Raw genomic sequence first — 115,343 nt, forward strand, 5'->3', positions numbered from 1 at the left:
CTTACCAGAGATAACACCAGTAACGATTTCGCCATCTTCAAAGATTTTCTCAAGCTTAGTCCAAGTTTCAGCACGTTTTGCTTTTTCACGTGATAAAACAGTTTGACCCATACCGTTGTCAAGTGCTTCAACCACTACGTCAACAGTATCACCAACTTGAACTTCAAGTTCACGTTGTTCATTTAAAAATTCAGCACGATCAACAACGCCTTCAGATTTAAGGCCAGTGTCAACAGTTACCCAGTCAGAATCGATACTAACAACAGTACCTTGGATGACTGCACCCTTTTCAACGTTGAGGTTTAATTCACTTTCTTCAAAGAGGGCTGCAAAAGATTCGGTCATGATATACCTGATAAAGTCCGCGGTCTTGGATCAGACAAGGCCGGTTTAGTTAAGTTGTTACATTGTCCAAAAAATCTGATCAAGCAATGCTTCAACTGATAAAAAATTGTGTATCTATTTTATACGGCTATTGATATAGTCAACCATCAACTGAAATACTTCATTGATACCTATTGTAGAACTATCAATGACATACGCATCGTCAGCGGGTCTAAGAGGAGCAACTGTACGCTCCATATCTCTTTTATCCCTAGCCTGTATGTTAGATAAAATGTCGCTTATTTTAGCATCAAGCCCCATGCCCTGCAACTGTTTTACACGGCGCTCTGCACGAGACTCAGCCGATGCCGTCAAATAAATTTTAGCTTGAGCTTCTGGAAAGATCGATGTCGCCATATCACGACCATCGGCAACCAAGCCAGGCGTTTGGATAAATGCACGCTGGCGCTCAAATAATGCTTTACGCAATTCAGGAACAACTGCAACTCTAGACGCATACTCGCCAACCTGCTCAGTCCTGATGGTATTGGTGACATCAATCCCATCCAATAAGGTGAGTGTAGCTGTATCCGTCGTTTTGAACTCAATATCTAAATTTATTGCACAATCAATACATTGTTCTAATTTTACATCTAATTGGTCGAGCAAGCCTTGTTGAAACAATGACAGCCCAAGTAGACGATAAAGTGCGCCAGAATCTAATAAATTATAATGATAATGAGCAGCAATTTTTGCAGCCAAAGTCCCTTTACCAGATCCACTTGGACCATCAATCGTAATAATATGAACTGTCATTCCCATCTCTTATGCGGCAACTGATTTCGCTAATTTTGAAAAACCTAGTGTAATCGCTGCTTTGAGTTGTGCAAGAACTAATTTGCTTACAAAAGGTGCTTTTGCTGTAAATTCAATCTTATAGGTTACCAAAGTGATATAGGGGGTGATTTCTTTGAAATCAATTTGCCCTAAATGGTGCTTAACCAACGGATTATTGATTAACTTGTATTCAATGCGCTGGTTTTCTTCCAACAACGTGATTTCTTCTTGCAGTGGTTTAATTGGACCAAAACCCATACGACGAATTGAACCAATACCATCTGGACGTTCAGGATCGGCAGAGTCTTTTACTCGCACCACTTGTAACGGTGCAAACGCTTTATTATAAGTCGCGTGTTTTGACAACAAGTCAAAAACCTCAGAAATAGGTGCATTGAATTCTTTTTGTATGGTGATTGCATTACGCATAGTTTCGCCTTTTTGATTAAACCAAAATCATCGGAGGCTTAGTTTGCCATAACAGCTAAGACATTTTTAATCATTTTAGGACGTTTTTTGATAAACGGTTTTGCTTCTTTTCACTTCTTCTTTGTTTAAAAAAATCACTAAGTTGGGTTGAACATTGCGCTTGCAAGCAACCTTGTTCAAAGACAAATTTATGGTTGTAGTAACCATTTTCAAGCAGTTGACGGGCACTGACCAGTGAACCTGCCTTAGGCTCTGTGGTTGCAAAAACAACACGTTGAACACGTGAATGAATTAAAGCTCCCACACACATGGTGCAAGGCTCGAGCGTGACATAAAGTGTGGCATCATCTGGCAGGCGGTAATTATTCAAAGATTGACAGGCCATACGTAGCGCTTGAATCTCAGCATGTGCCGTCGGGTCAGAAAGTTTAATTGGTGCATTATAGCCTGCCCCAATTATCTCACCTTGGCTGACAATAACAGCACCAACAGGAATCTCACCCTGAGCTGCCGCTAATGCAGCCTGCTCATAAGCAAACTGCATCCAAAATTCATCATTACTATTATTTTCGCTCATACGCCTTAAACAATAATACCGTATTGTCTTAATAACGCATTCCAACTATCAATATTGGTCACAGGAGGGCAATCAGACAAAATATCTTTTAAGGTGATGTTCTCGGTCGCTTTCCATTCTGGAGAAAGATCTTTATCTACTAAGCGCGCACGTACGCCTTCTACAAAGTCAGGATGACGGATTTTCCAATCAGAAATCTGAGCTTCTAGCGCAAAAACTTCATCCCAAGCATGTCCTTGTTTACCCCACTGCCAAAGCAACCAAGTAATAGCGGCCGTACTTGGCGAGCCTTTTTGCAGATTCTCACTTGCTTGGCGCAACCAATCACTGCTTGCCTCACTCAACCCAATAATTGCTTGATAATCAAATTCAAAGTTTTGACCACGACAAACACTGTGAATAACATCGATCGAATTTTGCAAAGGACCTGCGGCAACCGGACGGTGAAGACTATTTAATGTGTCATCAATGGCACGGAAAGCACCTGCTGGATAATGATTCCAGTCTACATTTAAGACTTTTTGCAAGACATTATCACGCTGCGCTTCACAAATATGAGTTGCCCAGCCGATGCTAAATGCACCTGCTGCAGTCATAATTGAACCAGTTAAACCCGTAAATAGCCCAATTTGCCCTCGATCTGCAAGGAATCGACTTCCACCGACATCTGGATATAAACCGATATTGATTTCTGGCATAGCCAAACGTGAATAAGGTGTAACCAAACGAAATGGTGCAGCCATAAATAGACCAAGCCCACCACCCATTACATAACCTTCACCCCATACCACAATCGGTTTAGCATAATTGTGAAGCAATAAGTCTAATGCATATTCTTGCTCGAAGAATTTATTTGCAGTATTAACCTCATTATTTACAACCAGTTGACGAAGTTTACGCACATCGCCACCCGCGCAAAAGGCTTTAGGTGTAGTTGAGTCTAACCAAATTGCTTTGACACTTTCATCATCATGAAAGTGTTCAAAGACGCGAAAAAGTGCACTTACAATAGACTCATCTAATGCATGTAAAGATTTTGGTCGATTAAGACGAATGACTCGCCAACCATTTTTTTCTTGCTCAATAACCAAATCAGGATGATAGCTATTTAAATCAGGAGAAGTCATTATGCGTCCAATTGCCAGTCTATAGGCTCAATGCCATGTTGTTTCAAATAATGATTGCTTTTAGAAAATACTTTACAGCCAAAAAAACCACCGCGGTTTGCCGCCAAAGGTGATGGATGAGCTGCGCTTAATACAAGATGTTTGTTGCGATCAATACGTTGTCCTTTACGCTGCGCATAAGCACCCCATAAAACAAACACCACATGCTCTCGTTGCTCATTTAGCACATCAATCACAGCATCAGTAAAATCTTCCCAGCCTTGTTTTTGATGTGAAGTGGGTTGTCCTGCCTCTACGGTCAGTACACTATTCAACAACAACACACCCTGCGCTGCCCACTTGCTCAAATCACCATGTCGAGAAATAGGCACAGCCAAATCACTGTGTAACTCATGAAAAATATTACGCAAAGAAGGTGGTAATGCAACACCTCTTTGTACAGAAAAACTTAAACCATTGGCTTGATTTGGACCATGATATGGATCTTGACCTAAAATCACGACCTTTACTGCACTCAAAGGCGTTGTATTTAATGCATTAAAAATATGTTTGCTTGGTGGGTAAATCGTCTTCTCAGCAAGTCTTTGTTGTTGCAAGAACGCGCGTAAATGATCCATTTTCTGACTGAGCAGAAACTCGGACAATGAGACTTTCCATGACTCATCCAGCTGAACTTTACTTAACTTGTCCTGTTGCTGTTCAGTAAATTGCATCAATATTCCTTGAAATAAATTCACTCCCTTGAGTGAGTGACGTACTTAAATATTAACTTGTAGTTCTACATTCGGGTTTTGAAATCTGATTCCCTTTTTCAAGCGCTCATACATTTGTGGATCACTCCACTCACTTTGAACCTGCTCTGAGAAAACGATTTGATCTAGGCTCAACATGCCCATTTGTTCATTATCAATATCTTCTTGAAAACTTTGTGCATAACCCGTATCAGTTTCGTGAACAATCACCGAATAAACCTCAACATCCCCTTCGCCATTCTGGGTAACTGTTGAATTTAATACCTGTTGCGCAAGAAAAAAGAAAATACGAGAAAATTGTTCTGCTGATGGTGAAACAGGCAAAGCCACCCAACGTGCGCTAAAGGTTTTGCATGCATCAATATACGCAGCATCGTCTTTTTGCCAATAACAAATCGCATGATCAAAACTATCAAATAGTTCTTTAATCACGCCTTTCAGTAGCCCAAAATCATAAACCATTTGCCCATGATCTAACTTTGACGCTTTTAGTAATAATTCAACTTTATAGCTATGCCCATGAATCGAACGCTTACAGCGATCCGATGTACAATTCCGTACGATATGCGCGTTTTCAAACTTAAATAATTTACGAATTAACATGCACCAAGCTGATCTTTTTTGCAAACAGGCTTTATTATAAAGCAAAAAAACAAGCATTGGGATTGAATTTAAATCTTGTGACTATTCAATAATCCAATCTAATCACTTAAAAGGGGCAAGACTTCTCGAATAGACAGTAACTTGTTTATCTTGACGGTGCATTGAGCTGCTAAATTGGCGCTTGCGCTCACTTAAAACAACTTCTATTTGTGCAGTAAAAAAAGAGGATTTACTGTCTAACCACGTCGCCGCATCTGCCTTATTTTGCTGCTCTATTCCTGAAAAAGCATTGAGCTTCCATAAATCTTCAACATTATTGAAATATGATAAATCAGCTTGTTTTGTTTTTAATTCTTGCTCAACAGCATTTACATCGACGCTTGGATCAATACTTGCGAGCAATAATGCAGGTGCCGTATTCATATTAATTTTAGTTGGTTCTGGCAATGCCGTAATATATTGCTTAATCAAATCGTAGTTTTTCCCTTCGAAGCCCCGAACCAACTTCAATTCTTCAACACTATGAAATTTGGTATTTGGAGCTAGATAAGAAGGATCTAATCCTTGATAATAATTATTCTCAGCACCCATCGCACCTGTTGTTTCATCATCAGTATCTTGCCAATCAATCACAGCTTGGCTTAGCTCTGCAGGCAAACCAACACGCTGTAAAAGTTTTTCAAACCAACGCCGTGCTAAATCATCAACTTCATTGCCATTTGCTTTTACCAAATTATTTAAGTTGAATTTTCCAGATTCATCCACTAAACGACCTTGAACAGTACCACCATCAACAGGAAATGATGGCATTGGTTTGGCCCAATTCTCCTGTAAATGATCAATATTGTTACCATTGTCACTATCTTGTATTAGCAACTCTGAGAAAAATGCCTCAGCACTTTTAGCATAAAGCAAAGATTGATTTTGACGCATCAAATAGCCTGTATTCTCAGCACTATTGCTTTGTCGTTTTGCGATGGTTGCTGCAAGAATCGTCGCGAGCGCAACCATAACCAAGATCGTAAGCAATGCAATACCACGTTGAGACGCGTATGTCTTCATAGCAATTACTGACCACCCTGATTGTTGCTGACCAAGCTATATATCCACTCATAGTCTGTACCTGCGACCGTGAGCTGTATTTTAAAACCTAATGGTAATTTTTTTAGTTCATTCACATTATTTGGATCACCCGTGTTTTCTGGCCACTCAGACAATTCTTGAGGGTTCAATACCAGTACTTTAAACTGATCAACATTTTCCAACAAAGTACTTGAGATCGGCTGCACACGATTTGGGATATTTAAATTTGCATATTTCAAGCGATATACTTTTTTTTGTGCTTCATCAAAACGATATTCTATACGTTCGTATGGTGATAAGCCTTGTTTCAATGGATCTGACACACCAGCTTTACTGAACATAAAGCTTTGATCATTTAACAGCACAGCGGCTTGCAGTTGTCGTCCATCATTGGCAGTCAAGGGTATAATTTGTAAGCTATCTCTTAAAACCTGTTGGTAAGCATCCTGTAACGCGAATAAATGCATTTCATGTTCTGCATTACGATCTTTGACTTTCAGCAAATAGTCAAACACCTTCCAACCCAACATCGAAAGCACAGCAAAAATCGCAATCGCAACCAGCAATTCCACCAAGGTAAAGGCTTGCTGTTTATGTTTCATCATGTCTTCGCTTGTTCAGGATAGTTAAAAAATACAATATTGCTAATACCTGCTTCAACTTTATCCTGATCAACATTAAACAAACTTATCTGTAACTCAATACGTTGTATTTTGGGACTAATTGTAGGTTCGGCTTTTTTATCAATTTGCCACGTTTCGCCCTGCGAAGAAACTTGCTTGGTTTGCGTTCCATCCAACCACTCTTTATTCATTTCCATCATTGCAACTTCATTCATTGCAACAAATTGAGCTTTGGTCCGCAAAATCGCATTTGACGTTGCTTGTGTGTATTGCATTGCAATTTTAGTCAATGCAATTGCTGCCACAGCAAAAATCGCAAGTGCGACCATGACTTCAAGTAAGGTAAAAGCCTTATTCTTCTTCATTCACTTTACCCAAATGATCCAGCGACAGCTCATGTCCAATCGGTCGTTGCTCATAATAAAATTGAATTCTAACAGGCTTCACCTCGCCATTTCCAAACCAAATCAGTTGTGGTGCCCTGCCACCTAACAGATCGTCATTCTGTGCTCTTTTATAATTTTCAGTATCTAAACTTTGAATGCTAAAAGACACATTTTTCGGTAACTGACGAGGTTTAAACTCCTTATAAACCTGCCAAATACGATCCGCATGTTGGATTTGTTCATGACTCTGATCGTAATATTCAAATAGGTTATAGCTAAATGGCGCAACATCAGTTGCATTCTGGGTATTTAATGCAAAAACTTTCGCCTGATCTGTTGCTTCTTTATTAATTTTCTTAAGATCAAGGATAAACATTTCTCTGGCTTGCATCGCTCGGCGTTGATCAACACCACCAATATTCAAGACCACCAACGATGTCATGACGGTCATAATCACAATCACCACCATGATCTCAATCAGGGTAAAAGCTCGTTGCGACCTCAGTGAAGACTTCATTGTATTGGTCACGAAGATGAAACTTGTTCAAGCTGCTTAGGCATCGCCAAAGCTTGTTCAATGTAAGCCACTCGTAATGTATCTCTAGAACCTAAATAACGCTGATAAAAACTTGAGTTCAGGATCACAGCCGCGCCATAGGTCAAAGACCAAATAGATGCTAAATAATCACGGGTCGTCATCGCACTATTAATATCAAGCAAATAACTTTCCGTCATGCGAATAATAATACGTAAACGTTGGCGACGAATCTTATACAACTCACTAAATAACTGCTGGATACCTTGTGCTGTCGTCGATAAACGCTCTTCTATCTGATGAAATAATGCTGTGCGCTCAGGATGATGCAGATGGTGCAACATAAAAAAAGCCAAATGTTCAGGAAAACTTTTTTCTATATCTTGAATCATTTCTAACAACATTCGTTCATTGCGAATAATCAATAACATATATAATTCATCTTTACTCTGAAAGTGCTTATATAACGTACCTTTCGCAAGATCCAACTCAGCCGCAAGAGCATCAAGTGTCATGCCCGCTTCGCCATTTTCTAATAGGAGTTGCTCAGCGATTTGAAAAATTAATACTTCTCGTGCTCGAAACTGAGCCTGACGATCCATTTTCACGTGATAACTCTCTTTCCTAATACAACAAAAACCGTTTATTTAAAATTTAAAAGATTTTCAAAATTCTGTGTTGTAATCACACCAATTTCTTCAACTGTTTTATCATATACATCAGCCAAGGCTTTTGCTACATACGGAACATATTTAGGTTCATTGGTTTTTCCACGATAAGGCATAGGCGCCAAATAAGGACTATCCGTTTCAATCAATACCCGATCTAATGGAACTTGTTTTGCAACATCACGCAAATCTTGTGCATTTTTAAATGAAATAATGCCAGAAAACGAAATATAGTAACCACAATCTAAAACTGCTTTTGCCGTTTCCCAGTCTTCAGTAAAACAATGCAATATGCCATGACTAGATTGTTCAGCTTGAATAATATCAACTGTATCGTGCTTAGCAGAGCGTGTATGTACTACCACTGGCTTCTTCACAATTTTTGATGCTTGAATATGTCGAGCAAAACACTGTTTTTGCTCAGCGACAAAATCTGTGCTGTGATAATAATCTAAGCCTGTCTCTCCCAAAGCCCAGACCTTTTCGGATTGGGCTAGTTCGACTAAATAGTCCGTTGTCGCACGTGCCATCACATGACCATCTTCACAGGGATGCACACCCACTGTATAGCCCACATCATCATGACGGGAAGCAATTTCTGCCAGTTTAATATGGTCATCAAGATCAACAGAGATTCCCATAAATTTTGAAACACCGGCAAGTCGAGCTTGTGCGAGTGCTTGATCTAGATCCCCATCATACGGACTCAAATCTAACAGGGTTAAATGGCAATGCGTATCAACAAACACTCTTTCTTCCTATTCATTTTGCTTACATCGTATAACTTGGACGATCCATTGCTTTAGAACCTGCCAATAATTTCTCAGCTTCGTTCTTATAATACACACCTTTTTCGCCAGCCAACTGGATCGCAAAACCTTGTGGCTTGAAATGTGTCTGTTTGTGCGAGATCCAAATGACTTTACCTGTGAGCGGGATCTTTTGTGATTGCTCTGGTAGCGTCGCCAAAATAAAAACTTCCTGTCCCATTTTTACTGCTTGTTTAGTTGGGACAAATAATCCACCGCCTTGTACAAAAGGCATATAGCTTGATTGTAGAGTAGCCTTATCAGGAATATTGACCTGTATAATCCCACCCATCATTTGATGTTGCATAACCTTCCCCTGTTAAATACATAAAATTATCAATATCATTCAACATTGATAAACTTATAAAAACTATCAATTCGCTTTGATCTGTTTTATAAACGTCCTTTGAATTACCGCTTACTTAGTTTCTATACATGATTTATCATTTGATTATAGAAAACAATCCTAGAAACAACAAATGCTGTTTCAGCAAAATGTTGTGAAAACACTCAAAACGGCTTGTATTTAGCTAGATTAGGGGTTTTACATAGACCTTGCGCCACACGACATCAGACCAAACTTTCAAATCATGCGTATGACAAAAACTAAAAAACCGCTCATCATCAGAATACATCATGAGCGGTTTAATTTATTTTAAAAGGGCTTATTTTTCAGTGCACTTATAATCAAAATTTAGTTTACTAATCGCTTGATCGGTATGTCGTGTCACAACAGCGATCTGCCGCGCCCCTGCTTCAATATACAGTTTACCGCTGAACTGATTCGATTTTGCATTTTGTTGGTTATGATTAAATGAGTAGCTATACACGCACTCATAGGCTTGCGAACCATGATTAGATGCGTTGATCAGAATAGATGAGCCATTGATATTTGACTCAAACTTGGGCTCAGCCATTGCAATGGCTGGTAAAATTACAAGTGATAATGCAACAGCTATAGATCTTATTTTCATCACCATATTCCTTATTTTTTGATATTATTGTGAAGTACCTCACATTTTATATATTTTTAGTTCGGAAGTTATAATAAAAAACAATTTAAATACAATCTTTACAAAACATCTTTAAATGCAGTCCCACCTTAAAAGTGACTATCCAATTAGCCACAAAAATATGGATTCTTGCGAATCAAAAGCATGATAGTCCATCACTTTGTTATTGCGAAAACCCAAGCTCAACATTCATCAACTGAATAAATAACTCATCTAAGACCAATTGCGACTGTACATTCTGCGCCACCATCAGCTTCTTTTGTTGTACGTCAGCATAAATCGCAAATAAACGTTCTAAATGATATTGTTCAGCTAAATCTCGAAAATCTAAATCATCATTTCTCAATGATTGATTCAACTTAAAACTGATTAAATCTGCTAATAAATATTCGAACATGGTCATCAATTCTGTAAAACTTAACTCTTTAGACCATTTGTTGGCATAGTGCAACGGCATACTTTTTTCAGCAACTAATTTTAGCCAATCACTTAAAAACGAAGTGCGTTTTTGCAACCAACCACTTTGTTCTATTTCAATCGCAGTCAATGGCATTCCGTTGGCTAGATTTAACAATAATGAAATATGCTGAGTGCCAATGTTTGGAACTTGTTGTTGCACAAATGACTGTGCATCTTCCAAACTTAAGCGATCTAAAGCGAAACGTTGCAAACGACTGCGAATCGTTGCAGGTAATTTTAAATAATGATCGGCAAGTAAAATCAAAATGACTTTCTCACCCGGTTCTTCAAGTGTTTTCAGTAAAGCATTTGCAGAAGCCATATTTAACGCTTCCGCAGGTTCAATCACGATAACTCGCCAACCTTCACCAGTTTGCTGAACAAAAGGAAGTAAATCTCGAATTTTTTCTATTTTAATTTTCGCATTTTGTTTTTTATTGTCTTCATCTGTGGTGATGTGCACATAATTCGGATGTGTATCAGATTTCAACCATTGACAGCTTGCACATTCGCCACAGGCTGATTGTGGCTGTTTATTCGCACATAATATCCAAGCAACAAAGCGCTCAGCAAACTCTTTTTTAGCACAGCCTTGCTTGCCATAGAATAATAGACCATGCCCTATTTCTGGAAACCGGGTTGTCAGCAATTCCCAAGTTTGTTCATGCCAAGCGTAAGCTTTTGTAGACTGGATATCGACGATCATATTATTCAAATGCACTCACTGGCATTGCATTCAGTCGATCTAAATCAGCTTGAGTATCGACACCTGGTGGTAAGTTGGCTTCGGCAACTGCAATCGCAATACGATGGCCATTTTCTAGCACTCGAAGTTGCTCTAAACTTTCTAATTGCTCTAATTGACCTTGATCCCATGTGACATATTCTTGCAGTAATTTCACTCGATAAGCATATAAACCTAAATGACGAAATGCCTGATCATGTACCTTGGTTTCAGCTTTTTTCGCGCCATCACGATCATATGGAATTGTGGCACGACTAAAATAGAGTGCTTCATTGCGATTAGACATTACGACTTTAACGATACTATCGCGTTGAAACTCATCTAAATGATAAATTCGCTCGCACAATGTTGACATTGAACATTGAGGATTATCAACAAGAAGCTGTGTTACTTGCTTAACGAGCTGTGCAGGAAGCAATGGTTCATCACCTTGAACATTGACAATAATATCGTCTGCTGCCCAACCTTTAATACGTGCAACCTCACTCAAACGATCCGTCCCAGATGGATGGTCGGCACTGGTTAAAACTACATCCACACCTTCGGCACGACAAACATCAGCAATTCGAGGATCATCAGTGGCTACACATAAATCATCAAAGCCATCAACCTTACTCGCCTGATCGACCACACGTAAAATCATCGGACGACCATGAATCAATAAAAGTGGTTTTGCTGGCAAACGAGAACTCGCAAAACGAGCAGGTATAACGATATGTTTCATGGTGTTTCTCTAAGAAAATTGAATACCGACTTGTTGCAACTGCTGTTTCAACAAATCATAACAATCAGATGATAAAACAGCTTCAACTGGCACAACCCAAATTGGGATATTAAAATCAGGATGCTGTTGCAATAAACTTTTAAACTTTACAGCATCTTTTTCGGTCGTAATAATTGCATCTTGCGAATCAAAGATTAAATCTTCGACTTCATAATCATAATGATCTGGAAACTCATGTGCTTGATATTGACTCACACCAAGCTTACTCAATGTTTGATAAAAGCGCTGTGGAAAGCCAATACCGACGACTGCATTAAAATATTGATTTGCATCAAACCAACTTAACGCCAAGTGAGTATTGAGTAAATAAGGCTGTCCAACATCTAAATACATATTGTTATGTGGCTGAGCAACTTTAGTATGCTCGATGACCGTGCTGCTTTTTAATCTTGATTTTGGTTCTCGCAAATACCCTTCAGGTAATAGCTTTTCATTACCTAAACCACGGTTTTGATCCAATACAATCCATTCAATCTGACGACCTAAAGCCCAGTGTTGAAGACCATCATCACTAATAATCAAATCAAGATCACCTGCGGTTCGCAACAGCAACTCTATAGATGCTTGACGATTTGGCCCAACAGCCATCGGCACATCGGTCGATTGAACAATCAAACAAGGCTCATCACCAACAACGGAGGGCTCAGATGACTGTTCCACACTTGCAGGAAAAGGACCTTGTCCGCCATAACCACGACTGATCACCCCAACACGTACGCCTTGTTGTTGTAAATATTTCACCAACTCAATCAGCAATGGGGTTTTACCACTTCCACCAACCGTAATATTACCAATCACCATGATGGGCACAGGCGCGTAATAAACACTTTTGATGCCTACTTTATACAAGCTTTGATTTAGACAAAAACCAAACCGATATAACCATGACAATGGGCGCAAAACAATTAACCATGAAGCTTGTTCATTCCAAGCATCTTGTATACGTTGCGCCATCGACATGCTTAATCTTCCTCAAAATTACGCTGATGTAACTGGTAGTACATACCATGTTTAGCAAGTAACTCTGTGTGTGTACCCTGCTCTATAATCGTACCTTTGTCCATCACGACAATAATATCTGCATTTTCAACTGTTGATAGACGGTGTGCAATCACGATCGTGGTACGACCTTGCATCGCCTCATCAAATGCTTGTTGAATAAAGTATTCGGACTCATTATCAAGCGCACTGGTTGCTTCATCTAAAATCAAGATCGGTGAATTTTTCAAAATTGCTCTGGCAATCGCAATACGCTGACGTTGACCACCAGATAGATTTAAACCTTGTGCACCTAGAACGGTGTCATACCCATGCGGCAACTCCATAATAAAGTCATGCGCATAGGCTGCTTTCGCCGCTGCAATGATTTGCTCATCACTTGAATCTTGCAGTTGTCCATAGGCGATATTGTCACGCACGCTACGGTTGAATAGCACCACTTGTTGGTTCACCATCGCAATTTGCGAACGCAAACTAAGCAACTCAATCTCTTGAACAGGAATATCATCAAAATAAATCTGACCGCGACTCAGTTCTTGGAAGCGCGGCAACATATTCACTAACGAGGTTTTACCCGCACCAGAGCGCCCAACCAATGCAATCGTTTGCCCAGCTTTTATATCCAAAGAGAAATCTTTAATCGCATGGGTGCCATCGCTATATTGCAAATTTGCATGATCAAATCGAATATTGCCTTTCAATGCAGGTTTTAATTGACCTTTATTCTCTTCTTCTGGCATATCCAATAATTCGAAGACTGAATGAGCAGCAGCTAAACCACGTTGCAGTTTTTCATTGATATCTGTTAAATTTTTAATTGGTTTAGAGATCAGCCCTGCCGCAGTGATGTATGCAACAAATTCACCTGCTGAGGTGTCGCCTAAGATTTGTGGACGCAAAGCCAACCAAAGAATCAGCGCCATCGCGAACGACAAGACCAATTGAATCACTGGGCTATTGATATTTTGAACAACAACCATTTTTAAACCACGACGAAGGTTCTCTTCAGATGACTTATAAAAACGTTGTTGTTCGAAAGCTTCCCCTGTAAAACTTTTTACAACATTATTACCATTAATGGTTTCTTGTACCACGTGATTCACATCACCCATGGTATCTTGCACTTGAATAGAAAGTTTACGCATCCGTTTCGCAGCAACGCGAACCAACAAGCCAATTACAGGCATAAATATAATAATACAGAGCGTTAAACGCCAATTGGTATACAATAAGTAGCTGAGTAGTCCAATAACGATTAAACCATCTTTGACTAAAGTTTGTAATGACTCTGACGAGGCAGCCGTTAACTGCTCTACGTTGTACATTAATTTAGCGCTGATATAACCTGAAGTATTGTCTAAATAATATTGTGCAGGCAGCCTTAAGAGTTTCGCATAAACTTCTTGGCGAATACTAAACACCAATTTCCGAGATATTACGGCCGTAAAATATCCGCCAAGGAACAAGCCAATGCCACGAAAGAACATGAGCAGGACAATTAAAACAGGAAACCAATCTAGGTCAGCCCTACTACCACTTTGAATTGCATCAATAATATATTTAAGTAACTTGGCTACAGATACTTCTGTGGCGGCGTTAATCCCAAAACCAAGCAATACGAATAAGGCAACGCCCCAATAAGATTTTAAATACGCTAATAATCGGACATAAACCTTAAAATCTTGACTCACTCAGTAAAACCTCTAGTTGGAACTTTAGTGCTAATGTTGACATTGACAAAGCCAAGCTGTCCCGCCACATCCATCACACGAATCACATCTTGATGTGCTGCATTTGAATCAGCGGCAATAATGAACATAAAATCTCGGCGATCTTGGGCAACTTGTTTAATTGCCGTGCTTAGGTCAGCAATTTCTTTGCTTGATAATGCTTGACCATTCACAGAATAATACCCTTTTGAGTCTACCATGATTTCAATTTTGTGATCGAATTGTTTCGGCGGAACGCCTTGCGCATCAGGCAGCGTAAGATTTATACGACTTTGCTGACTAAAAGTGGTTGAAAGCAATAAAAACACCAAAATAAATAACATGCAATCAATCATTGGTGTCAAATTGATATGAATATCTTCAACCTGAGAACGTTTAAATTTCATCATGACACCTATGCTTAGCTTGCACGACGGTGTTCTTGTACATGCGCTGCTTTTTTATAAAAAAGCGCAGCATGAAACAATGTTGATTGTTGCTCTAGCTCAGCAACATATTCATGAACTACTCGTTGAAAATAGCGGTACGCAATCATGGCAGGAATAGCAATTAACATCCCGACAGCAGTGGTAATTAACGCAGTCGAAATCCCCGGCATCATCATGCTTGCATTACCAGAAGAACCAATATCAACCACCAAAAAAGCCTCGATGATGCCAATAACCGTACCCAACAAGCCAAGTAATGGTGCGATTGCACCTAATGTACCTAAAAAATTGATATTCTTTTCTAGATAACTGATTTCTTGTGAAGCCGTGGCTTCCATTTGCGCACGAGCAAATTGCTCACCTTGGTTTTGATGTGCATAGCCCGCTTTTAGGATACGACCTAAAGGGCTATTTTGAGCGTCATCATGTTCTAAATGTGAAATAACTGATTCTACATCAGCCCCCTGAACAAGGAGTGCTTGAGGTAAAACCTGCGAACGCTTCAACCGGATGAAACGCTCAATGATAATCGCAACCGTAAAAATTGATGAGAAAATAAGGGGTAGCATCAACCAGCCACCCGCTTTCACAAGTTCCCACATATTATTCCCCAATAATATTTAAAATATAAAAGGATGGTTTCTCAATATTATCAGTTTAATTCGGTAAACAAATATTTAGGATTCCATCCAACTCATCCAATGAATGATATTGAATCACTAATTTCCCTTTGCCTTTGTGATTATGGTCTATTTTCACATTTGCCCCAAAACGTTCAGATAACTTTTGAGTCAGTTGTTCAATATCTGGAGAAATTAGCGCCTTTTCCTTTTCAGGTTTTGGCTCATTCCACTCACGAACCAATTGTTCAGTTTGACGTACCGATAAGCCTTTTTCAATAACGATATCTACAACTGCAATTTGATCTTTGGCCTTTAGGGTCAAAATGGCACGTGCGTGCCCCATATCGATTTGACCTTGCTGCATAAAGTCTTTAATTGGGTCAGCCAAACTGAGTAACCGCAATAAATTACTAACTGTCGTTCGTGCTTTACCAACGGTTTCAGCAATCTCCTGATGACTTAAACCAAATTCTTCATGGAAACGCTGTAAAGCTAAAGCCTGATCGATCGGATTTAAATCTTGACGTTGAATATTCTCGATTAATGCCAAAGCAATCGCCACTTGATCATTGAGTTCACGCACAATTGCAGGGATTTCTGTCAATCCCGCCATCTGCGCTGCGCGCCAACGACGCTCACCCGCAATAATTTCGTATGGATACTGTTCATCGTCGACAGGACGAATTACAATTGGTTGCATCACACCATGTTTTTCAATCGAAGAAGCAAGCTCTTTTAACTCTTGCTCCTGAATAAAACGACGCGGCTGATACTCCCCACGTTTCAATAAATTGACATCAATCTGCTTGAGTTGACCATGATCTAAAGCTTGTGCTTCAAGTTGCAATTTCTCTTTCTGAATTGAACCTAGTAGCGCATCTAAACCACGACCTTTAGCCAACCCGCGTTTTTTGATGCTCATACAGCACTTCCTTTTTTCACTTTACTTTTCTTCAATATTTCTGCGGCCAAATTCAAATATGCGACCGCACCTTTCGAGCTTTTTTCAAAATAGATCACAGGTAAACCGTGTGCAGGTGCTTCAGCCAAACGGATATTTCTTGGTACAACCGTATCATACAGTTTCTTACCAAAATATTGCTCCAACTCAGCCGAGACATCACGTGTCAATGCATTACGAGCATCGTACATGGTACGTAATACCCCAACAATTTCCAAGTTTGGATTAAGGGCTTTTTGTATACGATCAATTGTTTGGGTTAAATCAGCCAACCCTTCCAAAGCATAATACTCACATTGCATTGGTATAATCACACCAGTGACAGCAGCCAAGGCATTGACCGTAATAAGGCTTAAACTTGGCGCACAGTCGACAATAATATAATCATAAGATGCGGAAATTTCTTGCAATGCATTTTTAAGAATAAACTCGCGTCCATCTTGCTCTGCAATTGCAAGCTCGACACCTGCAAGCTCACGATTTGCGCCTAAAACCTTATAACCCACCTCGGCTTTTTGAATTGCAGTCTCGATCGGAACTTCACCCAGAAGGACGTCGGTTATTGAATAAAGAAGATCATTTTTTTGAACGCCAGACCCCATCGTGGCATTGCCTTGTGAGTCCATATCAATCAACAAGACACGTTTCTTTAAGATCGCCAAGGACGCAGCAAGATTTACGGCTGTCGTGGTTTTCCCGACACCACCTTTTTGGTTTGCAATCGCAATAATTTGAGCCATGATTACCCTTAATATTTTTTATTGAATACGTTGAAGTAAAAGTAAATGACGCTGTTCATCCAATCTTGGTACCCGAAGCTCAATCACTTTACACGAATATTTATCTTTCAACTGCTCAACCTCATCCGTTGGAATTAAGCCTTTCATCGCAGCAATGATGCTCTGCTCATGCATATAAGGTTGTGCCGCATCCACAAAGTCAGACAATGATGCAAAAGCTCGACTTGTAATGACATCGAAATGACCAAGTTCATTGATGCTTTCTTCATTTTCAACACGTGTTTGCACTGCAATTACATTTTTTAGCTTCAAATCTGCGATAAATTGTTTCAAGAAACGAATCTTTTTACCATTTGAATCCAACAACACACAATGACGTTCTGGTTGACACAATGCAATGATCATGCCCGGCATACCACCACCGGTACCCACATCCAACAAACGCCCCTGTGGTAAATCTTTTAAGATACTTAAACTATCCAATAAATGTTTAACCAACATTTCTTTAGGGTCACGAATAGCCGTCAGGTTATATGCCTTATTCCATAGCACTAAAGCATCTTGATATTTCAGTAAGAGTGTTAGGGTTTCTTCGCTTAGGCTTAATCCTAAGGCTTGACTTCCTTGCTTTAATTCTTGAAAAAAAGGATGCATAACGGTGCAACATCTCGATAAATTTGCTGTGCAGTATACCGATTTCTGATACAAGACACAGTAGGACTTGTTGAACGATTATGCAGTTAAACATCTTACAGCATGATAAACTGCACAATCCTCTGTATTTTGCCATTCTTCATACAAATCAAAGATAGACAAGGTATTTTATAAAAGCTCGCCTTGCTGAATTTGTTGATCAAGTTGTTCTAAACGCTCAGGCGTTCCAACATCCACCCAAACGGCTTGCATTTTCTCAGCCGAAACCTGCTGTTGTTGCATCGCTTGCTTTAACAATGGTGCTAACGGTCGCTTTCCACCCTCTAAACCAGCAAACATTTGTGGAGATAATACCGCCACACCACTATAAGTCAGCGCCTCACCCAATTGTGCCTGCTCAAAAGTATAAGCATGCTCATTTGCTAGAACAAAGTCACCTTTTAGATGTTGTGGTGGGTTTTCAACCAACACCAAATGTGCTTGTTTATCCCCCAGCTCAACATTCAACAACGAGGAAAAATCCATCGTCGTCCATACATCACCATTGACCAAGATAAATGGCTGATCACCCAACAACGGCAATGCATTGATGATTCCACCCGCAGTTTCAAGCCCTTCACCTTCATGCGACCATAGAATGTTTACACCAAATTGGCTGCCATCACCTAAATCAGCAACAAGTTTTTCAGCTAACCAAGCCGTATTAATGACGATTTCAGTTATACCAATTTGTTGTAGCTTTTCAATATGCCAAACAATCAATGGTTTCCCACCGACTTCTAACAGAGGTTTTGGCGTATGTAAGGTTAAAGGTCGCATGCGATTGCCCAGACCCGCAGCAAGAATCATCGCTTTCATTATGCCGCAACCTCGTAATTACCATATTTCACAACAAACTTCGGCATCACCACATCACGAATGAACTGCATAAAGTCATTTAATTCATCATAGCCTTGGCTTTCTTCAAGCAAATACCACATCACTCGTGGCAAATCACTTAAATAACCAGATTTTCCGTCGCGCTCAAACAAACGCACAAAAATACCTAGAATTTTGAGATGACGCTGAATCGCCATAAGATCTGCATCACGTTTGAACTGTTCAAAACTACGGCTTTCTCTAGCAGAGCTAGGCAACAAATTATAAAACAGCTCAAACCAGTGATACACACGTTCAGCACTCCATTGCACATAGGCATCACGTGTAATCGAAATGAGATCATAAGTGTCAGCACCAATCACGGCATCCTGAAAATCAATCACACCCAAATCTTGTTCATTCTCAATTTTCATGAGGTTTCGACTATGAAAATCACGGTGCACAATCACTTGTGGTTGATTGGTCGCCTCGACAGCCAGAAAGTCAAATGCTTGCTCAATCGTTTCAAGCTGCTGCTCTGTAGGCTGAATATTCAACGAAGGCAACAACCACTCCGTCAATAATCGCATTTCAGTCATTAACTTTTCATACGAATATGCTGGCAAATGGTCTCGACCATCAATTTGCTGCAATTCGATTAACTGCTTAAAACTCTGCGCATAGTATTGATCGACTGTTTCATCATTTAACAATGTAGATAGTACTACATCACCAAAATCTTCTAACAGCAGCAAACCTTGCGCTAAGTCTTTCGCAACGATATGGGGCACACGAACACCATGCTGATCAAAGAACTCATCAATACTCACAAATGGAATACAATCTTCTTTTTCAGGAGGAGCATCCATCAGCATATATGTTTTGTTTTGTAACTTGATTCGCGCATAGCGGCGGAAGCTAGCATCACCCGCTAAAAAGCTGATCTCGAACTGATCAGATTGCAGCGTGGTATGCAGCCAAGTTTGTATCAATTGTTCACGTTGTGTATTCATTTGCAATAAAATCTAAAACTAGCTGAGATTTTGAAAGCTTAAGTGTAGCCACTTATCAACTTTTTCTCTATGATGCGACAATAATTAATTGTGAATTAGCATATTGGTTAATGAGACAATGAAACATCAGTTTAAATATAATCCTTTAGCAACTGCTATTTTGACACTCTTGTGTGGCGGCTCGATTCAATCAAGTCTCGCAGCGGATCAATCTGTGCCGTTTACGTCTCATGCCTCTACGCTTGACAATACACAGCTCAAAGCCCTTGCTCAACAGGAGCAAGAGACTTATGCAGGAGAAAAATTTTTCCAGCAATATTATGTTGACAAGTCTGCGCCAGAAGCACAATTACGCAACAATCAATATTTAAGTTCAGCTTTCTGTCAAGGCACATGGGTCACACCGATCAACCCAGTCACCAAAACTGCTGTTCAGAATGCAACAACATCCGTCATTACAGCCGATTATGGACACTACGATCCAAATGGCGACTCTGTTTTGCAAGGTAATGTTGTGATTGATCAAGAAGGTCGTATGATTCGTGCAGATCACGTCATTCTTGATTCCACGCAAACTCATGCCAATGCACAAGGTCGTGTTCAACTTGCACAAGCTGGCTTACTCACCCAAAGTGATCAGATCAACTACAACTTAAAGACTCAAACCGGCGATTTAAACAATAGTTTTTATATCACCGAACAACAGCATGCGCACGGTCATGCCAACCAAATTCGACGTCAAAATGAAAATCTAGTTGTTTTTACAGATGCAAGCTATACTGCGTGTCCACCTGGCCAAAAACCAGCATGGAAAATCCAAGCTAAGCAAATCGAACTTAATCAAGAGACTGGGCGTGGTGTCACACGTGGCACAAAACTCTATGTAAAAGATGTACCTGTAATTGCTGTACCTTATTTTAACTTCCCCATAGATGACCGACGCACTACTGGTATGCTAAGCCCTAACTTTGGCTATAGTAACGATGGTGGCGCCCAACTCTCAGTCCCTGTCTATCTGAATTTAGCACCAAACTACGACTTAACACTTACACCAAGTTTTATGAGTAAACGTGGTGTTAAGTTAGATGCCGAATACCGCTACATGACTGAAAACTTCGGTTCAGGTCAAATTTGGGGTGGCTATATACCAAATGATAAAGAGTACGATAAAGAAAATCGCTCAGACCTACACTTTATTCATAATTGGAACATCAATGACCAATGGTCAACCTACTTAGAATATAATTACGCATCTGATAAAGATTATTTTTCTGATTTCAATAATAACCCCAACACGAGAACCGATTTAAACTTACGTCGTGCTTGGGAGCTTAATTATCGAAATGGTATTCCTGGACTCAAAGCACAATTAAAAGTTGAAGATTTTCAAACTTTAGATAAAACCATTAAGGATGCAGATAGGCCCTATGCTCGACTTCCACAATTTTTATTAAATTATACAATTGGGGACCCACAAGGTTTACAGTACGAGTTTAATAATGATACCGCTTATTTCAAAAAATCTATTAGTGATGGCTCTGCCTTAGAGTCTAGTGGTACACGTATTTACAACCAGTTTGCAGTACGCTATAACCACATTACTCCATCATGGTTTTATGTCATTCCAGAAGTATCTATACGTAGTATCAACACCTTCTTTGATCAAGACTCTAAAGAAGGGCGCGGACTTTCTACCTCAGATGACTTAGAGAAATCCGTTGTCGTCCCTCAATTTACGCTTGCGACAGGTTTGACCTTTGAAAAAGATGGTAAATACCTACAAAGTATTTCCCCTCGTGCTTTCTATGCCTATTCACCATATAAAAAGCAAGACGACTATCCGAACTTCGACTCGACTACAGCCTCGATCAGCTATGACCAACTTTTCAATCCTTACCGCTTTTATGGACATGACCGCCTAGAAGATAATAACTTTTTATCTTTAGGTCTAACTTACAGTCTATTGGATATGGAAGGTTTGGAGCGTATTCGTGCTAGTGTCGGTCAAAGTTACTACTTCAACGATCGTCGTGTCAGTTTAAATGAAGAACTTGATCGCTTTGATACACAAAGTCGCACAGGACCAATCGTGAGCTTATCTAGCCAACTGAATCAGAATGTCACTATTAGTGCAAACTCAGCTTGGATGTCAAATGGAGATAACGCACAACGCGATTTCCAAGCCTACTACACGGGTGATAAAGGCAATCTCTACAATGTCGGTTATTTCTACCGAAAAGACATTAAAGATCGCCAAGATGCATATGACCAAGTTGTTGCATCCTTTATACAACCTGTAAAAGATAATTGGCGTATTATGGGTCATGCTCAATATGACCTAGACAACAATTTGATACGAGAATATTTACTTGGCGTAAATTATGAATCATGTTGTTGGGCTGTCTCAGTTTATGGCCGTTCTTACTATAACGACTTGGATGATCCAAACCTTCCAGATGTAAGTAGAAAGCGTGCTGTAATGGCAGAATTTACACTCAAAGGTCTAGGCGCTTTAAACAATAAACTTGCTTCTCTTCTCGAGAATAGAGTTTTAGGCTTTAACAAAATCAATCAATCTTGGACACAACGTTAATGAAGATAAAACATTTTCAACATATCTTTAGAGCCACTGTTCTCGCTGCCCTAATTTCTTCATCAATGCATAGCGTTGCTCAACCTACGGATGAGGTTGTTGCAATTGTAGATAGTAGTGTCATTCTCAGAAGTGATTTAGTGCAAGGAATTGCTGAAACCGAACACCAGTTAAAAGCGCAAAATAAGCCAGTCCCTCCACAACAATACTTACAAATGCAGGTTTTGGATCAACTTATTGTTCGCCAAGCCCAACTGGAACAAGTAAAGCGGTATGGTATTAAAGCTGATGAAAATAGCTTAAATGCGGCGGTATTGAGAGTTGCAAACCAGTCTGGTTCAAGCACACTCTCCGCTTTCCAGCAAAAGCTAGATGCGATTGCACCGGGTACTTATGAAAACTTACGTAATCGTATTGCTGAAGATCTCGCAATTGGCCGTCTGCGCCAACAACAAGTCATGTCTCGCATCAAAATCAGCGATCATGATGTTGAAAACTTTTTAAACTCACCAGAAGGTCAAGCCGCACTTGGTACGCAAGTTCATGTCATCCATATGCGTATTGCTGGTGAAAATACCGCTGAAGTACAAAAAGTTGCTCAAGAAGTAAGAAAATCTCTAACCACGAGTGATGATCCTAAAGCCATCAGCACCAAGTTTTCGACTTCAGCAGTTACCGTTGATGGTGCAGATATGGGCTTCCGCTCTTTATCAGACATTCCAACAGAGCTATCTGCACGCATTACCCCATTAAAAGTCGGACAAACGACTGAACTGGTTAACGTTCGTGATGGCACACATGTCTTAAAATTGCTTGATCGCAAACAAAATGATCAAAAAGCCCTAGTACCCCAATATCAAACACGCCATATCCTCATTCAATCATCAGAGGTTGTTAGCCTTGATCGTGCCAAACAAATGATTGATAGTCTCTATAATCGAGTCAAGGCTGGTGATGATTTTGCGACCCTTGCTGCAACTTATTCAAATGATCCTGGTTCAGCTCGTGATGGCGGAAGTCTTGGTTGGGTGAGTCCAGGTGTGATGGTGCCAGAGTTTGACAAGATCATGAAAGACATACCTGTTGGACAAGTAAGTGAACCGTTCCAAAGCCAATTTGGTTGGCATATTTTAGAAGTTATGGACACTCGCCAACAAGATATGACCAAAGAAGCCCAAGAACGTATGGCTCGTCAGATCTTAGGTGAGCGCCAGTTTGAAATGGAAGTAGATAGTTGGTCACGTGAACTTCGTGCCAATGCCTACGTTGAAATCAAAGATGTTAGCTTAGATGCAAAAGCACAATAAGCATCAGTATCCACCTTCAAGAAAATGCCAGCTTATCGCTGGCATTTTTTTATAGCTGAAATAAAAAACAGCGACAATTGCCGCTGTTTTTAATTCATCACAAATCAGTTTTATTTGTAACGATCAACCATTTTCTCTAAAGAAATTGGGCGAATCTTATCTGCATTACCCGCTGTACCAAATGCTTCGTAACGAGCAACACAAATATCTTTCATTGCTTCAACAGTTTCACCAAAGAATTTACGCGGATCAAACTCACTTGGTTTCTCAGCCATCATACGACGCATTGCGCCTGTAGAAGCCAAACGCAAATCGGTATCAATATTAATCTTACGCACACCATGCTTGATCGCTTCAACAAGCTGATCTACTGGTACACCATAAGTTTCTTTAATATCGCCGCCATATTGGTTGATTACCGCCAACCACTCTTGTGGTACAGAGCTTGAACCATGCATCACAAGATGCGTGTTTGGTAGCGCAGTATGGATTTCTTTAATGCGATCAATTGCCAAGATATCGCCTGTAGGTGGACGAGTAAACTTGTACGCACCATGTGAAGTGCCTACAGCAATCGCCAAAGCATCTACATTCGTATCTGTAACGAATTGAGTTGCTTCTTCAACAGAGGTTAAAAGCTGAGAATGATCCAGTACACCTTCTGCACCTACACCATCTTCTTCACCAGCCATACCAGTTTCAAGGCTACCCAAGCAACCGATCTCACCTTCAACTGAAACACCACATGCATGCGCCAATGCAACCACACGACGTGTTACATCAACATTATACTCATACGAAGTTGGCGTTTTACCATCTACACCCAATGAACCATCCATCATCACCGAGCTAAAGCCCAACTGAATCGAACGTTGGCAAATATCAGGACTTGTACCATGATCTTGGTGCATTACCACAGGAATATGTGGCCACTCTTCAATCGCCGCCAAAATGAGATGACGCAAGAAAGGTGCACCTGCGTATTTGCGTGCACCAGCCGAAGCTTGCACGATTACAGGTGAGTTTGTCGCATCTGCAGCAAGCATAATTGCGCGCATTTGTTCTAAGTTGTTTACGTTAAACGCTGGTACGCCGTAGTTATGTTCTGCAGCGTGGTCCAAGAGCTGGCGCATCGAGATTAGAGCCATAATATCCTCCCAGGTAATGCGCCATATTCTACATGTTGATCTATTTCAATTCAGCAACTAATCGCAGGATTTCAAAAAAAAACTGAATCTTTTGTGTAATTTGCGTATCAAGACACACTTACAAATAAAAAAGACCAAATCAAAAAATGATTTAGTCTTCTATGATTCAAATGTTTGGTTTTAAAACAACCAAATCACTCTATTTACTTAAATCTAGCAATAGCCTTCCATTCGAGTCAGCGGTAATTTTTTACCAATCGCTTTTTCAATCTCAGGTAAATAAAATGCATCATCTTCTGACAAGAAACTAATACTCACACCCTGCGCACCTGCACGCCCAGTACGACCAATACGATGCACATAATCGTCAGATTGTTCAGGCAGAGTAAAATTAATGACATGTGAAACACCATCCACATGGATACCACGACCCGCAACATCCGTTGCAATCATAATATTATTCTTGCCATTCTTAAATTGATCTAGCATTTTCACGCGCTTATCTTGCGCAATTTCACCGGATAACATCCCAACTCGATAACCATCGCGTTTTAAATGATCATACAAACGACGTACTTGATCACGACGGTTTGCAAAGATCATGACCTTATCAATCGGTTCATCACGAAGTATTTCTTGTAAAAGCTTATACTTATCTTGCTTCGCAACCATATAAACTCGTTGCTCCACATCACTATTGGTCTTTTGCTCTGGTTCGATTTCAACCGTTACAGGCTCAAACAACCATTGACGTGCAAGATTTAAGACGTCATAACTAAATGTTGCAGAAAATAATAATGTTTGACGTTGCTCTTTAGGCGAGGAAAAACGAACAATTCTTTTTACAGAAGGAATAAAACCCATATCAAGTAAACGGTCAGCCTCATCAATCACTAAAAATTCGATGCGATCCAACCAAACTTCTTTTTGTTCAACAAAATCAATTAAACGCCCCGGTGTTGCGACAATAATATCAACAAAGTTGCGATCCAACATTTTCTTTTGCTTATCGAAATCCACACCACCCAACAAGGTCACAACATGCAAATCTGAAAATTTTGTAAGTGCCTGTGCATCACTTTCGATTTGCAAAGCCAACTCACGAGTAGGTGCCAAAATTAACGCACGCGGCTCACCACGAAAGCGCTGGTCTTGAATCGGATTATTTAATAGATCATTGATCACACTCACCAAAAAGGCAGCTGTTTTACCTGTACCTGTTTGTGCTCGACCAATGGCATCATGCCCTGCTAGCGTATATTTCAAAACCTTTTGTTGAATTGGGGTCATCTGAGTAAAACCCAAAGCATCAATCGCTTTTTTCAACTGCGGATGTAAATTTAAGGTTTCAAAACCTGGTGTCATATATGCTCTCGAACCATCAATGACCAAAACAAAGTCGTTATTATAAACAAAAACGCCCCAATATAACATTGGAGCGTTTCATATTGCATTAAAGCAATAAAACAAATTAGTCTAAAGGCTGAACGTTTTCAGCTTGGAAACCTTTTTGTCCTTGAACTACGCTGAATTCAACGCGTTGGCCGTCACGTAAAGAACGGTGACCGTCGCCCATAATTGCGCGGAAATGAACAAATACGTCATCACCACCATTACGCTGAATAAAACCAAAGCCTTTAGTGTCGTTAAACCACTTTACTACGCCTTGTTCACGAGCTGTCATAAGTCAATCCTCAGATATTGAAAGATAAGGACCTTCCGGTGTTGCAAACAGCAGAGCCAACAAGGTTTTAAAATTTTTTATAATTTTAAAGCTTGTAATCATTCTGTAAAACTAACAACAATTTCCGGTTACATCCATTTGTTATAGGTTTTAGTACAATCTAATTGTATTAAACACCCCCTAAAACGCACCGAGCTTAACATGGGTTTCTAACAATTAATAGATTTATTTTAAGTTATTTCCCCTGTTTCTATTGATTTCGTACGATTATTTGGTTGCATTTTTAATAAAACTTTTTCTCTAAAAGCCTTTCAAAATTTGTTAAGATCATTTTGAATGAAGTTATTTAAATGATTATGACCTTTACACTTTCTAGCTCAACTGAAGTTATTGATGCTTTAGGGCAACCCTGTCCGATGCCACTACTTTTGCTCAAACGCGCCCTAAAAAAAGCAAACGGTAAAATACAATACCTATTAAAGTCTTCTGATCCACATAGTGAAATTGATGTAACACGATATTGCCAAATTCAGCAACTACAATGCCAAGTCCAAAAAGTTTCAGAAAATGAATTCCACTATTTAATTGAATCTCTTTAGGGTTTTTCCAATTTACTTTTTTTGTTAAACTCTTGGTAAAGATAGATTTACATTTATATACTCAAATTTCCTTAATGATGAAGCACATTCGCATTAAGATGAAATTGCTGACTCAATACCATCCTATAAGGAGACTCCATGACTACTGACAGCAGCAATCAATTGATGCCCCTGTCATTGTCTGCGCCTGGCGTAAACCTTGGTGCATATATCAGTACTGTCAATCAAATTCCGATCTTAACGGCCGAGCAAGAAAAAGAACTTGCTGATCGTTATTATTACGACCAAGACCTTGATGCTGCCAAGCTATTGGTCATGTCACATTTACGCTTTGTGGTGCACATCGCGCGTAGCTACGCAGGCTACGGATTACCACAAGGTGATTTGATCCAAGAAGGCAATCTTGGATTAATGAAAGCAGTAAAACGTTTCGATCCAAATATGGGCGTTCGTTTAGTCTCTTTTGCTGTACATTGGATCAAAGCTGAAATTCATGAATATGTGATTCGTAACTGGCGTATCGTCAAAATTGCGACCACCAAGGCTCAACGTAAATTATTTTTTAATTTACGTAGTCTAAAAAAATCAAGCAAAAAGCTGACGCTTGAAGAAGCAAAAGCCATAGCACGTGATTTAAATGTCACAGCAGAACAAGTGATTGAAATGGAAGGTCGTTTAACCGCTTATGATGCTGCATTTGAAGCACAAGGCGATGACGATGATGACACACCTCATACCGCACCAGCGCTTTATTTAGAAGATAGCCGTTACGACCCTGCTCGACTTGTCGAAGAACAAGACTACGAAGAGCAAAGTACTGCTGCTTTACATGAGGCAATGGATCAGTTGGATGACCGATCGCGTAATATTTTACAACGCCGTTGGCTAGATGATGATAAGTCTACCTTGCATGAGCTTGCTGCTGAATATAATGTTTCTGCCGAACGTATTCGCCAGCTAGAAAAAAATGCAATGGAAAAAATCAAAACCGCGATGTCAGCGAGTTAAAATACAACAAAAGGGCTATAAGCCCTTTTGTTGTATTTGGCTATGCTTAACTTTCTGAATATGGTAACTTTACCACTCAAATTTCTAGTTACATTGTAATTATGTGGATAGCGATCTCTGCGCTGAATCTTGCGCTTGCGGTGATGCTCGGTGCCTTTGGCGCACATGGCTTAAAATCTTTTGCTACGCCAGAACAACTTACTTGGTGGGCTACCGCAACACAATACTTCTTCTATCATGCCATTGGTTTGCTTATCTTGGCTGTATTAAATAAAACCACACCAACCTTCCCAATAAAAATTCCTTTTATTTTGATTCAAATTGGTATCCTCTTTTTCTGCGGTTCGTTGTACATTATGGCGCTTGGCTTACCTAGAATATTAGGTGCAATCACCCCGATTGGTGGTGCATTTATGATTGTGGGTTGGGTGCTACTCGCATGGCAAGCAATCAAGCATGCGAAATAAGGATTTATCATGCAAATCTATCTAAATGGCGAGTTAACTGACACGTCTTGCGAAAACCTACAGCAACTGATTCAAGACTTAGCCCTAGAAGGCAAACGCTTCGCTGTAGAAAAGAATCAACAGATCATTCCGAAAAGTAAACTTGAGCAAACAACAATTGCTCCTGAAGATCGTATTGAAATTATTCAAGCTGTTGGTGGCGGCTAATTGGCTAAAAATGGAGTAATAAGCCCATGCAAGATTCCCCTTTAATTATTGGTTCACGTACTTTTCAATCACGTTTATTGGTTGGAACTGGTAAATATAAAGATTTAAATGAAACTGATTTAGCCATCCAAGCCAGTGGTGCTGAGATTGTCACGGTGGCGATTCGTCGTGTAAACATTGGACAGCACCCAGATCAACCCAACTTACTTTCAGTGATTCCACCTGAGAAATACACGATCCTGCCAAATACCGCAGGCTGTTTCGATGCAGATAGCGCAATTCGTACTTGTATGTTGGCTCGTGAATTACTTGATGGTCATAACTTGGTCAAGCTCGAAGTGCTTGGTGATGAAAAAACCTTATATCCAAATGTGACAGCGACGCTTAAAGCGGCTCAAACATTGATTGATGATGGTTTTGAAATCATGGTCTACACTTCAGATGATCCAATTGTCGCTCAAGAACTTGAAAGCATGGGCTGTGTTGCGATTATGCCTTTGGGCAGTTTGATTGGCTCTGGTTTAGGGATTCTCAATCCGCATACGATTTCAATCATCAAAGAAAATGCCAAAGTTCCTGTGTTAGTTGATGCAGGTGTAGGTACAGCAAGCGATGCTGCAATTGCGATGGAACTAGGCTGCGATGGTGTATTGATGAACACGGCGATTGCGGCTGCTCAAAACCCGATTTTGATGGCTTCAGCGATGAAGAAAGCTGTTGAAGCTGGTCGTGAGGCATTTTTAGCAGGTCGTATGCCACGTAAGCGTATGGCGAATGCAAGCTCACCTGAAACGGGTTATTTCTTTAAATAAGCTATGCGTTAAGGGGCAATATAAAGCCCCTTCTTCTATCAACTTATATTTATCGTGATTCCAAGTTAACAAGATGAATAATATTTTCTTGGTGGGATAACAAAGCAATTTTTTGCAAAACATCAGGTTTTAAATCTGCTATTTTTGTTTTTTCCATCCATGAAATAATCTGAGATTCCCCTCCCTCTAGATAGGATAGTTTTGGCTGAATCTGACCTTTATAAATGTATAAAAATTCATGAAATTGCTCTTGGGATACAACGTCACAAAAGAAGTTTTCAACAATTGCAAAAAGTACAGGTGAGTTAAAAGCTTCTCCCGTTTCCTCAAATACTTCTCGTTGAATTCCCTCAAGCGTTGTTTCAGAAAATTTTAATCGACCACCCACCAAAGAAATTGTTCCATCTGGGAATGCAGATACTAAAATTTGATCTTCGTGTTCTATCCATGCCGCCACACGAATATTGAGTTTTCCCTCGGCTACTTTTAATGTTAGATCTTTCACTGCATACTCAAAAAGTTGTTTAATCTCTGTATTTTATTATATTTTTTAATCCGAAATAAAAATCTTTATCTCTTTTATTTGGATAAAATAAACACTAAGCGTTAATTACATTCCCCAAATTATTTTTAGCGCTGTGCTCGAAACACTTCTGAAAATATTCCGTTTGATAAAGCGGTTCAGTCTGATAAAAATGCTGTAAAACCTCTTTTCGTTTTATTTTATATATTTCTGGATCAACCCAAGCATATTCCTGCTGAATCTGCTGTTCATATTCCACAAAACGTTCTGCTGAAGCCGCTAGAATCGCTAAATCAATATCTAATAAAAACTGTAAGTCCAGTTCTTCAGTCGGCTCATGCTTTTGCGTGGCAACAATCCAACGCTTTATTTTCTGAACAATCTCTCTTGTTAAATCTTGAGCCAAGTACTGTTCAAATAGTTCAGCACTTTTCAGCTCATTATTTTTTGCTTGCGGATCATAAACTGCATCATGAAACCAAAGTGCCAATGCAACAGCATGATCATCATTTAAATCAGATCGAATCGTTTCGAGTAAAACCAAGCACTCATACAAATGCTGAACCGTATGATATGCGCGTTGCTTTTGACTATAAGCAGCAATCAGTTTATTAAAAATTTTTTGAGGTTCAGAAAACTGATAGTGCTGATGCAACTCACACCATGATTTTTCTAATGTAGATAAATATTGCTGCATATTCATTCATCTCTACATTGCTTGATTCAGCCACTTTGCCAATGATTCGGCATCTTTACGATCAAGAAAAAGCTGATACAGGGTACAAGAACCAAATTCATGTCTCAGTTCCTGTTGACGTACTGGGTGATTGCCAAAACGAAAACGTCTTGTTCCATCCGTATCTAATGGCAAAGCATAAACCCCATAACTACGCGGTTCTGTCAAATGTCCTTTAATACAGACTTGATCAGATGAAATCGCATGTTTTAATAAATGTTCTTTGCTTAACATCTCAACCCACCCACGACAAACTCAGGATGACTACTGTTCATCCCGTTTAAATACAAGTTCTTTATTCGATGAACTTTCTGCATCAAAGTAATATCCTTCACTATTAAATGCTTTTAATTGTTCTGCTTGGCTCAATTGATTTTCAATTAAGTATCTTGCCATTAGACCACGTGCTTTTTTCGCATAGAAGCTAATCACTTTATATTTTCCATTTTTTTGATCTAAGAAAACAGGTTTGATAATTTCCGCCTGAATTTTCTTTTCATTCACAGATTTATAATATTCGTCAGAAGCTAAATTTACCAACACTTTTGCATCGATATTTGCTAAATCTTGATTAATTTGATCAGTGATAATATCGCCCCAAAACTCATATAAGTTATGTGCACGTGTATTCTTTAACTTTGTTCCCATTTCCAAACGGTATGGCATCATGAGATCTAAAGGACGTAACAAACCATAAAGCCCCGACAACATCCTTAAATGCTGCTGTGCAAAATCAATATCTTGGTCGTCTAAATGATAGGCATCTAAACCTGTATAAACATCACCTTTGAATGCAAATATCGCTTGACGAGCATTGGAAAAATCAAAATCTGAATTCCAATCACGAAAACGCTCTACATTGAGATTGGCAATTTTTTCACTCACAGTCATCAAAGATGCGATTTCAGTCGCTGAAAGTTTACGACAAACCTCGATCAACCGTTGTGATTGTTCCAATAAACGTGGCTGCGTGTGTGTATCTGTTGGTAAAGCTGTTGTGTAATCAAGTGTTTTAGCAGGAGAAATTAGAGCAAGCATATTCAATCAATATCAATTTATCTTGGCTAAACTATAACAGTTGAGAATTTTTAATGCCAATTCGTGTTTTCATTCTTCATTATCGGTAAAATAGTGGATTCTTCCATAATTCATTACGTACTTTATGTCTGAGCAACTATTCATCCAAGGTCCTGTTGGTCAAATCGAAATATTTGTTGATCAACCCAAAGGTGAAATCACAGGTTTTGCAGTCGTCTGTCACCCCCATCCATTACAAGGGGGCACACCCAATCACAAAGTGCCTGTTTTATTAGCGCAAATTTTTAATGAAATGGGCTGTATCGTGTATCGTCCAAGTTTTCGCGGTTTAGGTGGTAGCGAAGGCACACATGATCAAGGTCATGGTGAAACTGATGACATTATGGCAGTGATTGAATATGCACGCGATAAACATGCAGGCTTAACGTTCCATGCGGGTGGCTTTAGTTTTGGTTCACATGTCTTGGCCAAATGCCAAGCGCAACTCAGTGAAGATCTACGCCCGAAACAATTAGTTTTGTGTGGCTTACCAACAGGTTCAGTGGTTGATTTACGTCACTACAAAACTCCTGAAATTAATGGTGATATCCTGTTTGTACATGGCGAACAGGATGACATTACCCTGCTCTCAGATATGATCGCTTGGACAAAGCCTCAAAAACACCCGATTACCATCATGCCTGGTGCAAATCATTTCTTTACAGGTTATTTAAAACAATTACGTCAAGTGATCACTCGCTTTTTAAAAGTGTAGACTTAACAACAAATTATTAAGAAAAATATACTTCTTTTGAGTCCCATGTCTGTTATATCAGTACAGATGAATAGGCATTAGGGTTCTTTGATGAAATTAAATAAAAAACAGGGACTATTTTTAAAACACACAATTGAGTATTGGCAACAACAAGGAACGATTACACCTGACGTTGCCAATGATCTTAAAAGTAGCTTTTCCATTCGATCTTTTGATTGGGAACGACTAGCAAAATATTCATTTTGGATCTCGATGATTTGCACAGTGATTGCAGTTGCTGCAATCACCCTAGACGAATGGTTAATGACAATACTTGAACAATTATTTTTAAATTCAAAAGTCATCCCATGTCTTATCTTTGCTGCTGCGGCCGCTGCTTTTTATATATTTGCCTATCGTCGCCGTAAAACCAAGCCCTTACATCACTTTAGCAATGAAGCGATTATTTTTGCTGGTGTACTTTCTACAGCCGTTTCCGTGGCATATTTTGGACAAGCGATTGATACTGGTAGCGGACATTTCTCGTTGCTATTTTTACTTTCAACAATCATTTACGCTGCACTGGCTTTCTGGTTTCCTTCCAAATTGATTTGGATCTTTTCTCTGCTTTCGCTCGGCTCTTGGTTTGGGACTGAAACAGGCTATATGTCTGGCTGGGGTGCGTACTATTTAGGTATGAACTTTCCTTTGCGCTTTGTGTTATTTGGCGGTGTGCTGATTGGGCTCAGTCTATTGTTTAAACGTCACGCGCGTTTTTCTGACTTTGCGCATTCAACCTATGTCATGGGTCTGCTTTATCTATTTATTGCTTTATGGATTCTTTCAATTTTTGGCAACTATGGTGATTTAAATAGCTGGTACAACGTTAAACAATACGAGCTACTTCATTGGGGCATCTTATTTGCATTTGTTGCTATCATTGCCATTATATATGGCTTAAAACACGATGATGCCACTTCACGCGGTTTTGGTATTACCTTTTTATTTCTAAACTTATATACCAAATATTTTGAGTTCTTTTGGATTGGTATGCATAAAGCAATCTTCTTTATCATACTGGCGGCTTCGTTTTGGTGGATTGGTCGACATGCAGAAAAACTTTGGAATTTAGAGTTTTTATCTAGCCAATCGCAGCGTAAGAAACAACAACCTGATCAAGCTGAATAACTACTGAAAATCACTCCAACTCAAGCCAAACCGAGCCAAATACTTTTTGACTCGGTCACTATCATTGGTGGTATTTCTTTGCTGGCGTGAAGCAGCAAAAAGTTGTCGCCCAGCATCCGCCATTGATTTTGCATTTTCACAAACCTCAAGCACACCACGTAGCTGAATCTGGTCAAATTCATCAATTTCCATTAATTGCATTTGATCTAAATATTTCAGCAAAATATCTTGATCATTTTCATCATGTGAATGTTTCTGAATAGACCACAATTGTTTTAAACGATGAATCTCTTTTTCCACTGTTTCAGAGCGAATCAACTCTCCACTCGATAAAGTTGCTAACCGCGTCACACTTGCGGTTAAATCACGAAAATTTCCCTGCCATGATGCTTCTTTAGACTTGGCAAATTTCAAATACTCATCAAGGGCATCTCGTTGAAAACGAAGTTGACGTTGATGATTAGCAGCAAAACGTTGTAGCTCGAACTCAATATTCGGCGCGATATCTTCAACACGATCTTTCAGATTTGGCAAAAAGAAAGTCCATGTATTGAGTCGCGCCCATAAGTCCTCGCGAAAACGTCCTGCTTGCACCTCGGTTCTCAAATCTCGATTTGTCCCCGCAATCATTTGAAAATCTGCCTGAACTTCCTTATCACTACCTACTGGAAAAAAGGATTTATCTTCGAGTGCTTTGAGCAACATGGCTTGCTCATCTAATCCAAGCTCGCCAATTTCATCTAAAAATAAAATGCCCTGATCTGCACTTTTTAACAAACCTATCCGAGAAGCTGCTGCGCCTGTAAAGGCTCCTTTAATATGCCCAAACAAACTCGACATGGCACTGTCACCACGTAAAGTGGCACAATTCACATCAATAAACCGCCCACTCAAATGAAACTTGTCTTTCTTTAGTTGAAATATCTGTTTAGCCAAATGAGATTTTCCAACACCTGTTGCACCCATAATCAAAATCGGCGCACTAGACCGTGTTGCGACCAATTCAACTTCACTAATCAGCTGATTAAAATCAAGATTATAGGTTGAAATATTGGCTTTGAGCTGTTGCCAGTTTTCCTGTTGCTCATCTTCAAAACGCTGCTTTAAGACATCATATCTAGACAAGTCCAAATCTATAATGCGATATTCACCTTCTGGTGTTTTCTGTTGATTTGGCGCACTTTGGATCAGCTTGGCTGGTAAATAGTTCGCATCGACCAAAAGATACCAACAAATTTGGCCAACGTGCGTTCCAGTCGTAATGTGCAAAAGATAGTTATTTTTTTCGGTATCAAATGAATATGTTTTTACAAAATCATAAAGTGCACCATAAACCTCAGCAAAATCCCAAGGATCACGAATACTCACTCGATGACCTAATATTGTTGTAGATGGAGACACATCCTTTGCATCTTCAGCAATAAACTTCACCAAATTATGATGTTGGCGATCATGCAATAAGACCAGCTCATCTACAATTAGATCATCATGCATCAATAGGCTCAATGTTGGACGCCACCGTTGCCAGCGATCGATCTTGCGACCTTGATCTAGTGTTGAACCCACAAAGCCAATTACGACTGTCTTTTTTGCATTCGCCATGATTTCTATAAAATTTTATAAATGTCTATAATATACAATACGCATTTAAGTGAAAAATTCCAACAATATGCTTCATTTTACTTTTTTAGGTACATCTTCAGGTGTACCCACACTCACTCGTAATGTTTCAGGTTTAGCGATACGAAACAGTAAAAACAAAGATTGGATCTTGGTCGATGCTGGTGAGGGTACACAACACCGTATTCAACAAGCCAAGCTTTCTTTACAAAACCTGATTGCGGTTTGTATTACCCATGTACATGGCGATCATTGTTATGGGCTAGTCGGCTTATTGGCAAGTGCTGGCATGAATGCACGTACTGCACCCTTAATCATTATTGCCCCCAAAGAAATTCAACAATGGTTTGAAGCAACTACACAACTCACCGATCTCCACCTTCCGTATCCGCTCAACTTTATTGATGTCAATGAAGCGACTCAAATACAGCCATTAACGGATGAACTTTCAATTCAAGCCCACCCACTTAGCCATCGCGTACCAAGCTTTGCCTTTAGTATTATCACGCAACACACTCAAAATAAATTAGACACACAGGCTTTAATTCAACTTGGTGTACCTAAAGGTAAAGCTTGGGGTGATTTGCAACAAGGCAAAGATATCCAGTTCGATGATCAAACCTTGAAAGCCAGTGATTTTATTCAAACCCATATACAGCGCGTTCACGCGATAGTTGGTGGTGACAATGATCGTCCTGAGTTATTAGCTCAGCCATGTCAAGATGCTCAACTGTTGATTCATGAAAGCACCTACACTCAAGCAGTTCTGGATAAAGTTGGGCAAGGTCCGATGCATAGTTCAGCAAAAATGGTGGCTGAATTTGCTCAGCAGCAAGGATTAGGCAATATCATTCTCACTCACTTTAGTCCGCGACATCAAGACAGTGCTGGGCAGCAAGCCATCGCCGAGGAAGTCAGAGCGTTTTACAAAGGTAATTTTTATTTAGCTCATGATTTTGATCAATTTAGCTTAGATGAAACTGGTCAGCTTTTGAAAATCAGCAAATCATCTTAATGGCATATCGACTTAGCCAAAAACACACATATATCTATAAAGATATTTCAATATCTTTATAGATATATTTTTATTTATAAAAAACTTCATAAATTCCATCCAAAAATAGATTTAAAATATTTTGTTTATAATTATCAATGTATTAAAAATATATGATTTTATTTTTATAAAGTTGGCACAGTCGCTGCAATAGTATAAGCACACAACATCATTGGGATATTGTGAATAACACCTGCCTGCAAACGCTTGGCAGGCAGGCTTTGAAAGGAAAAATGAAAATGTCTGTCATTGAACAAGTCAATCAACAAGCTCAAATTGAACAAGAACAGCAACAACGTGCTTATCAAGTTCTACATAGTGAAAAAAGTATGCCTGTGAAAATGTGGACCAAAGGTGTTCTTGTTGATGACAACTCAAAACAACAATTATTACAAACTGCCCAAATGCCATTTATTTATAAATGGATGGCGGTAATGCCAGACGTGCACTTTGGTTTAGGGGCAACCATTGGAAGTGTGATTCCAACCAAAGGCGCGATTATTCCTGCGGCTGTTGGCGTCGATATCGGTTGTGGAATGATGGCAACTCGTACGAACTTAACCGCTTCTGATTTACCAGATAACTTACACGGATTACGTACTGAACTTGAACGTTTAATTCCACATGGAATGACTAAAGGTCGAGGACGAGATCGCGGGTCTTGGGAAAACCCACCTGAAATGGTGGATCAGGCTTGGGCAGACTTAGTGGCTGATTTTGAGTTGATTTGTGCAAAGCACCCTCGTCTTAAAAACACCAACAATCGCAAGCAATTGGGAACTTTAGGAACAGGAAATCACTTCGTTGAAGTCTGTTTAGATGAACATGATCATGTTTGGATTATGTTGCACTCAGGTTCTCGCGGTGTAGGTAATGCCATCGGAAATCATTTTATCGAGCTTGCACGAAAAGATATGCAAAAGCATTTCATTAATTTGCCGAATAAAGACTTGGCTTATTTAGTCGAAGGAACTGAGCATTTCGATGATTATTGGTTTGCTGTCGGTTGGGCGCAGCGCTTTGCCATGAAAAACCGTGAAATTATGATGCAATCTGCGATTAAAGCTTTAGCCATGATTATCCCAAAACCGTTCCAAGCACGATTGGAAGCCGTGAATTGCCACCATAACTACGTGGAAAAGGAAGAACACTACGGTGAAGAAGTGATGGTGACACGTAAAGGTGCTGTTCGTGCACGTTTAGGTGAGTATGGAATCATTCCCGGTTCAATGGGAGCCAAGTCCTTTATTGTACGTGGTCTTGGAAATCAGGAGTCTTTTTGTTCATGTTCGCATGGTGCAGGTCGTGTGATGAGCCGTGCTGAAGCAAAACGTCGCTTTACCGTAGAAGATCAGATCGCACAGACTGAAGGTGTGGAATGCCGTAAAGATGCTGCTGTGATTGATGAAATTCCATCGGCTTATAAACCAATTGAAGATGTGATGAAAGCTCAACAAGATTTGGTTGAAGTGGTATATACATTAAGACAAGTGGTATGTGTTAAGGGGTGATGATGAAAAAGGATTGTTTAGATATTCGGAGCTATAGAATCAGGGCAAATGAAGAAGCTCATCTCCTTCTACCTGAGCAATCCTATTACATCATTCTGATTGTGGATACTAAGCAAATCCTGCCTGAATGGCGTAATTGGATTTGTGAGCAGATTGTCTATTCAAAACTATGCACTCAGGCAATGGTGACAGGATATGAGTGCTCCATTTGGGATGATATTTTAGATGAAGCTTATTTAGGTTTTCACAATTATCAACCGCCTATTGATCATTGTTTCATGACAACTTGGCATGAAAATGAAACTTTAGATGAGGTTATTGAATTTGCAAAATTTAGTATGGAATTGGAAGATGTTTCAAACTTAGCAATTGTACATATTGAATAAAAGGTAAATAAAATGAAACTCGCAGAAGCACTTTTACTGCGAAGCGATCAACAAAAAAAGCTCGCTTCATTAAAACAACGGATCAATGCCAATGTATTGGTACAAGATGGTGATGAACCCAGCGAAGATCCAAATGAACTGATCAAACAAGTGTTTGCTTTAACCCAAGAAAGCGATCAATTAATTTGTCGTATTCATTTGACCAATGCACAAGCAAAAGTTGAGGATGGAAAAATATTACTATCGTTACTCAGCTTAAGAGATAGTTATGCTGAACAACATAAGATTCTCGTTGATGCGATTGTCAATACACATCGTGAGCCGGACCGTTATAGCTCACGTGAGATTAAATGGCAAAAGGTCATCCCTGTTTCTAGCTTGCAAAAACAAGCCGATGATATCAGCGCGAAACTACGCGATTTAAATATCAGAATTCAGGCTGCAAACTGGCAGATTGATTTAGTCGAATAGACAACAGATTTTGTGAATTTAGTTCACAATCACAGTTTGGACATACTGGGCGAGTACAAGATCCTGCGTTACTCCGATCTGAGGGATTGAAAACAATTCAGGCGGCTATGGCAGCATGTGAGCCGTGCATCAATCTTCACCGATCAGGCTCAGCACCATGTACCTAGTAAACCTTTGCCAAAAGCAAAGTCACACGTTACTTCGCATTACCATGTACTGACAGTATGTTCATTAAATTAGAAAATAAGGGAAATAGACGTGAATAAGGCTTTGGCAAATATGCCAGCAACCATCCAGATTGATGGTTCTCAAGGTGAAGGTGGTGGACAAATTTTAAGAACTGCCCTTGCCCTTTCGATGATTACAGGTCAAGCATTTGAATTAATCAACATTCGTGCTGGGCGTAAAAAACCTGGCTTAATGCGCCAGCATCTGGTCTGTGTGCAGGCATCTCAAAACATCAGCCAAGCCTATGTGGAAGGTGCTGAACTGCATAGCCAACGTTTGTACTTCGCACCACAGCATGTACAAAGTGGAAAATACCAATTTCAGATTGGTTCGGCTGGAAGTACGACACTGGTTTTACAAACCCTCTTACCAGCTTTGTTATTACAAAATGAAGCGAGTGAATTGACTATTTCTGGTGGCACTCACAACCCGCTTGCACCAACATCAGATTTTATTGAACATTGCTTTTTGCCTGCATTAGAAAAACTTGGAATAGAGGTCGAGTTTAAATTAAATAAAGCAGGCTTCTTTCCGATTGGTGCAGGTGAAATTCAAATCAAAATTCAGCCTTGGCAACATCGAAACAAGCTAAGTTTATTAGATCGTGGCTCGTTACAATCAATTGATGCCTTTGCAGCAGTCCTCAATCTTTCAGAAGATGCCCAAATCGCACAACGTGAATTAGCCACTTTAAACAAAAGGCTGAAACTAGATACTCAACAACAATTTCATTTAAATGGCATCAGCCAAGGAAATACGGCGTATGTCAAAGTTGAGCACAAAAATCACGCTCAGCTATTCACTGCTTTAGGCGAAATGCGTAAAAGTGCCGAACAAATAGCAAATCACTTGGCAGAAAAAGTGAAGCTTTATCTTGTGTCCAAAGCTGTCGTTGATGAGTATCTCGCTGATCAACTCCTCTTACCTTTAGCATTGGGGCAAGGTGGTGAATTTACGGCGAAATGTATTAGTGAACATACTCGTACACAAGCAGCAATGATTGAAAAATTTATTGATTGTGAAATTGACTTTATCGAATTGGATAAGGATCTGTTTCAAATTAATGTAAAAGTTTAAAAAGCTCAGCCTTGAGCTTCTTTTCAATCATCTTTTAAAGATACAGGTGCAAAGCACTAATCCTTATCTTATTTTTAAATCTTATTTAAACCCAATATATTAACTAACATATAAGCTCAAGCAACTAACTTTTCCAAACAAACTTTGAAAAACTATGTTCGGCTTTTAAGCTATTTTCAACAGCTTGAGCCAACTGACGAATAATACTTTGAGTTTCAATCTTTTCAAACCAAGCTTGTTCTTGTTGTGGATTTGCAGAGATCTCGCACAGAATATGACCGTCTGTATCTTGCTGAGAACATAAAATAGAGAGTGGTAATTGATGATTATCAATGCAAACTTCAATTTTTTCATGCTCATGACGCATATGTTGTGCATCGAAGCCATATTGTTCTAATTGTTTATATAGTAGTGCAGCCACGTATTCTTGCGTGATATAGCATTCATTGGGTGGATGATCAATTACCCCATGTTTAGGGCAATCTGCTATAAATTGCAGCTTTTTCATGGTATTCCCTCTTTTTTTATGTTTTTAGTTCTGGATCACAGACTAAAACCGACTAGTGCACTAAGGATTATTATATATACAATTGTCTTTAATTGATTAGCTGATTGTCTTAGTTCTCATATTAAATTGATAAATTTCGACCCAATTTGATATGTACATATTCAAACTGTTATTTTTTCATTTATCAGATGCTATTAGACCGAAAGTATCATATTTTCCAACAGGTCATTTTGCTGATGATGCTCCATTGAGATAAATGACATTCATTTTGAAAAAGCTTCTTAGATGAACTGCTTAATGCGGTTATTCAAAATCATATATCAATCGAATTTCAAATAGATGAAACAACAAAAAACCAAGCTTATTTTTCACTCGGTTTCTGCAATATTTACTTATTAAACAATCATTGCTAAAGCCCGCGCCAATCGACTCGCGCATTACGCTCAGTGGCATAAATGCGTTGTACATATTGTCCAAGGGGCAAATCATTTAAGTCATCATGATACTGTTTCAGCTCACCTGTGAGGAGATCAACATCATCATTTTCCAACTCCCACGGCGTACCTTTAATCATCAATAAAGGTGCAAGCATTGAGCACACAGCAATATCAGCCAAACCAAGGCGATCTCCAACCAAATAGCGCCCTTGATTATCAATTAATCGCTGGTTTAAATCAGTGATGAGTTCGGTCATACGAATTTTTGATTGAGCGACTTTTTCAGGGTTTAGCTTATAATTCGTCGAGACTAAACTCTTTAAAATAGGTTTGGAAATCTTTTCAAACTGACGTAGATAGCCCTGCTCACCCATCATAATTTCAAGGGGATGATCCCCCACAGATAATGCCTGAGCCAATGACCAACGGCGTACATGGATACCAAGTTCTCTAGACAGTTCATCAATCTCTAAAGCTTGATCACGTAATTGTTCATCACGTCTTAACAGAGCATGTTCTGGATAAGTGGTATCTAAATACAAAGCAATTTGAGTTGAATCAGCGATCCACTGCTTGTCATCTTTTAACATCGGCAATAAATATTGCCCTGACTTTAGATAGGTAAACGCACGATGAAAACCAGGAATTAAATTATGTGCCACATAATCCAATTCCTTATGATCTAACAACCAGCGAGCTTTTTCACAATAATGAGATAAAGGAAATTGGTATAAAACCCGCATATATACTCCAAATTTATTTTTCTATTCAATCAAACATAAGGTTTTTCATACTTTAGAAGTAAAATCTAATGAATACAATGTCCTTTTCGCTCTATCTTTTTTTATTTTGGCTAAAATTCTTTATCTCTATTTCTGGTCAGATTATTCATTTCTTTCATAGAAAAATACTTTTCTGTACTGACCAACCAAACACTACATCTGATAAACAATTGTTTTAATTAAAAATTTAATATCATTTTTTCTGTTATTTTTCTCACAAAAAAAACTTAATAATTATTGTGATATATAAGCCACATCTGATGATTTAGTAGAAAAGTAAAACTTTTGTAAAGTCCCTCTTATCTATTAGAGGTGCTCACATGTCCAGTAATCCATCAGTGATCCAAGCTCCAGTACAACTGATTTCAAATGATCAGCAGGCCATCAATGCTGCCTATCAAGTTGCTGACTTTGCATTAGAAGAACGAAATAAACGAGATCAAAATCGTATTTTACCAACAAAACAAATCAATCAGTTTAGTCAAAAAGGCTTGGGAGGGATTCGTGTTCCTCAACAATACGGTGGCGCTTTTGTCTCCAATAAAACCATGGCCCATGTGTTTCGTATTTTAAGTAAAGCCGATGCCAACGTAGGTCAGATCCCACAAAACCAATTCGGACTGTTAAATTTTATTAATATCACAGGTTCAGATGCTCAAAAGCAGTTTATCTATGCTGAAATTCTTGCAGGTAAACGTATCGCTAACGGTGGCCCAGAAAAAAACTCTAAAGATAGCAAAGCCATTCAAACCACTTTAACTTTAGAAAATGGTCAATACATTTTAAATGGTGAAAAATTCTATTCTACTGGCACTAGCTTTGCAGACTGGTTAGCAATTCGAGCACTGCATCCAGATGGGCATACAGTATTGGCAATCATTGATCGACATGCTACTGGTGTTGACGTGATTAATGACTGGAATGGCTTTGGTCAACGTACTACAGCCAGTGGAACAGTTAGATTGAGCAATGTTGTTGCAGACCCAGCCTTATTTTTTGATGAGCGCATTATTGCCGACACCCCAAATGTTCGCGGTGCTTATTCTCAACTTTTGCAGGTTGCCATTGATGTTGGCATTGCCGAAGCCGCTTTTGATGACACCTTATCCAGCGTGCGTAAAGCACGTCCGATTATTGATGCAGGCGTAGAAAAAGCCAGTGAAGAACATTACACCTTACAAGAAGTTGGCAAACTCAATATTTTACTCGATGCAGCCATTTTATTACTGGATGATGCCGCTGAATATCTAGATGAGCTTGATCAACTCACGGAAATTTCTGCTGAACAAGCCGCTCGTGCCTCGATTCTGGTGGCGGAAGCAAAAATCTATGCCAATGATGCAGCCCTGCAAATCTCCGAAAAACTATTTGAACTGGGTGGTAGTCGTGCCAGCTTAAGCAAACATCACCTCGATCAGCATTGGCGTAATGCCCGTGTGCACACCCTACATGATCCTGTGCGTTGGAAATTCCATGCCATTGGTGATTATTACCTCAATAGTAATCACCCTGCCCGCCATGCTTGGATTTAAGGAGTAAATCACCGTGACCTCATATCAAGAATTACAAGGTTTCGCCAAAACCAATTTTAAAGCAGCTCATATCATTCAAAGTGATGAAGAAGCATTGGAAATTGCCACAAAGCTGAGCCAGCAGTTTAAACAAGCTGCGGTTGAACGTGATGCCAATCGGAACTTACCTTTTACAGAAATCGAAGCCTATAGCCAATCAGGTTTATGGGCGATTACCGTACCTAAACAGTATGGTGGTGCAGACGTTTCAAGTCTAACCGTTGCAAAAGTCATCGCTTTATTTAGTGGTGCGGATGGTTCAATTGGTCAAATTCCACAAAATCATTTCTATGCATTAGAAGTACTGCGAAATACGGGGACAGAACAACAAAAGAAACGCCTCTATCAAGAAGTATTACAAGGTGCACGTTTTGGTAATGCGCTGGCGGAATTTAAAACACGCACCTCTGCACATAAACAAACCACCTTAATCCCAAGCGAAGACGGTTATCTGATTCAGGGAGAAAAGTTTTATTGCACAGGTAGCCTATTTGCACATCGTATTCCAACCTTAGTGATAGATGAAACGGGTAATGAGTTTCTGGCTTTTGTGCAACGCGACAGTCAAGGCTTAGAACTGATTGATGACTGGTCTGGCTTTGGGCAACGTACCACAGGTAGCGGCACAGTAAAGTTTAATCAGGTTTTGGTTGCCAAAGAGGATGTGATTCCTTTTGACACAGCCTTTAAGCAACTATCTTTAGTGGGTCCATTTGCTCAGATCATGCATGCTGCGATTGAAGTTGGGATTGCGCGTGCAGCGTTTGAAGAAACCCTAGAACGTGTCCGTGTGGCTCGTCCTTGGATTGATGCCAATATTGAATCCGCGACGCAAGACCCATTAACGCTGTCTGAACTCGGTCGCGTGGCAACCGATGTCAAAGCCAGCGAATTACTCCTCAAACAAGCTGCTCAATCTGTTAATGCTGCCAGATATGAACTCAATCCAGAAAGCTTAGCCAAAGCTTCAATCGATGTCGCCAAAGTCCGTGCGCATAGCACTGAAACAGCATTAAAGGCCTCATCGAAACTGATTGAATTGGCTGGCAGTCGTGGCAGTCAACGTGCAGATGGTCTCGACCGTCATTGGCGTAATGCACGTGTACATACCTTGCATGATGCTGCGCGCTGGAAATATTACTTTATTGGCAATTATGTCCTGAACGGTATCTTACCACCACGCCGAGGGACGCTGTGATGAGTCAAAGTATCCCGAAGAAAATTTTACTGAATGCCTTTGATATGAACTCTGTAGGTCATATCAATCATGGTTTGTGGACGCATCCGCGTGATCAATCACATCGTTTTAATGAACTGAGTTATTGGACTGAACTCGCACAAACTTTAGAACAAGGTTTGTTTGATGGTTTATTCCTCGCGGATGTTACTGGGGTATATGATGTCTATCAAAATGGGATTGAGCTGACTCTTAAGGAGTCGATTCAATTACCAAGCCACGATCCCTCTACTCTAATTTCGGCAATGGCCTTGGTCACGCAAAATTTAAGTTTTGGTGTAACCGTCAATCTAAGCTATGAACAGCCTTATCAATTTGCACGGCGTTTTGCCAGTTTAGATCATTTAACCCAAGGTCGATTAGGCTGGAATATTGTCACAGGCTATTTAGACAGTGCTGAACGTTTGATCGGTCAAAAAGGCTTAAAAGATCATGATGCCCGTTATGATCAAGCCGAAGAGTTTTTACAGCTTTGCTATAAATATTGGGAAGGCTCTTGGGAAAATGATGCTTTAAAGAAAGATAAGCAAAAGCGTGTTTTTACTGATCCAAATAAAGTTCACTCGATCAATCATCAAGGGCAATACTACCAAAGCCAAGGTGTGTTTCAGGTTGCGCCTTCAGTCCAACGTACTCCCACACTCTTCCAAGCTGGTGCTTCACCGAAAGGACTACAGTTTGCTTCGCGTCATGCGGAATGTATTTTTATTGGTGGCGATCAACCCGAAAAGATTCGTCAACAAGTCAATAAAATACGACTACAAGCGAAGCAACAAGGTCGTGATGAAGATGCAATTAAAATCTTTGTCGGCATTACTGTTGTGGTTGCTGAAACACATGATCTTGCACAGCAAAAACTGGCTGAATATCGCCAATATGCCAGCCCTGAAGCAGGATTAGCGCATTATGCCAGTTCCGTCGGCATCGACCTTGCTAAGTTTGAAGATGATGAAGCAATCCCTTATCAAAAGAGCAATAGCATTGCTTCCGTTAATGAGAAGTTTAAAGAACAACGTATCAGCAAAAATGATCTAAAAGCGCAGCATGTTCTGGGTGGACGTTATCCCCTCATTGTCGGCAGTGCTGCTGAAGTTGCGGAATATCTGATTGAGCTGCTCGATCAAACAGGCATTGATGGTTTTAACCTGACCCGTACTGTTGCACCTGAATCACACCATGATTTTATTCGCCTAGTAATCCCTGAGTTACAGCAGCGTGGACGTTATAAAACTGAATATGCCACAGGTTCATTGCGCAATAAGCTTTTTGCTCAAGGTGATCATTTAGCAGCAAGCCATCCTGCCGATCAGTTTCGATGTAGCAAATATCAAAATAGCAACGAATTGAGAATAATTGAAAACCTAAGTGCTTAACTAAACAAAGAATTGGAGAAATATATGGCTCAAACAGCCTCTAAAAAATGGCTTGGTATCGGTCTTGTCGCAGTTGTCGTGATTGTTGCCTTATTGATTTGGAATAAACAAAGACAGAATCATAGCAGCGAACTGGTGATTGGGATTAGCCCTTCTTTTGCACATCCACTACAAGCCGCTGCGGATGAAGCAAAACAACAAGGTTTGAATGTAAAACTGGTGGAGTTTTCGGATTGGAATACTCCCAATATCACCTTAAATCACGGTGATATTGATGCGAACTTTTTCCAGCATCAACCATTTTTGGATAACGCGATTAAAGAAACAGGCTTTAAATTAAAATCTTTTGCAGTGGGTGCGGCATCACATGTCGGACTATATTCAAAAAAATATAAAAGTTTTGATGAACTTCCAAATGGAGCAACTGTTGCCATTCCCAATGATCCAGTCAATCAAGGGCGTGCCTTACTTCTTTTACAACAGGCGAAGCTGATTGAACTGAAAGACAGTAACAATCACCTTTCCTCACTAAAAGACATTACAGCAAATCCGAAGAACCTGAAATTTACTGAAGTTGAAGGCCCTCAGACTGCGCGTGCCATTGATGATGTTGATCTCGCTTTTGGCTATCCACATTACTTACGCTTAGCCAAAACAGCTGATCCTGAAAGTGCCTTATTGTTTGATGACAACACCAACAAACGTTATGCCATTTTATTTGTGGTGCGTGATGACTATCAGGACAAAGACAACAAGCTACAGAAATTTGTCGAGATTTATCAAAACTCGCCGAAGGTTAAAGCCGCATTAGACAGCGATTTCGGCCCAACGCTCTGGTTCCCTGGTTGGAAATAAGGAGAACAATGATGGTGAGTTTTGGTTCACAGGTCGATTTTTCAGTTCCCCATCTGAAAATACGCGGTTTAAATAAATTTTATGAGGTACAAGGCCAACGCCTACATGCCTTAAAAGACATTAACCTCGACATACCTAAAGCGCAGATTGTCGGCATTATCGGTAAAAGTGGTGCGGGTAAATCATCACTGATCCGTACCTTGAATGGGCTGGAAGCGATTGATACTGGCAGTATTTTGATTCATCAACAAAATATCGCTGAACTGAGTCATGCCGAACTGATCAAAACTCGGCAGAAAATCGGCATGATTTTTCAGCATTTCAATCTGATGTCCGCCAAAACCGTGTGGGAAAATGTGGCTTTACCGCTACGTATCGCAGGTTATGACAAGGCTGAGGTTGAGCAACGGGTCAATGATGTACTGACGCTGGTTGGCTTAGAAGCAAAGCGGAATGACTATCCTGCTCAACTTTCTGGTGGGCAGAAACAACGTGTGGGTATCGCACGGGCCTTGGTTTCTCAGCCTGAAATCCTGCTCTGTGATGAAGCTACCTCAGCACTGGACCCTGAAAGTACCGCCAATATTCTGTCCTTATTAAAACAGATCAATCAGGACCTAGGTTTAACCATTGTCTTGATCACCCATGAAATGCAAGTCATCCAAGAGATTTGCGATCAAGTCGTCGTGATTGATCAAGGTGAAATTGTTGAATCGGGTCAAGTCTGGTCGGTATTTTCCAATCCACAACAACAGATTACGAAGGAATTACTCAAGCTAGAACAGCTCAATTTACCTTTTGAATTGAGCCAAACTTTTGATCAGCACACGACGCATCAAATTTTAAAACTGAAATATGTCAGTGAATCTAAATCGGTTCCTGATTTATATGAGTTACTCAACTTCATTAAGCATCCTGTTCAGATCTATCACAGTCAAATCAATACCATTCAGCAACATACGATAGGTTCACTGATCGTTGGTATTCACAATCTAGAATTTGACTTAAATAACCAACCATTAGAAAAACATCATGCAATTACGCAACTTGAGGTGATCGGCTATGCACAATCAACTCATTGACCTGTTACTAACTGGCACGACCGACACCTTAGTCATGGTTGGTGTTTCCGCCATTTTTGCTTTTCTGATTGGTCTGCCAATTGCCTTAATTTTGGTGAGTACTGCTGATTTTGGGATTTATCCTTCCAAGAAAATTAATCAGCCTCTAGGATGGGTGATCAACATTACTCGTTCTGTACCTTTTCTGATTTTAATGGTGGCTTTGATTCCGTTTACCCGGTGGATCGTCGGAACCAGTTATGGTGTGTTAGCTGCAATTGTGCCTTTGACCATCGCCGCGATTCCCTTCTTCGCCCGTATTGCTGAAGTCAGTCTTCGTGAAGTTGATCAAGGCTTAATTGAGGCAGCACAAGCCATGGGTTGTAATCGTAAACAAATTCTGTGGCATGTATTACTTCCTGAAGCCCTGCCAGGCATTGTTGCAGGCTTTACCGTGACCATCGTCACCATGATCAGCTCCTCTGCGATTGCGGGTGCCATTGGTGCTGGCGGTCTCGGTGATATCGCCTATCGCTATGGTTATCAACGTTTTGATATGCAAGTGATGTTGGCGGTGATTGTAGTGCTAATCGTTTTAGTCATGTTGGTTCAAAGTACAGGCGATAATATTGCCAAACAGCTAGATAAACGCAAAGTTTAACCGCGAATTGATAATCCACTTAAGCCATGACCTGACTTTGTCATGGCTTTCATGTAAAATCAGCAACAATTTTTAAATAACACATTTGTGAGTGGTTTCATGGGTTTTAATTGCGGTATTGTTGGTCTGCCAAACGTAGGTAAATCTACATTATTTAATGCGTTAACAAAGGCGGCTATTGCTGCTGAAAACTTTCCGTTCTGTACCATTGAACCCAATACAGGGATCGTTCCTGTACCAGATCCGCGTTTAGACAAACTTTCTGCAATTGTAAAGCCACAACGTATTATTCCAACCACAATGGAGTTCGTTGATATTGCGGGTCTGGTTGCTGGTGCATCTAAAGGTGAAGGTTTAGGAAACCAATTCCTTGCCAACATCCGTGAAACCGATGCGATTGCACATGTGGTACGTTGTTTTGAAGATGAGAATGTCATCCATGTAAATGGAAAAATTGATCCTTTAGACGATATCGCAACCATCAATACAGAACTTGCACTCGCTGACCTTGATACGGTTGCAAAAGCATTATTACGTTTAACAAAGTCAGCAAAAGGCGGCGACAAAGAAGCGCTTGCAACCAAAGCTGTTTTAGAAAAAATCCAGCCTATTCTTGATGAAGGCAAACCAGCGCGTGCTGCTGATCTTTCTGATGATGATCGCAAATTAGTCCGTGGTTTTGGTTTAATGACCCTTAAACCAACCATGTATATTGCAAACGTAGCAGAAGATGGTTTTGAAAATAATCCGCATCTTGAAGCAGTACAAAAACTTGCCGCTGAAGAAAATGCGATTGTTGTACCACTTTGCAACCAAATCGAAGCTGAGATTTCATTACTAGAAGATGAAGATCGTGCGGAGTTTTTAGAAGCAATGGGCATGGAAGAACCAGGTTTGAACGTGGTGATTCGTGCAGGTTATAAATTACTTGGTTTACAAACTTACTTCACTGCGGGCGTACAAGAAGTTCGTGCATGGACCGTAAAAGTTGGCGCAACTGCACCACAAGCGGCTGGTGTGATTCACACCGACTTTGAAAAAGGCTTTATCCGTGCTGAATGTGTTGCTTATGATGATTTCATTCAATATAACGGTGAAAGTGGTGCGAAAGAAGCAGGTAAATGGCGCTTAGAAGGTAAAACATACGTCGTTCAAGATGGTGACGTACTTCACTTCCGCTTTAACGTCTAAATCAGTTTTTGATTTTCCAAACCGCTAATAATGACCTTATTAGCGGTTTTTTTGAATCTGTATTTTAAGAAACAAGCTGCTGCTTCATATCCATCGCTGCACGTTTCATTTGTGCTTCTTTTAAAATACGTTGGTGTAAAGATTTACGGAAACCGAGTAGAAAAACAAACTCAGCCAAAACGAATAATGGACCAATCGCTAAACCAATCAGATCATCGACAAATGCAGGCTTTTTCTTTTCAAAATAATGCCCAACAAATTGAAATAGCCAGCCTACGATAAAAATACCAACACTTGCCCCTAACCAACTCCAGGTTGCCAAAGCTGCGATTTTCACGGCCAATGGGTAAACCAATACATATAAGATCAGCATTAAAAAGCCAAACAACTTATCCAGTGATATATAGTAAATGCTACTTAGCACAATCAGTAACATTGCCAAAGTCACCGAAAAGCCTGATATTTCTACGCCAGCGCGTGCGGTTAAACATAAAATAGAAAAAACAATTAAAGGTATCCCTATAAAATGGGTCACAATATTATTACGATCTAAATGATAAGCAGCATATTGACTAAGTAGACGTTCCAAATTTGTCATTATTCATTCCTCATTTCATTGGTTTATACTGCCACTCTATAAGAAATCTAATTGTGAAGTTGTCATGTAGCTGACAAATGGATTTATTTTTGCAAAGGAAATTTTGTGTTAGAAGCAACTTATATCAAACATTTACAACAAAACTCGTGGTTTAATCAACTTACAGAAGCTTTCCAGCAATTTATTATTCAACATAGCCGAAAATATACGGTAGAAAAAAACGCTGCTGTGTTTAACGCTCAAGATCCTTTTGATGGTGTATATGCTGTACTCGAAGGTTCAATCAGCTTGGGTTATATAGACGTAAACGGTAATGAGGCGATTGCTGCCATTGCTGAACCGATTATGTGGTTTGGTGAAATTTCATTAATCGATAAGCAAGTGCGTTCGCATGATGCGATAGCTCTCAGAAAAAGTGTAATTCTACAAATACCTGCTCAGCCATTAAATGATATCTTGGCGCAGTATCCTTATTATTGGTATTACTTTGCACTGCTCACCAGCCAAAAATTACGCTACGTCTTTTTAGAACAAATCGCTATTCAAACACAAAGTCTTACGCAACGCTTAGCACAACGTTTACTGTTTATTTTGGAAGGTTATGGCAATCGTGCGTCTATTAACGATCTCAATATTCAAATATCTCAGGATCAACTTGCCAATATGCTGACAGTATCAAGACAAACCATAAATCAAGTACTCAACCTATTTGAAAAGCAAGGCGTCATTCAACTTGGCTTTAAAAAGATTGAAGTGATTGATCTCGAAAAATTGATCGCATTGGCAAAAGTAGGTGATCTAAAAGAATAGAATTACTCGAGCGAATAAAGTCTAAAAATAAAAAGTTTAAGCGACTCCGCTCCAAATATGCCACTGTCGACATCGTTCACCGACAATGGCATCGTTGTTATTGTGAAGGTGGGTCTAAATGAATACCCATTTTCCCAACACGTTTCTCCCAAAGTTGTCTTGCCAACTTCTGCATATCCTCGACCTTGTCACCCTCATCAAGAATCTCAATGCCAAGCAATGTTTCAACAACATCTTCCAATGTGACGACCCCTTTGGTATCCCCATACTCACCAACCACAAGTGCAATATGTTGACGTTGTTCCAGTAAGATTTCCATTAATCGAGATAAAGGTGTTTTTGCCATGACCGTTATAATTTCCCTGCGGAACTCATTAATCGAATGCCCACCTTGCCCGTGGTTTTTAGCAACCAACAAATCTTCTCGTAGTACAAACCCAACCACACTATCCAAATCATTATCATAAATTGGTATACGTGAAAAATTAGAACTTTTAGGTGCGGATAAAACCTCATCAACTGTCATATCTTTTTGTAGTGCAGAGACAACGATTCGTGGTGTCATCACCGTACTGGCATCAAAAGACTTAAAAAGAAAGAGGTTACGGATAATTTTAGATTCTCGATCATTCAGCATCCCCTCTTCTTTACCAATACCTGCCATCGCAACAAATTCATCACGGCTAAATTGCTGAACTTTTTTGCCACCTGAAATTAACTTGGTCAGTTTTTCTGAAATGAGAATTAATGGATACATGATTTTGATTAGGAAATTGACATAAATCACTGTCAAACCAGCAAGTTGACGCCAATACACGGCACCTAATGTTTTTGGAATGATCTCTGAAGCAAATAAAATCAATAAGGTCATAACCGCGGAAAAAACGCCAAACCAGACTTGACCAAATACGGTGACTGCTTTTGCACCAGCACCAATCGCCCCTACTGTATGCGCTATTGTATTTACTGTCAGAATCGCAGCGAGCGACTGATCGATATTATCTTCTTTTAATCGTCTTAATTGTTCGGCTTTTTTAGGATCGGTTTCGTTTAGACCTGCGACATAACTGGGTGTAATACTGAGTAAAGTTGCTTCTGCAATCGAACATAGAAAGGAAAAGAATAATGCTAAAAAAACATATAGTAAAAGAAGCAATGCATCCCCACTAAGGGCGGAAGCGAAAGAGAATTGACCAATATTTTCAGAAATTAAACTGGGAGTATCCATATGAGAACTTGGCTTTTAGCCACAGGTTCCTTACGTAATTGAGGAAATTCATCCTACTTATTCGCCACAAATGAGTCAATCGTTTCAGCGTTTTTTAAAAATTATTCTTTTACAATTTATGATTTTATTCAACCTCTCAGCATCAGCAAGCCAATTGAACTTTCTGGCATGCATTGCATAATTGTCTAAAATAACGCAAATAAGGTATAAAACATAGGCTATGGTTATCCGCTATTTTATTTCAGCTTTATCCATAATAAAGGCAGAACAAGATTTTGTTCTGCCGATGAATCAATCAACAATATATATAAGCTATAAATCTGAAAATTGAGGAATGTAAGGGATTGCTAATTGAATGCTTAGCTTATTTAGGAGATGTATTCCCCAAAGCAGGATTATCAATCGCATCTTTGCATTGAGTTTTATCACGCTCATAGCTTACTTGCTTTTGCGTAGCGGCATTTGCATTATCTCTCACATCTCTTGCCCAGCTATCTAAACTGGTTAGGGCTTTACGACAGAGCGCATACTTCCCTTCGGTGACTGAATCCGTCATTTTGACATTGATCCGCCAATCTGTACTCAGTTGACGTATCGGCTTTCTCACTTTTTCTTCGATATCATTCACTTGTTTATTGTAAACAATTGGATCAATTTCATTGATCAGTTGCCATGCAGCATTTGCATAACTGGTTGCATCATTAGTCAATTTCGGCGCAGGTTTAATCTCAACTCGTTTTTCGGTTTCGTTGTTTGAACTACCGCATGCAGCCAATAAAAAAGTGCTGCACAACATTATTGTCGCCACACGAGTTTTGCTATTAGACATATCAGATCGCCGATGAAACATTTGGGCTTTATGCTAGTCAATTTAAACAGAATTCTCAATCATTGTTACTTATTTACCAAGCGAATGAATCCCAGACTCAACTCACTGGTTTTATGCTACTGTTTTTAATTCTTTTTCGACTTTATTCATTTTGAATAGACTTCTTTGATAAATCCCCTTGCGGAACTTCAATCGTTCTTCACTCTCTCAATGGGAAAAGTCTAAAGAGGCTAAATAATGATGAAAAAAGTCTAATCATCAACAATACGTATGAACACAATCACGGAGCAAATGATAAATGTCCCAAATAAAAATTTATGCGCTGAATAAAACGATCATTCAATTTAGAGATCAACTTTCAGATGCCATCCATCAAGCTTTGGTGACAAGTTTGAGCTATCCAGTAGAAAAGAAATTTCAACGCTTTATTGCTTTAGAGCAAGCCAATTTCATCTACCCTAATGATCGTAGCGACAACTATACGATTATTGAAATTTCAATGTTTGAAGGTCGTACAACTGAGGCAAAAAAGCACTTGATCCAAACAATATTTGATAATATTCAACAACAATGTGGTATTTCAACCCAAGATATTGAAATCACAATTTTTGAAACACCAAAATCCAATTGGGGCATCCGTGGACAAAATGCGGATGAATTACAGCTAAATTATCAAGTGAATGTCTAAACAGATCACTATCATTTTAAGCACTATATTTTGTCTAACAAAAACCATGTTTTTTGTATCAATTAGAGCTTAATTTAACCGTAAGTTCTGCTATGCTTAAACACAAATTACTCAGGATAGGATTATTCGCATGAGCGTCACGCTAGGAACTCCACTTCAATCTTCGGCATTTAAAGTTTTAATGTTAGGTTCTGGAGAACTAGGTAAAGAAGTCGTCATTTCTTTACAACGCTTAGGGGTCGAAGTTCATGCCGCAGATCGTTATGATCATGCACCCGCCATGCAAGTTGCACATTTCGCTTATACCTTGAATATGGCTGATCCAACTGCATTAAAAAAATTAATTGCCAAAGTTAAGCCAAATCTGATTATTCCTGAAATTGAAGCGATTGCGACTGAAGTTTTAATTGAAATTGAACAAAACCAAACCGCAACAGTGATTCCTTCCGCCAAAGCAGTTAACTTGACCATGAATCGTGAAGGTATTCGTCGCTTGGCTGCTGAAGAACTCGGTTTACCAACCTCAGCTTATCGCTTTGCAAATACACTAGAAAGCTTCCGTGCTGCTTGTGACGATATTGGTTATCCAAATTTTGTAAAGCCAGTGATGTCTTCATCTGGTAAAGGTCAGTCTCGCGTAAAAAGCTTTGATGAAGTCGATGCCGCTTGGGAATATGCCATGCAAGGTGGACGTGTCAATCAAGGCACGGTCATCGTTGAATCACAAATTGATTTTGATTTTGAAATCACCTTGTTGACAGTTCGTGCTAAAAACCCAGAAACAGGTGAAATCGAAACTCACTTCTGCGACCCAATTGGGCATCGCCAAGATGCGGGTGATTATGTGGAAAGCTGGCAGCCTCAAGCGATGACTGCTGCGGCATTGCAAGAGTCAAAACGAATAGCCAATAAAGTAACAACCGCTTTAGGTGGCTGTGGTATTTTTGGGGTAGAGTTATTTATTAAAGGCGATAACGTGTGGTTCAGTGAAGTCTCACCTCGCCCACATGACACTGGACTCGTCACTTTAGCATCACAATTTCAAAACGAATTTGAGCTGCATGCACGTGCAATTTTAGGCTTACCTGTCAACACGGCTCGTCATAGCATTGCTGCAAGTGCAGTGATTTATGCAGGTGTAGATTCAAACAATCTAAGTTTTACTGGCTTAAATCTTGCTTTAGCTAATCCAGATACTGACTTACGCTTATTTGCTAAACCAGAGGGTTTTAAACGCCGCCGTATGGGTGTTGTCACCGCTCGTGCAGAAAGTACAGATTTGGCGCGTGAGCTCGCACAACAAGCAGCTGACCAAGTGAGCGTAAAAACAAACGTTTAAACTTTCCTTGCATTGCAACAATCACAACTCGCCCTCTTGTATAAAGAGGGACTTTGATAGAAGACCATTTTCATGATCAATACTTCTCCATTGTTGAACTACGTCACCAGTCATCATGATATTCAAGCCATTAATCAATGGCGAAAAGATGTAGAAAAACAATTACAAGAGAGTTATGAAAATGGTCAATCTATTCGTGACGTTATTAAAGCCCGCTCCAACTCGATTGATGAGGCACTGATATTTCTATGGAATCATGCCGGTCTTGATCAAACTGAATTAGGTTTATTTGCTGTCGGTGGTTATGGCCGTCGTGAAATGCTGCCTTATTCAGACACTGACATTATGATCTTGTCAGACGATGAGTTCAGTGAAGAACAAGAAAAGCTGATTTCTACATTTATTTCATCGCTTTGGGATGTCGGTAATTTCAAACCGGGCATCAGCGTTCGTACGATTCAGAACTGTGTAGAACAAGCAACCAATGATTTAACCGTAGCAACTACGCTGATCGAAGCCCGTTTGATTACTGGAAATGAGCAACTGGCAAAATGGCCACGTCGTATTGTTGCACAAACATGGACGGATCAAACCTTCTATGACGCCAAAATGGCAGAGCAAGCCAAACGCTATGCTCAACATAACAATACTGAGAGTAATTTAGAGCCCGATATCAAAAATGCGCCGGGTGGTATCCGTGATATCAATCAAATTGGGTGGATTGCAAAACGCCACTTTCGTGTCAACCGTATCTACGACCTCGTTCATTTAGGTTTTATTACTGAGTTTGAGTTGGGTGTATTAGAAGAAGCTGAAAGCTTTTTATGGGAAATTCGCAACCATCTACACCGTTTAGCAAAGCGTGATGAAAACCGTTTATTGTTTGATCACCAACGTGAAATTGCTGCAAAATTTGGCTATGTTCGTGAAGAAGGTCAGTCTGTAAATTTTGGCGTTGAACAGTTTATGAAGCGTTATTATCGTACCGCGCAACAGGTTTCCACGCTAAGTGAAATGCTACTGGCTTATTTCAACGAATCCGTCATTACCCCTCGCCTGACTGAATATGACCGTCAAATTATAGAAATCAATGAACGTTTTAAAATCGTAGATGGCAAACTTGCAGTTCAACATCATAAAGTTTTTTCCGAAACACCAAGCGCGATTTTAGAGCTATTCTATTTATTGGCAAATCGCCCAGAAATCACAGGCATTCGTGCCCGCACGTTAAGACTACTCGTACTTGCAGCGAAACGAATCGATCAGCGTTTTAGAGATGATCCCGAACACCAAGCGCTCTTTATGTCGATTATTCGTTCACCCAATCGACTGTACGAAACAATGGTCTCGATGAAACGTTACGGCGTTTTAGGCAATTACATCCCCGCTTTTGGGCAAATTACGGGATTGATGCAATACGACCTGTTCCACATCTATACAGTAGATGCACATACGTTATTATTGCTTCGCAATTTAAGCCGTTTTAAAGAGCCAGAATTCGCCAAAGATTTCCCTGTTGTCAGTTCAGTTTTCCAACGAATTTCTAGGCATGATATTGTCTACTTAGCGGCAATTTTTCATGATATTGCCAAAGGTCGTGGTGGTGACCACAGTGAGTTGGGTGCAATTGATGCAATTAAGTTCTGCCGAACACATGGCTTTACTGAGCGTGAATGCAAACTGGTTGCATGGTTAATTAACAACCATCTACTCATGTCTCTCACCGCACAGAAAAAAGATATTTCCGATCCTGACGAAGTAAAGGAATTTGCTGAAAAAGTCGGTGATATGGAGCATTTAGATTATCTCTATACACTGACTGTTGCTGATATTAATGCGACCAATCCAAACTTATGGAACACTTGGCGCGCCTCTCTGATGCGTCAACTTTATACCTATTCGCGTGATGTGGTACGTTCTGGTTTAGGACGCCCAGTTGATTATCAAATGCTGATTGAAGACACCAAATTTGCTGCCAGCGAATTGCTCGTCAATGATTTTTCATTGGCTGAAGTTGAGAAAGTCTGGCAAGAACTTGGCGATGACTATTTTGTCAAAGAATCAGCAAACGAAATTGCATGGCACACTCAGGCAATTTTACAGCACGGTGACAATCCTGAACCTTTGGTGCTTTTACGCGCGCATCGTAATGCGGCTGAAGATGCAGTTCAACTCTTTATTTATACACGAGATAGACCTAATCTATTCGCGACAACTGTTGCGGTGTTGGACCGTATGAATCTCGATGTTCAAGATGCAAAAATTATCACCGCAAGTACAGCCTTTAGTTTAGATACTTATTTGGTTTTGGATCGTTTTGGTACTTTACTCACTGATCCTGAGCGTGAACACAAAGTAAAAACGGCATTGGTTGAAGCACTTAATCATTCAGACCAATACCCAGGCATTATGCAACGCCGTATACCACGTCATTTACGCCATTTTGATATACAAAATACGGTTGATATTGTACTTAACCCAACTTTACAACAACACATGGTCGAGATATCAACACTTGACCAACCGGGTTTACTTGCACGTATCGGCGGGCTATTTATGCTGCAAGGTCTAGACATTCATTCTGCTAAAATTGCAACACTGGGCGAACGTGCCGAAGATATTTTCTTTGTCACCAAGAAAAATGGTGTGTTGCTGACAGATGAAGAAGTGAAAGCGTTTGCGGAAATGCTCAAAGCAGCTTTGGACGAAGCATCAAATCAGATCTGTAATCCAACTTAATTTTTAATTTCCATCAATAATTGGGCGTATTCGATACGCCCCTACATGTGGTAACTGTTTAAATGAACTCAAGCTTGTCATTATTGCATCCCTATCCTTTTGAGAAGTTAACGCAACTTTTTAAAGATGTGCAACCTGCCAATTTACCGTTGATTCCACTCTCAATCGGTGAGCCTAAACACCCTGCTCCTGAGTTTGTTAAACAAGCGATTATTGATAATTTTTCACATTTATCGACTTATCCAAATAGTAAGGGCTTACCTGAACTGCGCCAAAGTATCGCACAGTGGCTGACTCGACGTTTTAAATTGAATCAAATCAGTGCAGACGATCACATCTTGCCAGTTTCAGGCACACGTGAAGGCATCTTCTCTTTTGTTCAAGCATTGATTAAACGTGAAGATGCTCCCTATATCGTGATGCCAAATCCTTTTTATCAAATTTATGAAGGCGCAGCGTTACTATCTGGTGCAACGCCTTATTTTATTAATTGCACAGAAGAAAATGGATATTTGGGTGATTTTGACGCTGTACCTGCCGAAGTGTGGCAAAAAACAGCTTTATTATTTGTCTGTACACCAGGCAACCCAACAGGTGCTGTACTGTCTAAACAACAATTTAAAAAGTTGATTGCACTTTCAGATCAATATGATTTTGTGATTGCGTCTGATGAATGTTATTCAGAACTTTGGTTTGATCAAGCGCCAATTGGTTTGCTAGAAGTTTGTGCGGAAATGGGACGAGATGACTATAAAAACTGTATCGTGTTCCACTCACTCTCGAAACGCTCAAACTTACCGGGCATGCGCTCAGGTTTTGTTGCAGGTGATGCCGCATTACTTAAACCCTATTTGCAATACCGTACTTATCACGGCGCTGCGATGCCAGTACAGAATCAATTGGCTTCAATTGCGGCATGGAATGATGAAGCACATGTTGAGAAAAATCGTCAACAATACCGTGCCAAATTTGATTTATTCCAATCTGAATTGGGTCATTTATTGCCATTAAAAAAACCTGATGCAGGTTTCTACTATTGGTTAAAAGTTGATAATGATGAAACTTTTGCCAAATTGCTGATGGAAAAAGCGCACATCAAAGTTCTACCGGGTCGTTACTTATCTCGTGATACCGAACAAGGCAATCCGGGCGAAGGTCATGTTCGAATGGCGTTGGTTGCCGATTTAGCACAATGTGAAGAAGTGGTTAAACGCTTGAAAGCGATACTTTAAATTAAAAGCCTGTACTTTGTTGTACAGGCGACTTTCAGAAAATTTCGCGCTGCCTTATCGTGAAGAATACAGCTTTCTGTATTCTTCAGATAATCAACACAAAATAAACAAATAAAAACATAAACATTAATTTTTAAAAAATAAAATAATAGAATTAAACATAATTATTAAATTTAATTCGCTAGAAAATAATTCAAAAAGGTGAAGTATTATGAAGTTAAATAATTTATTTTTTATTTTATCGATGGTTACATTATTTTTAACTGCATGTGCCGTTTCAAACGATAAAACCGAATTTCGTGGTGCAGGCCTTACCTATAATGCAGATATTAGCACCGACAAAAATGGCAACTATGTCGCCGCAGTAGAAGCTGCGCCTCTTGCAGGCCGAAAAGGAGGCGCTGAAGCTTATGCACTTCAAAATGCCAATAAACACTGCAACAACCAAAATAAAACAGTGCAAGTAATAAAAAATGAAACTAAATCACATTTACTCGTTAATGGTGTTGCTCGATTAACCTTTAAATGTGTTTAGTTTATTTAAACTTATTCTTAATTAAATACACCCGTTTCATAAATCCCTTTTGTTTCTCCATATAGGCGAAATACAAAGAGGCTAAACAATAAAAAAACCATGGGCTATTTGGAGATCAAAATCAAATGAATCCTAAAATCATATTTTTTACACCAATAACTTTAGCACTCTTATGGCTAGGCACGATTCACTCAGCACAAGCTGAAACCACTGTTCGATGTGAGTCAAAACATTTTCAATATAATGAATGCTACGCTAAATCTTTTTCTAAACCACAACTCATTCATCAAATCTCACAGTCATCCTGTATTTTAAATCGTAGTTGGGGCTTTAATCCAAACTCTGGCTATCTGTGGGTTTCTCAGGGATGTGCAGGTGTCTTTGCAGATCAAAATGGCTATCACCATGGTAAATCAGGGACATATGATCAAGGTGCTCGCACTTATGGTTCTGACGGTAAAGATACTGGCGCTGCTGTTGCAGGTGCAATCTTAGGCGCTGTTATTTTAGGTGCACTCGACTCATCAGAGCATCATAAAAACCACTCTTCACAAAAATCAAACTACGATGGTTGTCATGGTGTTGGTTGTGATGTCACCCCTCCACCCAAGAAACAAAAAAATATAGATACTCGTCCACAATTTGATAAAGATGGCAATCCGAACTTTGATACACATGGAAACTGGATTGGTTGTCATGGCATGGGCTGCGATGTCGACAACCCTGATTATTAACCAATAAACCACCTCTTATAGATAGGTATCGGAATCACCACTCATGACAAAATCAAAAATTTGGTTATCTATTCTCGTTACACCGTTACTGCTATCGTTTTCAGGATGTAATAAACAGCCCACGACAACCAAGGAGTCAGAATCAGCAAAAATTACCACTGAGCAGCAACCTAACTGTAAAGCAAGTACAGTTCAACTAACCCCATCGCTCCGTGAAGAATATGCACGTCAGGTTGCCAACTACATCAACCAAAAAGTAAATGGAAATGATATCCAAATACAAAAAGTAATCGCAGTTGGTCATTGGAGTGCTGCAAATATAGCAACTCAAATCAGTGACCCTGCATGGTTTGTCTTTGAACAAAAAAATGGTGAAATGCAAGTCAAAGATGTTTGGGCAGGTATCGCTGAAGAAAGTGACCATCAAATGTTGATTGATCGGATCACCAAACTGGGCGCATCTGGAGATTTTGCAGCTTGTTTTGCTGATGCTGTCATTCATATCGATACAAACGATGAGTATAAAATCGCTTTCTCTTTCCTACAGGATGCAGTGAAAAACAATGATAAGCTCGTTGTTGCAAATATGGTGAGCTATCCTTTTAAAACCAAATTAAACAATGCTAAAGCGATTCAAAATGCTGAAGCATTTGTTCAAGACTACGATAAAATCCTAACACCACAAATTAAAGACGTAATCCTCAAGCAAAAATATGATGAGGCATTTACCAACCAAGATGGTCTAATGTTTGGTGATGGTGAAGTATGGTTAAGTTCCATTTGTAATGATGAAGCATGTGAAAACAGCGAAGTATTCATTACAGCAATTCAACAGGTTGAAAAATAACATTTCCAAACGCTTCTTTCCTTTAATCAGTTAATGATTAGTAAAAGGAAAAATCATATAACAGACGTCTTTCATACACTCTTTGTGTTTCTTCTGATGGAAGAAACACAAAGAGTGTATGAAGCGATGCTAAGCATAACCCCAACTGTCCCGAATATTCATTTCATTTACGATTGACCATCTGGTGAAATCTTGGTCTATACTTAGCCATCAAACTTTGGTGAACAATGGAAAGATGGCTTCTCAAACTCCCCAGAAAATAAATAAAAAAATTTGGCTCGTTTTGGCAATCATTATTGTACTGGTGATTATCTTGGTCACAATACGGCAAGTTGGGACTGCTAAAAAGCCAACCAATGTAGACAAAAAGAAACCTGAAACAACTGAACAAAAAGCTGCTCTTACGGTTACAGTCGTTCAACCCGAACAGCAAAATTGGAAACAAACCTTTACTGCCAACGGAAACGTTGCCGCATGGCAAGAAGTCGTGATTGGTAGCGAACTATCAGGTCAACGTCTCACGAAAGTAAACGCCAATGTAGGTGATGAAGTTAAGCGCGGACAAGTTCTCGCAGAAATAAATAGCGACACCATTCGCGCTGACTTAGCCGCCGCAAAAGCCAATTATGCAGAAGCTCAAGCAGTACTTAGTGATGCCATCACCAATCACAAACGTATCCAACAACTCAAAAATACTGGGGCTATTTCTGCTCAAGAATCCACACAATACCAAACATCACAGGCCACCGCACAAGCTCGACTTGATGCCGCTAGAGCACAAATTGAAAGCCATCAATTACGTTTAGCACAAACCAAAGTGATTGCACCTGACAGTGGGGTTATCTCTGCACGAAGTGCCACAGTGGGTTCATTAGCACAAACAGGCCAAGAGTTATTTCGTTTGATTCGAGATCACCGCTTAGAATGGCGTGCAGAAGTCACCACAACTGACCTATATAAATTAAAACAAGGCATGATTGCTCGCATCTTTTCACCTGACCCAACTCAACCTGCAATCACAGGAAAAGTTCGAATGATTGCACCTGTGATTGACCCACAGACACGTTATGGTCTGGTCTATGTTGATTTACCAACAACCCAAGCCGTTCGCATGGGAATGTTTGTCAAAGGTGAATTTGATCTAGGCGAAAAATCAGCCCTAACCATTCCGCAAACCGCATTGTTATTACGTGATGGTTTTGCGTATGTATTTATCCTTGACAATGACAATCGTGTAACCCAACAAAAAGTCACTGTGGGACGACGTTTAGGCAATCGTGTGGAAATTATAGGCTTAACAGCGAATGTAAAAGTGGTTTCTTCTGGGACAGGTTTTTTAACGGATGGCGATCTCGTACACGTCGCCAAAGCTATCCCCGACACGCCGCTTAGCAAACAGCTTGTGACCACACAGGAGCATTAAAATGAATGTTTCCGCTTGGTCCATCCGCAACCCAATTCCAAGTATTCTATTATTCATTATGCTTGGCTTGGCAGGCCTGTTATGTTTTCACTGGATGAAAATCCAGCAATTCCCAGATATCGAATTGCCAATGGTGACGGTGACAGCCGCCTTGCCGGGGGCAGCACCACCTCAACTTGAAACTGAAGTCGCCCGTAAAATAGAAAACTCGATTGCAACTTTACAAGGTTTAAGAAATCAATATACCAATATTCAAGATGGTGTAGTGAGCGTTACCGCAGAGTTCGAATTGGAGAAACCGCTTCAAGAAGCTGTGGATGATGTTCGCAATGCAGTGTCACAGGTTCGCTCAGACTTACCAGCTGATTTAAGAGATCCAATTGTCAGCAAAATCAATCTGTCTGGTTCTCCGATCTTAACTTATGCGATTCAATCACCCAAAATGGACGAAGAAGCATTATCTTGGTTTGTCGACTATGATATTGCGCGTGCCATGCTTCAAGTCAAAGGTGTCGGTGCTGTCTCTCGTGTAGGTGGTGTCACCCGACAAATTGATGTCGAACTCGATCCTGAAAAATTATTGGCGCTCAATGCAACGGCGACAGACATTACCCGACAGCTTCGCTTGATCCAACAAGATGCTTCAGGTGGTGAAACCAAAATTGGCGGTAGTGAACAATCTATTCGTACCATTGCCACCGTAAAAACAGCGGCTGAAATTGGCGCGATGAATATCGCATTGAGTGATGGTCGGCATATCCGCTTAGATCAAGTCGCAACCATACGCGATGGAATAGCCGAACGACGTTCTGCTGCCCTTTTAAATGGACAACCTGTTATCGGATTTGAAATCACCCGGAGTAAAGGCGCGAGTGAAGTCGATGTTGAAAAAGGTGTCATCATTGCTTTGGATAAACTCAAAGCCGCTCATCCTGACATTGAAATCACTGAGGCTTTTAACTTTGTTAAACCTGTTGAAGATAACTACAAAGGTTCAATGTCTCTGCTATATGAAGGCGCAATTTTAGCAGTACTTGTGGTCTGGTTATTTCTACGAGATTGGCGTGCAACCATCATTGCTGCAACAGCTCTACCCCTCTCTATTTTACCCGCCATCATTGGCATGTATTACCTAGGTTTCACTCTCAATATCGTCACGCTACTTGCTATGTCTTTGGTGGTAGGGATATTGGTGGATGATGCGATTGTCGAAATTGAGAATATTATTCGGCATTTGAGGATGGGGAAAACCCCGTATGAAGCGGCCATGGAGGCTGCGGATGAAATTGGGCTTGCAGTTATCGCGACAACTTTTACCTTAATCGCCGTGTTTTTACCGACCGCATTTATGAGTGGCATCGCAGGTAAGTTCTTCGTTCAGTTTGGATGGACGGCATCCCTCGCAATTTTTGCCTCACTTTTGGTTGCGCGTTTACTTACCCCGATGATGGCAGCTTATATTCTTAAACCATGGATTGGAAAAATAGACCATCCATTGCCGACCTCATCGATAGAAGATCAAGGTCAAAGAGGTTTGGCCAAAGATCGTGAAAATGATGGTCGCGTCATGCGTGTGTATATGCGTTTAGTGACTTGGTGTTTAAACCATCGTTGGGTCACATTATTTGGCGCGATTGCTTTTTTTATTGGCTCGCTCATGCTCATTCCATTACTGCCAACAGGTTTCGTACCTCCGCCAGATACAGGACAAACCCAAGTTCGCGTAGAATTAACACCGGGTTCACAATTTTCGGAAACTTTAAAAACAGCAGAATACGCTCGCAACCTGATTAAAGACCACCCAGAAGTCAAAAGTGTCTATACCACTATTGGCGGTGGTGCAGCTGGTACAGATCCATTCGCAGGTGGTGCTTCCAGCGAACCTCGTAAAGCAACACTCACCATTCAAACCACTGAGCGCTCTGATCGATCTGCCAGTTTGCAACAAATTGAGGATGAAATCAGACAACGTTTAGCCCCACTCCCAGGTGCACGGATCCAAGTCGGTATCGCTGGAAACAACAGTCAATATCAACTGGCACTTTCAGGTGATGATCCAGAAGTTTTGATGGCAACTGCACGTAAACTTGAGCGTGAATTACGAACGATTCCAAATATTGGCAGTGTCACTTCAAGCGCCGCGTTGATTCGTCCTGAACTGGTTGTTCGCCCTGACTTTGCTAAAGCAGCAGATCTTGGTATCACCAGTTATGATATTGCTGAAACACTAAGAATCGCGACCGCTGGTGACTTTGACCAGAACTTATCAAAGTTGAATTTATCACAACGCCAAATACCGATTGTGATTAAACTTCCGTTGTCGGCACGTCAAGATGAAACGCTCATTAAACGCCTTATCATCAAAGGAAATAAAGGCCCAGTCATGTTAGGTAGCATCGCTGATGTCAATATTGAAAGTGGTCCTTCGCAGATTGACCGATTTAATCGTATGCGTAATATCAACCTGAATATTGAGCTCAACAATCAACCTTTAGGTGACGTGACCGCACAAGTTGATCAATTACCGACCATGAAAAACTTACCGCCAAGCGTAACACGCACCAATATCGGCGATGCTGAGGTGATGCAAGAACTATTTTCAAGTTTCGGTTTAGCGATGCTCACAGGTGTACTGTGTATTTATGTGGTGCTGGTGCTTTTATTCAAAGATTTCTTACAACCAATTACCATCTTAGTGGCATTACCTTTATCACTGGGTGGTGCATTTGTGTTGTTACTCTTGGCTAAAAGCAGTTTCTCTATGCCAAGTTTAATTGGCTTGATTATGCTGATGGGGATTGCGAGTAAGAACTCAATTCTCTTAGTCGATTACGCGATTATTGCGCGCAATGAAAAAGGCTACTCTCGTTTTAATGCCTTGTTGGATGCATGTCATAAACGTGCGCGTCCGATTATCATGACAACGTTAGCAATGGGCGCAGGTATGTTACCGATTGCATTGGGGATTGGCACAGACCCGAGTTTCCGCTCGCCAATGGCGATTTCAGTGATTGGAGGTCTGATTACCAGTACCTTCTTGTCACTACTGGTCATTCCTGTGGTGTATACCTTTATTGATGATATTAACCGCAAGCTACATAGCTTTAGGAAAGAAAAACCAACAATAGTCGAATCAACACACTAATGCAAAAAGACGGTCAAATGACCGTCTTTTTTATCTGTATTTTTATTTTTTCGCTAAAGCTTTTTCGATATCAGCTTCCAAAGCTTCTGGTTTCGTCGTTGGCGCATAACGTCCTAAGACCTCGCCATTACGTCCAACCAAAAATTTGGTGAAATTCCATTTAATATTACGACTCCCCAAAATACCTTTGGCTTCTCGTGTTAAAAAACGAAAAATTACATGTGCTTCAGGTCCTTTCACATCAACCTTTGCGAACATCGGAAAATCTACACCATAATTGCGTTGGCAAAATGTCCCAATCTCCTTATTGGTGCCCGGATCTTGTCCGCCAAACTGATTGCATGGAAAACCTAAAACTTCTAAGCCTTGAGATTTATATTTTTCATAAAGTTTCTCAAGCCCCGCAAATTGTGGGGTAAAGCCACACTTACTGGCTGTATTTACAATCAGCATGACCTTGCCTTTATAATCAGCGAGCGCTTTTATATCTCCCTCTAACAACTCAGCTTCAAACTGATAAATATTACTCATGGATAAGTTTCCTCGTCATTCTTTTCTTGTGTTTTAAGTTGTAATGATGCCGAATTTACGCAATAACGTAGACCAGTCGGTTGTGGGCCATCCTCAAAAACATGCCCTAAATGTGCGTCGCAATCATGGCAGACTATTTCTGTTCTGACCATACCATGAGACAAATCTTCGTGTTCTTCTACCGCAACGCTATCAATTGGACGATAGAAACTAGGCCAACCACAGCCACTGTCAAATTTTGTTTCAGAAGAAAATAATTCAGCGCCACAACAACGACATACATACACCCCATGTTGCTTATTATTCCAATATTGACCTGTAAAAGCAGGCTCTGTACCTTTCTTACGGGTAATACGATATTCTTCTGGCGATAGCTCTCTTTGCCATTCTCGGTCAGTTTTATTAACTTTTCCCATGACAGATTCCTTCTTATTTCACTATTTAAAATAGAATAATCCTATATTTACGTCATTCATTATAAAATTTCTAGTCTTAACGAAATAAGTTACAAAACACCCATAATTAGAAAGCAAAAAGAGAGCAAATTAACAAAATTAAGTAAGCATTTTTATTTCACATGTGCTTTCAAGCAAGCAAAAACAATGTTAATCTTAGTTCTATTCTTGCTTGAGATTAAAAAATGTCGCAAAAAAAAAGCGTTATTTTTAAAAGTCTACTGCCTGTGATTAAACAATATCAACAGGACGGATTTACGCATGAAAAAATTGTCACATTGCTTAGAGATCAACATGATCTTGATTTAGTCACAACTGAAACATTTAAAAGTTATTTATATCGCTATGCCAAAGTGAACCCCACTCTTTCCGAGAACACCAAGATGAATAACACGATTCAAACCCCACGAGAAATCAAAAAATCTTCTAAGCTCGAGCATGTTTGCTACGACATTCGTGGTCCTGTGTTACGAGCCGCCAATGAAATGGAAGAACAGGGTCATAAAATCATAAAATTAAATATTGGTAACCCTGCGCCTTTTGGTTTTGAAGCGCCGCAAGAGATCATCAATGATGTCGCTTTAAACTTGCCAAATGCAATTGGTTATACGGATTCAAAAGGGATTTTCCCTGCGCGTAAAGCTATTTGTCAGTATTACCAACAAAAAGGCATTTTTGATATGCACGTCAATGATGTGTATGTCGGGAATGGTGTCTCTGAACTGATCGTGATGGCCATGCAAGGCTTACTAAACGATGGCGACGAAATGCTGGTACCCATGCCCGATTATCCATTATGGACCGCAGCAGTAAACCTATCTGGTGGTACTGCCATTCACTATAAATGTGATGAAGAAAACTATTGGTATCCTGACATTGCGGATATGGAGAGTAAGATCACGCCGAATACTCGTGGGATCGTGGTGATTAACCCAAACAACCCAACAGGTTCAGTCTATCCACGCCATGTTCTTGCACAAATTGTTGCGTTGGCAAAGAAATACGATTTGATTTTATTTGCGGACGAGATTTACGACAAGATTATTTACGACGGCATTGAGCATGTAGCCGTAGCCGCTTTGGCAGGTGATCAACTATGTGTTTCATTCAATGGTTTATCAAAAGCCTATCGTATCGCAGGTTATCGTGCAGGTTGGATGGCGATTACAGGCAATAAAGCACGCGCAGCAGATTATATTGAAGGCTTAGACATGTTGGCATCTATGCGTTTATGTGCCAACCATCAAGCGCAATATGCTATTCAAACGGCTTTGGGCGGTTATCAATCGATTAACGACTTAATCCGTCCGGGTGGTCGTCTATATGAACAGCGAAATATTGCTTGGGAAATGCTTAATGAAATTCCGGGCGTGAGTTGTGTCAAACCTGAAGGTGCGATGTATTGTTTCCCTCGACTAGATCCTGATGTTTATCCAGTTGAAGATGATGAGGCTTTAATGTTGGATTTATTGAAAGCTGAAAAAGTGTTATTGGTACAAGGAACAGGATTTAATTGGCCGACACCAGACCATTTCCGTGTGGTATTTTTACCCGCAGAAAATGAACTACGAGAAGCAATTAACCGCTTAGGCCGCTTCTTAGCCACGCGTCGTTAATCAATAAAATTAAGAGCAATGTCTAAGCTAGACATTGCTTTTTTTATTTTAGACTACTCCGTCTGTAATTTGGAAAAATCGCACCAAGATGATGCAAAACCATGAGTTGCATTACAATTATATCCCAAACAACTGATATTGTTCGTTTTAACCTATTATTCGAGCACTATTAATAAAATTATCTATTCGGCTATTCAAGCAACTATTCGCCCTCGCAGCGCATCCCAATAAAAAATAAAATGCCAATGATTTAGCGACTAAAAATTCAAATAATAGTCGCAATGTCTGGCATAGGCATTGTGTTTAAATGGAAGATAAAATACAGGATTGTCATTAATGATTAATAAAACGGTTAAATCATTAGGGTTAGGATTAACTCTACTTGCCGCATCAGTTTCATTGTATGCAAAAAATAATGTGGTCGTTATCGCAACAGGCGGTACGATTGCAGGTGCAGGTGCAAGTTCGACCAACAGTGCAACCTATACAGCAGCAAAAGTACCTGTCGATGCATTAATCAATGCTGTACCTCAAATTAAAGATTTAGCCAATGTAAGTGGTGTACAAGCGTTACAGATCGCCTCTGAAAATATTACTGATAAAGAACTTTTATCTCTGGCAAGACAAGTCAACGATTTAGTCAAAAAACCGTCAGTGAATGGCATTGTCATTACGCATGGTTCTGATACGCTCGAAGAAACAGCGTTCTTCCTAAACCTTGTTATTCATACCGACAAACCAATTGTTCTAGTCGGTTCAATGCGTCCATCAACGGCTCTTTCTGCCGATGGTCCTCTCAACCTTTATAGTGCTGTTGCCCTTGCTTCATCTGATGAAGCTAAAAACAAAGGGGTATTGGTTCTGATGAATGATTCTATTTTTGCTGCGCGTGATGTCACCAAAGGAATCAATATTCATACCAATGCCTTTGTCAGCCAATGGGGTGCATTAGGTACTGTGGTTGAAAAGAAACCTTATTGGTTCCGAAATTCGTTAAAACGTCATACCACGACATCTGAGTTTAATATTGAAAATATTAAAGGCGATCAACTCCCTGTCGTTCAGATCGCTTATGGTTCTGACTCTATGATTACAGATGCTTATGTTGCTTATGCAAAAGCGGGCACCAAAGCAATTGTAAATGCGGGTACAGGTAATGGTTCAATCGCAAATTACATCGTACCTACATTAAAACAGTTACGTGATGAACAAGGCATTCAAATTATTCGTTCGTCTCGCGTCGCTCAAGGATTTGTCTTACGTAATGCAGAACAACCAGATGATAAATATGGTTGGGTCGCTGCACATGACTTAAATCCACAAAAAGCACGTATTTTGGCGGCTCTTGCGCTCACGAAAACCAATGATGCAAATGAGATCCAACGGATGTTCTGGGAATATTAATTTAAGCCTGTAATATTGAAGTCGATGGAATTAAACCGATGTATATGTCTAGATCACATATACATCGGTTTTTTCTTTGCTGTTTAAAATAAAAAGTCGATATGATCTTATTGCAAAAATATTAGACAACAGCCATACACAGAGCATGTTAGAATAATCGACGGTCGTGTTAAGGATAGATTTATGCAGTTTGTTCATCTTGGTATTCATACAGAATTTTCGATTACAGAATCGATTGTTCGCATACCTGATTTGGTCAAAGTTGCCGTAAAAGATGAAATGCCTGCACTGGCACTTACAGATTTATCTAACTTACATGCTGCTGTGAAATTTTATGAGGCTTGCCTAAAGAAAGGTATTAAACCAATTCTTGGCAGTGTGATCCGCCTAAATGATGCTGAACATAGAGCCACTTTATTAGCCATGAGTAATACAGGTTGGAGGAGTCTAACCGAAATCGTTTCTCGTGGCTTTATCGAAGGACAACAGCTCAGTATCCCCTGCGTGCAAAAGGATTGGATACTCGAACAATCTGAAGATTTAATCGTATTACTTGGGCAACGTAGTGATGTCGGGCAAATGCTCTGCTCATCCAACCCGCAAAAAGCTGAGCCATTATTAGAAGCTTGGATCGAAAAGTTTGGTAATCGCGTCTATTTGGCACTCACGCGTACTGAACGCGCTGACGAAGAAGATTTTATTCAGCAAGCCCTTAAACTTGCAGAAAAATATCAAATTGGTGTGGTTGCACATAATGATGTGCACTTTATCGAACAACATGATTATGATGCTCACGAAGCGCGTGTTTGTATCGCCGATGGTTATGTATTGGGTGATAATAAGCGCCCTAAAAACTTTAGTTCGGAACAGTATTTTAAAACTGGCGAACAAATGTCTGAACTATTTTCAGACATTCCGAGTGCGATCGCTAACAGTTATTACATTGCGCAACGTTGTAATGTCGCGTTGCAATTGGGTACTTATTTCTTACCCGACTTCCCGATTCCAGATGGTTATACCATTGATAGTTACTTCGAACATTTATCTCGTGAAGGCTTAGAAGAACGCCTTAATCATCTTTATCCGATTACAGAGCGCGATGAAGACTGGGCGGAAATTCGCAAGCCCTATGATGAGCGAATTAAGTATGAAGTCGATATTATCCTGAAAATGGGTTTCCCCGGATATTTCTTGATCGTCATGGACTTTATTCAATGGGCCAAAAATAATGGTGTGCCTGTTGGTCCCGGACGTGGTTCGGGTGCAGGGTCTTTGGTCGCATATAGTTTAAAAATTACCGATCTTGATCCCCTGCGATATGACCTTCTCTTTGAACGTTTCTTAAATCCTGAACGTGTCTCAATGCCCGATTTCGATGTCGATTTCTGTATTGCAGGTCGTGACCGTGTCATCGAATACGTCGCTCAAAACTATGGTCGTGAAGCGGTTTCACAGATCGCCACGTTCGGTACGATGGCTGCAAAAGGTGCGATTCGAGATGTCGCACGTGTATTGAGTAAATCTTATGGTTTAGCCGATCGTATTTCAAAAATGGTACCAACCAAACCGCTTGGTGTTGATTTGGCGACAGCTATCGACATGGAACCGCAACTTAAAGATATTGTCACCAATCCTTCAAATCCAGATCATGACGATGCCGCTGAGATTTGGGAAATGGCGCTCAAACTCGAAGGGATCACGCGTAACACTGGTAAACATGCTGGTGGTGTGGTGATTGCACCGGGAAAAATTACCGACTATTCAGCTGTTCTGTGTGAAGCTGATGGTACTGGCCGTGTTGCACAATATGACAAAGATGACGTTGAAGCCGCTGGTCTGGTCAAGTTTGACTTCTTGGGTTTGCGTAACCTGACTGTAATCGAAGATGCTGTTCAAAATATCAATAAACGGATCAAGTCGGCAGTTCCTTTAAATATTGTTGATGTGCCATTGGATGATAAAGATGCCTATCTTGTGTTTGCCAATGCAAATACAACTGCGGTGTTCCAGTTTGAATCCGTCGGCATGAAAAAAATGCTGAAGGAAGCACGACCAAGCAAATTTGAAGAAATTATTGCCTTCGTTTCCTTATATCGTCCGGGTCCAATGGATCTTATTCCTGACTTTATCCATCGTATGCATGGTGGTGAGTTTGAATATCTGCATCCTTTACTTGAAGGTGTATTAGAACCAACCTACGGTATTATGGTTTATCAAGAACAGGTGATGCAGGCTGCACAGATCTGTGCGGGCTATACGCTTGGTGGTGCAGATTTACTCCGTCGTGCGATGGGAAAAAAGAAACCCGAAGAAATGGTAAAACAACGCCAAATCTTTACTGAAGGTGCAGGACAAAAAGGCATTGATGTCGCAACTGCCAACCATATCTTCGACTATATGGAAAAGTTCGCAGGTTATGGCTTTAACAAATCCCACGCCGCAGCGTATGCCTTAGTTGCATACCATACAGCTTGGTTAAAAGCGCATTACCCTGCTGAGTTTATGGCAGCGGTACTGTCATCGGAAATGCAAAATACCGACAGTATTGTATTTTTAATTGATGACTGTCGTAATAACAAATTAGACGTGCTTCCACCTTCGGTAAATATGTCGTTGTATCACTTCCATGCCAGTGATGAACAAACGATTGTGTATGGACTCGGTGCGATTAAAGGTGTCGGCGAACAGGCGATGCAGTCTGTGATCGACTCACGCACCAAAGAAGGTCCTTATAAAGATTTATTTGATTTCTGCCATCGTATTGATCTGAAAAAAATCAACAAACGTACCTTAGAAGCTTTGATCCGTGCAGGTGCACTGGATTGTTTAGGTATTGAACGTTCAAGCCTCATGGCGCAACTTCCTGAAGCGGTGCAAGCTGCTGAACAAGCCCGAAGCAACCGCGAAACGGGGATCATGGACTTGTTTGGTGAAGTTGAAGAAGTTCAACGCAAACCCGCCAAACCCGTTAAACCGTGGGCGGATGAAGTTCGCCTAAAAGGTGAAAAAGATACGCTTGGTTTGTACTTAACAGGTCATCCAATTGATGTCTACCGCCCTGAATTAAAATCATTTGTACCTGCCAAACTCAATGAACTCACACCGACACGTCGCGGTGTTACCACTGTTTTTGCTGGATTGGTTGTTGACATTGCAAACTTTCCAAACCGTATTATGATCACCTTAGATGACGGTACAGCTCGTGTTGAGATCAGTTGTAATCACGAACGTTTCCAACGCTATAAAGAGATCGTTCGACCAGATCAGGTTGTAGTGATTGAGGGTGAAATTTACGAACGTGAAGGCTTCGACCGCCCAATGGCAAGGTTAAGCAAGGCCTTTAGTTTAAATGAGATTCGTCAAAAACGCGCCCAAAGTATCCAAGTTCGCTTAAGCCACGATTTAATGACAAAATCATTGGCCAAAGATCTGCAAACTCTGCTTTTACCCTATTGTAATATTGATATGTGCCAACATATTGGCCTACACATGCAAATTGAACAAAGCTTTGCAACAGCAGAATTACACTTAGGTGCGCAGTGGAAAGTTGCACCTCTAGATGAATTGCTGGCAAAGTTGCGTGATTATTTTGGTAAAGATGCAATTTTTATTGAATATCAAGTGAAATCAAAAGCAGCAAAAGTGGCTGAAGCACCTAAAGTCAGTGTTGTTGCCCCACCACCTGAAAATATGTCAATGGATGAAGCTTTAGATCTTTATCAAACTGAAATCTCTCAATATTCTTAAATTTGGATGATATATGAACCTGTTTGACTCAAACAACGTGTCCAAACATTTGGATCATGTGCGTATTGTCATGGTCAATACGACACTACCTGCAAATATTGGTAGTGCGTTACGTGCAATGAAAACGATGGGACTATCTAAACTTGTCTTAGTTGCACCCAAAACTTATCCGCATCCAGATATTGATGCCTTGGCAGCAGGCGCTCAAGACCTCATTGAACAGATCGAAATTGTGGACACTTTAGAAGACGCGATTCAAGACTGTCATTTGGTTTTTGGTACCAGTGCGCGTAGTCGCACGATTCCTTGGCCACTACTCGATGTTCGCCCTGCTGCAAAAGAAGCGTTGCAAGCCGCAAAGCAACAACAAAATATTGCGATTGTCTTTGGTCGTGAAGATCGTGGCTTAACCAACGAAGAATTGGCTTTGGCAAATTATCACTTAACCATTCCTGTTGATCCTGAATATGGCGTGCTCAATGTGGCTCAAGCCATTCAGGTGGTTTGTTATGAGTTACGTATGGCTGCACTTGAACAAAATACGCAAGCACTCAGCATGCCAGATGACCACATGCAACTCAAACAACAACAAAGTATGCAGTGGGATGAACCTCTCGTAAATCAACAGCAAATGGAAGAGTTTTATCCCCATTTAGAAAAAATGCTCACAGAAATTGAGTTTTTAGATCCAAATAATCCCCGTTTACTTCCATTACGCTTGCGTCGTTTATTTGGAAGGATACAATTAGATCGTATGGAATATCATTTATTACGCGGAATATTTAGTCGAGTGCAAGCACTTGCGAATGGTTCGTGGAAAAAAAACACGAAGGAGGATCAGTCCAATGATTAAACAGCTCAAAGAAGATATCGAAGCTGTATTTGCACGTGATCCTGCTGCACGCAATACACTCGAAGTTTTGACCACTTATCCAGGTATTCATGCATTGATTATGCATCGCATGGCACATGAGTTATGGAAAAAAGAATATAAAGGCACTGCCCGCCTGCTGTCGTCTTTTAGTCGCTTTGCAACAGGTATCGAAATCCATCCGGGTGCGAAAATTGGCAAACGTTTCTTCATAGATCATGGCATGGGTGTTGTGATTGGTGAAACTGCTGAGATTGGCAATGATGTAACCCTATACCACGGTGTGACTTTAGGTGGTACGACGTGGAACAAAGGTAAACGTCATCCTACTTTAGAAGATGGCGTGGTAGTTGGTGCAGGAGCAAAAATTTTAGGGCCTTTTACGGTACACAAAGGTGCAAAAGTCGGTTCCAATGCTGTAGTAACAAAAGAAGTCCCTGCTGGTGTAACCGCTGTAGGTAGTCCTGCTCGTTATATTTTCAAACAACCAGCAACAGTAGAGCAAACTGAACAAGAAGCACTGCGTCGAGATTATGCAGAGAGTATTGGGTTTGAACCCTATGCAACAACTGAAGAGCAAGCTGATCCAATTCTAGAAGGTATTCGTGTTCTACTTGATCGTATGCAGAACAATGAAAAACGGATGAATACGCTTTGTCAAAGACTCTCGCTACTCGATCCAACATTTAAAGGTCAGAACTCTAAAACTCAACCGTTTAGTAAAGAAGAGTTAAAAATTATTGAAGAAGTTCGACGAGAATGTGAAGCGCAAAGTATTCCATCAAAAACGGAATAAATTATAAAAATACAACATGCCATACATTGCAAGTTGGTTTCGCTTTTCCTAGACTAGCGAAACCAACTTCTTTTACCACCTTACTAGAATTAATGGATGTAGATCATGAATTTTAAGCCTTTGGCATTACTCGTACTTTCAACCTCATTTCTAACGGCATGCGGTATTGCGCCAACCAAAAAAGAAAGTGTTGCTGAACCTTTTGTATTTAAAGAACCTGATCCTACTCCAGCTTTTTATGCTTTAAATCCAATCCAGTATGATGCACCGCCAAGTTTTGAATTGGCGATTAAAGATGCCACAGCTCAACCAGTGACCAAAATGGTGGTTTCACTACAAAATGATCCGTCTAAATCAATGACTTTGGATGTAAACAAACTTATTGTTCCAACGATTGATAGCAAACAACGTAGTATGAAGTATGCCGTACTCGCTGGTGATAATGAAATCGATGTCACTGAAATCGATGATTTTTTACAATTGGTTGAAGGTAAGGCTCGTCATTACCCACCACGTTTCCCTGATCGTCAAGAACGTAAAGGTTATGAAACTAAACTCAAAGAAATTACCCATAAACTCGATGCTTTAGCAGAAAAACCAAATGCATCATTTGATGTATTAACACGTGCGTTTAAAGCCAGTGTGATGGCGCGCAACTTAGATTTGGGTACATCTTATACTTCTAAATCTTTAAATTACGCGCAACGCATTCTTGCCATTAGCCCAAATGATCCCGAAATCAATTTCTGGTTCGGTTTTGGTTTATCTGAAGGTGGCGGTCAACGTGAAGCGATTCCGTATTTAGACAAAGCAATCAAAGGCGGAGTTCAAGAGGCTTATCTTTCTGCTGCTAATAACTATCTTTGGTTAGAACAGAAGAAAAATGCAATTCAAACATTAAAGAACTATAAAATTAAATTTCCAGATGAAGCAGAAGTCGCTGATCGTTTAATTCGTGAAGTAGAATCTGGTAAACGCTGGAATGTTTGGCAAGTCATGAACTAATTTCATCTTCGCTTTAAATATAAATAGGCTGTCTAGTACAGCCTATTTTTTATTCATTGAAAAAACATCTTATTTCAGTATTATAACTACAACCAATCTCGTGACCTGTGCTGATCCATGATGCAAGCATTTACCCCCAATAAACGTCTATTTGTTATCAGTTTACTCAGTACCCTCATGTTCAGTGGATGTCAGGTTGTCAGCCTAAAAGAACAAGCATTGAATGTCACCATTGCCAATGAACGTAACAGCATCTTGACACAAAAAAAACTCAGTGAGGCCAGCCTCAATGTGCTTTCGATGTCAGGTAAAGCCGCTAAGATTTGTATGGAAACCCCCAATGAATGCGTAGCTGATTTACATGAAATCCCACAAATATTAGATGAACAATTACTATCAACCGCAAGTGAGTTATATCTTGCCAAAGCCATGGCGTTATCAGAGTCATCTGCATGCAAAGTCAGCAAACTGACCAAGCATAAAGCTGAAGAAGAACAAAAAACGATCCAACAAGCTTATGAGCAATGTCTAGATCAAGAACTAGATGCTTTGGATAAAACGATTCGTTACAGTTATGCCTATTTATTTAAAACCACTCGCCAACCACAAGAGCGTCTATTTGATAACCGTCAGGTACAAATTCGGGATTTTTATAACCAAGCTTTAGCTAGGCTGGTACAAGTTCACAAAGTTCGATACCCTAAACAAGCATTTGAGCCAACGATTAAAATTGGAAAAAGCACCTATTCACTTGATTTAAATGAATATCAACGTTTACAAAATGAGAGCCTAGAACAGTTTGTTTCTAGCTATAACATGAACTTCTCAGGCTTACGTGCACTTAACCGTCGTGATGGCTTCGGTTCTGATTTTGTTGCGGTCTTTGCCACGTCAGACCGTAAGCATGAGAACCAATATATACTCGATCCATTAAACTATGACTTCCCTAATGGCATAAATCCCAATATCCATCCAGCACGTTATCTGGCTTCGACCATCATTGCCCAACCCAAAAAAGCTGCTGCAACTGTCAATGACGTTTTAACCAGTCCTGAATTTGAAATTAAAGCTTATGATCCTTATAACACTGAAAAAGTAACCATCGCAGGTAAACCCTACTCACTTGCAGCAAATTTTTCTGCACCGTATGGACTTTGGTTAGCAGAAAATAATTTAGGTGTGGCAGCATATTTAAGCTTGATTGATCGAGATCAACGTTTAACCATGCCACATCTATACATGTTAGAGCCGTACAACCCAAATAAGAAAATAATCGTGCTCGTTCATGGTCTTGCAAGTAGCCCTGAGGCTTGGATTGCGGTCACCAATGATATTATGGGCGATACTGTTTTACGTGAACAATATCAAGTCTGGCAAGTTTTTTACTCAACCAATATGCCAATCTTAGAAAGCCGTTTTCAGATTTATGCACTATTAAAACAGGCATTTTCCTCATTAAATCCCAAAGATGCCGCAGCAAAAGATGCTGTTCTCATTGGTCATAGTATGGGCGGGATTATTAGTCGACTTCTGGTCAGCGATGTTGATCTGTCCAAACAAGCGTTAGCAATGATGAGTAGTCGTCAGCAAACACAACTGAGAAAACATCCCGCGATTAGCGAACGACTCAAAATGAAGCCAATTACAAACTTTGATCGGGCTATTTTCTTGGCTTCACCACATCGTGGTACGGATTATGCTGATCGTTGGTTTACTTTAGCTGCGCGTAAAATCATTCGTTTACCTGCAACTTTCTTAACCACGTTGGCGGATACATTGACCAGTGATGATATGGAGCTTAAAGACTTTGTAAAAACGCTGACCAGTGATGTTATTCAAAATGGCCCAAGTGATTTAAGCAAAAAATCAAAATTCATGGAATTGACTGCCGATATTCCACCTGAAAAAGGCTTAGTTTTCCATTCAATTATGGGCAATATTACCAAAAGTGACGATCCCAATATCATTACTGATGGCATCGTTCCTTATAAAAGTGCGCATTTAGATGGTGCTGTCTCTGAAAAAATCTTACATGGTGGACATTCGATTCAGGAAACGCCTGAAGCGATCTTAGAATTACGTCGGATTCTGCGTCAACATCTTGTTGATCATGGTTTATATAAACCTTAACGCAATAATAAAAAATGCCCAAACGCAAGTTTGGGCATTTTTATAAGAAAATTACGAACTGTTAATTACCCGAACGAATCATATAATCAAAAGCAGAGAGTGATGCTTTAGCGCCTTCACCCGTCGCAATGATGATTTGCTTATAAGGTACAGTGGTACAGTCACCCGCAGCAAACACACCTTTGACATTGGTTTCATTACGATCATTTACTATGATTTCACCACGATTACTCAACTCAACTGCACTGTCTTTCAAGAAATCGGTGTTTGGTAATAAACCAATCTGAACGAAGATCCCTGCAAGCTCTACCGTGTGCTCAATATCAGTTGCACGATCTTTATACTTCAAGCCAGTGACTTGAGAACCATCACCCAACACTTCAGTACTTAATGCGTTCAGAATCACGGTGGTATTTGGCAAACTATTTAATTTGTTCTGCAACACTTGATCGGCACGAAGTTTGGTATCAAATTCCACCAACGTGACATGCTCAACGATACCAGCAAGGTCAATTGCTGCTTCCACACCTGAGTTCCCGCCACCAATCACCGCAACACGCTTACCTTTGAAGAGTGGACCGTCACAGTGCGGGCAATACGCCACACCACGAGTACGGTATTCTACTTCACCTGGTACATTCATTTCTCTCCAACGCGCACCTGTAGAAAGAATAATGGTTTTTGATTCAAGCTTGGCACCATTTTCAAGTTCAACTTCAACCAAGCCAGATGCTGTTTGATCTGCACCGATGATTTTGCTGACACGTTGCAAGTTCATGATATCGACATCATATTCACGCACATGCGCTTCCATCTCGGCAGCAAACTTAGGGCCGACGGTTTTTTGTACAGAAGTAAAGTTTTCGATATCCATGGTATCCATCACCTGACCGCCAAAGCGCTCTGCCACGATACCGGTATTGATCCCTTTACGGGCAGCATAGATCGCTGCGGTTGCCCCAGCAGGACCTCCACCGATCACCAAGACATCAAAGGCATCTTTGGCATTGATCGCTGCTGCATCTTTCTCAGCTGAGTTGGTGTCTAACTTAGCAAGGATTTCTTCCAAAGTCATGCGACCTTGACCAATGTGTTGATCATCTTGGAATACCATTGGTACAGCCAAGATTTTGCGTTGTTCCACTTCGTCTTGGAAGAATGCACCATCAATCATGGTGGTGGTGGTATTTGGATTGTTGATCGCGATCAAATTCAATGCCTGAACCACATCTGGACAGTTATGACAGCTCAATGAGATAAACACATCAAAGTTTGCCGCGAGATTTAAGCCTTTAATTTGGTTTAAAACCTCATCAGAGACTTTAGGGGCATAACCAGACACTTGTAATAATGCCAAGATCAAAGAGGTAAACTCATGTCCCATCGGCAAGCCAGCAAAGAATACACGTGGCTGTTCGCCTGCTTTCGCCACCCCAAAACTCGGACGGCGAGCGTTTGAACCATCAAAACGCGCGGTTACTTGCTCAGATAACTCAGCAATTTCGGTGACAAGTTCTTTGATTTTTACAGCTTTGTCGGAATCATCTAAAGCAGCAACCAACTCGATCGGACTTTCTAAACGTTCTAAGTAAGCTTTTAATTGCGTTTTAATATTTTGATCTAACATCGATGTCTCCAAATTCTCAACAATTCAAGTCGGCTAAATTCATTCAATGAGGCTATAGTACGCAAAAGCACTAAATAGGTAAAACAGTATGTTTTTATGGGTTTGATCGGATAAACCGAACGCAGTTTAACTACACATCAAGTTTATGCGTAATTCGATCACGTCGATTTTTCAAATGTTTAGCAAGCGTATATAAGATTCCACTTAAGCCAAGTACAAGTGCAATCATTCCCCACAGGATGACATTTACGATCCTTGAGAACTGTTGCGCCTGTTGAGCTCGTGTATCTAATGCCTGTGTCGTCGCTGTAACGCTTCTACCATAAAGTTGCTGCTGCATCACCCATAATTGCTCAGGCTGAAAGTCATATTGATTAAATTGAATTGGATTATTTTTTTCAGCTTCAACGAGCTGATTGACATAGACATTTGCTGTCTTACGGTCAACAGATGGATGTAACAACGCCACCTGAGCCAACACGTAGGCTTTTTCTGTTGGAGAGATATTGGTTCGCTGTAAATCTTGAGCAATTTGACTCTCAATAATATTGGTTCGATAACTCATCCATTGTTGATATGCTTGTTCAGTATCATCGCTCCAGTCATATTGCAGATAACTTAGACCTGACCAAATCAAAATAAATGCGATCAACCATGCGACAAAACGTTGCGTCCATGATTGAAAACGGCGTTGAAAAAACTTCAGTTTCTTAGCCCAATACACAAGCAAAAAAGCACCAATCAGTGCCCCAAAAACTTTAACAAACAGCCACCCTACCCATGACAACAGATTAAAGAAATAATCGATAGGCTCTTTAAAAGGGATTAAATCTTGTACGTGATAAGGTAAGTCTAAAACTTGAACATGTGTAGAGAGATCAAAAAAACGATAGATCATCTCTTTTTGAAAAAATAAGGAGACCCCAATGGCTATCACTAAGGTTATACTGAGAAAAAACCAGATCATAAGATGACTTTGGCGCTTTGCTAAAGTCTCTAAACGTTGCTCTATCGGTTGAACACTAAAGTCATCTATAGGTGACAATGATTTTTCCTCTTATAACATCAAGACTTTGGCGAATTTTGCCCACTATTTTCCAGCACCAAATGATTTAGATTGTCCTGCAAGGCACGTAAACGAGTAGTTGCCTCAGCACGTTTTTGCATACCTTCTTTCTGGATTTGGATCACATCATTTACTGTATTAATGAGGGTGTTTTGTACATGTTCAAGTGTTTCAACATCAATCACTGAACGTTGATTAGCCTTGGCAGTATCTACTGAATTTTGATGCAACAATTCAGCATTACGGCGCAATAACTCATTGGTTGTGTCATCAATTGCTTTAGCAAGTTGCACACTATTTTTTTGCTCTTGCAATGAAATTGCTAAGCTAATCTGATTTTTCCATGCAGGTAAGGTAATATTTTTAATCGCATAAAACTTGTCGACTAGCATCAGGTTATTCGATTGAATAATACGAATCATCGGCAAGGTTTGCATGGCTGAGTGTTGCAACACCTGTAAATCACTGACTCTTTTTTCAAGATTATTCGCCAAATGATTTAAATCATAGACTTTTTGCGTTGTTTGTTGATCTTGCTCTTGTACAGTTAAGGTCGAGATTTGCTGTTGGATATCATGCTGTTTAAGCTGACCAGCTGCGATATAAACACCAAGTTGTTTATATTCCTCTTGTACTGCATCAAACATTTTATCCAGTGTACCCACACGTGCTTTCAAGCCCGATTGAGAACTTTCGATCTCTTTGACTAACGCATCGATCTGTTCTTTTGTGGTATTAAAATGCTGATCAAAGCTTTGTTTAGCATTTTTAAACTTACTTAGTATCCCACCAAAGAAACCTGAGCTTTTTGATTTATTTAAAATACTCGAAGTATTCAGTTGTTGGGCAACCTGTACGACTTCATTTAACTTCTGCCCAGTTGTATCCAAATCCTTATTTTGTACAAGGCTCAGTAACTCATCGGTATAAGTTGAAGTTTTGCTTGCAATATTCTTTCCATACTCCGCCACAACTGTGGTACTAATATCATTCAGTTCTTTATGCGCACTCATCACTTCAGCGAAGTCTTGTGGTTGTAAGCCCAATTCTTTTAAATTGAGTTGTTCAAATCGTTGCTCTTGATTCACAACCAACTCGTTTGATGATGGTATTAACTCTGAATTTGACATAATGTTCCCCTCTTATTTCTGTAATGATTTCTTCAGATTTTGGATTAGATTTTCTCTACTCTTGTCGAGCTGTTCAAGCACAGCCGAAGAATTTGACTCACGACTTTGCTTTAAATGATATTGCCACGCAGGAATTAAAACTTGCTGTGCTTCTTTGAAACGGTCTAATAGACTAAAAGACAAATGCTGAGACAATTGCATCTGTTTCATTGCAATATCATTGCTCGCCTGTAAGGTTTGTAAAGTATTAATTTTTTTTGAAAGCCGCTCTACAAAATGATCAAGTGTTTGCTGCTTGCTAAATGCTGGATATTCGCTTAAAAACTGCTCTGCCGCCACAATATATGCCGCCATTTGCTCTCTTAGGCCCAACACTTGTTGTAATCGAGATTGAGATTTTTGAATTTCAATCTGTAATCTTTGGCTTAAATGATTGGCTTGCTGAATAAGTTGATCTAAATCTTTGACATATTTGACTTGACCAGCATCATATTCAATATCAATCCCTAACCATTTCTGTAATGCATTAAATCTTCTACCGCCTACATACTTCTTTGATTGCGATAATTGCTGAATGATTTGAGTGATCACTTCACTGAGTTGTTGGTTGAGTTTGGGATCAACCCCATTCAACAAGACACTTTGCGCTTGAACCAAATGATCAGCATAATGACTCAAACGATGAGGATCGTTGAACAAAGGCAATAAATCATTACGTTTAATCGCTAAAATATGTTCTTGATTTGATTCAATTTGCGATAAAGGGGTAAGGTCAAGCGGTATAGTCATATCTGTAGAAATTAGTCAGAACAAATAAGTTTGAACAGCTTAGTTGTAGCATGTTCTGACTCTTTCGCATACTGAAATGTTGTTATGATTTGCAGTATTTGTCGTTGTTATTTTTAAAATTATTCTAAGATTTTTGTGGTATCGCATAGGTCCCGATAACGTGTGCCACAGCTTCTCCCTCATCACCAGAATATAACCAAACTTCACCCGTCACTAAAGTTTTGCCCACTTTAATCAATTTACAAACTGCTCGTATATTCTGACCTGCTTTGGGCTTACGAAAAAAGTTAATCGTCATATTGGTAGTGACTGCCATGGCAACCAACCCTAAATGTCCCATAATCGCCACATACAATACAAAATCAGCCACCAACATTAAGGTCGGACCCGATACTGTCTGACCAGGACGCAAATCCTCCCGATCAACTTGATATAACAACTCCGCACCTTTAGGTGTAATCGCTTCAATACTACATTTTCTAAGTGCTTGTGGAAATTCTTGAGCTAAAAACTCAACGATTTCATGTTTCGTAATTGTCATTTGCGACCTAATATCGATTTTCAAAAGTTTTAATTGTGTCAGTGAGGTCTTATCTGTCATTTATATATACGCATGGCGTAGAGCATACAGACCTCACCTATTCTTAGAGCTTAATGCAATTTCAATCTACACGATTAGAAAGTTCATTTAGCACTTGCCAATAGGTTGGCGGTTCAGTTACATGGCCACGCTCACGTAACATTTGATGCATTTTTGGCAGTTTAAAATAAGGAACTGTCGCCATCAAATGATGTTCTTTATGATAATTGACATGAATGGGTGCGACTAAAGCTCGTGCGATAAAACCTGCTTGTGTGGTGCGGGTATTGGTTAAAGCGCTGTTGCTCGTTGGCATACCGGCATGTTCTGCCATAGAGCGAACACGTAAAAACAATGGAAACGGGGTTAAATAAGCCAAAACCCAAAGCGCATACAGTTTAGGATGACCTGCCGCCCACAATGCAGAAAACATAGCGGTGTTAGTTGCAATCGCCCCTGCACTGTTTTTTAAAAAGGTCTTTGGATAATCAGACCAATGTCGCCCTTCCTGAGAAATCCAGCGACGATCATTCGAAACCGTCCATTGCATTTTCTCAATATCCATCAACACTCGCCCAACCGCAAATTTAAAACCCGTAACACCAGATAAATCACGGATAAATTTGCGCATCAAAGATTTTTTCGAGGTTGGAAAGCCTGCAACGAGTGATACATCAGGATCATCGACTGTTGAGGTTTTACTGTGATGACGCATGTGATGCGCGCGGTACTTATGTAGATCATTCCAAATTGGGCGTGCACATAACCAATCTGTCGCGGTGTCATTCAGCCATTTAGTTTTAAATAAACTTTGATGTGAAGCATCATGCATTAAGATAGCCAATGCCAATTGTCGACCCGCCAAAACCACCAACGCAGCGACACACATTAATAATTTGCCCCAAGCAGGCAAATATTCCCAAGAGGTCGCGACAGCGGCAAACGTTCCACCGATGACTGCCCAAGTTGACAATACCGCCCAACCACCATGTACATCCGATTTGGCTGTGAGTGCCGTGATTTCTTCCCTACTGAATAAATCGCTCATTGCGACACGTGTATTCATTTCGCTATCCTGCCTATTTATTTTATTTTCATAAATACGTAAATTATAATTTTATTTTAAATCATGTAATATTTCTGTCAATAAATTTAAAGGATATATTTTGTAATATCAAAATCGATACTTATACCGCACTTTCCTCATAAAACTTGGCCCATAGTGCTAACCCCGTTTGATCGAGTTGCTGAACACTGGATGCAAACTGATCCCGAAGTTCGACATCAACAAAATCTTCGGGTAATAATGGATCATTCATTAACAAGGAAATGGTCTGGCGACCCAACAATAGAGATTCTCTCGTTGCATCATCCAAGTCCAACTGGTTGACCGTCAGTAACCAGTCTTGAATCATCTGACTATATTTCTCATAATTTTGATTCAGTGTCTGTGTCGGCCATAATTTAGGAATACTGACCAAAGTTGCTGGGTCAAAATGATTAATCTGACAAATCTTGGCGCTGCTCTCTAAACCAGTCGCTTGTAATGCTGAGACAATATCTGCGAATGAAATCGCGAGATTATCCGGACGAATATAAATACCTTGTTCTAGTTCCTTAAAACCAAAATGTTTTAATGCTCTTTCTCGACGATTCAATGCAGTACGGTCAACCCGTCCTAATTCACCAGTAAACACCGCAAGATATTGGTGATTCCAGACTTTAGTACGCTTAATACCGCGCTTACGATTCAACATGACATCTGCCCACTCATGTGATTGGGCTGTAAACTGGTACACGCCACGCTCAATGGCTTCGATCACGCCTTCACCCGATAGACGAGTTACAGCAACACGAATACTATTCTCACTAATTTCAAACAATTTAGCAGCAATAATAATTTGTTTAATCGAAATCTCACGGCCTTGCGAACCTAAAAGTAAATCAATAATTAAATCTCGGGCATTTAGTTTCACTATTGTCATATTGCTATTGAACCAATTTAAAAATATAAAAATTTAAACCATAGAATTCTTTCATAAATACCTTTTGTTTCTCCCCATAGAAGAAATACAAAGCGGGTGCAATGAATGATAAAAGCGGCTTAAAGGGTTTAGGAATTCTAGCATTGCACACTGCAATTTTTATACGCTACCGATCAAAGGCATGCTCAAAAGAACATGGACGCATGCAAAATTTATCTTAAATAATCATCAAACTATTTTTCTTCTGCATTTGTTCAACAACTTCTTTAGTCTCAAAGCCCAAACGCCAATATAACAATTCTAAAACATCTAGCTCATCTTGCGTAATGATCCGGTCACTCCACAAACACCGCTCAGCAATGGCTAAGATATTGAGACGATCACGTAACAGCAGCCCAGACACATCATTTAAAATTTCAGCAAGATCAAGTGGCTCATCTGAAATGTCCGCATACCTTTGCATTTCATCTTCAGTTAAAAGAAATCTTAAAATGCGCTCGCGTACTTCGAGTTGATTTGGACTATTAATTTGTTGTACATGCAATAAAGCATCGATCAAATGAACGATCTGAGACTTCACGTCTTCAAATGCTGCTGGTAGATGTGCTGGCATCAAGTTTAACTCATGCTTCACGCGCTCTAGGAGCAAAGCATCTAGCAACCCCACTTCACCATCCGCTTGTATAATCGACGCTAATTTCGTTAAAAACTGACGTGCGATACTGGTCGGCATGTGACCAATATTTTTACACGCATCATGGAAGATTTGGACATGAATTCGACCATCTAAATTTAACAAAGCATCAACTATGGCATGACTTACTGGTGCATCTTGTGGAATAAACTCGCGGTATTGGCGAATCATTAAAATCGCCACCATAAGCTCTCGTGAGCCAGTTGCCGTCTGCATTGCCCTTTGAATCAATTCAGGGCGCTTCTTATGCTTACGCACTTCAGGATTGAGTGGCTTAATCGCATCATTCAATGCAAAACTGATTGGAGACAAGCGCAGCAAAGGTAATGGCTGAGGTGAGCTCCACGGTGTCGAGACATCAGTAATTTCTTCTTCCAATGAGCGGAACAAACTAAATAACGGGCGACTGCGCAACTTTCTAAGATTTTCTAATTGTAAATCTTGCAATAATGTTGGGTTTAGCTCATAGATCCGCTCTTTAATACTTGGATGAATATTCATCCAACTTTGTGGGCTGAGTGAGTTGGCAAAGCACATATGCGAAATCGATTCAGAATATGCACTGTGAATTTGCGAGCCTGAGTGATGTACATAGATACGCAATAGCGTTTGAATATTGGCATTATTATTCATCAAATGCATGGTTTTCAAATCATTACGAAAGGTTCGACCACTCAAGGTTAGATATTTAATAAAGCGTGTAATAAGGATACCTAAACTACCGATTAGCCAAATCACACCACCAATCGCAACAAAAATCGTTTCAAACTTATTACGACGTTTAGTTGCATAAGGACTATAGCCAGCCTGTGCTAATTTACTGCCCCACTGACTAAATGTGGTTAAGCCGCTGTAGAGAATTTTAAGCTTGGTATTTTCAACCGCCTCACCCGATAAAATTTGATTAAACTCATAACTCAGTAAACCATATAGCTCTAGTTCATCTAGATTCTGCAATGCGCCCCAAGTCAAAATAATCACAATATCTTGAGATTTAAAACCTGCCGTTAGTGCATTCACACCAACTTCATCAGGCAATACGTAAACGGCTGGAGTATCAATTGCAAAGCTATTTGCGACTTGCTCTACAACTTTTAATGCCGTGTTTTCTTCTGGGGTGCTTTCATCAAACACTAAACGTCGAGCTTTTAGCTGCTTCGCAAGTGAATGTCCGCCTTCACGTAATACATAAAGTTCCGCACCGACAGACCACAACATGACGAAAATCAATAAAGCAATAAAATACGGGCTAAGCGCATGCCACCAAATGAGCTGCGTATAATCAAAGAAATGAACCACCAGACCCAAAATTAAATTGAGAATAAAGACGGTCAATAACATCGCGAGCCAACAAAAACTCATTGACCATACGATGCTTTTATTTTCAATTAAATAATGGCTCATTTCTTTCAATGTAAAATTTCCTGATTACATTGTTTATATTAGGATGTTTCGTAGCCACCATCATAGAATAAAAAAGCGGGAATTTCCCGCTTTTCTATAAATGCAGTACGTTACTCTTCTTTGATGCCAGTTAAATCAACTGAAGCAGCATCGATGTTTACGTCAATATAGCCATCGGCTTGCTTCTTCGCTGTATCATTACGCTTTTGTTCAAGATCAGCTAGATAAGCCTTGTCGATTCCACCAGCAACGTAAACACCATCGAATACAGAGCAGTCAAACTCTGTTAAATCAGGCACTTTACTGGTACGAACAGCATCTTTCAAATCTTCTAAATCTTGAAAAACTAAGCGATCAGCACCAATAATTTCACGAATTTCCTCTACAGTACGTTCTGAAGCGATTAATTCTGATTTCGCTGGCATATCAATACCGTACACATTTGGATATTTCACCATAGGCGCAGCAGAAGCAAAGAAAACTTTTTTCGCGCCTGAGTCACGTGCCATTTGAATGATTTCATTACACGTTGTACCACGTACAATCGAGTCATCCACCAATAAAACATTCTTGTCCTTGAACTCAAGTTCGACAGGATTGAGTTTTTGGCGAACTGATTTTTTACGTTGTTGCTGACCTGGCATAATAAAGGTACGTCCGATATAACGGTTTTTCATAAAACCTTCACGGAATTTCACACCAAGAATATTTGCCAACTCCAATGCAGAAGTACGACTGGTATCAGGAATTGGAATCACAACATCAATATCGTGTTCCTCACTCCATTCTTTTAGAATCTTATATGCTAGTTTTTCACCCATTTTCAAACGAGCTTTATAAACAGAAATGCCATCAATAATTGCATCTGGACGTGCAAAATAGACGTATTCAAAAATACATGGACGATATTCTGGATTTACTGCACATTGCTTGGTGAATAGTTCACCTTCTGAATTGATAAAGATGGCTTCGCCTGGCTCAATATCACGCTCAATTTTAAAACCAAGCGCGGTAATCGCCACAGACTCCGAAGCAATAATATATTCGGTGCCTTGTGTGGTTTCTCGTGAACCATAGATCAAAGGACGAATCCCGTTTGGATCACGAAAGCCGACTAAACCATGACCAGTGACCATTGCAACCACACCATAAGCACCTTTACAACGCTCATGCACACGAGAAACGGTATGAAACATGTCCTCAGGTGTTGGGTTCAATGTGCCACATTTCTGCAACTCATGGGCAAATACGTTAAGCAAAACTTCCGAATCCGAATCCGTATTCATATGACGTAAATCTGTTTTAAACAGATCATCATGAATTTCTGCGGCATTGGTTAAATTACCATTGTGCGCAAGCGTAATACCGTAAGGAGAGTTCACATAAAATGGTTGAGCTTCAGCGCTACTTGATGAACCAGCAGTTGGATAACGAACGTGTCCAATGCCATAGTTTCCAAGTAAAGCACGCATGTGACGAGTATGGAATACATCACGTACCATACCGTTATCTTTGCGGAGAAATAAACGCCCTTGATCGCAAGTTACGATTCCTGCTGCATCCTGTCCTCGATGTTGCAACATCGTCAAGGCATCAAATAACATTTGGTTTACTGGCGATTTACCGGCAATCCCAACTACTCCACACATAGCAACCTCGCAACAAGCTAGCGATTAATAAAACGGATTTTTCGTCGAATGATCAGCGCGATGATCGGCTGAAGCACGTTCTGATTCATTCATGTCAATTGAAGGGCGATGTAATAACGCACCTTCGGAAGTCATTTGGTTTAAAGCTTGATTTGCAGCATCTTTGGATAACTCAGTAGCCAAAGGCGCATAAGGTAATAGAATTTGTACAAATTTCGACTGTTTCCAGTGTGGTGAACTCTCAACCCAAGGTCCTAGGCCTTGCATGGTAACCAAGACGATTAACAGTCCTTTTAATGAACCAAAAGCACCGCCTGCTAAACGATTTAATGGGCCCAATTTTAAAGTTTTCAAGAGTCCATTCAACAGGGCTGAAACGATCCACGTACACACCACGATGATCAGTACGATAAAAGCAAACGCTGCAATTTTTTGCACAACAGGATCTTGGCTTAGACTGCTCATAGCAGGTGCCAATACGACAGCGTACTTTGCTCCGACGATCAAAGCGAATATCCATCCGACCAAGTTCGCAAAGGCTTTTATAAATCCTTGACGCAAACCGTTCAGCCCTCCAATGAGCAAGATGATCAGAATAATGATATCAAGCGTGTTCATTTCACAATGTCATCGCGTTTACACAATCTTTTACAAGCACTGGACCGGTATAAATCAGCCCGCTATAAATTTGAATTAAGCTTGCGCCTGCCTGCTGTTTGGCTACAGCTTGGTCGCCAGATAAAATACCACCGACCCCAATTAACGGAATTTGTCCTTTCAAGACTGTAGAGAACTGACGTAAGCATTCTGTACTTTTTTCAAATACTGGTGCGCCAGATAAACCACCTGATTCATCGCCATATGGTAGATTTTCTACCCCTTCACGGCCTAAGGTGGTATTAGTCACAATCAAACCATCGATCTTAAATTTCAACAATTGCGCTGCAATAAAATCAATGTCTTCTGGGGTTAAGTCTGGTGCAACTTTCAGTACTAAAGGAACATAATGATTATATTGTTGTGAAAGTTCAAGTTGACGATCTTTCAAAGTTTTTAACAATTCTGTAAGTGCATCACCACTTTGTAAACTACGTAAATTTTTAGTATTTGGTGATGAAATATTAACGGTAATATAAGAAGCGTAATTATAGACTTTTTCTAGACAAATCAAATAATCAGAGACAGCATCCTCGACAGGCGTATCCGCATTTTTTCCGATATTGATGCCTAAAACACCTTTGAAGTTTGCTGCTTTTACATTTTCAATCAGTTGATCGACCCCATCGTTATTGAACCCCATACGGTTAATAATTGCTTTTGCTTGAGGGATACGAAATAAACGAGGTTGTGGATTGCCTTCTTGTGGGCGCGGTGTAATGGTACCAATTTCGATAAAACCAAAACCCAATGCGGCTAAAGCATCAATATGTGCACCATTTTTATCTAAACCAGCAGCGAGACCAACAGGATTTGGAAACTCGATCCCCATACAGGTCACTGGTTTTGCTGGGACTTTTTGATGCATTAAACCGAATTTTTGGGCTTTACCGAGCATGGAGAGTGTGAGTTCATGCGCACGTTCAGGTGCTAAGGTAAACAACAAAGGGCGCGCCAATGAATATAACATACCAATCACAGTCTACTGATTTTCAAGTACCCATATTATAGGCACAGGCTCAACAAAACACCATGCTTAGCATAGAGTTATTTTAGGTTCTGCCGATATTTCAAGCACGCATGCGTTGTTATTGTACCGTTGCAGTTAATTTGATCTGGTTATTGTTAGAGACCATTTCCATTTTTACCACACTCAGTCCCATTTGCGACAGTTGCATCAAAAAGTTTGCCAGTACAGCATAATTTTTATGTTCAGCAACAATTTGAATCTGCTCGCCACTCGGTTGTGATGAAACAGCAAGTCCTTGTTGTTGTGCCGTGCGTTGGATCTTATCTGCGGCGGAAAGTTCAAGATCATTTGCAGGTTTCATGGTTGCAGCATTACTCTGCATCCACACGGTTAAATCTTTTAATTCATTCACCCGTTTTTGTTGCTGATCGGCCAAACTATGCATTTTCCATACAGCTGCACCAATGACCACCACAACGACAAAAATAGTCGTAAAAATCACCATGATGCGTTCACGTGCCGATAAAGTTTGTAAATACTGATCTAAAGCTTCTGCTTTCTGATCGAAGTAATTTTGTATTTGCGTTAATACTTTCATTATTTTATTTTTACCGTCCCAATCGCACCGACACTGTCCGCTTGAACATTGCCTAATTCAGCTTGAAAACCCTGTTGATTGAGTTGCTGCACCAATGTTTGCAAAGCATTGGCTGAGTTGGCTTTCAGAGCCATCGACAATACAGATGCATCAAAACTCATCTGTTGAGCCACAATCTGATTTTGCATCAAAATAGGCCCAACACGACTCAGTAGTGAGAGTGCTTGTGCATCTCCAAGTCGACTCATACGCAACTGGCTTTCAAACTGGCTTTTAATATTTTGCTCAGTCACACGACTGTTTTCGCCAAACCAATACTTGTATTGATCCACAGCTTGTAGTGCGGTCTGATCAGCGACCTTTTTAAGCTTTGACCAACGTAATGCATCATAGCCCAACTGGACAAAAATCACGGCCATGAAAACAACAGCAGCGGCTTTCCAGTAACCTGACCATTGAATATCCGTATTTTTAGCTTTTGGGAATACATTGAAAGGATGTTGCTTGGCTCTTGGGATTTGATGGAATTGGTAACTAAATTCAGTACGCTGCTCTCGACTTGAAACACTTGCTAATTGATCTAGCTGATTGGTATTTAAATTTGCAAATTGATACTGTGTTTCAGTTGGCTGGAATTCTAAAAACAACCCTAAATCATCGACTGAGTTGCCTAACCAAGCATTTTCTCTGACCAGCAAATGATCATAAAGATTGACCAGCACCACCTGATTATTTTCAGGGTTGGCTTCTGGTTCAGGCAAAATCAAAAAGTCTGGTAAAAAAGCAACTATTTCAATTGGCAATAAACTTAAGGCATGCTGCCAAGTTTCAATTGTTGATTGAGCAACCCCTAAAATATTCAATTGATCCTGATGAAAATGATGCACGACTTTCATGTGATCAATCGGCAAAGTCACATACTCTTCCAATAGATACTTGACGCCCTCTGGACCTAATTGCTTGTAATGCGTCTTTGTCATCGGTTGCTGCAACATTTGAGCATTTCGGCTTGGGAAATAAATAACCGCTTCTTTTCCACTATGCGCTTGCAAGTCTTGAATCAATAGTTCAAGACTATTTGCCTGCAACCAATTTTCCCCAGTCGACCAATACCATGTTCCGTTGGTTTCGGGCATCCATATATACAACATACGTGTTTAGTACTCTTATTCTATTGCGGGAATGTCCGTTATATCGTTGGAATAAAACTATTCTTTTGCGTAGATAAACCATTGGCGATAACAGCTTGATCATAAATCCGCGCTTCAGCCAATGCAAATGGTTGAAAACTTTCAAGTGTTAATTGCTCAGCAATATGCGCAATGACATTCATATGACAAACCACAGCAATTGATTCATACGGCAGTTTTGATAGCCACTCAATTGCACCTTTCGCATCATCATCTGGTTTAATCTTATCGCAAATTAAAACTGGGATTCCTGCAAAATGAGCCTTGATATGTTCCAAAGTTTCTTGTGCACGTAATAATGGACTCACCACAAAAATCTCAGGTTGAATCATATCTTTTAGGAAAAGCCCAGTCTGTTTAGCTTGTTGATGACCTCGCGCTGTTAAGGGACGTTGCATATCATTTCCATTGATTGCTGGAGACGCTTCACCGTGGCGGACTAATGTAAGTTGCATAACATAACCTTATTTTTTATATCGCTATATTAACCATCATTGATGACAATTTAATAAATTTATTCCTCTTCTCTCCCAAGCCCACTCCTTTAAGAGCAGAAACTCCCACAAATCCTAACCAATCGTTAAATTCATAGGAAGCCCCCTCTTCTTGATCGAAGAAGGATTTAGAGGGAGCTTGGGAAAAATGTTCAAACTTCATGGTGTGGTAAAACAAATTCAACATCACTACGATGACCATTTTTCATTAAAGACAAAGCAATCGTCATTGGTGGTGCATTTTCAAAAATAACTTCATATAAAGCATTGGTAATCGGCATATACACATCTAGTTCGGCAGCTTTAGTACGAACTTGAACAATGGTATTAATCCCTTCTGCCGTTTGACCCAACTCTTTAGTCGCTTGATCAAGTGTTTTGCCAGAACCCAAGGCGAAACCAATTTGATAATTACGGCTTAATGGACTGTTACAGGTCGCAAATAAATCACCGACACCAGATAAGCCTAAGAAAGTGAGTGGATTTGCACCTTGCTCTACGGCGAAACGACTCATTTCGGCCAAAGCCCGCGTTAAAATCATACTCTTGGTATTTTCACCAATGTTATAAGCAGCACCCATCCCCATTGCAACCGCATAAATATTTTTGAGCGCGCCACCAAGTTCAACACCATGCACATCATCACTGCCGAATACACGAAATAATGCGCTATGTAATGCATGTTGTACTGCATAGCGTACCAATTCTGATTCACTCGCAATCACCGTACCAGATGGCATACTTGCCATAATTTCTTTGGCTAAGTTTGGACCAGACAAAACACCATAAGGAACTTCCGGCAATTCTTCCCGAATGATTTCACTCATGAAACTAAAAGTTTTTGCTTCAATCCCTTTCGTCAGTGAAACAACCGCTTGCGCGCTGATAAAGGGTGCGATTTGCTTAAGTACATCGCGAAATGAATGGCTTGGAATCGCCACTAAGATAATATCGCGATCACGAACAGCCAGCTCTAAATCTGCGACTGCGCGTAAAGTCGGTTCTAAAGTGTAATCAGGTAAATAGCGTTTATTGACATGCGTTTGATTGATTTCTTCAGCGACGGCTGCATCACGAATCCATATCATGGTATCGCAACCATTGCGTGCAGCTAAATTAGCCATTGCGGTACCGAAGCTACCACCACCGAGTACTGTAATTCTTAATGCCGTTTTTTGATCCACTGCAACGGGTTCAACTAAATCGCTAAATTTTAACTCTGCCATTTTTTATCCTGAAACTAATTTCTTTGTTTAATCATTCAAAAATAAGATTAGGTCGATTGCCATATTTTTACAAAATTCTGACTCTCTATTTCTGCACGTGGTGCAATGACTTTAGCAGCCGTACCAATATAAATAATACCTGAAATCAAATCTTGCGCTTGTAATCCTAATTGACGCTTAAGCCAATCAGACTCAACCACGGCACCAGAACGCCACATACTTGCAAAGCCTTGTGCCTGCAAAGACAACAACAGGTTCTGAATCGCAGCACCTGTACTGAGGATTTGCTCAAAATGTGGAACCTTAGGATGATCTTGAAGTGTTGTTAACGCTAAAACCAACATCGGTGCGCGAAACGGATGATGTTTTGCACGCTCCAAATGAGTTGGATCTGTTTCACCTAAATCAGCTAAAGCCTTGGCCAAATGTTCGCCAAAAGCAGCTCGATGCTCAGCCGTGATGACCACGAACCTCGTCGGTTTTAAACGATGATGATCAGGCGCTGTTAATGCAGCTTGAATTGCTTTTTCGAGTTGCTCAGTATTCGGTGCTGGTTCAATTAACTGCCCAATAGATTGACGTTGATGAATATTTTGATGAATTGTCTCTATATTTGAGTCCGTCATTGACATGAATCTAACTAAGGCAAGGATTTTGCTAGATTAGCATAATCTGAATAATTTTCACTACGTCTAATTGAGGCTTGTTTAATATTCATGAACGAATTTCATCACTGTAAATAACATCATGAGCTAGAGATTAAGATGTGATAATTTCCCTTACCAAGTGTCACAACAAACTGTACACAAGCTGCGAAAGTAATTAAACATTATATGTTTCAATAATCAGATGATGTTCATCACTAGAGAAAAAGCAATGAAAAAAAATTTAGTTATTAGTTTAATCGGTGGTTTAGCGCTTGGATTAACAGCATGTGCATCTACTCCAACCAGTACATTGGCCATTCAAAAAGAAAATAATCAATATGAAGTGACAGGTATTGGCAAGACCAGTCTCATTTCTAAAAACAATGCGATTAGTGCTGCACAGAAGACCTGTACTCGTAATACCTCGGCTGTTGTGGTGGATGAAAAAGTGGTTTATCAGGGCGTGTTAAAAGGTGTCGTAGATGAACAAACTGGCAGAATGGTAGAAGCTGCCGCAGGTGTGCTTGGCTCGATGACAGGTACCAAAGCATCTTTATCTAAAGACGATGACTATCAAACCACACTAACCTTTTACTGCAAGGCGAACTAAATAATACAAAAAAGCCGATGCATATGCATCGGCTTTGGTATCTGTTAAAGCTTATTGAAGTTCACTTGCTGCAACTTCTGTATCAGCATCTTCAACAACATCAGTATTGTGCTCATCCATGATTGGTTTATCAATTGCATCGATAGCAGCTTGTTGAGCAGAAGTCGTCTCTGTTGATACAACTGAAGTTGCTTGTTCTTGGTCTTCAGCAGTTTTTGCTTCTTCTTTCTTTGCGCAAGCAGTCAATACCATTACTGGTGCGATCATTAAAGCAATAAGTGTTAGTTTAAAATTCATTGCAGCTTCCCATCATTACTGGTTAGTTTGATGACAATGATATGTCAACAATGTGACACTTTTATGACCACAATACAATAAAAAAGCAAAAGAGCCGATTTACATCGACTCTCCTCTTTCATCTTTTGTTATAAATCAAAAGATTAGAACTTTATTGAGCACGCTCAATTAATACAGCTACAGCAGGTAAAGTTTTGCCTTCTACAAACTCCAAGAATGCACCACCACCTGTTGAGATATAACCAATTTGATCTGCCACTGCATATTTATCAATTGCAGCAAGTGTGTCACCACCACCCGCGATTGAGAAACCTGCTGACTCTGCGATTGCAAGTGAAAGTGCTTTTGTACCTTCGCCAAATTGATCAACCTCGAAGACACCCACAGGGCCATTCCAAAGAATGGTTTTTGAAGATTTCAAGATTTCAGCAAAAACTTTTGCAGTTTCAGGACCGACATCCAAAATCATGTCAGTGTCAGTCACATCTTCAACTTTTTTCACGACCGCTTGAGCATTTGCCAAAGAACCCAAGAAATCATCAAAGTTGATTTGACTTGCATCAGCAACCACAACATCGGTCGGTAATGGAACACTTACCTTTGCAGCAATTTGCTTCGCAGTTTCAATCAAGTCAGCTTCATACAGTGATTTACCCACATTGAAACCAGCAGCAGCTAAAAATGTATTTGCAATACCACCACCAACGATTAATTGATCACAAAGCGTTGATAATGAATTTAATACATCAAGTTTAGTTGAGACTTTAGAACCTGCGACAATTGCCACCATTGGCTTTTCAGGTGTTTGCATAGCACGACCCAAAGCATCCAACTCAGCAGCCAATAAAGGACCAGCGGCAGCAACTTGAGCAAAACGAGCAGCGCCTTCAGTAGAAGCTTCTGCGCGATGTGCTGTACCAAATGCATCCATCACGAAAACATCACAAAGTGCAGCATATTTCTTTGCAAGTTCTTCGTTATTTTTCTTTTCGCCATGGTTGAAACGAACGTTTTCAAGTAATACAACTTGGCCCGCTTCAACTTCAACGCCATCTAAATAGTCAGTCAATAATTTAACGTCTTGACCTAAAGCTTTGCTTAAATAAGCAGCGACTGGCGCAAGCGATTGTTCAGGTTTTGGCTCACCCTCTACAGGACGACCAAGGTGAGAAAACACCATAACCGCTGCGCCTTTTTCTAAAGCAGCTTTGATGGTCGGCAACGCTGCACGTAGACGTGCATCGCTGGTGATTTCCCCACTTTTTACAGGAACGTTTAAGTCTTCACGAATAAGAACACGTTTACCTGCTAAATCAAGGTCAGTCATGCGCTGGAAATTCATGGATGGCTCTCTAATTGATTTTAAAAACGGCACAATTTTAAATGATTCTCAAAAATAAAGGTGAGTTTTTTTTGTAGAAAAGCTGTCGAAAGCCTCACTTTTGATTATGATAACTCTCGTCTTTATATCTTTTTATTATTATGTCTATTCATCCAGATCCTAAAATTAATCGTTTAAACGTACTTGGCGAACCTTTAGCCAGTTGTTGTTATGACCCAATTACGGGGTACTTCCGTAATGGTTTCTGCCACACATCTACTACCGATTTAGGTCAGCACACCATGTGCGTGCAAATGACCTCTGAATTTTTAAATTTTTCCCAAAAAGTCGGCAATGATCTCATCACACCTTTGCCAGAAATGAGTTTCCCTGGTCTCAAACCTGGTGATTTCTGGTGTATCTGTGTGACACGCTGGGTAGAAGCCTATGAAGCAGGTCAAGCGCCACCGATCAAACTGAATGCCTGCCATAATGCAGTGCTGCACTATGTTCCGCTCAATATCCTTGTGGAATACGCAGTGTAATGAACCAGTTTGAGCTTATTTTGGCTTCAAGCAGCCAAACACGCAAAGATTTGATGGATCGTTTAGGTCTGAAATATCATTGCATTTCACCTGATATCGATGAGTCGGAAAATGGTGAAATGCATGCTGATGATCTGGCCAAACGTTTGGCTTATGAAAAGGCAAGTGTTATTGCTGCACAACATCCCCATGCCATTGTGATCGGTTCTGATCAAGTGGCTTGGCGTGAACATGCACCTTATGACTTTATTGGTAAACCTTTAACCGTTGAAAATGCAATTCAACAATTACAAGCCAACTCAGGTAGAACGGTCTTCTTTAGTACCGCTTTAAGTGTTCAACATGCACAATCAGGCTTTGAAACCACACTGGTTGAACATTACCAAGTAAAATTTCGAGCACTCACACTTGCTGAAATCGAGCGTTATATTGAAATAGATCAGCCCTTGCATTGTGCAGGTAGTTTTAAATGCGAACGCTTGGGAATCAGCCTATTTGAGAAAATGATCGGTGATGACCAAACCACGTTGATGGGCTTACCGATGATTCAACTGTGTAAAATTTTGCGTGAACGTGGAATTAATTTGCCTTAAACGCCAATAAACTGCTGCTTAAGCCATTGTTGAAAAGTCTGTAGCCCCTTGTGGTCTACATGTCGCTTAGGCAGCATGGTGTAATAGCTGAACGGACTTTCCCAAGCAAGTTGGCTTGAGTCATTTTCACATAGCCAACCCTGTGCAACAGATTGCTGTACTAATATTTTACTGACCACTGCAACCCCTAACCCTGCCAAAGCAGCCTGAATGACCTGATTTTCATCCTCAAAAAAATCAGGCTTGGGATATTCTTGTCCCAATAATTGTGATAAGAAATCAGCGTGATCATGTTTTAACAAATCTGCATTTTTCCACTGAGTCATAAACAGTCTCATTTGAGATTGATCTGTGAGATTCGCCCAATATTGTTGAGTTGCAAATAAACCAAAAGTGTCTTTTACAAGTGCGACAACATGAGAATTTTTAAGGTCAGCTACACCGTAACGAATCGCCATATCAATACTTAAATCATGATTTATATCGACCATCTGATCATCCGCTTTAATTTGTATATCAATATCGGGATGTAAATTTTTAAAGTCATTTAGTCGTGGCACCAACCACATTGCTGCAAAAGCATTTGTGGTGCTAATGGTGATTTTCTTAGCACTAGCTGTTAATTCAGACAAAATTTGTTTTAATTCTGAGATCATTTTTGTACTGACCGTTGCGAGCTTTTCACCTGCTTCGGTTAACGTTACAGCTCTAAATCCACGTACAAATAGCTTTATTTCCAACTCTTTTTCCAGTTCACTGATTTGATGTGAAACTGCTGTGGGCGATACATTTAATTCTTGAGCAGCCGCTTTAAAACTTTTTAAGCGTGCAGTTGCTTCAAACACTTTTATACTATTCAGTGAGGGTAATCGCTTCAGCATTTCTGCCCCCATTTCTTAAGATGAGAAAAACTCATCTTATACAAAAATAATGTCATTTGTCAGCGCTTATACAAATCATCAAACTTTAAAGTCTGTTCTATAAGATTGAGTAAATTTCAAATGACTACCCTACTGCATATTGATGCCAGCGTCCGTTCATTTTACGGCGAAGGTGAAAAACATAGTTCTCTTTCTAAAATGTTGGGACAACATTTAATAAAACATTGGAAAAAGCAACAATCTGATGATCCAGTCATTTATCGAGATATCGGAGATCACACCCCAAATTTTATTTCACAACTATGGCTTGAAGCGGTATTTACGCCTGAGCAAAAAAGAACGGATGCACAAAAAGCAGCGTTAATTGAATCTGATCAATATATTGATGAAGTTGCAAGAGCAGATATCATCTTGATCACCACCCCAATGTATAATTACGGTATGCCTGCTGCACTAAAAGCATGGTTTGATCAGGTGATAAGAATCAATAAAACCTTTACTTTTGACTTAGCCAGAGGTGACTTCCCGCTTGAACCGATATTTTCAAATAAGACTTTAATTTTACTCAGTTCATGTGGAGAATTTGGTTTTGGTGAAGGAGGAATCAGGGAGCACATGAATCATCTTGGCACCCACATCAAAGTACTCAGTCATTATTTAGGTGTGGATCAATTCTTCGAAATTCGCTCTGAATATCAGGAATTTGGAGACAAAAGACATGAGGACTCGATACTTAGTGCAAAGCAAAAAATTGAAAAACTTGTATCCGAGCTAACAACAACCCAATCAAAGAAAATGCTCACTGCATAAATAAAACACGAGCAACATAGTTTTCAAATATCCCCTCATCCAAATGCTTGATTTGAATGAGGGGAATAAAACCTATCCTTCAACTGTGACTACTCTTTTCGGCAAAGCGAACCAAATAAATATGGTGAGTACCAAGAAAAGGAATGCAGCAACAGTCAAGACCGAGCGATGTGATTGGCTAAAAGCTTGTTTCGCCGCCTGAATGACGCTTTCAGCCACCACTGGCTGTAGTTGTTTACTGGCTTGAATCGCCTCGCCAATAGAACTGCTGGTTTGTTCTAACAAATGATGAGGTAAATTGCTTGGTATCACGATCGAATTGGCATAGAACCACGAAAGCATCAACCCGAAAAATGCGATACCCAAACCAGCACCTAGTTCATACGCCATTCCTTCAATCGCACCTGCTGCTGTCGCCTTGCTTGGCGGAACCGAAGACATAATCGCAGAGGTTGAGGCAAGTAAAGCAATTTCTACACTCAGACCTAATACCACCATCCAAGCCCACGCTTGTATTTGAGCTTGCATAAAATCAGTATTTGCCAATCCCCATAAGCTTACCGCACTCATCAACATCCCAAAAGATGCAACTGATCGTAAACCATAGCGATTTACCAGTAGACTTGCGATTGGCCCCCCCAGACTGATCGCAACCATGAATGGTAAAATAAACGCGCCTGCTGCGAGTGGTGAAAGTTGATAGACGAACTGAAGCTCTTGGGAAATGAGCAACTCAAACCCAACTAAAGCCATCATTGAAACAATCGCCATCACCACACCTGTGGCAATCACAGGATGCTTAAACAACTGAATATCAATCATCGGCGAAGTTGATGTTAATTGTTTACGAACGAAGCCAATCAATAAACCCAAGCCGACGACAAAGATTAAAATTGCCCCAATTGAACCTCCATGCATGGCAGATTTAATCGCATAAATCATACTCAGGATTGCGACCACGAGAACAAGGGCTTGTAATAAGTTCAGACTTTGCTTTGGTTGCCCTGTTTGCTTAGGCACGACATAAGCAGCCAATACCAAAACGAACAACACAATCGGCACATTGATCAAGAATACTGCGCCCCAATGAAAGTGCTCCAGTAAAAAACCACCAACCAATGGACCAAAAGCTGCTCCGCCACCGCCTACAGTCGCCCAAATACCCAACGCGAAGTTACGTTGTTTTTCATCGAGGAAAGTATTCCGAACTGCAGATAAAGTTGCAGGCAAAATCATTGCCGCACCGACAGCCAACAGAGCACGTGAACCAATCAACGCCCATGCGGTTGAGGAAAATGCTGCTGCTAATGATGCAAGACCAAATAAAATTCCACCAATAATCATCAAGCGCTTATAACCAATGCGATCACCCAGTGCACCCATCGGTAAAATAAGTCCAGCCATGACCAATGAATAGATATCAATAATCCATAGCAGTTCATTTGCTGATAAAGAAAGCGACTCACTCAATGTAGGTGTCGCGACATGTAAAACGGTTGCATCAATCGAAACTGGGAGATAGATCAATACAACGATTGCAAGAATTAACCACTTGCGTGACATAAATGCCTCTAAATTTGGACAGGTGTTCAAGTTGGTGCTATTATAATCAAAATTGAACACTTGTCCAATTTTAAAATTTAAGTTAATTTGTTGCTGGTTGTGAAACAGCTCATCAGGTTTGGAAAAATGGCTTATTTAAATCGAGAACAACGTCGTGAAATGATTTTGCAGGCAGCGATGCAGGTTGCTTTGGACGAAGGATTTTCAGCAATGACTGTTCGACGTATTGCAACTGAGGCACAAACGTCTACTGGGCAAGTTCATCATCACTTTTCATCGAATTCGCATTTAAAGGCTGAAGCTTTTATCAAACTCATGCAACAACTCGATGAAATTGAAAATCAAGTCGATACCGTGAATTCGTTACAGCGCTTATCTTTACTACTTGGTTGTGAAAATATCGAACAGATTCAACCGTACCTTCGGCTTTGGAATGAAGCAGAAGTTTTAATTGATCAAGATCAAGAGATAAAAAATGCCTATAACATTGCGATGCAAGATTGGCATAAATCAATTGTTAAAATGATTGATCAAGGCAAAGCTCAAGGCGAGTTTAAATTTGAATCAAACAGCCAAGACATTGCTTGGCGTTTGATTGCATTTGTGTGCGGACTCGAAGGGATTTATAAACTAGGACTCAATGGTCTCAATGAAGCAGATTTCAAACGTCATACCGAAGTCATAATACGTGCAGAGTTATCTGCTGAAACTTAGTGATCATGATCATGCGCATGTAACTCATGATCCTCAACACCCTCGTCCATACTCAGCACAACACCCTGACCATTTTTGATTTCAGCGGTATAGTTTCCTTTGTCACTGTATATCTGAATAATCGTATACTGATCTTTTTGACTTTGAGTTATGGTAAAGAAATTTCGTTCAGGACTTCCTTGCTGGAAGCGTCCGTGCCAACGTAAAATATCATCATCCACTTTTTCAATTTCAACAATCTCGCCACTACGATTTATCCCATATTCAAGCATTTGAAACTTAACAACGTCTCCAACCTTTTTAGTTTCAATAATGTTTTGATTGTAACGAACTGCCATTCCTTTACCACTTTTGGACAATGGTAGCGCACTGTTTACTCTCAATTCATCATCTTGTATTTCATGAAATAAGACTGTTTCTTTTACAACCTTTTCCAACTCTGCTTTTGAAAGATTCAGGTTTTCTCTCGGAAACGTTGAAACATCCTGAACAGATGACTTTATTTTTGTTGAGGCACCATCTTGCGTAGATGCAGCAACATGATCTGGCTTTAAAAAGAAAATTAAACCTGCAATCACGATGAACGTGACTACAAGTAGAAGAATAATTTTTGAATGCTTCATGCTTTAGAAATCACTTAATTGTATTGTGAAATTCGGACGGCGTTCGCGTTAATCACACTGACTGCATCCTTTTTACCTTCTTCACCTAAACGAACACCATATTTAGGGTTATACAAATATGGACTAGAATAAAAATTCAGATTATTTCCACCCAATGCGGTACTACCCAATGGATGACTAAAACCAGAACCGATATTGCTAGAATCACCATGGTATAGTCCCAAGTTATGGCCTATCTCATGACGCATGGCAGCAACGGAACATCCAGTGACATCATTTGTGCCAATCATATTATAGGCGCTGGCATTGACATAAGCCCAACCACAACCACCATTACCAGCTTCATTACCTTGATAATACACACCATCAGCCAAAACACGCTTACGCTCACCCTGCACTGTGCTATCTGAACGACCAACACTCAATGCTTCTGTCAAGGTTGCTGAAGGAATCTTGTAAGTGATATAGCCTACTTGGCGTAAGTAGAACTTAGCGGATGAGTTCTCTGCCGTTACATTGGTCAGATTCAACCCCTCAATCAAACGAAGTTTTGCGGCGCTTTCTCCTAAGATTGAAGACACTTCAGGACTGTTGACGAATAACATATCGATGGTATGACTATCGTTGGTCCAACCTTGACTAGTAAAGATAAAGCGGCGGTTTTCACCATTTTTAATCGTAGTTGACAGCCCATTCGCAGCCAGAACAAAACTATTAGCATCTGCCGTAGAAGTGAGAATAACTTTATCTCCAACTTGTGCAGTTGTAGGTAAATTTACGGTTTGTCTCCAATTACTATTCGAGATTTTCACTTTTAAGGTTGGTTCAGTCATATTTGGTAAAACCGAAGCAATATTACTATTTGCTTCAATCATCTTGATTGGTGCAGACATTAATACCCAATGACCTTTATCACTTACAAACATAAATTCATATTGATCGCCGGTTTTAAGTGCCAATGTTGCACTACTATTAATATTGGTATTATTAATTTTGGCTGGCCAAGTTGCAGTTGATTTTATCCAAATGCGGTCACGATCATTGGCAGTAGTCGGCAAGGTGAAATTAGGCACCCAATTTGCATCTGCAAAGTTAATTTCTGTCACTGGAGTAGATACCGTACTTAAACTTGCACCAATGTCTTTTACATTAATTTTTACAGGTTTAATAAATTCAGGTATCCATTTCTGTAATTCAGCATTGTATTTCAACCAATATTCACTTCCTTGCGTAAGGTTGAAACTGCTCGGAAACAGTAAATTAGCTTTAGAGATTTCTGACGGGTACGTCGCAGTAGACGTAATTTGCACGAGAGTACCATCACTCACATTTGATGGTAGTGCGATTGTTTTCGCCCACTTACCATCAGCCAGTAGAATATGTTGCAGTTTCGTATTGTTCAGTGCGATTTCTTCAAATTGTGCATTAGTGGTTGGGCTAATGGCCGCAAGTTGAATCACCCATTTTTTCAGATTTGCATCATATACAAACTGGAAGGTGTCACCACTTTGAATTTCAAGTACTTCAATTGGCAAATTGGTATTGGATGTATCCAAATAACTTTTCCAACCAGCACTTGATTGAATCGTAATCTTGTCTTGGTGATTGGCAGTGTTTGGTAAATAGATATTTTTTACCCAATTTCCATTGGATAAAACAAATTTCAAATCGGCATGACCACTTGGAATACTGCCGCTATTGTTAATCTGGTTTGGAGATAATGTTGTTGAAGCATATACAGCTGTTGTCACTAGCACACCAGCCAAACAAATTGCTTTGAGTCCAAATTTCATTTATAAGTCCTTTTTTTGTGTATTTTTTACACAAACAACTTTAACAAAACAAGAGGTCACCATCAAGCTTTAATTTTATAAATATTTATTAAATATCATGAGTTTATTTTTATCACAATTTCATTAATATATGTTCAACAGCTCAAATTTAACCGTAATAACACCAATTAGACAGGCAATTTTTCGCTTAGTTAATACCGCGACTGGATTCTACTAATAAATGCGTGTTTGAACACAAAATAACCTGCTATTATTTAGTTTTCATAAACAATAAAGCTTTTTGATTACTTAACTTTCAATACTAGCAACTGACTATTAATTATTTTAACCTCCCCATCAAAGTTCAACTAAATTTCTCGCTCAAACGATGATTTGATAGACGTTATTTAGATTCAATTCATCACTTTGTGTAAGATAAGCATGTTTGATAATTAAAAAAAGGTGGTTTAAAACCACCCTTTTCGCCCCGTCAGAGCTGCATCTGCGCAACGTAAAGCTTCTTGGCTTAATCCCCACAACCGATAATCACCTGTTGAAGAGGTAATATTAAAGTTGTGTGTATATGCAAAGCTTAGCCCACGATCAGGATCACACCAAGCACCTGAACCATTAAAACCCATGTGTCCGAAACCATGAGGCGTGCGTTTGCCCATCGTTAAAATTCGGTGATAACCTAAACGCCAATGCATTGGAATCGGCATCACACGATCACGCGCCTTACTTTGTACTTTACTGAGCTGTTTATAAACATCTGGATGAATCAACTGCTGATCATTCCACTGTCCTTTATTGGCAAGCATTGCATATATTTTCGCAAGACTATTTGCTGTAAACACCCCATTTGCAGCTGGAATCGCCGCTTGTAAACCTACATCGCTAAAAAAACTAAAACCTCGCATGCCTTTAGGAATCATTGCATCTTTGAAGTCGTGAGGATCTTGTCCAGAGAGTTCCAGTAATTTTTCAGACCAAGAAGCTTTGCGAGCAGGATTCGTTTTTTGCGTTGTTGGTATCGGTGACGTCGGCGCTTTTGGCTTTTCTAAAAGACGTGCTACACGAGCTAATTCTTGTTCTGGTACTCCAAAATAAGCGCCATCCAATGCCAATGGCTGAACCAAATAGCGTTGCATTAACCAATTCAAAGGCTGTTTTGCCGCTTTTTCCAATATACCACCAACAATCCAGCCATAAGTCAGTGGTTGGTAAGCAAAACCTTGACCCGCTGTAAAACGTGGCGTGGCCGCAGCCATCACATCCAACATATGCGACCAATCCAGCATTTCCGTTGCGGTATCAATCATATTGCGAATATCAAACAAACCACTTTGATGAGACAAAACATGGCGCAAGGTCATATTGCCTTTGCCATTTTGAGCAAATTCAGGCCAATACTGTGCAATCGGTGTATCGTAATCAAGTAAACCCTCACTCACCAGAATATGTGCAAGTGTTGCTAATACACCCTTCCCAGTTGAATAACACATCGATAGCGTGTCGGATTGCCAATCTTCTTCTTGAGATTTTTTACCTGTAAAAATATCAACAACTTTTTGACCGTAGAAATAAACAACTAAAGCAGCGCCACCCTGCTGACTTCGAGCATCTTGAAAACGGCTAAATTGACTCGCTAAATCCACAAACCGCTCATCAACACTGCCATGATAATTTTGGGTATTGGCAAGTAAAATCTCTTTAATCAATGTTCAAGTCCTTATAATATTTATGTTTTTAGAATGCCCCTCTTGCGAACAAAAGGGATAATTTAGCATGCTATTTCGTATTAAAGCGCTTTCACTGTACCTGCAACATGAGGCTTTTTAGATTTCACATTACGAATCAAAAAGTCAGTTTGCTTGGCTTCAGTAGCAGTTAAAAATTCAACTTTTGAAGGCAAATACATTGGTAATTTGAACCAAACGTCAGCTTCATAAGCCTCTGGAAGCTCCATATTTGCCAAAGCTTTTGCTTTGCTCCACATCCCGTGTGCAATGGCTTGTTTAAAACCAAACGCTTTCGCAGTGATCGCATGAATATGAATCAGGTTAAAATCTCCTGAAATCTTCGCATAACGGCGACCTGTATTTTCTGAGATGTCCCATTCTGCTTGAACTTCATAAGCAGGTGCTTGAGTCTCTTTGGCTTTCTCAGCCGCTTTTTTCTCAGTTTTTTGGCGAGATAGGTAAGTCGTTAAGCTTTCCATTACCACTTCACCACCGACCTTAGCTGTGGTGATAAAATCAAACTGTAAGCCTTTATCATGTGGCTGAAGTTCACCGAATTTGCATGACAAGGTAATTTGTTCATTTACACCAATTTTGCGTGTCTGTTTGATTTGGTTGCGAATATGCACCAATCCCAAAATCGCAAATGGAAATGCTTCACTGGTCATCATGTGCATTTGCAAACTTTGGGATAAAACAGCTAAATAGATCGCAGGTACCAAACCATCATTTTTAAAACCACAGATTTCGTTGTAGCTTTCTAAATGCTTCGCATCAATCTGAAGTGTATCCACTACATATTCGACTTGTGGAAGTACTTTTTCGCCTTTTGGCTTTTTGAAAATTAAACCTTGAATGACTTTTGGATAAGCTAAGTAAGGTTTTGGTAATTGACTAAAATGACGTGTATTCATAATAAACCTTTTTATATTTTAGGAATCCTCCCCAACCCTCCTTTCATAAAGGAGGGAGTTTCCGCAAATTATATAGGTTTTAATTTTTAGGAATTCCCCTCTTGTTTAAAGAGGGGTTAGGGGAGATTTTAAGACTCTGGTGATTAAGCACCTAACAAGCTTTGACCACATACGCGAACAACGTTACCCGTCACACCTGTTGAACCCGTAGAAGCATACCAAGCAATCGCTTCAGCCACATCTACAGGTAAACCACCTTGGTTCATCGAGTTCATACGGCGACCTGCTTCACGAATCGCGAAAGGAATTGCAGCCGTCATCTGAGTTTCAATGAAACCAGGTGCAACAGCATTGATGGTAATGCCGTTCTTTAATGTTGGCGCAGTAAATTTCACTAAGCCAATCACACCTGCTTTAGAAACAGCATAGTTAGTTTGACCCAAGTTACCTGCGATACCACTGATTGATGATACACAAACGATACGGCCATTTGCATTTAAACCATCATTTGATAGTAAGTAATCGTTAACACGCTCGATCGCAGACAAATTAATGTTGATCACAAGATCCCACAGCTCTGGCTTCATGTTTGCCAAAGTCTTGTCACGGGTAATACCTGCGTTATGAACAATAACGTCTAAACCACCTTGTTTTGCAGCAGCAGTTTTGATTTTCTCACCAGCATCAGCAGCAGTAATATCAATCGCCAAAACTGAACCACCAATTGAACCTGCAACACGCTCAAGATCAGCTTGCTGTTGTGGAACGTCCAAGCAAATCACGTGCGCGCCATCACGTGCAAGCACATGTGCAATCGCCTCACCGATACCACGGCTTGCACCAGTAACTAGAGCAGTTTTACCTGCTAATGGTTTCGCCCAATCTAAATCAACAGTATCAGCTTTAGAAACACGGATCACTTGACCAGATACATAAGCAGAACGCGGAGAAATTAAGAAACGTAAAGTTGATTCAAGATTCGCTTCAGCGCCTTGATCGACATAAACAACTTGAGCAGTAATGCCCTTTTTAAACTCTTTGCCTGCTGACTTGACGAAACCTTCTAACGCACGTTGCGCAATCGCTTGTTTTACTGTTTTAGCAGTTTCAGGTGTTGTACCAATGACAATGACACGACCTGAACTTGAAATTTGACGCGCGATTGGATTAAAGAAGTTATACAATTCTTTAAGTTGTTCAGAATCTTGAATACCAGAAGCATCAAATACAACCGCTTTAAATTTAGATTCTTTATCATCTGCATTAAGTGGACGAAGATTTAACCCTACTTTTGCAGCAGTTTGTTGTAATTCAACATTATTACCCACATAGCTATCTGCATGGATATTGCTAAGCACTTGAGCAATTGCGCCAGAAATTGTGCTTGAAGGTGCTGCGCCAAGCAAAACTGCACCATTCACAACTGGTTGAGCGCTTTCAAAACGATCTAACGAAACTGGTGATGGTAAACCTAGATTTTTTACGACAAATTTACCTAAAGGTGATTGCGTAAATGCTTGGTATTGATCAGTCATGGTTATTATCTCTCATACAAATGAATTTGTTACAAACACATGCATCATGTTAGTGAAATAACATGAAATCAATGTCTGATTGACTCACAACAAATCATACTTGAGTTCATGTTCCGATGTCTTGACCTGAATGTGGTCTAAAGCGTCATTCTAGTCAATACCGCAATATCGTAAATATGCTATTGTTATAGCAAGAATATCGCAATTATGCTTGGAAAAGCCTTATGAGCAAAACAACTCAAGAAAATCCAGCAGTCGAGAATTCTGCTCAAGAGACTGTGTCAAATACATCAAAAGCAACTCCTACCAAGAGTAAGAGTGCTGGCACGACTCCTAAAGCAGCAAGTACGGCAACTAAAACGACTCGCGTTCGTTCTACGAGTCGTAGTACCAAAAGCACTGCATCTGCTACATCTACAAAAGCTGCTACAGCTAAAGCAACCAAACCTTCTGTTCAACAGGATAAAAAAACCATGAGCCAAAACAATGTTCGTCGTGTAGCCATTATTGGCGGTAATCGTATTCCATTTGCTCGCTCAAATGGCGCTTATTTTAAAGCCTCTAATATGGATATGCTAACGGCTGCATTAAATGGTTTAGTTGAACGTTTTAACCTACAAGGTCAGCGTTTAGGTGAAGTGGTTGCTGGTGCTGTATTAAAACACAGCCGTGACTTTAATATGACACGTGAATGTGTTTTAAACACTCAACTTGCACCAGAAACACCTGCTTTTGATATTCAACAAGCATGTGGTACTGGTTTACAAGCTGCATTCCTTGTTGCAAACAAAATTGCACTAGGTCAAATCGAAGTCGGTATCGCAGGTGGTGTAGATACAACTTCTGATGCGCCTATCGCTTTCGGTGATGGTTTACGTAAAGCTTTACTTGAGCTGAACATCGCTAAAACAGGTAAAGATCGTTTAAAAGCACTCTCTAAAATCAATCTAAAAGATTTGATGGATGCACCTAAAAATGGTGAGCCACGTACTGGTCTTGCAATGGGTGATCATGCTGCAATCACAGCATTAGAGTGGAATATTGCACGTGAAGCGCAAGACGAACTTGCTGCCTCTTCTCACCAAAAAATGGCAAAAGCATACGAAGAAGGTTTCTTCGATGACTTAATCACACCATTTATGGGTTTAAGTCGTGATAACAATTTACGTGCTGACTCTACTGCTGAGAAATTAGCTAAATTAAAACCAGTATTTGGTAAGGGTGAAGCTGCGACGATGACAGCAGGTAACTCTACTCCACTTACTGATGGTGCTTCTTGTGTTCTTTTAGCTTCTGAAGAGTGGGCTAAAGCGAATGGTCACGAAGTCCTTGCTTACTTAACTTTCTCTGAAACTGCTGCGGTAGATTTCGTAGGTAAGAAAGAAGGCTTGTTGATGGCTCCTGCTTATGCCGTTCCACGTATGCTTGAGCGTGCTGGTCTTAAACTTCAAGATTTCGACTACTATGAAATCCACGAAGCTTTTGCATCACAAGTTCTTTCTACTTTGAAGGCTTGGGAAGATGAGAAATTCTGCAAAGAGCGTTTAGGTTTAGACGCACCTTTGGGTTCAATTGACATGAGCAAACTTAACGTTAAAGGTTCTTCTTTAGCGGCTGGTCACCCATTTGCTGCAACTGGCGGTCGTATCATCGCTACTGCTGCTAAACTATTGAATCAAAAAGGTTCAGGTCGTGTACTCGTTTCGATCTGTGCTGCTGGTGGTCAAGGTGTAACAGCAATTATTGAAAAATAATTTCTAAGCTGGTACTCAAAAAAGCTGAATCATTTGATTCAGCTTTTTTATACATCAATAAAAAAGGCATCTTCTAAAAGACGCCTTTCAATCATTTATTTTATTTTCCGTACTGCTTTTTCAGATATTCAACAATCTTCGCTGATTCAAACATTTTCATGCCTGTATTTGGATCGACCAAATAAGGTACTTGAATATCCCGCCCCATCACTTCAACGGCTTTTTCCCGCTTACCATTTGGCAATGGAATATATTGCCCCGGTTTTAAACGTAATATCGCTGGTCCCATATCTTGCCAACGCTCTTTGGGCACATTACGCAAAATATAAGGCAGCTCTAATTCAGTTAAAACTTCTCGAACTAAACGTGTATATGGACTCGCCTCAAAGCTCCACAACTCCAATAATTGCTCAGGTTCAGGACGATCAATAATCTGTTTATTAATCCAAACACCACGTGCTGCATTGGCAACAGTCGCTAGAGTCGACACATAAGGAAGCTTAGGATAATGACTAAATTTCTTCGGCGTCTGCCCTGTTTTTCCATAATGCTTAAAAAGATGATGAATAATTTCTTGTGATTCATAAAGCTGATCACCGGTATTCTCATCAATCAAAAATGGAAACTGTCTTTTTCCACCCTTTTCTTTTACGATCTTACGATATTTTTGACCACCTTTAGGACATGGATAAATTTCCACATCTAAATTCAATAAGGTAATAACTTCACGGACACGACGGCAAAATGGTGAACCTTCGAACTCGTATAGCTTAATAGAGTTTGTTGGTTGGTTCGGAAATGGAGTTCCTGATACTCCACGTCCACCCTCTATCAGCGTTGCGAGTACAGATTGTAAAACCTTAAATTGATGATTCACCATTTTAAGCATGTAATTATCCTTTTTAGCAGTCGACTAATTTTTCTTTTGCGATCACGATTCCATTATTATCTGCATAGATATAATCACCAGAATTGATCGTCACACCACCAAAATACAGTGCAATATCAACTTCACCTATGCCCTTACGGTTACTTTTTTGCGGAATTGCAGCCAATGCATGCACACCCAAATCAAGCTCCGCTATTGCATCCACATCGCGTACACAGCCGTATATCACCACACCATTCCAGTGGTTCTTTACAGCGGACTCAGCGATCAAGTCACCCATCAATGCACAACGCATCGAAGCACCACCATCAACAACCAATACTTTTCCAGTACCCTCTGTTGCTAAAAGCTCTTTTACTCGTGAATTATCCTCAAAACACTTCACCGTTACGATTTGCCCACCAAAAGTCTTACGTGCGCCATAACTTTTAAAAAACTTACCATCCATCGATGGCGTTATTACTTGTAAGTCTTTTTCAGGATTATCATCTAACAAATCACACGTCACAAAAACTGCTGTTGTCACCGAAGTTCTCCATTATTGGGTCTGTTGTATACTCAAATTATCGTACAGCTTAAAAGCCGCAGTTTGGGTCAGAGCTGAAACAAGCATAGTATGCGCCAATTGCTCAGCGGTTACAGGCTTAAATTTAAACGGTTTCGTCCATTTTTTTTCAACCAATTTAAATAAAGTTTGTGCCATATCTTCTACAAAACGCATCTCACTGCGTTTACCAATTAAAAGCGAAGGTTGGAAAATAGATAGCTTATAAATAGATAAGCTTTTTAAGTAATCTTCTAGCTCACCTTTGACTTTATTATAGAAAACTGGTGAATTAGCATTCGCTCCTAAGGCACTCACAATTAAAAAATGAATATTTTTATCCTGAATTAAATCAGCAAAATGAGCGTTAATTTCGTAGTCTATTGCATAAAATGCTTGTTTTGATCCCGCTTGTTTGATCGTACTTCCCAGACAACTGAACGCATGGGTATAAGCATTGACATCCTCATCATTGAGTAAAAGTAAATCTTCTACAACAAGCTGTGTAACTTTAGGATAAGCGTCTAATATATCTGATTTTTTACGTACAACCACAGTTACAGAATGAAATTCATCAGACTGCTGTAACTCATTGACCAAGGCCTGACCCACCAAACCAGTTGCACCAATTACGATTGCTTTTTTATCACCGATGCTCATTTATAGTTCTTCCAATTCATCATTTAGATTAATGTAACGTTTTCTTGTGCGATTATCATCTGTTAAATGCACTTAAAAACATTACAAGGCTTGACTTCGGGGCGTAGTTTCCTCAAAATATGCCACTTGTTTACGGGCTGGTGAATGTTGCCAATTATTTGGTTTTAACTTCAGCCCGCCCAGACCAACTTATTTTTAAGGAGTGCACGAGTGGCAAACTCTGCTCAAGCTAAAAAACGTGCTCGTCAAAACGTTAAAGCACGCAAACACAACGCAAGCTTGCGTTCTATGGTTCGTACTTACATCAAGCGTACAGTAAATGCGATCGCTGCTGGTGACTATACAGTTGCTTCAGAAGCTTACAAAACAGCTGTTCCAGTAATCGACCGTATGGCTGACAAAGGCATCATCCACAAAAATAAAGCAGCTCGTCATAAGAGCCGCTTAAACGCACAAGTTAAAGCTTTGGCTAACTAATTTGATGCAAGTAAAAAAGCCCGTTTTCGGGCTTTTTTATTGTCTTTAATTTTTGATATAGGGCTGCAACCCCGTCCCCGCATCTTTTACGATTTTCATCAGCTTTTGACTGAACTTATAACTTTCTTCCAATAATCCCAAGTCATGCGCACGCGCTTTATTCTGTGTAAGTAATACTTTATGGTTCTGATAGCACCGCTCTAATTGCACTGTATCTTGACTCAAAGCAATCATCATCAGCTCAAAGCGAAAATCCAAATCAATCCTTATATCTGGCGGCATATCGCCATAAGCCCAAGCCTGTAGAGCTTGAAGTCGCCCTTGCCCCAAATGGAAAAAGATAAAATTGATATACGCATTTAGATTTCTAAAAAAATCCTGAATATCGGCTTCACTATCCCATCGCCCAATCAAGCTAAAACACACATCAGCACGTCCACCCGATGTTGAACACTGATAAATATCCATAGAACGTAAACGGAAAATTAAACGCTCAGGTAACTGTTCCTGTAAGTGTTGAGGAATAAAATAGTCGGTAAAATCCATTGCAAAGGATAGCATTGGACTCACTGTTAGTTTTCTTAGCACCATTTTTAACTGATAAAAGACACCAGCTTGCTTTTGCGTTAGCAGGAAACAGCGATAGCCCGTATCTAAAGCCAATTCAGGACGCCCTAAGTTTCCCCAATTAGCAATAAAGTCATGCGCGATATTAAAAACATCAAGTTGTAAGTCCTTGGTATAGGCTTGATGCTCAAACCAATGGGTAATGAGTTGTTCAGCCTCTGGCATCGTTTTCGGTGCTTGAAAATGTCCATCTTCCCAAGCCAATATCGGTTGAGCATCGAGCTGCTTTGTTTGTTGGACCTCTAATGGCTCTAGTAGATAAGGTTGCAGCATTTGTTCAACTGCATTTTCTGGCGATTGCAATTCACCAATTGCCCACACATTATAATTTGGCTCATAAAAGCCAACCCCAGTTTCACGTACCGCCTCATAAAACACGCGGTACACTGCATCATTCTGTGCATCTTGAGCTAACGCTTTTAATTGAATAACGGCGCAGACATTTTGTGAGAATTCTTCTTTAATGCTCTGAATCCATTGCTGGGTTTGTTCAGGGAAAAAAGATTGATTTTGTGGATCGCAAATTTTATCTGCGAACAGTGAAAGCCATGCCCGTAGTGTTTTTCCATGACTAGGAATGTGGCTATATTGTTGATGTAATTCAAATGCCACTTGATGTGAGTTATCTTCTGAGGGAACTTTACCTGTGAAAATTTCAGGCTCCCACAAATAAATCGTGTTTAATGACATATTTTTATCCATTTATGTGTCTAATTTCTCTTTTTATTTTCATATAATGACGAATAAAAATGATTTTTAAAAGCAAATTCTTTATTTTTATAAGCAAGACCTATTGAAATTTCAATAGGTCTAATCTTGTCCTTATCATCAAAAGCAATCGTAATATTTATAAAGAGCCATATATCAAACGGCTACTACCCGAACAATCCCCAAAGGTATCAAGGACTGACCGATAACGAGGTTACTAACGCTAAGTTTTTCGCTGAAAGCCCCGTGAGCATTAAACTATGGTTAACTGCAGGAATCGTCCACTTTTGATTTGCTCCACCCGTACAAGCATAACGAATTAACCGTGCACGTTGATTTATTAGATTGCCACCCTCCAAATCAAAACATTGATTCGCTTGCTTAATCGTTTGGGATGATAAGTCCATCGACCAAACCTGAGTGCTCAGATCACGACCACATGGCATGAGATTGATTACATTGCCTGCTGTCGTTGTTAAACATTGGTCAACATATTTTTTATTGTGGATTTTGCCTAGAGCATCATATAT

General features: G+C 40.0%; 116 protein-coding genes (1 of these 116 running past the window's edge). 45 read left to right on the forward strand and 71 right to left on the reverse strand.

Annotated elements, in window-relative coordinates:
- The 26 genes from J2Y37_RS05820 to J2Y37_RS05945 all read right to left on the reverse strand — a co-directional run.
- A partial coding sequence (locus tag J2Y37_RS05820; protein WP_349032194.1) for a S1 RNA-binding domain-containing protein occupies positions 1 to 345 on the reverse strand: 345 nt, incomplete at its 3' end.
- Between the two features lie 114 nt (positions 346 to 459).
- A complete protein-coding gene (gene cmk, locus J2Y37_RS05825) occupies positions 460 to 1,140 on the reverse strand; it encodes a (d)CMP kinase (protein WP_349032195.1) in 681 nt (226 codons plus the stop codon).
- Between the two features lie 9 nt (positions 1,141 to 1,149).
- Positions 1,150 to 1,590: an SRPBCC family protein gene (locus J2Y37_RS05830; RefSeq protein ID WP_004671377.1), complete on the reverse strand. Its 441-nt coding sequence runs from the start codon at positions 1,588 to 1,590 to the stop codon at positions 1,150 to 1,152.
- Positions 1,591 to 1,660: 70 nt separating this feature from the next.
- Positions 1,661 to 2,167 carry a tRNA adenosine(34) deaminase TadA gene (gene tadA, locus J2Y37_RS05835; protein WP_349032196.1) on the reverse strand — a complete coding sequence of 169 codons (507 nt, stop codon included), beginning with the start codon at positions 2,165 to 2,167 and terminating at the stop codon, positions 1,661 to 1,663.
- Between the two features lie 5 nt (positions 2,168 to 2,172).
- Positions 2,173 to 3,294: an enoyl-CoA hydratase/isomerase family protein gene (locus J2Y37_RS05840; RefSeq protein ID WP_004671381.1), complete on the reverse strand. Its 1,122-nt coding sequence runs from the start codon at positions 3,292 to 3,294 to the stop codon at positions 2,173 to 2,175.
- Positions 3,294 to 4,007, reverse strand: coding sequence for a uracil-DNA glycosylase (gene ung, locus J2Y37_RS05845; RefSeq protein ID WP_004671382.1), 714 nt, complete (start codon positions 4,005 to 4,007; stop codon positions 3,294 to 3,296). The genes J2Y37_RS05840 and ung overlap by 1 nt, the downstream gene beginning before the upstream one ends.
- 45 nt (positions 4,008 to 4,052) lie before the next feature.
- A complete protein-coding gene (locus tag J2Y37_RS05850; RefSeq protein WP_005197174.1) occupies positions 4,053 to 4,649 on the reverse strand; it encodes a 6-carboxytetrahydropterin synthase in 597 nt (198 codons plus the stop codon).
- A gap of 102 nt (positions 4,650 to 4,751) precedes the next feature.
- Positions 4,752 to 5,711, reverse strand: coding sequence for a type II secretion system minor pseudopilin GspK (gene gspK / locus J2Y37_RS05855; RefSeq protein WP_349032197.1), 960 nt, complete (start codon positions 5,709 to 5,711; stop codon positions 4,752 to 4,754).
- A gap of 5 nt (positions 5,712 to 5,716) precedes the next feature.
- Positions 5,717 to 6,337 (reverse strand): type II secretion system minor pseudopilin GspJ, encoded by a 621-nt coding sequence (gspJ, locus tag J2Y37_RS05860; RefSeq protein WP_349032198.1) that lies wholly within the window; start codon positions 6,335 to 6,337, stop codon positions 5,717 to 5,719.
- Positions 6,334 to 6,720: a type II secretion system minor pseudopilin GspI gene (gspI, locus tag J2Y37_RS05865; protein ID WP_349032199.1), complete on the reverse strand. Its 387-nt coding sequence runs from the start codon at positions 6,718 to 6,720 to the stop codon at positions 6,334 to 6,336. The genes gspJ and gspI overlap by 4 nt, the downstream gene beginning before the upstream one ends.
- A complete protein-coding gene (locus tag J2Y37_RS05870) occupies positions 6,707 to 7,258 on the reverse strand; it encodes a type II secretion system protein (protein ID WP_241324007.1) in 552 nt (183 codons plus the stop codon). Before J2Y37_RS05870 ends, gspI begins: the two co-directional genes overlap by 14 nt.
- A gap of 8 nt (positions 7,259 to 7,266) precedes the next feature.
- Complete coding sequence (locus tag J2Y37_RS05875; RefSeq protein WP_171063481.1) at positions 7,267 to 7,878, reverse strand: TetR/AcrR family transcriptional regulator; 612 nt, start codon at positions 7,876 to 7,878, stop codon at positions 7,267 to 7,269.
- Between the two features lie 41 nt (positions 7,879 to 7,919).
- Positions 7,920 to 8,693 carry a TatD family hydrolase gene (locus J2Y37_RS05880; RefSeq protein WP_349032200.1) on the reverse strand — a complete coding sequence of 258 codons (774 nt, stop codon included), beginning with the start codon at positions 8,691 to 8,693 and terminating at the stop codon, positions 7,920 to 7,922.
- A 22-nt stretch (positions 8,694 to 8,715) separates the two neighbouring features.
- Complete coding sequence (locus J2Y37_RS05885) at positions 8,716 to 9,060, reverse strand: PilZ domain-containing protein (RefSeq protein WP_004671391.1); 345 nt, start codon at positions 9,058 to 9,060, stop codon at positions 8,716 to 8,718.
- A 358-nt stretch (positions 9,061 to 9,418) separates the two neighbouring features.
- Positions 9,419 to 9,727: a hypothetical protein gene (locus J2Y37_RS05890; protein ID WP_004671393.1), complete on the reverse strand. Its 309-nt coding sequence runs from the start codon at positions 9,725 to 9,727 to the stop codon at positions 9,419 to 9,421.
- A 202-nt stretch (positions 9,728 to 9,929) separates the two neighbouring features.
- Positions 9,930 to 10,931: a DNA polymerase III subunit delta' gene (locus tag J2Y37_RS05895; protein WP_349032354.1), complete on the reverse strand. Its 1,002-nt coding sequence runs from the start codon at positions 10,929 to 10,931 to the stop codon at positions 9,930 to 9,932.
- A 1-nt stretch (position 10,932) separates the two neighbouring features.
- Positions 10,933 to 11,694 (reverse strand): 3-deoxy-manno-octulosonate cytidylyltransferase, encoded by a 762-nt coding sequence (kdsB, locus tag J2Y37_RS05900; protein WP_349032201.1) that lies wholly within the window; start codon positions 11,692 to 11,694, stop codon positions 10,933 to 10,935.
- Between the two features lie 9 nt (positions 11,695 to 11,703).
- A complete protein-coding gene (gene lpxK / locus J2Y37_RS05905; protein ID WP_349032202.1) occupies positions 11,704 to 12,714 on the reverse strand; it encodes a tetraacyldisaccharide 4'-kinase in 1,011 nt (336 codons plus the stop codon).
- Positions 12,715 to 12,716: 2 nt separating this feature from the next.
- Entirely contained in the window at positions 12,717 to 14,444 is a 1,728-nt protein-coding gene (gene msbA, locus J2Y37_RS05910) for a lipid A export permease/ATP-binding protein MsbA (RefSeq protein ID WP_349032203.1), read from the reverse strand.
- Entirely contained in the window at positions 14,441 to 14,869 is a 429-nt protein-coding gene (locus tag J2Y37_RS05915) for a biopolymer transporter ExbD (protein ID WP_004671404.1), read from the reverse strand. The genes msbA and J2Y37_RS05915 overlap by 4 nt, the downstream gene beginning before the upstream one ends.
- A 14-nt stretch (positions 14,870 to 14,883) precedes the next feature.
- Entirely contained in the window at positions 14,884 to 15,513 is a 630-nt protein-coding gene (locus J2Y37_RS05920) for a MotA/TolQ/ExbB proton channel family protein (RefSeq protein ID WP_004671406.1), read from the reverse strand.
- Between the two features lie 55 nt (positions 15,514 to 15,568).
- Positions 15,569 to 16,456: a ParB/RepB/Spo0J family partition protein gene (locus J2Y37_RS05925; protein WP_349032204.1), complete on the reverse strand. Its 888-nt coding sequence runs from the start codon at positions 16,454 to 16,456 to the stop codon at positions 15,569 to 15,571.
- Positions 16,453 to 17,235 carry a ParA family protein gene (locus J2Y37_RS05930; RefSeq protein ID WP_005197197.1) on the reverse strand — a complete coding sequence of 261 codons (783 nt, stop codon included), beginning with the start codon at positions 17,233 to 17,235 and terminating at the stop codon, positions 16,453 to 16,455. The genes J2Y37_RS05925 and J2Y37_RS05930 overlap by 4 nt, the downstream gene beginning before the upstream one ends.
- Positions 17,236 to 17,253: 18 nt before the next feature.
- Entirely contained in the window at positions 17,254 to 17,889 is a 636-nt protein-coding gene (gene rsmG, locus J2Y37_RS05935; protein ID WP_004671412.1) for a 16S rRNA (guanine(527)-N(7))-methyltransferase RsmG, read from the reverse strand.
- Between the two features lie 168 nt (positions 17,890 to 18,057).
- On the reverse strand, positions 18,058 to 18,747 hold the full coding sequence (murU, locus tag J2Y37_RS05940) for an N-acetylmuramate alpha-1-phosphate uridylyltransferase MurU (protein ID WP_349032205.1): 690 nt from the start codon (positions 18,745 to 18,747) through the stop codon (positions 18,058 to 18,060).
- Complete coding sequence (locus J2Y37_RS05945) at positions 18,747 to 19,760, reverse strand: phosphotransferase (protein WP_349032206.1); 1,014 nt, start codon at positions 19,758 to 19,760, stop codon at positions 18,747 to 18,749. The genes murU and J2Y37_RS05945 overlap by 1 nt, the downstream gene beginning before the upstream one ends.
- A 118-nt stretch (positions 19,761 to 19,878) precedes the next feature.
- On the opposite strand from J2Y37_RS05945, the gene lptD reads away from it, so the two are divergent.
- Positions 19,879 to 22,353, forward strand: coding sequence for an LPS assembly protein LptD (lptD, locus tag J2Y37_RS05950; RefSeq protein WP_349032207.1), 2,475 nt, complete (start codon positions 19,879 to 19,881; stop codon positions 22,351 to 22,353).
- Entirely contained in the window at positions 22,353 to 23,660 is a 1,308-nt protein-coding gene (locus J2Y37_RS05955) for a peptidylprolyl isomerase (protein WP_349032208.1), read from the forward strand. Before lptD ends, J2Y37_RS05955 begins: the two co-directional genes overlap by 1 nt.
- 110 nt (positions 23,661 to 23,770) lie before the next feature.
- Here J2Y37_RS05955 and fba read toward each other — a convergent pair whose 3' ends face one another.
- The 3 genes from fba to J2Y37_RS05970 form a co-directional block, all read right to left on the reverse strand.
- The gene (gene fba / locus J2Y37_RS05960) at positions 23,771 to 24,808 is read right to left on the reverse strand and encodes a class II fructose-bisphosphate aldolase (protein WP_004671418.1); all 1,038 of its coding nucleotides are present in this window, start codon (positions 24,806 to 24,808) and stop codon (positions 23,771 to 23,773) included.
- Positions 24,809 to 25,021: 213 nt separating this feature from the next.
- On the reverse strand, positions 25,022 to 26,173 hold the full coding sequence (gene rhlB, locus J2Y37_RS05965) for an ATP-dependent RNA helicase RhlB (protein ID WP_034595158.1): 1,152 nt from the start codon (positions 26,171 to 26,173) through the stop codon (positions 25,022 to 25,024).
- A gap of 106 nt (positions 26,174 to 26,279) precedes the next feature.
- Positions 26,280 to 26,492 (reverse strand): cold-shock protein, encoded by a 213-nt coding sequence (locus J2Y37_RS05970; RefSeq protein ID WP_004653893.1) that lies wholly within the window; start codon positions 26,490 to 26,492, stop codon positions 26,280 to 26,282.
- 350 nt (positions 26,493 to 26,842) lie between these two features.
- On the opposite strand from J2Y37_RS05970, the gene J2Y37_RS05975 reads away from it, so the two are divergent.
- The 5 genes from J2Y37_RS05975 to J2Y37_RS05995 all read left to right on the forward strand — a co-directional run bounded on the left by J2Y37_RS05975 (position 26,843) and on the right by J2Y37_RS05995 (position 29,585).
- Positions 26,843 to 27,091 carry a sulfurtransferase TusA family protein gene (locus J2Y37_RS05975; protein ID WP_004671420.1) on the forward strand — a complete coding sequence of 83 codons (249 nt, stop codon included), beginning with the start codon at positions 26,843 to 26,845 and terminating at the stop codon, positions 27,089 to 27,091.
- Between the two features lie 138 nt (positions 27,092 to 27,229).
- Positions 27,230 to 28,099: an RNA polymerase sigma factor RpoH gene (gene rpoH, locus J2Y37_RS05980; protein ID WP_004671421.1), complete on the forward strand. Its 870-nt coding sequence runs from the start codon at positions 27,230 to 27,232 to the stop codon at positions 28,097 to 28,099.
- Between the two features lie 101 nt (positions 28,100 to 28,200).
- Entirely contained in the window at positions 28,201 to 28,566 is a 366-nt protein-coding gene (locus J2Y37_RS05985; protein ID WP_004671423.1) for a DUF423 domain-containing protein, read from the forward strand.
- A 9-nt stretch (positions 28,567 to 28,575) separates the two neighbouring features.
- A complete protein-coding gene (gene thiS / locus J2Y37_RS05990) occupies positions 28,576 to 28,773 on the forward strand; it encodes a sulfur carrier protein ThiS (RefSeq protein ID WP_004671424.1) in 198 nt (65 codons plus the stop codon).
- Positions 28,774 to 28,799: 26 nt separating this feature from the next.
- Positions 28,800 to 29,585, forward strand: a complete 786-nt coding sequence (locus J2Y37_RS05995) for a thiazole synthase (RefSeq protein WP_018679821.1) — start codon at positions 28,800 to 28,802, stop codon at positions 29,583 to 29,585.
- 49 nt (positions 29,586 to 29,634) lie between these two features.
- Here the strand turns inward: J2Y37_RS05995 and J2Y37_RS06000 are convergent, their stop codons facing one another.
- From J2Y37_RS06000 to yaaA, 4 genes are all read right to left on the reverse strand, one after another.
- Entirely contained in the window at positions 29,635 to 30,090 is a 456-nt protein-coding gene (locus J2Y37_RS06000; RefSeq protein WP_349032209.1) for an NUDIX domain-containing protein, read from the reverse strand.
- Between the two features lie 94 nt (positions 30,091 to 30,184).
- The gene (locus tag J2Y37_RS06005) at positions 30,185 to 30,811 is read right to left on the reverse strand and encodes a metal-dependent hydrolase (RefSeq protein ID WP_349032210.1); all 627 of its coding nucleotides are present in this window, start codon (positions 30,809 to 30,811) and stop codon (positions 30,185 to 30,187) included.
- 6 nt (positions 30,812 to 30,817) lie between these two features.
- Positions 30,818 to 31,078 carry a hypothetical protein gene (locus J2Y37_RS06010; protein ID WP_005197227.1) on the reverse strand — a complete coding sequence of 87 codons (261 nt, stop codon included), beginning with the start codon at positions 31,076 to 31,078 and terminating at the stop codon, positions 30,818 to 30,820.
- A 30-nt stretch (positions 31,079 to 31,108) separates the two neighbouring features.
- Complete coding sequence (yaaA, locus tag J2Y37_RS06015) at positions 31,109 to 31,882, reverse strand: peroxide stress protein YaaA (protein WP_349032211.1); 774 nt, start codon at positions 31,880 to 31,882, stop codon at positions 31,109 to 31,111.
- Between the two features lie 124 nt (positions 31,883 to 32,006).
- Here yaaA and J2Y37_RS06020 point away from each other — a divergent pair, with 124 nt between their 5' ends.
- Both J2Y37_RS06020 and J2Y37_RS06025 read left to right on the forward strand, forming a co-directional pair.
- Positions 32,007 to 32,636, forward strand: coding sequence for an alpha/beta hydrolase (locus J2Y37_RS06020; RefSeq protein WP_349032212.1), 630 nt, complete (start codon positions 32,007 to 32,009; stop codon positions 32,634 to 32,636).
- 90 nt (positions 32,637 to 32,726) lie between these two features.
- Entirely contained in the window at positions 32,727 to 33,803 is a 1,077-nt protein-coding gene (locus tag J2Y37_RS06025; protein ID WP_349032213.1) for a hypothetical protein, read from the forward strand.
- On the opposite strand, the gene rtcR is transcribed toward J2Y37_RS06025, so the two are convergent.
- A complete protein-coding gene (rtcR, locus tag J2Y37_RS06030) occupies positions 33,804 to 35,405 on the reverse strand; it encodes an RNA repair transcriptional activator RtcR (protein WP_349032214.1) in 1,602 nt (533 codons plus the stop codon).
- 67 nt (positions 35,406 to 35,472) lie between these two features.
- On the opposite strand from rtcR, the gene J2Y37_RS06035 reads away from it, so the two are divergent.
- The 5 genes from J2Y37_RS06035 (at position 35,473) to rtcA (ending at position 40,150) form a co-directional block, all read left to right on the forward strand.
- Positions 35,473 to 36,438 carry a ribonuclease Z gene (locus tag J2Y37_RS06035; protein ID WP_349032215.1) on the forward strand — a complete coding sequence of 322 codons (966 nt, stop codon included), beginning with the start codon at positions 35,473 to 35,475 and terminating at the stop codon, positions 36,436 to 36,438.
- A 368-nt stretch (positions 36,439 to 36,806) separates the two neighbouring features.
- The gene (locus J2Y37_RS06040; RefSeq protein ID WP_349032355.1) at positions 36,807 to 37,988 is read left to right on the forward strand and encodes an RtcB family protein; all 1,182 of its coding nucleotides are present in this window, start codon (positions 36,807 to 36,809) and stop codon (positions 37,986 to 37,988) included.
- A complete protein-coding gene (locus J2Y37_RS06045; protein WP_349032216.1) occupies positions 37,988 to 38,374 on the forward strand; it encodes a hypothetical protein in 387 nt (128 codons plus the stop codon). The genes J2Y37_RS06040 and J2Y37_RS06045 overlap by 1 nt, the downstream gene beginning before the upstream one ends.
- A 12-nt stretch (positions 38,375 to 38,386) precedes the next feature.
- On the forward strand, positions 38,387 to 38,845 hold the full coding sequence (locus J2Y37_RS06050; protein ID WP_349032217.1) for a DIP1984 family protein: 459 nt from the start codon (positions 38,387 to 38,389) through the stop codon (positions 38,843 to 38,845).
- 258 nt (positions 38,846 to 39,103) lie between these two features.
- On the forward strand, positions 39,104 to 40,150 hold the full coding sequence (gene rtcA, locus J2Y37_RS06055; RefSeq protein WP_349032218.1) for an RNA 3'-terminal phosphate cyclase: 1,047 nt from the start codon (positions 39,104 to 39,106) through the stop codon (positions 40,148 to 40,150).
- A gap of 124 nt (positions 40,151 to 40,274) precedes the next feature.
- On the opposite strand, the gene J2Y37_RS06060 is transcribed toward rtcA, so the two are convergent.
- Both J2Y37_RS06060 and J2Y37_RS06065 read right to left on the reverse strand, forming a co-directional pair.
- A complete protein-coding gene (locus tag J2Y37_RS06060) occupies positions 40,275 to 40,658 on the reverse strand; it encodes a hypothetical protein (RefSeq protein ID WP_349032219.1) in 384 nt (127 codons plus the stop codon).
- Positions 40,659 to 41,067: 409 nt separating this feature from the next.
- Complete coding sequence (locus tag J2Y37_RS06065; protein ID WP_349032220.1) at positions 41,068 to 41,838, reverse strand: glutathione S-transferase family protein; 771 nt, start codon at positions 41,836 to 41,838, stop codon at positions 41,068 to 41,070.
- A 359-nt stretch (positions 41,839 to 42,197) separates the two neighbouring features.
- Between J2Y37_RS06065 and J2Y37_RS06070 the strand changes: the two genes are divergently transcribed.
- From J2Y37_RS06070 to ychF, 7 genes are all read left to right on the forward strand, one after another.
- The gene (locus J2Y37_RS06070; protein WP_349032221.1) at positions 42,198 to 43,409 is read left to right on the forward strand and encodes an SfnB family sulfur acquisition oxidoreductase; all 1,212 of its coding nucleotides are present in this window, start codon (positions 42,198 to 42,200) and stop codon (positions 43,407 to 43,409) included.
- A gap of 13 nt (positions 43,410 to 43,422) precedes the next feature.
- The gene (locus tag J2Y37_RS06075) at positions 43,423 to 44,646 is read left to right on the forward strand and encodes an SfnB family sulfur acquisition oxidoreductase (RefSeq protein WP_349032222.1); all 1,224 of its coding nucleotides are present in this window, start codon (positions 43,423 to 43,425) and stop codon (positions 44,644 to 44,646) included.
- The gene (locus J2Y37_RS06080; RefSeq protein ID WP_349032223.1) at positions 44,646 to 46,058 is read left to right on the forward strand and encodes an LLM class flavin-dependent oxidoreductase; all 1,413 of its coding nucleotides are present in this window, start codon (positions 44,646 to 44,648) and stop codon (positions 46,056 to 46,058) included. The genes J2Y37_RS06075 and J2Y37_RS06080 overlap by 1 nt, the downstream gene beginning before the upstream one ends.
- A 24-nt stretch (positions 46,059 to 46,082) precedes the next feature.
- Positions 46,083 to 46,913: a MetQ/NlpA family ABC transporter substrate-binding protein gene (locus J2Y37_RS06085; RefSeq protein ID WP_349032224.1), complete on the forward strand. Its 831-nt coding sequence runs from the start codon at positions 46,083 to 46,085 to the stop codon at positions 46,911 to 46,913.
- A gap of 8 nt (positions 46,914 to 46,921) precedes the next feature.
- Positions 46,922 to 47,995: an ATP-binding cassette domain-containing protein gene (locus J2Y37_RS06090; protein ID WP_349032225.1), complete on the forward strand. Its 1,074-nt coding sequence runs from the start codon at positions 46,922 to 46,924 to the stop codon at positions 47,993 to 47,995.
- Positions 47,976 to 48,635: a methionine ABC transporter permease gene (locus tag J2Y37_RS06095; RefSeq protein ID WP_005197256.1), complete on the forward strand. Its 660-nt coding sequence runs from the start codon at positions 47,976 to 47,978 to the stop codon at positions 48,633 to 48,635. The genes J2Y37_RS06090 and J2Y37_RS06095 overlap by 20 nt, the downstream gene beginning before the upstream one ends.
- 99 nt (positions 48,636 to 48,734) lie before the next feature.
- Complete coding sequence (gene ychF / locus J2Y37_RS06100; protein ID WP_349032226.1) at positions 48,735 to 49,826, forward strand: redox-regulated ATPase YchF; 1,092 nt, start codon at positions 48,735 to 48,737, stop codon at positions 49,824 to 49,826.
- Between the two features lie 64 nt (positions 49,827 to 49,890).
- Here the strand turns inward: ychF and J2Y37_RS06105 are convergent, their stop codons facing one another.
- A complete protein-coding gene (locus tag J2Y37_RS06105; RefSeq protein ID WP_349032227.1) occupies positions 49,891 to 50,424 on the reverse strand; it encodes an Mpo1-like protein in 534 nt (177 codons plus the stop codon).
- Between the two features lie 105 nt (positions 50,425 to 50,529).
- Here J2Y37_RS06105 and J2Y37_RS06110 point away from each other — a divergent pair, with 105 nt between their 5' ends.
- Positions 50,530 to 51,234 carry a Crp/Fnr family transcriptional regulator gene (locus tag J2Y37_RS06110; protein ID WP_349032228.1) on the forward strand — a complete coding sequence of 235 codons (705 nt, stop codon included), beginning with the start codon at positions 50,530 to 50,532 and terminating at the stop codon, positions 51,232 to 51,234.
- A 97-nt stretch (positions 51,235 to 51,331) separates the two neighbouring features.
- Here the strand turns inward: J2Y37_RS06110 and J2Y37_RS06115 are convergent, their stop codons facing one another.
- Positions 51,332 to 52,462 (reverse strand): CNNM domain-containing protein, encoded by a 1,131-nt coding sequence (locus J2Y37_RS06115; RefSeq protein WP_349032229.1) that lies wholly within the window; start codon positions 52,460 to 52,462, stop codon positions 51,332 to 51,334.
- 364 nt (positions 52,463 to 52,826) lie between these two features.
- Positions 52,827 to 53,291: a hypothetical protein gene (locus J2Y37_RS06120; protein WP_349032230.1), complete on the reverse strand. Its 465-nt coding sequence runs from the start codon at positions 53,289 to 53,291 to the stop codon at positions 52,827 to 52,829.
- Between the two features lie 298 nt (positions 53,292 to 53,589).
- Here J2Y37_RS06120 and J2Y37_RS06125 point away from each other — a divergent pair, with 298 nt between their 5' ends.
- From J2Y37_RS06125 to J2Y37_RS06165, 9 genes are all read left to right on the forward strand, one after another.
- Complete coding sequence (locus tag J2Y37_RS06125; RefSeq protein ID WP_349032231.1) at positions 53,590 to 53,979, forward strand: tautomerase family protein; 390 nt, start codon at positions 53,590 to 53,592, stop codon at positions 53,977 to 53,979.
- A 130-nt stretch (positions 53,980 to 54,109) separates the two neighbouring features.
- The gene (purT, locus tag J2Y37_RS06130; protein ID WP_349032232.1) at positions 54,110 to 55,318 is read left to right on the forward strand and encodes a formate-dependent phosphoribosylglycinamide formyltransferase; all 1,209 of its coding nucleotides are present in this window, start codon (positions 54,110 to 54,112) and stop codon (positions 55,316 to 55,318) included.
- Between the two features lie 72 nt (positions 55,319 to 55,390).
- Entirely contained in the window at positions 55,391 to 58,057 is a 2,667-nt protein-coding gene (gene glnD / locus J2Y37_RS06135; protein ID WP_004671481.1) for a [protein-PII] uridylyltransferase, read from the forward strand.
- 62 nt (positions 58,058 to 58,119) lie between these two features.
- Positions 58,120 to 59,289 (forward strand): succinyldiaminopimelate transaminase, encoded by a 1,170-nt coding sequence (gene dapC, locus J2Y37_RS06140; RefSeq protein WP_349032233.1) that lies wholly within the window; start codon positions 58,120 to 58,122, stop codon positions 59,287 to 59,289.
- 211 nt (positions 59,290 to 59,500) lie between these two features.
- On the forward strand, positions 59,501 to 59,824 hold the full coding sequence (locus tag J2Y37_RS06145; protein ID WP_349032234.1) for a hypothetical protein: 324 nt from the start codon (positions 59,501 to 59,503) through the stop codon (positions 59,822 to 59,824).
- A 125-nt stretch (positions 59,825 to 59,949) separates the two neighbouring features.
- Entirely contained in the window at positions 59,950 to 60,558 is a 609-nt protein-coding gene (locus tag J2Y37_RS06150) for a DUF3011 domain-containing protein (protein ID WP_349032235.1), read from the forward strand.
- Positions 60,559 to 60,601: 43 nt separating this feature from the next.
- The gene (locus J2Y37_RS06155; RefSeq protein ID WP_349032236.1) at positions 60,602 to 61,405 is read left to right on the forward strand and encodes a hypothetical protein; all 804 of its coding nucleotides are present in this window, start codon (positions 60,602 to 60,604) and stop codon (positions 61,403 to 61,405) included.
- A gap of 235 nt (positions 61,406 to 61,640) precedes the next feature.
- Positions 61,641 to 62,828 carry an efflux RND transporter periplasmic adaptor subunit gene (locus tag J2Y37_RS06160; RefSeq protein ID WP_349032237.1) on the forward strand — a complete coding sequence of 396 codons (1,188 nt, stop codon included), beginning with the start codon at positions 61,641 to 61,643 and terminating at the stop codon, positions 62,826 to 62,828.
- 1 nt (position 62,829) lies between these two features.
- Positions 62,830 to 65,973, forward strand: a complete 3,144-nt coding sequence (locus J2Y37_RS06165) for an efflux RND transporter permease subunit (RefSeq protein ID WP_349032238.1) — start codon at positions 62,830 to 62,832, stop codon at positions 65,971 to 65,973.
- Positions 65,974 to 66,015: 42 nt separating this feature from the next.
- Here J2Y37_RS06165 and J2Y37_RS06170 read toward each other — a convergent pair whose 3' ends face one another.
- Positions 66,016 to 66,504: a glutathione peroxidase gene (locus J2Y37_RS06170; protein WP_004671491.1), complete on the reverse strand. Its 489-nt coding sequence runs from the start codon at positions 66,502 to 66,504 to the stop codon at positions 66,016 to 66,018.
- A complete protein-coding gene (gene msrB / locus J2Y37_RS06175) occupies positions 66,501 to 66,920 on the reverse strand; it encodes a peptide-methionine (R)-S-oxide reductase MsrB (protein WP_004671492.1) in 420 nt (139 codons plus the stop codon). The genes J2Y37_RS06170 and msrB overlap by 4 nt, the downstream gene beginning before the upstream one ends.
- Before the next feature lie 422 nt (positions 66,921 to 67,342).
- On the opposite strand from msrB, the gene J2Y37_RS06180 reads away from it, so the two are divergent.
- The 7 genes from J2Y37_RS06180 to J2Y37_RS06210 all read left to right on the forward strand — a co-directional run bounded on the left by J2Y37_RS06180 (position 67,343) and on the right by J2Y37_RS06210 (position 78,528).
- The gene (locus J2Y37_RS06180) at positions 67,343 to 68,575 is read left to right on the forward strand and encodes a pyridoxal phosphate-dependent aminotransferase (RefSeq protein ID WP_349032356.1); all 1,233 of its coding nucleotides are present in this window, start codon (positions 67,343 to 67,345) and stop codon (positions 68,573 to 68,575) included.
- A gap of 336 nt (positions 68,576 to 68,911) precedes the next feature.
- Entirely contained in the window at positions 68,912 to 69,979 is a 1,068-nt protein-coding gene (locus J2Y37_RS06185) for an asparaginase (RefSeq protein ID WP_349032239.1), read from the forward strand.
- A gap of 183 nt (positions 69,980 to 70,162) precedes the next feature.
- Positions 70,163 to 73,726 (forward strand): DNA polymerase III subunit alpha, encoded by a 3,564-nt coding sequence (gene dnaE, locus J2Y37_RS06190; protein ID WP_349032240.1) that lies wholly within the window; start codon positions 70,163 to 70,165, stop codon positions 73,724 to 73,726.
- Positions 73,727 to 73,739: 13 nt separating this feature from the next.
- Complete coding sequence (locus tag J2Y37_RS06195; protein WP_004671497.1) at positions 73,740 to 74,579, forward strand: RNA methyltransferase; 840 nt, start codon at positions 73,740 to 73,742, stop codon at positions 74,577 to 74,579.
- Entirely contained in the window at positions 74,572 to 75,393 is an 822-nt protein-coding gene (gene cysE / locus J2Y37_RS06200; protein ID WP_004671499.1) for a serine O-acetyltransferase, read from the forward strand. Before J2Y37_RS06195 ends, cysE begins: the two co-directional genes overlap by 8 nt.
- Before the next feature lie 105 nt (positions 75,394 to 75,498).
- Positions 75,499 to 76,398 (forward strand): hypothetical protein, encoded by a 900-nt coding sequence (locus J2Y37_RS06205; RefSeq protein WP_349032241.1) that lies wholly within the window; start codon positions 75,499 to 75,501, stop codon positions 76,396 to 76,398.
- A 117-nt stretch (positions 76,399 to 76,515) separates the two neighbouring features.
- Complete coding sequence (locus J2Y37_RS06210) at positions 76,516 to 78,528, forward strand: alpha/beta fold hydrolase (RefSeq protein ID WP_349032242.1); 2,013 nt, start codon at positions 76,516 to 76,518, stop codon at positions 78,526 to 78,528.
- Between the two features lie 61 nt (positions 78,529 to 78,589).
- Here the strand turns inward: J2Y37_RS06210 and ahpF are convergent, their stop codons facing one another.
- The 16 genes from ahpF to J2Y37_RS06290 form a co-directional block, all read right to left on the reverse strand.
- Positions 78,590 to 80,155 (reverse strand): alkyl hydroperoxide reductase subunit F, encoded by a 1,566-nt coding sequence (ahpF, locus tag J2Y37_RS06215; RefSeq protein WP_349032243.1) that lies wholly within the window; start codon positions 80,153 to 80,155, stop codon positions 78,590 to 78,592.
- A 130-nt stretch (positions 80,156 to 80,285) separates the two neighbouring features.
- Positions 80,286 to 81,200: a hypothetical protein gene (locus tag J2Y37_RS06220; protein WP_349032244.1), complete on the reverse strand. Its 915-nt coding sequence runs from the start codon at positions 81,198 to 81,200 to the stop codon at positions 80,286 to 80,288.
- A 20-nt stretch (positions 81,201 to 81,220) separates the two neighbouring features.
- Entirely contained in the window at positions 81,221 to 82,351 is a 1,131-nt protein-coding gene (locus J2Y37_RS06225; RefSeq protein ID WP_349032245.1) for a toxic anion resistance protein, read from the reverse strand.
- Positions 82,352 to 82,363: 12 nt separating this feature from the next.
- Complete coding sequence (locus J2Y37_RS06230; protein WP_349032246.1) at positions 82,364 to 83,140, reverse strand: tellurium resistance protein; 777 nt, start codon at positions 83,138 to 83,140, stop codon at positions 82,364 to 82,366.
- Between the two features lie 124 nt (positions 83,141 to 83,264).
- Positions 83,265 to 83,681 carry a PaaI family thioesterase gene (locus J2Y37_RS06235; protein WP_349032247.1) on the reverse strand — a complete coding sequence of 139 codons (417 nt, stop codon included), beginning with the start codon at positions 83,679 to 83,681 and terminating at the stop codon, positions 83,265 to 83,267.
- A gap of 121 nt (positions 83,682 to 83,802) precedes the next feature.
- Entirely contained in the window at positions 83,803 to 84,786 is a 984-nt protein-coding gene (locus J2Y37_RS06240) for a fatty acid desaturase family protein (protein WP_349032248.1), read from the reverse strand.
- 121 nt (positions 84,787 to 84,907) lie between these two features.
- Entirely contained in the window at positions 84,908 to 85,705 is a 798-nt protein-coding gene (locus J2Y37_RS06245; protein WP_005197301.1) for a PaaX family transcriptional regulator C-terminal domain-containing protein, read from the reverse strand.
- A gap of 217 nt (positions 85,706 to 85,922) precedes the next feature.
- Positions 85,923 to 87,803 (reverse strand): hypothetical protein, encoded by a 1,881-nt coding sequence (locus J2Y37_RS06250; RefSeq protein WP_349032249.1) that lies wholly within the window; start codon positions 87,801 to 87,803, stop codon positions 85,923 to 85,925.
- A 110-nt stretch (positions 87,804 to 87,913) separates the two neighbouring features.
- Positions 87,914 to 89,452: an amidophosphoribosyltransferase gene (gene purF, locus J2Y37_RS06255; RefSeq protein WP_004671521.1), complete on the reverse strand. Its 1,539-nt coding sequence runs from the start codon at positions 89,450 to 89,452 to the stop codon at positions 87,914 to 87,916.
- Positions 89,453 to 89,476: 24 nt separating this feature from the next.
- The gene (locus J2Y37_RS06260; protein WP_005197305.1) at positions 89,477 to 90,070 is read right to left on the reverse strand and encodes a CvpA family protein; all 594 of its coding nucleotides are present in this window, start codon (positions 90,068 to 90,070) and stop codon (positions 89,477 to 89,479) included.
- A 1-nt stretch (position 90,071) separates the two neighbouring features.
- Complete coding sequence (locus J2Y37_RS06265; protein WP_349032250.1) at positions 90,072 to 91,079, reverse strand: quinone-dependent dihydroorotate dehydrogenase; 1,008 nt, start codon at positions 91,077 to 91,079, stop codon at positions 90,072 to 90,074.
- Positions 91,080 to 91,197: 118 nt separating this feature from the next.
- Positions 91,198 to 91,677: a type II secretion system protein GspM gene (gspM, locus tag J2Y37_RS06270; protein ID WP_349032251.1), complete on the reverse strand. Its 480-nt coding sequence runs from the start codon at positions 91,675 to 91,677 to the stop codon at positions 91,198 to 91,200.
- Positions 91,677 to 92,813: a type II secretion system protein GspL gene (gspL, locus tag J2Y37_RS06275; RefSeq protein ID WP_349032252.1), complete on the reverse strand. Its 1,137-nt coding sequence runs from the start codon at positions 92,811 to 92,813 to the stop codon at positions 91,677 to 91,679. The genes gspM and gspL overlap by 1 nt, the downstream gene beginning before the upstream one ends.
- A 53-nt stretch (positions 92,814 to 92,866) precedes the next feature.
- Complete coding sequence (locus tag J2Y37_RS06280) at positions 92,867 to 93,322, reverse strand: phosphoglycerate mutase family protein (RefSeq protein WP_349032253.1); 456 nt, start codon at positions 93,320 to 93,322, stop codon at positions 92,867 to 92,869.
- Between the two features lie 191 nt (positions 93,323 to 93,513).
- Positions 93,514 to 94,587 carry an NAD(P)H-dependent glycerol-3-phosphate dehydrogenase gene (locus J2Y37_RS06285; protein WP_004671532.1) on the reverse strand — a complete coding sequence of 358 codons (1,074 nt, stop codon included), beginning with the start codon at positions 94,585 to 94,587 and terminating at the stop codon, positions 93,514 to 93,516.
- 47 nt (positions 94,588 to 94,634) lie between these two features.
- Positions 94,635 to 95,213, reverse strand: a complete 579-nt coding sequence (locus tag J2Y37_RS06290) for a nitroreductase (protein ID WP_349032254.1) — start codon at positions 95,211 to 95,213, stop codon at positions 94,635 to 94,637.
- 250 nt (positions 95,214 to 95,463) lie between these two features.
- On the opposite strand from J2Y37_RS06290, the gene J2Y37_RS06295 reads away from it, so the two are divergent.
- Positions 95,464 to 95,844 carry a hypothetical protein gene (locus tag J2Y37_RS06295; RefSeq protein ID WP_349032255.1) on the forward strand — a complete coding sequence of 127 codons (381 nt, stop codon included), beginning with the start codon at positions 95,464 to 95,466 and terminating at the stop codon, positions 95,842 to 95,844.
- A 51-nt stretch (positions 95,845 to 95,895) separates the two neighbouring features.
- On the opposite strand, the gene J2Y37_RS06300 is transcribed toward J2Y37_RS06295, so the two are convergent.
- Together J2Y37_RS06300 and J2Y37_RS06305 are read right to left on the reverse strand one after the other, a co-directional pair.
- The gene (locus J2Y37_RS06300) at positions 95,896 to 96,141 is read right to left on the reverse strand and encodes a hypothetical protein (RefSeq protein WP_004671537.1); all 246 of its coding nucleotides are present in this window, start codon (positions 96,139 to 96,141) and stop codon (positions 95,896 to 95,898) included.
- 151 nt (positions 96,142 to 96,292) lie between these two features.
- Positions 96,293 to 97,483 (reverse strand): phosphoglycerate kinase, encoded by a 1,191-nt coding sequence (locus tag J2Y37_RS06305; protein WP_349032256.1) that lies wholly within the window; start codon positions 97,481 to 97,483, stop codon positions 96,293 to 96,295.
- 140 nt (positions 97,484 to 97,623) lie between these two features.
- Between J2Y37_RS06305 and J2Y37_RS06310 the strand changes: the two genes are divergently transcribed.
- Together J2Y37_RS06310 and J2Y37_RS06315 are read left to right on the forward strand one after the other, a co-directional pair.
- Entirely contained in the window at positions 97,624 to 98,007 is a 384-nt protein-coding gene (locus tag J2Y37_RS06310) for a DUF2237 domain-containing protein (RefSeq protein WP_004671539.1), read from the forward strand.
- Positions 98,007 to 98,600, forward strand: a complete 594-nt coding sequence (locus tag J2Y37_RS06315) for a Maf family protein (protein WP_349032257.1) — start codon at positions 98,007 to 98,009, stop codon at positions 98,598 to 98,600. Before J2Y37_RS06310 ends, J2Y37_RS06315 begins: the two co-directional genes overlap by 1 nt.
- Here the strand turns inward: J2Y37_RS06315 and J2Y37_RS06320 are convergent.
- The gene (locus J2Y37_RS06320) at positions 98,597 to 99,481 is read right to left on the reverse strand and encodes a LysR family transcriptional regulator (protein WP_349032258.1); all 885 of its coding nucleotides are present in this window, start codon (positions 99,479 to 99,481) and stop codon (positions 98,597 to 98,599) included. The two genes, J2Y37_RS06315 and J2Y37_RS06320, sit on opposite strands and share 4 nt — an antisense overlap.
- 120 nt (positions 99,482 to 99,601) lie before the next feature.
- On the opposite strand from J2Y37_RS06320, the gene J2Y37_RS06325 reads away from it, so the two are divergent.
- Positions 99,602 to 100,291: an NAD(P)H-dependent oxidoreductase gene (locus tag J2Y37_RS06325; RefSeq protein WP_349032259.1), complete on the forward strand. Its 690-nt coding sequence runs from the start codon at positions 99,602 to 99,604 to the stop codon at positions 100,289 to 100,291.
- Between the two features lie 72 nt (positions 100,292 to 100,363).
- Here the strand turns inward: J2Y37_RS06325 and J2Y37_RS06330 are convergent, their stop codons facing one another.
- Positions 100,364 to 101,854: an MFS transporter gene (locus tag J2Y37_RS06330; RefSeq protein ID WP_349032260.1), complete on the reverse strand. Its 1,491-nt coding sequence runs from the start codon at positions 101,852 to 101,854 to the stop codon at positions 100,364 to 100,366.
- 126 nt (positions 101,855 to 101,980) lie between these two features.
- On the opposite strand from J2Y37_RS06330, the gene J2Y37_RS06335 reads away from it, so the two are divergent.
- Positions 101,981 to 102,568, forward strand: coding sequence for a TetR family transcriptional regulator (locus J2Y37_RS06335; RefSeq protein WP_349032261.1), 588 nt, complete (start codon positions 101,981 to 101,983; stop codon positions 102,566 to 102,568).
- Here the strand turns inward: J2Y37_RS06335 and cpaB are convergent.
- From cpaB to J2Y37_RS06360, 5 genes are all read right to left on the reverse strand, one after another.
- Entirely contained in the window at positions 102,565 to 103,191 is a 627-nt protein-coding gene (gene cpaB, locus J2Y37_RS06340; RefSeq protein WP_349032262.1) for a metalloprotease secretion chaperone CpaB, read from the reverse strand. The genes J2Y37_RS06335 and cpaB overlap by 4 nt on opposite strands.
- A 14-nt stretch (positions 103,192 to 103,205) precedes the next feature.
- Entirely contained in the window at positions 103,206 to 104,984 is a 1,779-nt protein-coding gene (cpaA, locus tag J2Y37_RS06345) for a metalloendopeptidase CpaA (RefSeq protein WP_349032263.1), read from the reverse strand.
- Positions 104,985 to 105,430: 446 nt separating this feature from the next.
- Positions 105,431 to 106,684 (reverse strand): serine hydrolase domain-containing protein, encoded by a 1,254-nt coding sequence (locus tag J2Y37_RS06350; RefSeq protein ID WP_349032264.1) that lies wholly within the window; start codon positions 106,682 to 106,684, stop codon positions 105,431 to 105,433.
- 80 nt (positions 106,685 to 106,764) lie between these two features.
- Positions 106,765 to 107,619, reverse strand: a complete 855-nt coding sequence (locus tag J2Y37_RS06355) for a MaoC/PaaZ C-terminal domain-containing protein (protein ID WP_349032265.1) — start codon at positions 107,617 to 107,619, stop codon at positions 106,765 to 106,767.
- Positions 107,620 to 107,762: 143 nt separating this feature from the next.
- On the reverse strand, positions 107,763 to 109,154 hold the full coding sequence (locus J2Y37_RS06360) for a 3-oxoacyl-ACP reductase (RefSeq protein WP_004671554.1): 1,392 nt from the start codon (positions 109,152 to 109,154) through the stop codon (positions 107,763 to 107,765).
- Between the two features lie 224 nt (positions 109,155 to 109,378).
- On the opposite strand from J2Y37_RS06360, the gene J2Y37_RS06365 reads away from it, so the two are divergent.
- Positions 109,379 to 110,908 carry an acetyl-CoA C-acetyltransferase gene (locus J2Y37_RS06365; RefSeq protein ID WP_004671556.1) on the forward strand — a complete coding sequence of 510 codons (1,530 nt, stop codon included), beginning with the start codon at positions 109,379 to 109,381 and terminating at the stop codon, positions 110,906 to 110,908.
- 100 nt (positions 110,909 to 111,008) lie between these two features.
- On the opposite strand, the gene J2Y37_RS06370 is transcribed toward J2Y37_RS06365, so the two are convergent.
- The 3 genes from J2Y37_RS06370 to J2Y37_RS06380 are packed head-to-tail and all read right to left on the reverse strand — an operon-like array spanning position 111,009 to position 113,001.
- Positions 111,009 to 111,797 carry a glutathione S-transferase N-terminal domain-containing protein gene (locus tag J2Y37_RS06370; protein WP_349032266.1) on the reverse strand — a complete coding sequence of 263 codons (789 nt, stop codon included), beginning with the start codon at positions 111,795 to 111,797 and terminating at the stop codon, positions 111,009 to 111,011.
- A 13-nt stretch (positions 111,798 to 111,810) separates the two neighbouring features.
- Entirely contained in the window at positions 111,811 to 112,323 is a 513-nt protein-coding gene (gene rraA / locus J2Y37_RS06375; RefSeq protein WP_349032267.1) for a ribonuclease E activity regulator RraA, read from the reverse strand.
- Positions 112,324 to 112,335: 12 nt separating this feature from the next.
- Entirely contained in the window at positions 112,336 to 113,001 is a 666-nt protein-coding gene (locus J2Y37_RS06380) for an NAD(P)H-binding protein (RefSeq protein WP_241322657.1), read from the reverse strand.
- Between the two features lie 210 nt (positions 113,002 to 113,211).
- Here J2Y37_RS06380 and rpsT point away from each other — a divergent pair, with 210 nt between their 5' ends.
- A complete protein-coding gene (gene rpsT / locus J2Y37_RS06385; protein WP_004671564.1) occupies positions 113,212 to 113,478 on the forward strand; it encodes a 30S ribosomal protein S20 in 267 nt (88 codons plus the stop codon).
- A 45-nt stretch (positions 113,479 to 113,523) separates the two neighbouring features.
- On the opposite strand, the gene J2Y37_RS06390 is transcribed toward rpsT, so the two are convergent.
- A complete protein-coding gene (locus tag J2Y37_RS06390; RefSeq protein ID WP_349032268.1) occupies positions 113,524 to 114,795 on the reverse strand; it encodes a hypothetical protein in 1,272 nt (423 codons plus the stop codon).
- 209 nt (positions 114,796 to 115,004) lie between these two features.
- Positions 115,005 to 115,343, reverse strand: partial view of a M66 family metalloprotease gene (locus J2Y37_RS06395; protein ID WP_349032269.1) — the 3' portion only. The gene runs 2,346 nt beyond the window's last position; 339 of the gene's 2,685 nt are visible here — the last part of the coding sequence; its start codon lies off the right edge, out of view; it ends in the stop codon at positions 115,005 to 115,007.

Source organism: Acinetobacter sp. 3657, from assembly GCF_031456775.1.
Classification (GTDB): domain Bacteria; phylum Pseudomonadota; class Gammaproteobacteria; order Pseudomonadales; family Moraxellaceae; genus Acinetobacter.

What these genes read in the sequence shown, in the direction of transcription:
- J2Y37_RS06260 (WP_005197305.1), bottom strand. Translation starts at nt 90,070, where the DNA reads ATGAACACGCTTGATATCATTATTCTGATCATCTTGCTCATTGGAGGG.
- J2Y37_RS05885 (WP_004671391.1), bottom strand. Translation starts at nt 9,060, where the DNA reads ATGCAACATCAAATGATGGGTGGGATTATACAGGTCAATATTCCTGAT.
- J2Y37_RS06010 (WP_005197227.1), bottom strand. Translation starts at nt 31,078, where the DNA reads ATGTTAAGCAAAGAACATTTATTAAAACATGCGATTTCATCTGATCAA.
- J2Y37_RS06040 (WP_349032355.1), top strand. Translation starts at nt 36,807, where the DNA reads ATGCCTGTGAAAATGTGGACCAAAGGTGTTCTTGTTGATGACAACTCA.
- J2Y37_RS05985 (WP_004671423.1), top strand. Translation starts at nt 28,201, where the DNA reads ATGTGGATAGCGATCTCTGCGCTGAATCTTGCGCTTGCGGTGATGCTC.
- J2Y37_RS06280 (WP_349032253.1), bottom strand. Translation starts at nt 93,322, where the DNA reads ATGCAACTTACATTAGTCCGCCACGGTGAAGCGTCTCCAGCAATCAAT.
- J2Y37_RS05930 (WP_005197197.1), bottom strand. Translation starts at nt 17,235, where the DNA reads ATGGCTCAAATTATTGCGATTGCAAACCAAAAAGGTGGTGTCGGGAAA.
- ung (WP_004671382.1), bottom strand. Translation starts at nt 4,007, where the DNA reads ATGCAATTTACTGAACAGCAACAGGACAAGTTAAGTAAAGTTCAGCTG.
- J2Y37_RS06145 (WP_349032234.1), top strand. Translation starts at nt 59,501, where the DNA reads ATGAAGTTAAATAATTTATTTTTTATTTTATCGATGGTTACATTATTT.
- J2Y37_RS05995 (WP_018679821.1), top strand. Translation starts at nt 28,800, where the DNA reads ATGCAAGATTCCCCTTTAATTATTGGTTCACGTACTTTTCAATCACGT.
- J2Y37_RS06020 (WP_349032212.1), top strand. Translation starts at nt 32,007, where the DNA reads ATGTCTGAGCAACTATTCATCCAAGGTCCTGTTGGTCAAATCGAAATA.
- glnD (WP_004671481.1), top strand. Translation starts at nt 55,391, where the DNA reads ATGATCAATACTTCTCCATTGTTGAACTACGTCACCAGTCATCATGAT.
- J2Y37_RS06070 (WP_349032221.1), top strand. Translation starts at nt 42,198, where the DNA reads ATGTCCAGTAATCCATCAGTGATCCAAGCTCCAGTACAACTGATTTCA.
- J2Y37_RS06325 (WP_349032259.1), top strand. Translation starts at nt 99,602, where the DNA reads ATGACTACCCTACTGCATATTGATGCCAGCGTCCGTTCATTTTACGGC.
- J2Y37_RS06165 (WP_349032238.1), top strand. Translation starts at nt 62,830, where the DNA reads ATGAATGTTTCCGCTTGGTCCATCCGCAACCCAATTCCAAGTATTCTA.
- J2Y37_RS06105 (WP_349032227.1), bottom strand. Translation starts at nt 50,424, where the DNA reads ATGACAAATTTGGAACGTCTACTTAGTCAATATGCTGCTTATCATTTA.
- J2Y37_RS06025 (WP_349032213.1), top strand. Translation starts at nt 32,727, where the DNA reads ATGAAATTAAATAAAAAACAGGGACTATTTTTAAAACACACAATTGAG.
- J2Y37_RS06235 (WP_349032247.1), bottom strand. Translation starts at nt 83,681, where the DNA reads ATGACAATTACGAAACATGAAATCGTTGAGTTTTTAGCTCAAGAATTT.
- J2Y37_RS06230 (WP_349032246.1), bottom strand. Translation starts at nt 83,140, where the DNA reads ATGACTATACCGCTTGACCTTACCCCTTTATCGCAAATTGAATCAAAT.
- rpoH (WP_004671421.1), top strand. Translation starts at nt 27,230, where the DNA reads ATGACTACTGACAGCAGCAATCAATTGATGCCCCTGTCATTGTCTGCG.
- J2Y37_RS06390 (WP_349032268.1), bottom strand. Translation starts at nt 114,795, where the DNA reads ATGTCATTAAACACGATTTATTTGTGGGAGCCTGAAATTTTCACAGGT.
- J2Y37_RS06045 (WP_349032216.1), top strand. Translation starts at nt 37,988, where the DNA reads ATGATGAAAAAGGATTGTTTAGATATTCGGAGCTATAGAATCAGGGCA.
- J2Y37_RS06150 (WP_349032235.1), top strand. Translation starts at nt 59,950, where the DNA reads ATGAATCCTAAAATCATATTTTTTACACCAATAACTTTAGCACTCTTA.
- J2Y37_RS05975 (WP_004671420.1), top strand. Translation starts at nt 26,843, where the DNA reads ATGATTATGACCTTTACACTTTCTAGCTCAACTGAAGTTATTGATGCT.
- J2Y37_RS06180 (WP_349032356.1), top strand. Translation starts at nt 67,343, where the DNA reads ATGAATAACACGATTCAAACCCCACGAGAAATCAAAAAATCTTCTAAG.
- dnaE (WP_349032240.1), top strand. Translation starts at nt 70,163, where the DNA reads ATGCAGTTTGTTCATCTTGGTATTCATACAGAATTTTCGATTACAGAA.
- J2Y37_RS06080 (WP_349032223.1), top strand. Translation starts at nt 44,646, where the DNA reads ATGAGTCAAAGTATCCCGAAGAAAATTTTACTGAATGCCTTTGATATG.
- J2Y37_RS06170 (WP_004671491.1), bottom strand. Translation starts at nt 66,504, where the DNA reads ATGAGTAATATTTATCAGTTTGAAGCTGAGTTGTTAGAGGGAGATATA.
- gspM (WP_349032251.1), bottom strand. Translation starts at nt 91,677, where the DNA reads ATGAAAGTATTAACGCAAATACAAAATTACTTCGATCAGAAAGCAGAA.
- gspJ (WP_349032198.1), bottom strand. Translation starts at nt 6,337, where the DNA reads ATGATGAAACATAAACAGCAAGCCTTTACCTTGGTGGAATTGCTGGTT.
- cpaA (WP_349032263.1), bottom strand. Translation starts at nt 104,984, where the DNA reads ATGAAATTTGGACTCAAAGCAATTTGTTTGGCTGGTGTGCTAGTGACA.
- J2Y37_RS06125 (WP_349032231.1), top strand. Translation starts at nt 53,590, where the DNA reads ATGTCCCAAATAAAAATTTATGCGCTGAATAAAACGATCATTCAATTT.
- rsmG (WP_004671412.1), bottom strand. Translation starts at nt 17,889, where the DNA reads ATGCATCCTTTTTTTCAAGAATTAAAGCAAGGAAGTCAAGCCTTAGGA.
- J2Y37_RS05830 (WP_004671377.1), bottom strand. Translation starts at nt 1,590, where the DNA reads ATGCGTAATGCAATCACCATACAAAAAGAATTCAATGCACCTATTTCT.
- J2Y37_RS05955 (WP_349032208.1), top strand. Translation starts at nt 22,353, where the DNA reads ATGAAGATAAAACATTTTCAACATATCTTTAGAGCCACTGTTCTCGCT.
- dapC (WP_349032233.1), top strand. Translation starts at nt 58,120, where the DNA reads ATGAACTCAAGCTTGTCATTATTGCATCCCTATCCTTTTGAGAAGTTA.
- J2Y37_RS06360 (WP_004671554.1), bottom strand. Translation starts at nt 109,154, where the DNA reads ATGACTGATCAATACCAAGCATTTACGCAATCACCTTTAGGTAAATTT.
- J2Y37_RS06250 (WP_349032249.1), bottom strand. Translation starts at nt 87,803, where the DNA reads ATGAGCCATTATTTAATTGAAAATAAAAGCATCGTATGGTCAATGAGT.
- J2Y37_RS06120 (WP_349032230.1), bottom strand. Translation starts at nt 53,291, where the DNA reads ATGTCTAATAGCAAAACTCGTGTGGCGACAATAATGTTGTGCAGCACT.
- purT (WP_349032232.1), top strand. Translation starts at nt 54,110, where the DNA reads ATGAGCGTCACGCTAGGAACTCCACTTCAATCTTCGGCATTTAAAGTT.
- J2Y37_RS05850 (WP_005197174.1), bottom strand. Translation starts at nt 4,649, where the DNA reads ATGTTAATTCGTAAATTATTTAAGTTTGAAAACGCGCATATCGTACGG.
- J2Y37_RS05890 (WP_004671393.1), bottom strand. Translation starts at nt 9,727, where the DNA reads ATGAAAATAAGATCTATAGCTGTTGCATTATCACTTGTAATTTTACCA.
- J2Y37_RS06285 (WP_004671532.1), bottom strand. Translation starts at nt 94,587, where the DNA reads ATGGCAGAGTTAAAATTTAGCGATTTAGTTGAACCCGTTGCAGTGGAT.
- J2Y37_RS06225 (WP_349032245.1), bottom strand. Translation starts at nt 82,351, where the DNA reads ATGTCAAATTCAGAGTTAATACCATCATCAAACGAGTTGGTTGTGAAT.
- J2Y37_RS06035 (WP_349032215.1), top strand. Translation starts at nt 35,473, where the DNA reads ATGCTTCATTTTACTTTTTTAGGTACATCTTCAGGTGTACCCACACTC.
- J2Y37_RS06295 (WP_349032255.1), top strand. Translation starts at nt 95,464, where the DNA reads ATGAAAAAAAATTTAGTTATTAGTTTAATCGGTGGTTTAGCGCTTGGA.
- J2Y37_RS05970 (WP_004653893.1), bottom strand. Translation starts at nt 26,492, where the DNA reads ATGACAGCTCGTGAACAAGGCGTAGTAAAGTGGTTTAACGACACTAAA.
- J2Y37_RS05895 (WP_349032354.1), bottom strand. Translation starts at nt 10,931, where the DNA reads ATGATCGTCGATATCCAGTCTACAAAAGCTTACGCTTGGCATGAACAA.
- J2Y37_RS06210 (WP_349032242.1), top strand. Translation starts at nt 76,516, where the DNA reads ATGATGCAAGCATTTACCCCCAATAAACGTCTATTTGTTATCAGTTTA.
- J2Y37_RS05915 (WP_004671404.1), bottom strand. Translation starts at nt 14,869, where the DNA reads ATGAAATTTAAACGTTCTCAGGTTGAAGATATTCATATCAATTTGACA.
- J2Y37_RS06060 (WP_349032219.1), bottom strand. Translation starts at nt 40,658, where the DNA reads ATGAAAAAGCTGCAATTTATAGCAGATTGCCCTAAACATGGGGTAATT.
- J2Y37_RS06290 (WP_349032254.1), bottom strand. Translation starts at nt 95,213, where the DNA reads ATGACGGACTCAAATATAGAGACAATTCATCAAAATATTCATCAACGT.
- lpxK (WP_349032202.1), bottom strand. Translation starts at nt 12,714, where the DNA reads ATGTCGATGGCGCAACGTATACAAGATGCTTGGAATGAACAAGCTTCA.
- rhlB (WP_034595158.1), bottom strand. Translation starts at nt 26,173, where the DNA reads ATGACACCAGGTTTTGAAACCTTAAATTTACATCCGCAGTTGAAAAAA.
- gspK (WP_349032197.1), bottom strand. Translation starts at nt 5,711, where the DNA reads ATGAAGACATACGCGTCTCAACGTGGTATTGCATTGCTTACGATCTTG.
- J2Y37_RS05870 (WP_241324007.1), bottom strand. Translation starts at nt 7,258, where the DNA reads ATGAAGTCTTCACTGAGGTCGCAACGAGCTTTTACCCTGATTGAGATC.
- cpaB (WP_349032262.1), bottom strand. Translation starts at nt 103,191, where the DNA reads ATGAAGCATTCAAAAATTATTCTTCTACTTGTAGTCACGTTCATCGTG.
- J2Y37_RS06355 (WP_349032265.1), bottom strand. Translation starts at nt 107,619, where the DNA reads ATGAATACACGTCATTTTAGTCAATTACCAAAACCTTACTTAGCTTAT.
- ahpF (WP_349032243.1), bottom strand. Translation starts at nt 80,155, where the DNA reads ATGTTAGATCAAAATATTAAAACGCAATTAAAAGCTTACTTAGAACGT.
- J2Y37_RS05875 (WP_171063481.1), bottom strand. Translation starts at nt 7,878, where the DNA reads ATGGATCGTCAGGCTCAGTTTCGAGCACGAGAAGTATTAATTTTTCAA.
- J2Y37_RS06370 (WP_349032266.1), bottom strand. Translation starts at nt 111,797, where the DNA reads ATGCTTAAAATGGTGAATCATCAATTTAAGGTTTTACAATCTGTACTC.
- fba (WP_004671418.1), bottom strand. Translation starts at nt 24,808, where the DNA reads ATGGCTCTAATCTCGATGCGCCAGCTCTTGGACCACGCTGCAGAACAT.
- J2Y37_RS05920 (WP_004671406.1), bottom strand. Translation starts at nt 15,513, where the DNA reads ATGTGGGAACTTGTGAAAGCGGGTGGCTGGTTGATGCTACCCCTTATT.
- ychF (WP_349032226.1), top strand. Translation starts at nt 48,735, where the DNA reads ATGGGTTTTAATTGCGGTATTGTTGGTCTGCCAAACGTAGGTAAATCT.
- msrB (WP_004671492.1), bottom strand. Translation starts at nt 66,920, where the DNA reads ATGGGAAAAGTTAATAAAACTGACCGAGAATGGCAAAGAGAGCTATCG.
- J2Y37_RS06310 (WP_004671539.1), top strand. Translation starts at nt 97,624, where the DNA reads ATGTCTATTCATCCAGATCCTAAAATTAATCGTTTAAACGTACTTGGC.
- cmk (WP_349032195.1), bottom strand. Translation starts at nt 1,140, where the DNA reads ATGACAGTTCATATTATTACGATTGATGGTCCAAGTGGATCTGGTAAA.
- tadA (WP_349032196.1), bottom strand. Translation starts at nt 2,167, where the DNA reads ATGAGCGAAAATAATAGTAATGATGAATTTTGGATGCAGTTTGCTTAT.
- J2Y37_RS06065 (WP_349032220.1), bottom strand. Translation starts at nt 41,838, where the DNA reads ATGCGGGTTTTATACCAATTTCCTTTATCTCATTATTGTGAAAAAGCT.
- J2Y37_RS05925 (WP_349032204.1), bottom strand. Translation starts at nt 16,456, where the DNA reads ATGAGCATCAAAAAACGCGGGTTGGCTAAAGGTCGTGGTTTAGATGCG.
- J2Y37_RS06300 (WP_004671537.1), bottom strand. Translation starts at nt 96,141, where the DNA reads ATGAATTTTAAACTAACACTTATTGCTTTAATGATCGCACCAGTAATG.
- J2Y37_RS06330 (WP_349032260.1), bottom strand. Translation starts at nt 101,854, where the DNA reads ATGTCACGCAAGTGGTTAATTCTTGCAATCGTTGTATTGATCTATCTC.
- J2Y37_RS06095 (WP_005197256.1), top strand. Translation starts at nt 47,976, where the DNA reads ATGCACAATCAACTCATTGACCTGTTACTAACTGGCACGACCGACACC.
- kdsB (WP_349032201.1), bottom strand. Translation starts at nt 11,694, where the DNA reads ATGAAACATATCGTTATACCTGCTCGTTTTGCGAGTTCTCGTTTGCCA.
- J2Y37_RS06185 (WP_349032239.1), top strand. Translation starts at nt 68,912, where the DNA reads ATGATTAATAAAACGGTTAAATCATTAGGGTTAGGATTAACTCTACTT.
- J2Y37_RS05945 (WP_349032206.1), bottom strand. Translation starts at nt 19,760, where the DNA reads ATGAATACACAACGTGAACAATTGATACAAACTTGGCTGCATACCACG.
- J2Y37_RS06085 (WP_349032224.1), top strand. Translation starts at nt 46,083, where the DNA reads ATGGCTCAAACAGCCTCTAAAAAATGGCTTGGTATCGGTCTTGTCGCA.
- J2Y37_RS06305 (WP_349032256.1), bottom strand. Translation starts at nt 97,483, where the DNA reads ATGAATTTCCAGCGCATGACTGACCTTGATTTAGCAGGTAAACGTGTT.
- J2Y37_RS06155 (WP_349032236.1), top strand. Translation starts at nt 60,602, where the DNA reads ATGACAAAATCAAAAATTTGGTTATCTATTCTCGTTACACCGTTACTG.
- J2Y37_RS06245 (WP_005197301.1), bottom strand. Translation starts at nt 85,705, where the DNA reads ATGACAATAGTGAAACTAAATGCCCGAGATTTAATTATTGATTTACTT.
- J2Y37_RS06005 (WP_349032210.1), bottom strand. Translation starts at nt 30,811, where the DNA reads ATGAATATGCAGCAATATTTATCTACATTAGAAAAATCATGGTGTGAG.
- J2Y37_RS06115 (WP_349032229.1), bottom strand. Translation starts at nt 52,462, where the DNA reads ATGGATACTCCCAGTTTAATTTCTGAAAATATTGGTCAATTCTCTTTC.
- thiS (WP_004671424.1), top strand. Translation starts at nt 28,576, where the DNA reads ATGCAAATCTATCTAAATGGCGAGTTAACTGACACGTCTTGCGAAAAC.
- J2Y37_RS06205 (WP_349032241.1), top strand. Translation starts at nt 75,499, where the DNA reads ATGAATTTTAAGCCTTTGGCATTACTCGTACTTTCAACCTCATTTCTA.
- murU (WP_349032205.1), bottom strand. Translation starts at nt 18,747, where the DNA reads ATGAAAGCGATGATTCTTGCTGCGGGTCTGGGCAATCGCATGCGACCT.
- purF (WP_004671521.1), bottom strand. Translation starts at nt 89,452, where the DNA reads ATGTGTGGAGTAGTTGGGATTGCCGGTAAATCGCCAGTAAACCAAATG.
- J2Y37_RS06050 (WP_349032217.1), top strand. Translation starts at nt 38,387, where the DNA reads ATGAAACTCGCAGAAGCACTTTTACTGCGAAGCGATCAACAAAAAAAG.
- J2Y37_RS06090 (WP_349032225.1), top strand. Translation starts at nt 46,922, where the DNA reads ATGATGGTGAGTTTTGGTTCACAGGTCGATTTTTCAGTTCCCCATCTG.
- yaaA (WP_349032211.1), bottom strand. Translation starts at nt 31,882, where the DNA reads ATGCTTGCTCTAATTTCTCCTGCTAAAACACTTGATTACACAACAGCT.
- J2Y37_RS06335 (WP_349032261.1), top strand. Translation starts at nt 101,981, where the DNA reads ATGGCTTATTTAAATCGAGAACAACGTCGTGAAATGATTTTGCAGGCA.
- J2Y37_RS06265 (WP_349032250.1), bottom strand. Translation starts at nt 91,079, where the DNA reads ATGTTATATTCATTGGCGCGCCCTTTGTTGTTTACCTTAGCACCTGAA.
- gspI (WP_349032199.1), bottom strand. Translation starts at nt 6,720, where the DNA reads ATGAAGAAGAATAAGGCTTTTACCTTACTTGAAGTCATGGTCGCACTT.
- gspL (WP_349032252.1), bottom strand. Translation starts at nt 92,813, where the DNA reads ATGCCCGAAACCAACGGAACATGGTATTGGTCGACTGGGGAAAATTGG.
- lptD (WP_349032207.1), top strand. Translation starts at nt 19,879, where the DNA reads ATGAAACATCAGTTTAAATATAATCCTTTAGCAACTGCTATTTTGACA.
- J2Y37_RS06315 (WP_349032257.1), top strand. Translation starts at nt 98,007, where the DNA reads ATGAACCAGTTTGAGCTTATTTTGGCTTCAAGCAGCCAAACACGCAAA.
- J2Y37_RS06380 (WP_241322657.1), bottom strand. Translation starts at nt 113,001, where the DNA reads ATGAGCATCGGTGATAAAAAAGCAATCGTAATTGGTGCAACTGGTTTG.
- J2Y37_RS06320 (WP_349032258.1), bottom strand. Translation starts at nt 99,481, where the DNA reads ATGCTGAAGCGATTACCCTCACTGAATAGTATAAAAGTGTTTGAAGCA.
- rtcR (WP_349032214.1), bottom strand. Translation starts at nt 35,405, where the DNA reads ATGGCGAATGCAAAAAAGACAGTCGTAATTGGCTTTGTGGGTTCAACA.
- cysE (WP_004671499.1), top strand. Translation starts at nt 74,572, where the DNA reads ATGATTAAACAGCTCAAAGAAGATATCGAAGCTGTATTTGCACGTGAT.
- J2Y37_RS06240 (WP_349032248.1), bottom strand. Translation starts at nt 84,786, where the DNA reads ATGAATACACGTGTCGCAATGAGCGATTTATTCAGTAGGGAAGAAATC.
- J2Y37_RS06195 (WP_004671497.1), top strand. Translation starts at nt 73,740, where the DNA reads ATGAACCTGTTTGACTCAAACAACGTGTCCAAACATTTGGATCATGTG.
- J2Y37_RS06365 (WP_004671556.1), top strand. Translation starts at nt 109,379, where the DNA reads ATGAGCAAAACAACTCAAGAAAATCCAGCAGTCGAGAATTCTGCTCAA.
- J2Y37_RS05840 (WP_004671381.1), bottom strand. Translation starts at nt 3,294, where the DNA reads ATGACTTCTCCTGATTTAAATAGCTATCATCCTGATTTGGTTATTGAG.
- J2Y37_RS06160 (WP_349032237.1), top strand. Translation starts at nt 61,641, where the DNA reads ATGGCTTCTCAAACTCCCCAGAAAATAAATAAAAAAATTTGGCTCGTT.